We start from the raw sequence: 114,009 nt of genomic DNA, 5'->3' as shown, positions 1-114,009 counted from the left end.
TGTCGACGATCAGGTTGGCGACACGGGTCGATTCCGAATCGTTGCCGCGGACGCTGGAGGTGATTTGCAGGATGTTCATGTCGGTGTCCTTCGTGAGTGGGTAGTCGATGGACACACTGTAAAGGTTCCAAAATCAAGTCGGAAGCCATTAAAATGGATAACATTATTCTGCTGATGGAACAATCATGGACGTCGAACCGAATGACCTGCTGCTATTCGCCCGCATCGTCGAGGCGGGCAGTTTCAGCCGCGCCGCCGAGCGCGTGCAGCTGCCGAAATCGACCGTCTCGCGCCGCATCTCCCTGCTGGAGCAGACCCTGGGCGAGCGCCTGCTGCAGCGGACCACGCGCAAACTGATGCTGACGGAGTTCGGCGCCAGCCTCCTGGAGCATGCGCGCAAGGTGGCGGAAGAGGTGGAGGCGGCCGGCGCGCTGGCCCAGCACCGCCAGGGCGAGCCGAGCGGCAAGCTGCGCATCTCGCTCCCCGGCGACTTCGCCAACCTCGGCCTGCAGGACGTCATCGCGCAATTCATCGCGCGCTATCCGGCGGTGTCGCTGGAGCTGGACCTGTCGCCACGGCGGGTCGACCTGATCGCCGAGAACTACGACATCGCGATCCGCATGGGCGACCTGCCCGACGACGCCTCGCTCCATGCGCGCCCGATCAACATCGAGCACTGGGGACTGTACGCATCGCCCGCCTACCTGGCGCGCCACGGCTTGCCCGAGCATCCCGACGACCTGATGCGGCACGACCTCTTGTGCCTGCTGAGCCGCTACGGGGGCGCGGCGCCCTGGGTGCTCAGCCGCGGGAAGCTGCGCTGGGAACGGCAGGTGACGGCGCGCCTGACCGCCAACTCGCCCGAGCTGCTGGCGCGCTTCGCGGCGCGCGGGGCGGGCATCGCCGCGAGCTCGCTGACTTTCGCGAGCCCCTATCTGCAAACCGGGGAACTGGTACGGGTGCTGCCGGAATGGGAACCGCCGACCACCCGGGGATGGGCGGTCTTTCCGGGCCGCCGGCTGATGCCGGCCAAGACCCGGGCTTTCCTGGATTTGATCGAAACGGCGTGTACGGAACGCGGCCACCGGCCGCAGCCCACGATCAGCGAGGACGGTTCCCCATCATCTCGCCCAGGCGCACCGGACGCTCCGGCGCCCAGTCCGGGTTGAAGGAAATCGCGCCCTTCTTGAACAGCATGACGACGGTGGAGCCGAGCAGGAAGCGGCCCATCTCTTCGCCCTTTTTCAGCAGCACCGGCTGCGATTCGTAGCTCCACTCGTACAGGCGCGGCATGCGCGGCGGATTGACCACGCCGTGCCATACAGTGGCCATGCTGCCGACGATGGTGGCGCCGACCAGGGTCATCACGAAGGGGCCATGTTCTTCCGACTCGAACACGCACACGACACGCTCGTTGCGCGCGAACAGGCCCGGCACGCCGCGCGCCGTGGTCGGGTTCACCGAGAACAGCTTGCCCGGCACGTAGATCATGCGCGTCAGCCGCCCGTCGCAGGGCATGTGGATGCGGTGGTAGTCCTTCGGGCTCAGGTACAGGTTGGCGAAGTGGCCGTGCTGGAAGTGCGCCGCCAGCTGGGCGTCGCCGCCGACCAGTTCGGCCGAGGTGAATTGATGGCCCTTGGCCTGGAAGATGTGGTGGTCGTCGATGTCGCCGAACTGGCTGATGGCGCCGTCCACCGGGCAGACGAAATCGGCGTTCGCCAGCGGTCGGGCATCGCCGCGCAGCGGGCGCGTGAAGAATTCGTTGAAGCTGCTGTAGCTCGCGATGTCCGGGTTCGCCGCCTCGTCCATGTTGACGCCGTATTTGCCGACGAACCAGCGGATCAGGCGCGTGGTCATCGCGCCGCCCTTGGCGCCCGCCACGCGGCCGGCGAAGTTGGTCAGCGCCGTTTTCGGCATTACATATTGGGGCAGAACTTTTAGACGGGACACTTTGACAGGCCTCTCGGTGTGGAAACGATCGCGCATTATAGCGGCCTTGTTGCACAGAAATGTACAGAAAAGCATGAGTGCCGCTCCAGGCCCGAGTGTACTCCAGTGTTGCGTGCCGGGGCGTATGCATCAAAAAGTTGCCATATGCATATTCGATTCTTGCAGACTTCGGGAGTTGCTTCTGGGACAATTGCTATTCCTCTCACTTTTGAAGTAGCCATGTCCTTCGAATCCAGCCCGTTCCGCATGACCGCGCTTGCCGCCGCGATCACCCTTTGCCTCCCGATCCTCGGCGCGTCCGCGCAGGAGGCCCAGGCGCCTGTCAAGCTTGAGGCGCCCAAGGCGGAGCAGGGCAAGAAGATCCAGCAGGTGGAAGTGAAGGGCACGGCCGACACCTATGATCCACGGCGCGACGATACCGCTGCCAAGGTGGTCGTCAGCAGCGAGGAGATCACCAAATACGGCGATACCAATGTGCTGGACGTGCTCAAGCGCGTGCCCGGCATCACGGTCAACAGCAGCAATGGCCGCGGTGGCGAGATCCGCATGCGCGGCCTGGGCGCCGGTTATACCCAGATCCTGATCAACGGCGAGCGCGCCCCGGCCGGCTTCACCATGGATTCGCTGGCGCCGGACTCGATCGAGCGCATCGAGGTGCTGCGCGCCGCCAGCGCCGAGTTCTCGACCCAGTCGGTGGCCGGCACCATCAACATCATTCTGAAGCGCTCGGTGAAGAACCGCATGCGCGAGCTGAAGCTGGGCGCCCAGGCATCGAGCAACAGCTGGGGGCCGAATGCGAACCTGCAGCTGTCCGACAAGGACGGCAATTTCGCCTACTCGGTGTCGGCCAACGCCATGCACGACCGCTTCGACTTCGAATCCTGGGGCACGGAGATCGGCGTGGCGCCGAACGGCCAGACCGTCCTGTACCGCACCAGCCGCCTGCCGCAGCATGGCCAGGTCTCGGGCCTGAACATCAGCCCGCGCCTGAACTGGACCCTGGGCCAGGACAACACCCTGACCTCGCAGACATTCATCAACGCGAACCGCTTCCAGAACCGCTTCCACCAGCCGACCACCACCTACGTCGGCCAGGCGCCAAGCTACCCGGACCTGTTCAATGCCTTCAAGGCCGAGAACAACTTCCTGCGCTCGGATCTGACCTGGTCGCGCAAGTTCGAGTCGGGCGGCAAGCTCGACCTGAAGATCGGCGTCCAGGCCGGGGCGAACGACAGCACCTCGCACCGCACCGCCAGCACCACGGCGGGCGTGCCGCTGCTGGACGCCACCAGCGTGCTCGCGGGCCGCGACCGCGGGATGAACAGCACCGGCAAGTACAGCCGCACGATCGAGAAGGGCCATACCTTCGCCTTCGGCTGGGACGGCGGCGTGGACAGCCGCGACGACGAGCGCCGCGACACCAACCTGGTGCGCGTGAGCGGCAACGTGCCGCAGTACGAAACCTCGGAAGCGCAGGTCAAGCGCCTTGCCGTTTTTGCCCAGGACGAGTGGAACATCACGCCGGCATGGTCGATGTACCTGGGTGCGCGCTGGGAAGGCATCCGCACCGACGTCACCGGCAATACCTTCCCGGACGGGAAGGCCAGCTCCAATGTCTGGAGCCCGATCATGCAGACGCTGTACAAAATCCCGGGCAAGAAGGGCGACCAGCTGCGCCTGGCGCTCACGCGCACCTACAAGGCGCCGAGCGTGGGCAGCCTGACCCCACGGCGCCAGATCAGCGAGAACAACAGTTCGACCGAACCGGATTATCGCGGCAACCCGAACCTGAAGCCGGAACTGGCCTTCGGCATCGACGCCGCCTACGAGCATTACTGGGCCGAAGGCGCGCTGCTGTCGATCAGCGTCTCCTCGCGCAAGATCACCGACTTTACCCGCAACCTGACCTTCTTCGACGGCGAGCGCTGGATCACGACGCCGAGCAACCAGGACAGCGCGACCACGCGCTCGCTGGAAATCGAGACCAAGTTCCCGCTCAAGGCGCTGATGGACGATGCCCCAGCGCTCGACCTGCGCGCCAGCGTCAACCGCAACTGGTCGCGTGTGGAATCGGTGCCTGGCCCGGACAACCGCCTCGACCAGCAGACTCCGCTGACCGTCAGCCTGGGCGCCGACTACAAGCGCGGCGCCTTGAGCACCGGCGGCAGCTTCGCCTTCCGTACGGGTGGCCCAGTACGCGTATCGCTGAACCAGCGCGCCTATGTCGCGCCGCGCCGGGAACTGGACTGGTACGCACTGTGGAAGTTCGACGCCAAGCGCCAGTTGCGTTTCGCAATCAGCAACATCTTCCACCAGGACTTCGTCAACGAAAGCACCTACGAGGATGCGCGCATCGGCTCGCAGACCCGCAGCATGGTGTTCCCGCAGGGCGTGCGCTACCGCGCCACCTACGAGTTGAAGTTCTAAAGAAACGCGTTCTCCAACGTCGAGCCCGGCCATGTGCCGGGCTTTTCTTTTGCATGGAATTCAAAATTGCTATGTGATAGCAATAAAATGTACCGTGCGGCGGTTACATTCTGCCATTAACTGGAATATAGTTCTTCACACAAATTGAACAACTATTTCTGGAGACTGGAGCATGACCTTGCTGCGCCCCCGCTATCTTGTAGTCCTCGTCGCCGGCATCTGCGCCCAGGCATCGGCCCAGCAGACCGCTACCGACGGCGCCATTGCGCAGGTCGAAGTAAAGGGCGCGAGCTATGACGCGCGCCGCGACGACACTGCCGCCCGTATCGTCGTCAACCGTGAAGAGCTGGTCCGCTACGGCGACAGCAACGTCGCCGACGTCCTCAAGCGCATCCCGGGCGTGACGGTGACCACCGGGTCGGGACGCAGCACCCAGGTCAGGATGCGCGGACTGGGCGGCGGCTACACCCAGATCCTGGTGAACGGCGAACGCACGCCCGCCGGCTTCGCCCTCGACACCCTGTCGCCCGACATGATCGAGCGCATCGAAGTGCTGCGCGTCGCCACCGCGGAATTTTCGGCCGAGTCGGTGGCCGGCACCATCAACATCGTGCTGCGCAAGAAGGCGAACAAGCGCGAACGCGAGGCCAAGCTGGGCTACCTGCTGTCCGAGGACTTCCGTGGTCCGACCTTCAGCACCCAGCTGGCCGACCGCGGCGACAAATCCTCGTGGTCGTTCTCGGCCAGCGGCAACCACGACAGCCTGGACCGGGAGTGGGGTGGTTCCGAGCAAAATATCCGGCCTGACGGCGTGGTCGACATGGCGCGCACGACCCATGCGCCGGAGAAGGGGCACATGAACCGCCTGAATCTGAGCCCGCGCCTGAACTGGACCCTCGACAACGGCGACACCCTCGCCTGGGAGACGATGTTCAACAGTTCCAGCTTCCGCAACGGCGCCCACCCGATAGTCACGACCACCATTGGCCTGCCGCCGCGCACGCCAGACCTGCAGACCTTCGGCGAATTCGACGACCGCATGCTCAAGTCCGACCTGAGCTGGAGCCGCAGCACGGAGTCGGGGCTGAAGCTCGAGGCCAAGCTCGGCGCCGAGTGGTCCTCGAACAAACGCTTCTTGCGCCGGCGGGGCCTGGACGCGACCGGCTTGCCGGAGACCGACGGCAGCACCCTGTCCGATAACCACGCCAGGGGCCTCAACTCGACAGGCAAGGCGACCCGTACGCTGGACGGCGGCCACGTACTGGCCATGGGCTGGGACTTGCGCGTCAACGCCAACTCGGAAATCCGCGTCGAGCGCGACCGCGTGCGTGTGTTCCCGGCCGGGATGCGGCTCGACGAGGACGTGCGCGCGCGGGTCGGCCGCGCCGCGCTCTACGCGCAGGATGAATGGACGATCGACACGCAATGGTCGGTCTACTTCGGCGCCCGCTGGGAAGGCGTGCGCACGCAGGTGAGGGGCAACGCGGTCGAGCCGACGCGGGTGCGCTCCAGCGTTCTCAGCCCGGTGCTGCAGACCCTGTACAAATTCCCGACCAAGGACGACAAGCAGGGCGACCAATTGCGCTTCGCCGTGAGCCGGACCTACAAGGCGCCCGACCTGGGGAGCATCGTGCCGCTGCGCTCGGAATGGGAAAACAACAGCGCGACCGAAGCGGATTTCCGCGGCAACCCGGACCTCAAGCCGGAACTGGCATGGGGCATCGACGCCGCCTGGGAGCATTACTGGGCCGAAGGGGCGATGCTGTCCGTCAGCGGTGCGCTGCGGCGGATCGACGACTACATCAGCAACCATATCTTTTTCGATGGCCGGCGCTGGATCTTCACGCCGGTGAACGACGACCGCGCCGTGATGCGCAGCCTCGAGATCGAGACCAAGTTCCCGCTCAAGGCGCTGTTTGCCGATGCCCCGGCCATCGACCTGCGCGCCAGCGTGAGCCGCAACTGGTCGCAGGTCGAATCGGTACCGGGTCCGCACAACCGCATGGAGCAGCAGACGCCGCTGACGGCCAACCTCGGAGCCGACTACAAGTCCGGCAAGCTGGCGCTGGGCGCCAGCGTGGCGCACCGGCGCGGCGGTTACATCCAGGTCGATGTCAACCGCGGCTTCTACCGTGTCGCCCGGACCGACCTGGACACCTATGCAGTGTGGAGCTTCACCCCCAAGACCCGGCTGCGCGTCGCGCTATCCAACCTGTTGGCCGAAGCCGATTCCTTCGAACCGAGCTACTTCGATCCGGTGACCGGCCTGGAAAAGCGCAGCTGGAACTACCCGAGCGGCGTCAAGCTGCGCACCACGCTGGAAATGAAGTTCTAAGGCTTCAGGCCAGCCGCAACACCGCCGCGCCGCCTGCGATCAGCACGGCGCCGGCGATGCGCGCGGGCCCGACCCGTTCGCGCAGCACCCAGGCGGCAATGGCCGCCGCGAACACGATCGAGGTCTCGCGCAGCGCCGCCACCACCGCGATCGGCGCCAGCGTCATCGCCCACAGCGCGATGCCGTAGGAGCCGCCGGTGGCAATGCCGCCGCCCAGCACGAGCAGCGGCCGGGCTGCCAGGTAGGCGCCCAGTTCGCCGCGCAGCCGGCGCGGGCCGGTCAAGGTCACACCGAACCCGGTAAGCAGGAACAGCCAGGCGGTGTAGGCGGCCGGCGCGCCCGAGCGGCGTACGCCGAGCCCGTCCACCAGCGTGCAGGCGGCCACCACCAGCGCGGTCACGAGCGCCAGGCCCAGCGTTCGGCGCGATGAGTGCAGCCCGCCGCCGACACAGACCACGGCGCCGCCCGCGAACACGAGGGCGATCGCCAGCGCCTGCGCGGAATGCAGGGCTTCGCTGCCGCTGTTGGCGAGCGCCACCAGCACCGGCGCCGCGCCGCGCATCAGGGGATAGGCGTGGCTGAAGTCGGCGTCGCGGTAAGTGGCGGCCAGCAGCCGGTAGTAGACCAGGTGCAGCGCGGCCGAGCCGGCGATGAAAGGCCAGCTGGCCGGCAGTGGCGCGCGCAGGAACAAAAGGCTGATGGCGCCAACCAGGGCGGCGCCGAGCGTGACTGCACTGGCCGCGCGCAGCTTGTCCGGCTCGGCTTTGATGGCGGCGTTCCAGGCGGCGTGCAGCAGGGCCGCGCACAGCACCGCGGCGAGGACCAGCCCCGGCATCAGGCGTTCGCGCTGTGACTCTCGCCGTGGCTGTCGTGCACGTGGTGGGTGCGGAAGTAATGCCAGGCCACCAGCACCGCCAGCGCCTGCATCGCGGCGCACAGCAGGAAATGGCTGCCCAGGCGCCAGTCACCCGCCGGCAGGTGGCTGACCTTGGCCAGGATCGCGGTGCCGATGAGCGGTGTGACGATCACGCCCAAGCTGCTGATCGACTGCAGGGAGCCCATGAGTTCACCCTGCTGGTTGGAGGGCGTCGTCTTCGAGACGATCGCCTGCAGCGCTGGACCGGCGGCAAAGGACAGCACGTTGCAGAGGATCAGGGCATACATCATCCAGCCTTGGGTGGCCAGGCCATAGCCCAGGAAGGTGAACGCGCCCGAGCTGATCCCCAGCAGTGACAGGCGCACTTCGCCGAAGCGCCGGATCAGCACCGCGAGCAGGCCAGCCTGCACCACGGCGGAGACCAGTCCGACGCAGAACATGGCGATGCCGTTGTCGCGCGGGGTCCAGTCGAAGCGGAAGGTGGTGTACAGGACCCAGGTCGACTGCAGCATCATCTGGCTGAAGGTGACCAGGCTGATGACGATGATCAGGCCGCGGATGTCCTTGCGCTTGACCAGGCGCAGCAGGGCGGCCAGGGGATTCAGGCGCGCCCAGGAGAAGGGCGGGCGCTGGCCCGGCGCCAGCGATTCCGGCACCATGAAGTAACCGTAGACAAGGTTGGCGGCGCCCAGCGCGGCCGCCACGTAAAAGGGCAGGTGCAGATTGTTGTTGCCCAGCAGGCCGCCGAGCACGGGGCCGCAGATGAAGCCCAGGCCGAAGGCGGCGCCGATCTTGCCGAAGCTTTTCGCGCGGTTTTCCCTGGTCGAGATGTCCGAAGCGTAGGCCGCGGCCACCGACATGCTGGCCGAGGACATGCCGCCGATGACGCGGCCCATGAACAGCCAGAACAGGGTCGGCGCCCAGGCCGTCACCAGGAAGTTGAGGGCCATGCCGGCCATCGAATACAGCAGCACAGGGCGGCGCCCGACGCGGTCGCTGAGCGCTCCCAGCGCAGGCATGAACAGGAATTGCAGCACGCCGAAGGTCGAGCCCAGCACGCCGTACCAGAGCGCCTGCTCGTCGCGGCCGGCGACGAATTGCCCGACCAGCAGCGGCAGCACCGGGACGATCAGGCCGATGCCGAGCATGTCGATGAAGATGCAGATCAGGATGAAATTCAGCTTGCCGGAATCGGGTTTCGCGGTGGTGGACTGCGGCGCGGTCGAGCTGCTCATGGATGCCTCGGACGGGTGACAGGCAGTTATCTTAACATCAGGAAAGCCGGTTCAGACACCGTCCTGCACACCGCTCTCGGCGGCAAACTCCTCGCGGAAGGCCAGCAGCCGCGCCAGCCGTTCCTCGGCCAGCGTGCGTCCGCCGGCCGTTTGCATCATGCCGGGCAGCTTGGCCAGCTTGACCATGATGTGGTCGAGCGCATAGCTGCGGTCATCAAAAATGCGGTGGGCGCCGAGCGGATCGTCCGGATGCGCCAGGCCGCTCCCCATCCGGCCTGCAATGTAGAACATGCGCGCCAGGCCGACAGCGCCGAGGCCGTCGAGCCGGTCGGCATCCTGCACGATCTTCGCTTCCAGCGACTCGGCCGGGATATTGGCCGAAAAGCTGTGGGCTTCGATGGCGTGCGCCACGGCGTCGAGCTTCTCCGGCGGGAAGTTCATCCAGGCCAGCTGGTGGCGCGCCAGCTGCGCCGATCGGCGCGAGGCCTGATCTCGTTCGGGATCGTTCTTCGGCAGGTTGACCAGGTCGTGCAGATAGCACGCCGCCATCACCACCAGCGCGTCCGCTTCCGGGTGCTGCACCAGGAGCGCCTGGGAATTGCGCCACACGCGTTCGAGGTGGGCGCTGTCGTGGGCGCCGTCTCCGCCGCTGCTGCCCGCCGCCATGGCGGCCAGGCGCGGACGCCAGGTGGCGAGATCAAGGTTCGGTGGGTTCTTTGGGTCGTTCATGCAATTCTTCGGAAACTGTGGGCGGCACGGCGCGCTGCGACAGCGCGTCGGCATCGGGATTCTTGTGGCGCGGGATCCAGCGCAAGGTGGCCCCGGGCAGGCGCGCGAGCAGGGCACGCGCCTCGGCGCGGTAGGCGCGCAGCGCCGGGGCGCTGGCACTGTCGGGCGCGTTGACGTCGTCGATCACGACCTGGCTGTCGCCGTAGACGGCAAGCGTGTCGGCGCCGTGTTCGGCGGCGGCTTCGAGCACGGCGATCAGGGCGCGGTATTCCGCTTCGCTGCTGTTGCCGTAGCCGGCGGCGCGCGACAGTTCGACGCGCAGGCCGTCCGGGCCTTCGAGCACGGCGCCGATGCCGCAGCGGCCCGGATTGGGCCGTGCCGAGCCGTCGAACCAGGCGCGCCAGGCCGGGGCGGCGGACGGGATGCGGTCGCGCCTGGCCTGCGCCGCGTCGACGTGCGCGCGGCGGGCCAGGGCCCCGTGTTCGCTGCGCAGGCGCGCGGCCGCGCGTGCTGCCAGCAGATGGTCGAGTCCGGCGACGCCGGCGCGCAGGATAAGCGTGGCGCGTAGCGCGTCCGCTTCCGGCATGCCGGTGCGGGCGGCGAGCTGGCGGCTGGTGGCGATTTCTCCCTTGAAGGCGGCGGCGAGCAGGGCGGCGTGGTCAGGCGACTGAGACATGGTGCAAGGATAGCAAAAAGGCAGCCGAAGCTGCCTCTTTGTCCGTTTTCGGGATGCCGGTATCAGCGGCGGTACGGATTTTCCGGACGGTTGTCGTAGCGGTTCGGTACGCCGTCGCCATCGCGGTCACGGTCCCGCGAATTGCGGACGCCGTCGTTGTCGAGGTCGCGGTCGTAGCGGTTCGGGACGCCGTCACGGTCGGTGTCGCGGTAGCCGCGGCGATCGTGGTCGTAGCGGCGGCCGTCGCGGTAGTAGTCGCGTCCGTCGCCACGGTAACCGTCGCGGTAGCCGCCACCGTACACCTGGGCGTAGCCGCGGCGCTCATAGCGGTCGGGGATGCCGTCGCGGTCACGGTCCCAGCGCGCCGGTTCCATGTACCAGCCGCCCTGGCGCTGCGACCAGCGCGGCGGGGCGTACACATAGCCGGGGCGCGCCGCGACGTAGTGGCCCGGCACCCAGGCGTGGCGGTGGCCACGCCATTCCCAGTAGCCAGGGGCCCAGACGTAGCCGTGGCGCGGGCCAGGCATGCGTTCATAGATGGGCGCCGGCGGGGCCGAGCCGATATAGACTTGGAAGTCGGTCTGCGCCATCGCGGTCAGCGGCGAGAAGGCAGCGCCAATGGCGATCAGGGCAGCAAGGGTAAAGGTAGGTTTCATGTCGGGTCTCCAAATCCAGAAGCGGATGACCCACTATATCGCCGGAGGTCGGCGGAAGGGAGCGTTGAAGCAGATACTTACATCTGAAACAGATGGGGTGGCAAACCCTGCAGTAGGCCGAAACAATTCATGCCGCCACCAGCCGCCCGCTGTCGCCGGGTTGCGACAACGGACCGGCCTGCGGCACTCATCCACGCGCTCCGTCGGCCAGCTTTTCTTCGGCGCTCAGGCGCTTGGCGGTGACCTTCACGACCGCGATCTTGTCGCCGCTGCCGACCATCGCGGGGTCGGCGCTGTAGTTGCGGGCCTGGGCTTCGGGGATGGCATCCAGCAGGTAGCTGCCCGAGACGGCGAGGCTCATCGCGACGACGAACACGGCTTCCATATGCTTCATGACGTTCATGGTATTTCTCCTTGCGGGTGGGTTGTCGATGTGTGCACTGTAGGCCAAGGCTTCCCTGGCCGCGAGGCGATTGCGACGAGACGCGGAAAACGCGGGATGACCTGCAAAAATCGCGCGTGAATGTGCCCGCACCGGATGCGCACTGATGGGTTTCACCGGCCCTCCGCTAGGGTCTTGCGAGCGGCGCACCCTGCCGCGCCAACCAGCGGACCACGATGACAGCCACACTCGCCTCACTCATGGGCAGCTTTGCCGCCAGCCGCACTGCGCGCCGGCGCGCCCGCAACCTGCGGCTCGGCGCACAGCCGGCGGTATCGCGCGGCGTGTCGGTGAACCTGTGGGCGCTGCTGGCGTTCGGCGCGGCGCTAGTTGGCGCCGTGGTGCTGGCGCTCGCGGCGCGCTCGCTGCCGGCGGGTGGGCATGCCGCTTCAAGCGGTAGCGCAGCGCTGGCAAGCCTGCAACCGCTGCTGGGCGGCGTCACACTGCGCGTCCCGCGCGAGCCGGGCATCGACATCGTCCAGCACGGCGGCGCCGCGCTGGTGGTGGCCTCCGGCATGCGCCTGGACGCCCCCGTGCGGATCGACCTGTGCACCCAGCTGCTCGATCCGCAGCGCCCGCTAGTCCTGCCGCTGCGGATCGGCTACCCCTTCGCCGAAGCGGCGGCCTTGGCCAGCGCGGCCGGTACACCGCCACGTAACGTGCTCCTGGGGATGCCGGGTTCCGCTATGCCGCGCGTCGAACTGCGCGGCGATGCGCGCCAGCCGCTGCGCCTGGGCTGGAACGCCGCGAACGGCCGGGCTGCCTGGATCGGTGACGCCGGCACTGGCGTGGCCCAGCGCGGCAGCCGCGGCGAGGGCATGCTCGGCAAACAGGGCTGGCTGGTGTGGAAGGATGGCGCGCTGCGCTTCACGCGCCGCGCCAGCAATGCCTGCCCGCAGGCCGGGGAGCTCTTGCTGCAGCGCGCGGTGCCGGGTACGGCCGGCATCGGACTGGTCCAGGCCTTCGGCCACGGCCTGGCGCCGGCGCCGCTGCAGCTGGCGGCAGGGGAATACCAGGTGCCGGCAGCCCGTCCCCGCGGGCTCGAAGACGCCTTGTTATTCGAACAACTGCAGGCGCATGGGCTGGTTCACCTGGGCGGCAACGGCCTGGCCGAGCTGGCGCCGCGCGACCTCGCCGGCTGGCACGCCGCGGCGCCCGACGGCCGCGCGCCGCTGCCGGGCTGGGACAAGCTGCCCCTGGACGAGGAGGGCCGCCGGCTGCTCGACCGTCTGTATTACCGCGCCGACGGCGCCTTCGTGCGCGAACAGCTGCGCGTCTTCAATAGCGAACGGCGGCTGCTGGCCTGGCGCGTGCGGCCGGGCAGCCAGCGCCAGTGGCAGGCCAGCGTCGGTGGCGTGCCGGTGGCGCAGGACGAAGGCTTGCCGGTGGCGGCCATGCGCCTGTTCGCCCGTCTGCCGGAAGGCTGGGCGCCATGGCGCCGGGTCGGCGCCTGGGACAGCGGCGGGCATGCACCCAGCGCGCTGCTGGCCCTGGACGCGTCTGCGCCGGCCGAGCTGTTGCTGGCTGGCCGCGTGCGCCGCATCGAAGGTGCGAGCGCGTTGACGAGCAGCGCCTGTGACGGACGCGCCTGTCGGGAACCTGATGCCGTCCAGCGCGTGCGGTTGACGCCGCTGCCGGGTGCACAGCGCATCCTGCTCGAAGTCGAGCCGCTCGACCTGGCGCAGCTAGTCGGCAGCTCGGACGCAGCCTATCGCCATGTGCGGGTGGAGCAGGGACGGCTGGTCTGGCATGCATTGCCGGCGACCGAATCGTCGCTGCGCCCCGCGCTGGCCGAGGTGCAGCTCAGCGGCAGCAAAGGCGAAGCCCTGTGGGCGGACGGCAAGGCCAGTGCGGCGGCGCAGGCGGCCGGACTCGGTCCGCTGCTGGGCGTACACCGTGAACATGCGTCGAGCGTGGCCGGCATGCTGGCCCGTGTGCCGGGAGCCAGCCATACGGCGCGTCTGAGCCTGGACCTGCGCCTGCAGGCAGCCGCGCAGGCGGCGCTCGACTGCATTGCCCTGGGCGAAGGCAAATGGGACGGCAAGGCCTGCGTCGGCGCCCGTCCGGTAGCGCAGGGCCGCCAGGCCGGTTTGGTGCTGCTGGATGCCGGCAACGGCGACGTGCTGGCCGCGGCCGGCGGCGGCGTCGGCAAGCTGGACCCGAACCGCTGGCAGGAAGTGCGCGATTTCGATCGCGCCGACCCGGCGCGCAGCCCCTTGCGCCTGCCGGCCTTCCAACACGACGGCGGCGCCGAGCGCGCGCCCGGCTCGACCTTCAAGGTGGTGACGGCGCTCGGCCTGGAAACGGCGGCGCGCCATGACGCCCGCCTCGAGCGCCTGCTGCAGGGCCAGCCGCTGGCCGAGATCGACGCCATGGCGAGGGAAAGCGGCTACGGCTTCCGCATCGGGGCGCCGAGCTATCCGGTCGACGGCAAGGCCCGCGTCACCAACTTCCGCGAACAGCTGGCCGGCGCCCGCGCCGTCGAGGGACGCTTCGGCCTGGCGCAGGCGATGACGCACAGTGTCAACACCTGGTTCGCCTGGAGCGCCGAACTGGGCGACCGCAGCCTGGGCGGCCAGGCGCAGGGCGGGGTGCCGGGCGTGCGCGAGATCGAACCGGGCGCCATCGATGCGCTGCGTCCCGTCGCCGGCATGGCGCGCCGGCTGGGCTTTGGCGCGCCGCTGCGCCTGGACGGCGGCCTGCTGCCGGAGGACTTCCGCTGGTCCGCCTGGGACGCGCTGCAGGCCAGCGCCTCCATGCTGGACCCGATCCAGACCCGCCACGAAGTGCGCCAGATGGCGATCGGACTGCGCATGCAGGCGACGCCGCTGCAGATGGCCCTGGTCGCGGCCGCGGTCGGGCAGGGCGGATTGGTGATGCCGCGCCTGCTGCTGGAGCTCGACGGGCGCGAGGCCAAGGTGCAGCCGGGGGCGGAGCTGGGCGTGCGCCTCGACCGCATCCGCGCCGGCATGAAGGGCGTGGTCGATCGCGGCACCGCGGCCTCGGCCTTCCGCGGCAAGGAATTCGACCGCTTGCGCCACGGCCTGTTCGGCAAGACCGGCACCGCACCGACGGGCGAGGACGGGATGGCGACGGTCTGGTTCATGGGCTGGCTGGAGCCGGGCAGCCTGCCGGGCCAGACCCGCCGCCTGGCGTTTGCCGCATTTGTCAGCCAGTCGAGCCTGACCGGCGGCACCCATGCCGCGCCCGTGGTCGCCGCCCTGTTGAAATCCATGCAAGACCAGTCTCCCGAACAGAAGGGGGAATGAGCCTCATCTGCGCGCCTCGATTTTGTGTTTGTATGGCATCATCTGTTGACAATCCGCCCTCGTGCGGATGGCCATCGAGGATGAGGAAGGTATGCGTTTGCCGGGAACCCGGTACCAGGAACACGGTTGGGAGCAGGTCCGCAAGTTGCTGGGGCAATGCTCGCTGCAGGCGTTTGCGCGCATCGATCCCGCATCCGTCGACGACGCGCTGCTGCCGGAATACGTCGACACCGTGGCCCGGCTGCTGCGCATGGATGGCGGCCGCGGCGACGCGCCCGGCAACAGTTATGGCGACACGGTGCGCGAACTGGCCCTGAGCCTGGTCTACGAACTGCAGGCGCGCCCGGCCGACTGGGCGGCGCTGTGCGCGGCGGTCGGCGGCGAACAGGCGCGCATGGGCGCGTTCTGGCGCGCCCCCGGCGGCGACGCGCTGCTGCGCAAGAAATTCAATGACCTGTACGCCGTCCTGCGCGACAAGGTGGACAGCGACAACTATCAGGTCGCCTGCGGCCGTCCCTGCAGCCCGAACCGCATGTACGCTTACCGGATGCTGGATACTGCCTATGGCGAAGTGGCGCGCCTGTTTGCCGGCTGGCGCGAGCACCGCGAGCAGGTGGGCGCGATCCTCGGACGCGAGCTGGCGGCGGAACCGATCGAAACGCGCCAGCTGGGCAGCGTGGCCGACTGCCGTCCCGAATGGATCCTGCGCTGGAGCGAGACGCTGGAGCGATTCGGCAGCGCACCCGGTCCGCTCCATACCCGCTCCAAGCGCTTCGCCAGCCTGAAGGACAGCCCGGAGAAGATCGGCGCCATGCTGCGCGAGATCGGCGAATACGAGGCCTTGTCCGCGAACGCCGACCGCGACTGGCTGCAGGACGCCGTTGATGCCGGCGCCTGGTTGGATGACTACTGGCGCGTGCTGGGTGAATCGGAGCAGGCCAGTACGCCAGGGCCGGACCGTATCCTCGAGGCGCAGCAGGATGCCCTGGACCTGGCCGAGGGCGAGCCGATCGAAGAGCCGGCCGAAGCGCTTCCCCTGCTCGACCCACTAGTGGTGGAGCAGGTTTCACTGTCCCCCAGCTACCTTCAAATGGCAGCGGCGGCGCAGGAGCGCGGCAGCTGGGCGCTGCGGATGATGGAGAACGATTCGCTGCCGGTGCGGCTGGCGGTCTACCTGAAGCTACTCGGGCCATTCGATGACAGCTATCCGTGCGAATGGCTGGATGCGGCCACCGGCGAACTGCCGACCATGCAGCAGCTCGCGCTGCTGGATGCGGTCTCGCTGCCGACCTTGCGTAAACGGCGCGACGCCGCCATTGCCCGCCTGGGCGCGGCGGCCGGCCAGAAGGAGGAATGAGGATGGGGATGACGATACTCGATCGCAGGCTGCAGTCGCAGCTGCTGGCAGGACGCCGGGTTGAAGGCGACCGCCTGATGCTGGACGACGCCGTGCTGCTGGCGGCGCTCGACGGCAGCCGCCCCTTGAGCGCCGGCGAACGCGCCGCGCTGCGGGCCTCGCCGCTGACCGCGCGCCGCCTGCGCACGCTCGCCGATGCGCGCCGCGCCCAATCCGCGCCGCGCGCCTGGCGCGGCAGCGCCGGCATGCTGCGCGCGGCCGACAGCGGCATGGCGCTCGACACCCTGGTCACCGACGACGGCGCCTGGCGCCTGCATTTCGTCGCGGACCGGGTGATCCTGCAGCTCGACCCGCAATCGCCGCTGGCCGCCACCCTGCTGCGCGGGACGCAGGCGCTACGGGTGCTGGATGGCGCCGGCAACACCGTGCTCGCAGGGACGCTCGACAGCGACGGCGAATGCGAGGCGGCATGGCCTTTCACTGAAGCGCCGGCCGCGCACTTCCAGCGTCACGGCGCCCGTTTCACCGTGGAGCCCACCAGGTAGCCAGCATGCTGAATCTGTTCATCCGGCCGTTCCGCCAGCCGCCGCCCGACTTGTCCGGCCTGGGCGCGGGCTTCATCGCGCTGCCGCTGGCAAAGGGCTGCACGGTGCCGGCCGGCTGTTTTGCCGTGCTGGCCACCAAGGACGGCCATACCCGGCGCCTGAGAGAAGGGGCGCGTCTGGCCCCGATCGAGGGGGAGAGCGCCTGGTGCGTGCACCCCGGTCCCTACCAGTGCGAGCTGCAGCCCTTTGCTGCGGCGCCGGAGATCGGCCTGCGCGTCGCCTTTGCCATCGACACCCCCGATCCGCGCGAAACCCATCAGCGCTTCGACCTGTTCCTGGCAAGCGAAGGCGGCGAGCAGGTCGCGCTGGAGGGTTTCGTGGCGGCGCTGCAGGCCGCCCTGCAGCGTGAACTGGCCCAGGGCAACCTGGAGCTGCCGCCCTGCACCAGCTTCGAAGAGTGGAATGCCTTCCGCACCGGCTTCAACCAGCTGCTGTACACGCGCTTCGGCGTGATGGTGGATGACTGCGTGCCGGTCGACCTGGGCGCCGCCCGCGACCTGGCGGCTTTACTGATGGCCAGGCTGGCGCTGCAGCCGGCGCCGCAGACCCCGGCGACGTCGCAGCAGGAGGCATTCGACCCGGCCCCGGAGGATGCAATGGCCCTGCGCCGCCTGTTCCTGGAGCTGCCGGGCCTGATGTGCGGCTGGCGCCTGGCGATCCTGCCGGCGGAATGCGCCGACTTCCGCCGCCACCAGGAACTGCTGCGCCGCCTCGACCTGGTCAGCCTGGCGGTGGGCACGATGCCGGCCTTGGCGCTGTCCGCGCCCGGCCAGCCCTTGGCGGGAAGCGAACAGCTACGGCGCGCCCGCCACAGCCGGCGCGCAGCAGCCGCGGTGGACGAGGCCTGGGCCCTGCTGGCGCGCATGAAGCTGAGCGATGCGGCCATGGTGCCGCTGCTGCTCGACGAAGCCGACCGCATCGTCGCCAACCTCGAATGCGACTGCGCGGCGCGGCGCGAGGTGAGGGCATGAACGCGCCCGCCGTGAACGTGCGCAGCATCGCGCCGGACGGCTCGCTCCTGACCGTCACCGCCACCGTGCGCCCGCGCGCCGGCCGCGCCGACGTCAAGTGCAGCGTGCCGGACGCCCCGGAACTGGCGGCGCGCATGCAGGAAGTGGTGCGCCTGGCGCGCCACACCGAGGCCCGCGTCGATACCCGCGAACAGGTGGTCTTGAGCCTGGACCGCGCACCCATGCAGGGCAGCCGCGACTGGGAGCTGGCCTGCGTACTGGCCGACCGCATGGTGCGGGGACTGTGGCAGCCGAGCGCACCGGTGGTTGCGAACGGCTGGTCCGACGGGTGGGAACGGGGCCGCATCGACGGCCACGGCCTGCGACAGGTGCCGGTGGGCGTGCTGGCGGGCGGCGAGGATGGCTTGCCGCATTTGGGCGCCTTGACCGGGCATCCCGATCCGGCGGCAGCCGTGTCGGCGGCGCGGGCCTGGTTCCCGCTGTACAGCGGCGGCGCGGGCGACAGCCTGTGCTGGGTGGAAGTGAGCGTGCGTCCCGCAGCGCTCGAGGGTGAAGAAGAGGCGAGCATCGCGGCGCCCGGCGTCGACGCCGGCCTGCAGGCTCGGGTGCGCGCGGTGTTGACAGGTGCGCGCCACTTCGACGGCCGCGGGCTCGGACAGTGGCGCACCACGGTGCGTTTCGGCGAGGAGCGCTTCCAGGGCGGCTCCTTCGAACTGGCCCTGGTCATGGCGGACCGTATGGCGCGCGGACGTGAATTCCTGGCGCGCGGGCGGGTGCTGGCGACCGGGCAGTCATCGAGCTGGCATGCCGGACGGGTCGAGACGGTCGAGGGCGTGGAGCCCAAGTGCGCCCTGATGGAGCGCGAAGCCGCGCCGGGCGATCGGATCCTGGTGCCGCGCGCCTGGGAAGCGCAGTTGCCGGCGGGCTGGCGCGAACAGATCCGCTTACGTGGCGCTACGCTAGCGTGCGTGGACAGGATCGGGATCATTTGAATCGCGCCCGGCTGGGCTAGAATCGGTATATTGAAGGAGTCGGATATGTTCCAGATGTTCGGAGTGAAAGGCGCCAGCTGCCCGCGCTGTGAGCGCAAGAATGGCGGCGACGCGCGCTATTGCGCCGGCTGCGGCCTGATCCTGGGCGCCCCGCGCAATGTGCCCGTGCTGCGCGAGAACCGCTGGGTCGCGGGTCCCGACGAACTGGCCGTGTTCTTCGGCGTGCGCGAACTGTCCGGGGTGTTCGTCAAGACACTGCGCGTGCCGGCCACCGCGCGCGCCTACATCCTGCAGGGCGACAAGGCCACCGAGGTACCGCAGGGCGAGTACGAGATCGAGGGCTTCTTCACGCGCCTGAATCACCTGCTGCGCGACCAGCACGCCGAGATCCTCGTCACCCGCACCGGCGCGCTGCCCGTGGACTTTCGTTTCGACGAGGTGCTCACGTCCGAACAGCTGGCGGTGAGCGCGCGCCTGACGGTCAGCCTGCGCATCGAGAACGTGCCGGCCTTTGCGCGCCACTTCATGACCACGCCGGGCACCATCGGCGTAGGGGAACTGCGCGAGCTGCTGGCGGCGCCGCTGCGCCAGCTGGCCGAGGAATTCGTCGGCGCCCGCTCGATCCGCGAGATGGCCGGCAACCGCGACTTGCGCGAGCAGCTGGACCAGCGCCTGCAGGGCGGCCTCAAGCTGCTGCTGGCCGAATACGGGCTGGCGGTGGTCAAGGTCGATACCGTCGAACTGCGCCACGACAAGTACGACGCGAACCGCGCCAGGGTCGGCAGCCTGTGGCTCGCGGCGGACGAGCGGCACGTTCAGATCGAACACGCCAAGCACCTGGACGATCTGTATGACGCCGAGGAATGGCAACGCCTACGCCGCGCCGAGCAGCAGGCGCGCGTGCGCCAGCGCGAGGCCGAACTGCGCCAGGACGACGCCATCGCCCGCGCCGAGACGTCGCTCAAGGGCGCCGACCGTGCCCACGCCGTGCGTGCGCGCCAGATCGAACTGTACGCCCGTATCCTCGACGCCCAGTCGCGCAAGCAGGCACTGGAGCGCGGCGCCGGCGACGTGCTGGCCGAACTCGAACACGAGCTGGCCAAGAAGGGCGCGCGGCGCCTTGATGAAGCCCTGGAATGGAAGCACCTGCGCGCGCTGGCCCAGCTGCGCATGCGCAGCGAACTCGAAGTGGCGCAGCAGGATGCGCGCCAGAGCCAGGTGATCGCGCGCCAGCGCTTTTCGCAGCAGCTGCTGCAGCAGCAGATCCGCTACAAGATCGAACAGGCGGCGCTGATCGAGGACGCAGACCGCCAGCGCGCCGAGCTCGCGCACCTGCGCGCCAGCGAAGAGGATGCGGCGCGCCGCGCCCGCGAGATCGACGAGGAAGAACACGTCGCGCGACGCCAAGGCCTGGTGCTGGCGAACGCCGCGCGCCGGCGCGAAGCCGAACGCCTGCAGGAATGGGAAGACGAGCAGGCGCGCCAGCGCATCGAGTCCACTCGCACGGCCGCCCAGCAGGACAAGCTGCAGCGCACCATCGAACTCGATGCGCGCCAGGCGCGCGCGATGCAGGACGTCCAGCTCGATGGCGAAGAGCGCCGTCATGCGCTGGAATTGCGCCGGCTGGAAGCCTTTGCGGCGATGGACGATACCGCCAAGCTGGCCCTAGCGGCGGCGCCGAACGCGGCGCTGCTTACTGACTACATGAAAACGCGCGTGCATGCGGGCATGGATGCCGACCAGCTGGCTGCTTTGGCCGGCCTGGCGGGCGCGGGCAAGCTGACGACCCAGGAAGCGCTGCAGCTGGTGCGCGAGGAACAGGCGCGCCGCGAGGTCGAGGTGGACCGCGATCGTCGTCACCAGGTCGACTTGCTGGCAACCCAGGCGCGCGCCCTGAAGGACAAATAAGCGAAGCAATGCAGACTGCCATCGACAAGATTCGCGAATTGCGTGCGCTGCACGAGGACGGCTTGCTGAGCCGGACCGAGTTCGACCTGCGCAAGAATGCGATCCTCGATGCCGCATACGTTCCCGCACACGCGGGGGCCGGCAGCGAAGAAGAGGAAGCGCCCGCGCCGCGCGCGCGCCCCGGCACCGAGATCGGCCTGATGGTGGGCCAGGAAGTCGGCCCGCAGAACCGGCGCTACCGGCTCGAGCGCCTGATCGCGCACGGCGGCATGGGCCAGGTGTGGCAGGCAACCGACCTCGCCACCCATGCGGAGCTGGGCCACAGCGCGCAAGTGGCCCTGAAGATCCTGCCGCCGCAGCTCACGCAGTCCGCGCTGCAGTCCAAGCTCCTGATCCAGGAAGCCACACGCGCGCGCCGCCTGGCCCACGAGAACATCGTGCGCGTCTACGAATGGGCGCAGGATCCGGCCACCGCCAGCTATTTCATCATCATGGAATGCCTGGAAGGCGAGGACCTCGACAGCCTGCTGGCGCGCGAGGGACGCCTGTCCTTCGAACGCGTACTGTCCTTGATCGACCCGGTGGCCGAGGCCCTCGACTACGCCTGGGACAAGCACGGCCTGGTCCACCGCGACATCAAGCCCGGCAACGTGTTCGTCACCAGGCGCGGCGAAGTCAAGCTGCTCGACTTCGGCATCGCGGCGCGCGCCCGCGGCGGCGCCGGTTCGCTGCTCGACGCGCCGGGCAGTTCCGGCACCGCGGGCTACCGCGCGCCCGAGGCCGGCAGCCCGAACGGCCAGCCGGCGCCGGCACTGGACGTGTATGCGGTGTCGATGATGATCTACCAGATGCTGGACGGTGCGTTGCCGCCGGAACCGTTGGTGGCGCCAAGCAGCCTGAAACCGCATCAGTGGGAAGCCCTGCGCGCCGGCTTCGCGCGCGACCCGGCCGCGCGCCCGGCCAGCGTGCGCGCGCTGCTGGAAAACCTGAAGAACGCGGTCGGTCCTTCGCCGGAAGAGATCGCGGCGCGCGAGGCGGCCGCACGCGCCGAGCAGGAGCGCCGCGAACGCGAGCTGGCGGCGCAGCGCCATATCGAAGAACAGGCCAGGGCCGCCGCGCGTGCAGTGATAGACCAGCAGCGCCGCGAACAGCAGCGCCGGGAACGTGCGGCCCAGGAAGAGGCGCGGGCGGCGCGCAAGGAAGCGCTGCGTCAGCAGTTGCTGGCCAAGCGCGACGAAGAAGTGGCCAAGGCGCGCCTGGCGCAGGAAGAAGCGCAGCGCAAGGCGGCGCAGGCCAAGGCCGCCGCAGCCTACCTCGCCGAGCAGAAGCGCGCGCGCGAACTGCAGGCGGCGCGCACGGCGTCCGAGCTGCAGCAGCTGATGCCCACCCCTGGCAGTCCGGTCGCGGACGGCGACGGCGTGCTGGTCGATGCTTTCCTCGACGGGGTCGGCAGCGGGCCCACGCTGGTCCTGATTCCGACCGGCCGCTTCCAGATGGGCTCCCACGAACACGAGCGCAAGATCGCGATGGCGGCCGGCGCGCAAAAGAGGTGGCTGGAGCGCGAAACGCCGCAGCGCTGGGTCGGCATCGAACGCCCCTTTGCGATGGGGCGCTATCCGGTCACCGTGGGCGAATGGCGCGTCTTCGTGCAGGCCACTGGCTGGGAGCCGCAGGGCGAGGTGAACTGGCTCGAACCCGGCTTCCCGCAGACCGATGCACATCCGGTGGTGGGCGTCAGCTGGCACGACGCCCAGCATTACGTCGAGTGGCTTACCAAGGCCACTGGCAAGCGCTATCGGCTACCGAGCGAAGCGGAGTGGGAATACGCCTGCCGCGCCGGCACCCGCACCGCCTTCAGCTTCGGCGACACCATCAGCCCGGAGCAGGCCAACTACGACAGCACCTTCACCTATAACGGCAGCCCGCGCGGCGCTTATCGCCAGGGCACCACGCCGGCCGGCATGTTCCCGGCCAACCCGTGGGGCCTGTACGACATGCACGGGAACGTGTGGGAATGGGTGCAGGACGTCGTCCACGAGAACTACGAAGGCGCGCCGCTGGACGGCAGCGCCTGGGAGACCGGCGGCGACCAGGCCCGCCGCATCCTGCGCGGCGGCTCCTGGCTGTACAATCCGCGCTATCTCCGTTCGGCGCTGCGCAACGGCTTCTCCAGTGTGCTGTCGAACGACATCGTCGGCTTTCGCGTGGTGCGCGAGCTGATGTGAGGCGCGCGGAGTATTTCACCCCATGACCGTCTTCCACCGGCCGCTGCTCGCAGCTGCCATCCTGCTGGCGGTGACTGGCGCCCAGGCCCAGACGACGCTGGCGCTCGTCGATGCCGCGCGCGCACGGCCGGTGCCGATCGATCTCTACCTTCCCGCCAAGGCGGACAGCTGCACCCCTGAACGGCCTTGTCCAGTCGCGCTCCTGAGCCACGGCTACGGCATGGGAAGCCGCGAGTACGGCTTCCTCGCCGAGGCCTTGAGCGCGCGCGGCTACCTGGTTGCCAGCATCGGCCACGAAGCGCCGGGGGATGCGAAGATGGATCCGAACGGTGACCTGCCTCGCCAGCGGGCGGAGATGGCCGCACGCGGCGCCGCCAACATCCGCTTCGCGCACACGGTGCTGGCCCGGCGCTATCCGGGCTACGACTGGGGGCGCACGGTATTGGTCGGCCATTCGCTGGGCGGCGACAGTTCGGCGTGGCTCGCGCGTACCGACCCGGCCGGCATCGCCGCCCTGATCACCCTCGACAACCGGCGCGCCGCCTTGCCGCGCTCTGAGCACATCCGCGTGCTGAGCCTGCGCGCGGCGGACACCGGCGCCGATCCGGGTGTGCTGCCGACGCTGGAAGAACAGCGGCGTTTCAAGGCCTGCATCCTGCCGCTGCCCGACTCGCGCCACAACGACATGGCCGACGGCGGCCCGCCCGAGCTGCGCCAGCGCATCGTCGACGCGGTCCTCGCTTTCCTGACGCCGGGTCCGAATGCCTGTCCCGCTACGTCGGATGGTGTACAGTAAGCAGACCACTCAAGCACGGAGAATCGCCATGGCCATTGCGCACCTGTTCAAATCGCATGACAAGGACCTCGGCGGCGGCTTCACGGTGCGGCGCATCCTGCCGGCAGCCGCACGCCAGTCGGTCGGGCCCTTCCTGTTCTTCGACCACATGGGACCGGTGGAAGCCCAGCCTGGCGCGCGCCACGACGTGCGGCCGCATCCACACATCGGCCTGGCCACAGTCACCTACCTGTTCGAAGGCGCCATCATGCACCGCGACAGCCTCGGCACCGAGCAGCGCATCGAGCCAGGTGCGATCAACTGGATGACGGCCGGCAGCGGCATCGTCCATTCAGAGCGCACCCCGGACGACCTGCTGGACCAGACCCGCCGCACCCACGGCCTGCAGCTGTGGGCAGCGCTGCCCCGCGAGCACGAGGAAGCGCCGGCCGCCTTCTCGCACACCCCGGCGCAGGACATCCCGGAAGTCGAATTCGAAGGCGCGACCGTGCGCGTGCTGGTCGGCACCGCCTTCGGGAAAACCTCGCCGGTACCGACCTTCAGCACCACGCTTTACCTCGACGTCCAGCTGGCGCCGGGCGCATCGATCGACCTGGGCGGTCTGCCGGAAGAGAGCGCCGTGTACGCGCCGATGGGCGCCATCGAAGTGGATGGCGAAGCGATTCCCGCCAATACCATGGCCATGGTGGAGCCGGGCATGCCGGTGCGGGTGTCGTCCAGTGCGGGCGCGCGCTTCGTGCTGGTCGGCGGCGAGCCACTGGACGGACGCCGCTACATCTTCTGGAACTTCGTATCGTCGAGCCGCGAGCGCATCGAGCAGGCGGCGCGCGACTGGGAAGCGAATGCCTTCGTGCCGGTGCCGGGTGACGATGAACGTATCCCGCTGCCGGCCTGGCCGGCCGCGTGGCGCCATGAAGAGCGACGCGATTAAGCCCGATACGAGGAGGGCCGAATAAAGTCCTCCGTACCCCTTGGTCTTCCAGGCACGACGAATAAGGGAGGAATATGCTGAAGACGCATACGCGAAGTCTCTTCCGCTTGCTGATACCAGGACTGCTGGCGGGTGGACTGTGTGGTGCGGCTGTGGGCATGGGCTTGGTGGACCCAGGCGTCGGAATACCGGCAGCGGTCTGTGTGGCGCTTATTGTCGGGCTGTCGATTCGACGGCTCAGGCGTCGACTTAAGGAAGCTTCGGATCGGTAATGGGCCCGACAGTCGACACGAGCTCAGTATGACCTCGATGCCGATGGGCGCAAGCGCTTGCCTACCCTTTAGGAAAATATGGATCGCTGGGTTGTTTATGCGTTTATTTCGATGGCATTCGCCGGTTCTACCGCGCATGCGATCCCACCACCACCATTAAAACCTCGCCTGCTTCGCGAAGCCCGCATGACTGCGGTGGTCAAGCTGATTGAAGCACGCAATGGCGTGGTGTTCAAGGTAAGCGAGCTTTGTAAAGTGGGCGGAAAGATCCCCGTCTACGCCGATGAGGGCTTTGCCGCCGGCGTACACGCTCGCGAGCTTGGTGGCTACAACATGCTGTGGAAAGGGGAGAAACTGCCAGTCCACGTGGCGGGCGCAAAGGCAGTCACGAAAAAAGCCAGCTCTTACGCAACGGCATCAGTAAGCGTGCTTCCGCCCGACGCAGTTCCCCTCTGTCCCGACTTGTGCGGGCCACAACCCCTTGCCGTTTCCAGCGCGGAAATCCGCGCAAGTGGCCGGCCGAGGTTCATGTCGTTCAGCTTGACGCCAAACCCTGTGTCGATGTTGAACGCCAAGCCCACCGTCTGGCTCGAAGCGGACATCGAAATCCTCGACTGACTAGGCGATCGGCTCGATCCGATAAGCACATCGGCGCGCCCCAGCCAACTGATGCTCGACCCGCTCGACCTTCACGTCAGGCCCGAGCACGCGTTGAAACACGTCCAGCTCCGAGCGGCAGAAATTCTGGCAGCTGCGCGCGGCCGCGCAAATGGGACAGTGGTTCTCGACCAGCAGCACGCTCCCATCATCTGCGACCTGCGCCTCGGCCATGTAGCCCTCCGCATCGCGCAGCACCGCCAGGGTCGCCGCGCGTTGCGGCAGGGAAGCGGCAGGATCGATCGCCGCGCGGTAGGCCGTCTCGCTTGCCGTCTCGCGCGCATCGATCAGCCGGTCAATGGCCGACTCGCCGAACAGGGCCCGCACCTGGCCAATCAGGTCGACGGTCAGCGCCGCATGGCGGTCAGGATAGCGCGCATGCCCCAGTTCCGTGAGCTGCCACAGACGCACCGGGCGTCCCACCTTGCCGGGCGTGTCGATGTGCGTCACCAATCCCTTTTCCTCGGCCGCTTCCAGCTGGCGGCGCACCCCCATCGAGGTCAGGTGCAGGATGTCCGCCATCGCCTGCGCGGTCTGCGCTCCGCGGGTCTTCAGCAGCAGTAGTGTCTGTTCAGCCGTATTCATGCGAATTCCTGTTGTGTGTTCGCGGCCTCGCGGCTCCAGCGCCGCATCGACAGTGCAGCCCATCCGGCCAGCAGGCCGCCCGTGATCAGCACCAGCCGGGTGTCGAGCAGCGCCAGCAGGCCGCCGCCGAAGGCCATCACGATGTGGGCGACGCAGAAGGTCGTCGACAGCAGCCCCATGACGGCGCCCTGGCCGTGCTGCGAGAAGCGGTCGGCGGACCAGGCCTGCAGCGTCGCATTATAGAAGGCGTGCGGCATCCCGAACAAAATGATGGCCGCCATGCCGATCCAGAGGTTGCCGACGCCGACACAGAAGATCGCCAGCGCCACCGCAGCGGCCTGGCCGCTCACGCGGGAACGCGCATCGCTGGCGTGGGCGCGGCCGGCAATCAGGGCTGTCAGGGTCATGGCGCCGCACATCGCCATGTTGACGAAGGCGATGCCGGCCGCGTCGTAGCCGCCCACCTCCACCAGCCAGAGCGGGAAAAACTCGTAGAAGCCGGCGACGCCGCAGGAATAGGCGAGGTGGATCACGAACAGGGTCTGCAGCGGGCCGTGGCGCAGCAGGGTGAAGGCGTGGCGTTCGCGCGCCAGCGACCACCAGCTGCCGCTCCTGCCTGGCGCGGGTTCGGGCGCGAGGACCAGCATCGACAGCACTGCGCCCAGCAGCAGGCCGCCCGCGGCGATGGTGAAGGGAAGCGTAATGCTGAAGCCGGCGCTCAGGCCAGACAGCAGCGGACCGGCGAGCCAGCCCAGGTGGAAGGCGCCATTCAGCCAGGAAAGAGCATGGTTGCGCAGCGGGCCGTCGAGGCGTTGCGCCAGCAGGGCGCGCAGGATGGCGCCATTCCCCTCCAGTACGCCGGTGACGAAGCGGGCGGCAACCAGCAGGGGGAAGGACTGGATCAGCAGCGCATACGCGGTCAGCAGGTGACCGCTCGCCGCGCCGAGCGTGGTGAGGAGCAGGATGCGACGCCGCCCAAGCGCATCCGACAGCGAGCCCAGCACCGCGCTGCCGAGCAGCATGCCGACCGGGTTCGCCATCAGCGCGATCCCGAAAAGCAGCTTGGGCGGCAGGCCAAGGGAGGTATTCAGCGCATTAGGCTGGCCGTCGGCAAACAGCGGTGGCAGCAGCGGGTAGGCGAGCGAGGCCCCGATGGTGGACAACAGGGCGAGCAGGCAGGCACTTCCGATCAGCAGGCGATGCTTCATGCGACTCCTGGCTTGGCAATAGGTCAATGCCAGGAGTGTAGGTCAGCGCAGCATATAAGTAAACGAATTAGTTTATTTATTAGGTTCGCTGCGCCTAGTCGGTTGCAGATCGCTGTCGCCGCTGCGCGTCTTGCTGTCGCTGCTCCCGCCGAAGCCGGCGGCGCCCGCGGCGGTACCGGTACTCGCGAGCGCCACGCGCAGTTCGGCGGCGCGCGGGTTGGCGACCGTGCCGGCCACCACCTCGCGCGCGTTCACCGGCTTGCGGTAGTAGCCGGCCGTTTCGGCGCCATCGAAGCGGATGTCGGTGACGGCGATGGTGGCGCCGCCGAACAGGCCTTCGGTGTCGGACCAGGCGGTGATGTCGCCCCAGCCGAGCGAGCCCTCTCCCTTTTTCGACCAGTCGACCATGGTGAGGCCGGCGTCGGCATTCAGCGAGAACTTATTGTTCTGCATGAAGCCATTGAGTGCCTTCTGGTCGTTGAGGACGAAGGCGATGGCGCCGCCTTCCGCGCCGAGTTGCGCGCCAAGCGTCAGGCCTGCCATGTTGTAGAAGGCGGGCGTGCCCCAGCCGTCGGCGCGGCGGATCAGGAGCACGCCGGCGCCGCCGCGCGCGCCGACGCCGACCGCGACGCGCACCGAGTCCGGTACCACGAACACGCCCTTCGACTTGGCCAGCAGGGCGGCCATGTCGCGGTTGCGTTCCATCTGGTGGATCACGTTGATGGCGCGGTTCAGGTGGGTGGTCGCATCGGTGGCGTCGCTGCCTTCCTGGGCCGCGCCGGTCTTGGCGCTGGTCGGGTTGGTGCGTTGCTGGACGGTGCTCGGCCCGGTGCGCTCCTGGGGCGCCACCGGTTTCGCCGGCTGCTGTGCCGCCGCCGTGCCGCAGATCGCGGCCAGCAGCAGTGCAACTGTAGTCTGAGAAATTCCTTGGTTCTTCATCGCTTCGCTCGCATGGGTATTGGATGCATCTAGCCTAAAGCGAAGCGGCAAGCGGCGGCGCGAGCTTGCGGACGGGATGCCGCTCCATTTGAGAAGATTGCGTGCGGCCTGCCTCGGGCAGGCGTAGACTGGTGTCGCGGTAAGGTTTTTTATGCCAAGCGCATGAAAGGAGCCATCGTGAAAATTCCGGAAGAGCTGAAGATCCCGGCCATCGTGTTCGGGTTGCAGGCGGCCTTGCTGGCCGGCGCCGCGCTGATCTTCCTGGTGCTGCGTCCGCCCGGCGGTTGAGGCTCTGTCGCCCGGTTCAGGCGTTCAGCCAGGCAGCGGGCTGTGCACGCCGGCGGTCGCCGGCGCGGGGGGCGTGTGTGCGTCCATCGCTGCGTGTTTCGGGATACGGATCGGTGGCGAAGCGCAGTTGCGGACCCATGCCGCGCAGTCGCTCGAGGCTGACGCCTGGAGCCAGCGGCGTCTCGGTGCCGGTGACCGGATCCAGGTGCCAGAAGCCGCCGTCGCGGTGGAACAGCAGCGGCATCGCCGCCGCCCGCGGCTGGGCGGCGCAGTCGCCGTGGCCGGGATGGGTTTCGGGCGCCAGGATGCAGAAGGCTTCGGCACGGGCGCCGGCGTCCAGGCGGTGCAGGATCAGGCCGTGCGGAAGCAGGGCGCTGACTTCCAGTTCGACGACGCCGCGGATGCTGGCCGTGAGCGAGATGCGCATGCCGAGGCGGAGCAGCGCCGGCATGTGCTTGCCTGGCCAGACGCCGTCGAGCAGCAGGCCGTAGCGCGACACGTCCTCGATCTCGAAACCGTGGCGGCCATGGCGGATGATGGCGTGGCGGCCGGACAGGCGGCGTGTGAGGCCGCCGCGGTCTTCGCCATGTTCGCCATAATGCGTGAGGAGCAGCTCGGCTTCGGGTTCGATCTCTTCGAAGCGCCCCAGCACGCACTCGCTAAGTGCGAACAGGCGAAGGTGGCGCTGCGCCGCCGAATCCGGCTCGGCATGCACCAGGCAGGCGCTGCTGGCCGGGCAGGGATGGACGCTGGGCGAAACCGGCACGTCGATCTCGATCAGGTCTTCGTCCCAGGCGATCGAGGAAATGCCCAGCTCGGGCTTGCCGTTGCGCTCGCTCGGGTCGCGCAGGTCGAGCTGGGCGATCGAGGCATTGCGTGCGCTGACGTCGATGTCGACCCGGCCGCCGCCCGGCGCCTGCACCCGGGCGATGCCGGCGTCGTCGGCCGTCACGCGCACGTTCTTGTACGTGGCCAGGAAGGTCTGGTGGATCTCGCCCAGGCTGGCATCCAGGCGCGGCATCAGGATCACCGGCGAGCAGGTCCAGGTGCGCGATGCCGCCGGTTGCTGCGGATGGCGGCTGTGCAGTTCGATCTCGAGGCGGTACTGGCCGTGCTCCAGGCCACGCGAAGAAAATTCCAGGAACACCGGTCGCCAGTCGCCGCGCGAGGTGCGCTGGAAGGCATAGCTCTCGCCGTCGCGCAGGCGCAGGCCGGAACGCACCAGCATGCGCACTTCGGCGGCGCAATCCATGGGCATGCCGCGCAGCTCGAGCTTGATGGCCTGGCGGCCGCCGGCTGCGCGCGGATCGAAGCCGCTGATGTGCAGTTGCGGGCGCTGCATCACAGGGGCAGCGGCCTGTACCGGACGCTGCGCGCGCAGGGCGGTGACCGCGTCGAAACTCGAGGGCAGACCGCCGGTAGGGGCCGCCACGGCTTCCGCAGGCTGCACATGTCCGTGCGCGCAAGTTTGCTCGCCGGGCATGACCCAGACGGTGCAGTGCGGATGCTCGGAATTGCGGCAGCGGTTCATGGCGCGGTGGGCGGTTTCAGTCAGTTTCGGCAACATTGAAAGCTTACGCTGTTTTACTGCCCAGTGGCGCGCCGCATTCGTTGATTAGCAACATTATTTTCTGTTAGGAATTTTTTAACTTTCGGCCTCGTCCGGCAGCGCGGTCTCGTCGGCGTGCCCCTGGAGCGGCCGCAGCACCAGCGCGGTCAGGTTATCGGCATGCAGGCCGTCCGGCGGCGCCTGCTCCAGTTCGGCGAACAGGCGCCCGACCATTGTTGCCGCGTCCGGCGCGCCGCTCAATACATCCGGCCAGCGATCGACGAAGCGGTCGGGATGCAGGCAGGACCAAAAGCCGTCGCTCGCCAGCAGGTAGCTGGCGTCCTCGCGCAGGCGCAGCACGCGGCGGTCGGGCAGGGCGCACAGCCAGGACGGCAGGTTCAGGGGCGTCAGTTCGAACAGTGGATCGGCCAGGTGCGCCGGGTTGCTGAAGGCATTCCCGAGGATGAAGGCCTGGGCGATCTGCGGCGAATGGGCGCCATGCACCTGGCGCCACCAGCCGCCCTCATCTAAGCGGCCCGCGATCGCCGCCGCAGTGGCGGGCACGTGGTCGACCGTGAGCGCCCTGGCGTGCTCCGGGCCGATCTCGTACAGGCGCGAGTCGCCCACGTGGTAGAGCAGGGGCGCGGCGCCCGCCGGCAGTTCCAGCATGGTGAGCGTGGTGCCGGGACGTGCGCCGGCCTCGAAAGCGAAATGGCGCTGCAGCTCGGCGTGCAGGCGGTCCAGGTGGCGGCCGAGTTCGGCGGCCGAATGGCAGGGAGGAATGGTAAGCAGGCCGGCGGCGACCGCCTCGGCCGCCTCGCGTCCATGGCCGTGGCCGCCCATGCCGTCCAGCACCGCTACCCGGCCGTGACCGGCGGGCCAGCCGGCCAGCTGGGCGCGCCGCACCTCTTGGTCCAGCAAGTGGCAAGCCTCGCCGCGAAAGTCGATGACGACGAAGTTATCCTGGTTCTCGGGGCGCTGCAGGGGCCCGCTGCCGCGGCGGCTGGCGACCGCCACGTCATAGCGCGGCGCGAACTGGAAGGCGGACAGGATATCGGTCGGGTCGGGCATGTAGGGGTTCAATGGTGCAATCCTGCTACTTTACACCCGAACAAGCCGGCCCCAAGCCGCGATTAGAGGGGATTTTTCCGGTTTCCGCTCACCAGGATGAGGGCATTGAGCAGCACGCAGGCGCCGGCGGCGGCCAGCGCCGCGCGCACGCCGAAGCGGTCCGCCACCTGGCCCCAGAACACGCTGCCGGCCACATAGCCACCCGACATCACGAACAGGTAGATCGACAGGGTGCGCGCGCGAACGGCGGCAGGGAAGGACAACTGGGCCGCCGCGTTCAGGGTCGACACGGTGGCCGACCAGGCCATGCCGCCGCACAGGATCAGCGGCACCAGGAGCAGCAGCGAGCGGCTGAGCGACATCGTCACCAGCATCAGGCCGTAGACCACCAGCGCCCCGGCCAGCACGCCGCTCTTGTCGATTCGCGCGCGCACCTGCGGCAGGAAGAAGGCGGCGATCACGGCGCCGGCGCCCAGGCAGCCCATCAGGGTGCCGTAGGTACTGGACTGCATGTGCAGCACGTCGCGCACGAATACCGGCAGCAGGCTGGCAAACGCGATGGTCGAGAAGAACACCGAGCACACGTTGCGCAGGATGCGGCGGTAGCGCGCGCAGCCGAAGGCAGTCTTCACGCCGCACAGGAAGCGCTCGCCGAAAGCTTCGGTGACCGTGGCCTGGGGCGTACGCTCCTGCCACCAGGCCCAGTAGACGCCGAGCAGGCCGGCAAAGGAAAGGGCATTCGCCAGGAACAGCGCGCTCGGTCCGATCCAGCCGAACAGCACCCCGCCCAGCGCCGGCCCGATGATGGCGGACAGGTTATACGACAGGTTATTGAGGGTGGCCGCGGCTTCCACTTCGTCCGGCTCGACCAGGCCGGACATGGCCGCCTGCCAGGCCGGCCAGATGAAGGCGGTGCCGATGCCGATGCAGAAGGTGAGGATCAGGACCGGCGTCGCGGCGATCCGGCCCGTGGTGACGAGCACCGCCATCGTGCCGGCGCACAGCGCCATGTAGAGGTTGCAGAAGAACAGGAACTTGGGGCGGTGCACGGCGTCGGCCACCACCCCGGCCAGCAGCGCGAACAGGAAGATCGGAACGTAGGTGGCGGTCTGCACCAGCGAAGTGATCGAGGCCGACTTCGACAGCGAGGCGACCAGCCAGGCCGATGCGAAGGTCTGGATCCAGGTGCCCATGTTCGACACCATGTTGGCTAGCCAGATGTTGCGGTAGCGCGCATGCCGCAAAGGCCGGGTCAGCGGCACCTTGCGGCGGGGCAGCGGGGGGCTGAGCGGGATGCCGGCAGTGCTGCCGAGATGCGCGCTGGAACTGGATTCGGACATGGTCTGGACAGTGTAGGTGGCTTCGCTGCCCACGGTCAATAAAATTGCCTTGCGGAAAATCTTTTCTGTGATATTGTGGCGTTCCCAAAACACCTCAGCCGCGAAAGACATGCTGATCCGACCGCTCCGGGCCACGGACATCCCAGCCGTGGCTGCCTTGCTGCGCGAGCTGGCGCGCGAATACATCGTGCACGAGTCGCCTCCGGAAGGCGCGTCGACCTTCCTTGCGGAGAACGACGAGATGGGGGTGCGCGGCTTCTTATCACGTGGACACGTCTACCACGTCGCGGTCATCGACGGTGAAGTGGCGGGCTTCGTCGCGGTGCGCGACCGCAGCCACCTGTTCCACCTGTTCGTCGGCAAGCGCTGGCACCGGCGCGGCGTGGCGCGCGCGCTGTGGGAAGCGGCGCGCGACGCGGCCCTGGATGCTGGCGGGGACGGCGCCTTCACGGTGAACTCCTCGAACTTCGCGGTGCCGGTCTACGAGGCCTTCGGCTTCGTGCGCGTCGGTCCGACCCAGTGCGCCAAAGGGCTGTATTTCAATCCGATGCGGCTGGCCGCGACGGAAGACGCCTAGCTTCATCATCCCGCCGCAACCACAGGCTGCTGGCCCAGCCATCTAGCCTGCGGCCGTCCACCATTGCTTTGACTTGCCACCAGTCGCCCTGGTGCGCGCCCGTTACCGTTACCACCGTGCCCGCCGGGACCACCGCCAGCCGGTGCGCGTTGACGCCGACATCGTCGCGCAGGTTCAAGTGATCGCGCACGCGGTAGTGGGCGCCGGCGACCGGCGCGGTGGCCAGTTCGACCGGCAGCGCCGCCGCCTGCACCTCGGTGTCGAGCCCGAACACCGCCTGCAGCAGCCCACCCAGCAGCGCCGTCCCGCATACCAGCACCGTCAGGGCGCGCGCGTTCGCCCGGCGCCACCAGGCGCGCGGGGTCAGCCAGGCCGCCAGGCATAGGGTCAGCACCAGGCCGGCGGCATACAGGGCGATCGTGATTGGCATGCCCGGCCTCAGGCGTCGAAACGCAGCACGTAGTGGCCGGCGACCAGATGGTGGCCGGGCGGAATCAGGTAGGGATGCTCCTGGGTGGCCGTCTCGATCTGGGTCACCAGCTTCAGGTCCGGGTCCAGGTGGAACAGGGCCTGGGTCTCGGACAGGCGCACGATGCGCAGCCCATCGGCGCTCGCTTCCCAGCTGAAGGCATTGCGCGACAGGCCGAGGCGGTCAGCGCTGGCGGCCGCGCTGCCGTCGGCGTGGCGCAAGAAGGCGGGGGCGTCGAGCACGCGCAGCGACGCCAGGGCTGGCATGCCGCGGCCGAACACCAACCTGGTGCCGGCCGCCGCCGGCTGCACCGGTCCTTGCGGCACGGCGAGCAGCGCCGCATAGCGGTCCGCCATCTGCGGCGGCGCCGCATGCAGTTGCACGCTGGCGCCATCGCTGGGTGCGAAGCGCGAGGGCACGCTGATGCGCTGGCGGCCGGCCGCGGTGATCGCGTGGACTTCGTCGGCGTCGTCGACGGCGAAGCGGATCAGGCTATCCTTGCCTGGCGCCGCAGGCGCGAGGCTGGCGCCGAGGCCGATCTCGAGCATGTGTGCGCCGGTGTCGCGGTAGCGGCTCAGGCGCGGCAGCGCGAGCGCGGCCAGCGTGATGCGGTGGCGCGCGACCGGTGCATAGGTGGCGTCGTTCTCGATCACCTGGGGCGACGTGGAGGGAACGGCGGCGAGCGGCATCGCGGTCATCTCGTTGTCGTCCGCGGCGGCGCGCGGCTTCCACACCGAGGGTGTGCGCGCAGGCGCTGCGCTCGGCGCCTTGGCCGGCGCCTGGTGGGAGGGCGCGCCCATGCGGCTGATTTTCAGGAGCAGGCGCTGGCCGCCGGCCTGCCGGCTGCGGATGACGTAGTAGCCGTTGGCGGCATCGAACTGGCACTCCAGGCTGTCCTTCGGGCGCACCTGCACCTCAAGCGGCGCGTCGGCGCCATCGTTGATCAGAAGGATGCCACCTTCGACGCCGAAGGGCCAGCCCGGCACCGCGAAGGTGGCGCTGGCCTCGTCCTGGCCAACCAGGGTCAGGCGCTGGTTGGGATACACCGCGCACACCGGCTGCCAGATGGCGCTGTCGCGCGAGGCTGTCACGGTGTACAGCACCTGTTCGCCCGGCGCCGGCAGGTAGACGGCGTGGCCGAACTTGACCTTGACTTCGCCCGCCGCCACGGCATCGGTGCCGACCACGTGGTAGCGCACCTCGTCGCCATTCAACAGGTCGCCGAAATCCTTCTGGTGCAGGGCGGCCAGCGATTGCGCCAGGTCGCGCACGCGCGCGCCCCGCGTCAGGTGGCGGTCGTCGTCGACCTCGTCCTGGGGCAGCATCAGGGTAACGTGCGAGAAGCAGCGGGTGGCGGCGCGGCCGCGCTGTTCGCGCGGCGAGCGCTCCAGCAGGTCGCGCAGGAGCGGACGGCGCGAGAACAGCGACAGGCCCGGGGCCTGCCACAGCGCCTCGGCATTGAACACATCGCCTACCTTGGCCAGGATTTCGTGTTGGACGTAGACCGGCATGATTGATTCTCCTCGAAAGATTGAACGCTCGCCATGCCGAACGCTAGCAGGGGGCAGATGAAAAACAGCAGGTGCGAGCCGCCGGCCGCCAGGAAGCTCATCGGCTGGCCCATGATCGGGAACAGCGCCAGGTTGGTGCCCCAGGAGAGCAGGAAGTGCCCGCCCAGGAAGGCGGCGCCGCCGGCCAGCAGGAAGCACTGGAAGCGTCCGAGCCAGGCGCGCCGGAAGTCGCCGGCGCTGCTGCCCGCCTGCCAAGCCGCGGCGGCTGCATGCAGCAGGGCCGCCAGCAGCGCCGCCTGCAAGGCCCATAGCAGCAGGGCGCCCGCCAGGCCGTGGCGGTTGATCAGGAAGGACGGTGCGAAGTCGTCCTGCACCGCCGGGATGCGCAGCGCGTCGCCGGCCGGCCCGCCCAGCGTGGCCGCGCCTAACAAGCCATCGGCGCCGAACCAGCCGCCGTCAAGCACGGCGCGGGCGCCCAGCAGCATCTGCTGGCCGGTATGCGGATGGACGGTCGGATCGGCCCACACCTGGAAGCGCTCGGCGTAGAAGCTGCCGGCAAGCCCCGGGCCGGCCGACTGCAGGGCGATGGCGCCGCCGAGCAGCGCGCAGCACAGGCCGCCCATCAGGCCCGCCTGCAGCCGGCGTCCGGTGGCGAGGCACCAGGCCAGCAGGGTCACGGCGCCCCACACCATCAAGAGCACCAGCGGCGAGAAGTCGTCGACCTGCACCAGCGCCACCGCCAGCAACAGCACGAACAGCAGGCTTGGCGCCAGCATGCGCAGCCAGTCGCGCCAGTTGCGGCGGCCAGGAGCGCCGCCGGTGGCGAGCGCGAGGCAGTGGGCACTCAGTGCAGCGAGGGCGAGCTTGGCGAACTCCACCGGCTGGATGTCGAACACGCCGGTCTCGTTGCCGAAGGCGACCTGCAGCAGCAGCCCGGCCAGTGCCGCGACCGCCAGCGCCACCAGCAGCCATTCGGTGGCGGGGCGCGACAATGCGCCTCTAGCCAGGCCGCCCAGCAGCAGGAGACCGAGCGGCAGCCCGATGGCGAGCAGCACGCAGCTGGTCTCGACATGGCGCAGCCAGGCGCTGTCGCGCGCGCCCAGGCCCAGTTCGAGCTGCACCAGCAGGCCGGCGCCGAGCAGCAGCACCGCGGCCACGGCCAGCAGCGGCGCGCGGCGCGTCCACAGCAAGGCGAGCCAGAGTGCGGACCAGGCCAGCACCAGGGTCCAGCCCGTGCCCGGCGCGGCACCGCTGCGCTGCATCACCAGCATCAGGAGCGCTGCCGCAGGAATCAGGGCCGCCGAGAGCCCGCGCATTGTCAAGCCGCCGGAGCGCAGCGCGGCGACGCCAGTCAGCAGCAGCGCGCCCAGCGTGGCGCCCCACGCGAGCATGGATGGCGGCGCGAAACGCCACAGCGAGCGCTCGGTCCAGCTCCAGTGTACGGTGGCCGGCAGTTCCGCCTTGGGTTCGGCGAACAGCTCGACCTGGGCCGCCGGACGCAGGCGCAGCGTGTCGCCGTCATGGGAAACGGCGAAGCGGGTGCGGCCGACCGCAAGGGTGTCCACGCCATCGAGGGCATGTTCGCGCTGGGCGGCATCCTGCCAGCGGCCGCCGTCCTGCAGCAGGACCGGCTGTGAACCGCGCACCGTCAAGCCGATGTCCCCGGAAGGGGTCCGCGCCAGCGCCAGCTTGCCGGTGTCGAGTCCCGGCACGGCGAGGCGGTTGCCGCAATAGAGGTTTCCGCCGAAGGCGAGCGGGCGCTGGAAGGCGAGGGCGCCAGGTGCGAAGTGGTTCCAGAATCCGGCCAGGCGCGCCGCCATGCCGGCGTCCGGGCAGGCGGCCTGCGCTTCGCCGTCGCGCCGCAGCAGGGCGCCGTCGTAGTCCCAGCTGTCGCTCCCGTCGCGCAGGGTGATGCGGCCCTTGCCGGCGGTGGCGACCTCGAAGATGCTCGCTCCCGCTTGCAGTCGCTGGCCGGTGACCAGCAGCACGCTGCCCGTATGCAGGCGCTCGTCGCCGCGCGTCAGGACAGCGCCCTGCGCCGGGCTGGCGTTGTGCAGCCACCAGCGGCCAGCGGAGTCGCGCCGCACGCTGAACTGCTGCGCGGCCGCGCGCGGCGCCGCGAGTTCCGCGCGGCCGAGCGTCTGCTGCGCGCCCGGGACCAGCCGCAATGCGATCTCCGACGGCAGGTAACGTGGTGGCACCAGCAGCACCGCCAGCAACTGCAGGCCGCATACCAGCAGCAAGGCCGCGGCGGCCGCGATCGAACGGGGAGTCATGCTGCTCTCCGCAGAGGTTCGGCCACGCGGGCCCGGATCGCGCACAATGCGCGGCTGATTTCCAGCGCGTGGTTCGGGCGATCGGCCGGCTCTGGTGCGAGCAGGGAACGCAGCAGGTCCGCTGCCTCCTTGCCCGCAGCCTGGGCGAAGCTGGCCGCTTCATCGGGCGACAAGGTCGAGGGCAGGCCGCCATGTTCGCGGCGCAGGATGGCGGCGCCTTCGCGGCCGTGCGCGGAATACGCCTGCGCACAGGCCGCGCCATACTTCAACATGCGCCCGCATACAAGCCAGAAGAAGAGGGCGCCAAGCGCGAAATAGTCGCTGCGTGGATGGGGCGCGTACAGGCCGCGCGCACGCGGGAAGAACTGCTCCGGCGCCTGCCAGCTGGCGGTGCCGGCGTAGGAGTGGGTCGGCGCATCCAGCAGCGGACGGCTGGTGCCGAAATCGGCCAGCTTGATGCCGCCGGTGCGGCGGTCCAGCAGCAGATTGCCGGGCTTGAGGTCGAGGTAGCGAAAGCCGGCCGCGTGGACCTTGGCCAAGGCCTGGTTGACCTGGGCGATCCAGTCGAGCGCCTGCGGGAGCTTGGGTTGACGTCCGGCGCCGCGTTCGGCCTTCAGGTGCGAAGCGAGATCGGCGTCGAGCAGTTCCAGCGCCATCGCCGGCATGCCCTCATGGCTGCCGCTGTCGAGCAGGCGCACGATGTGGCGCGCGTCCCAGGGAGCGAGGCTGGACAGGAAGCGCTCCTCGGCGCGGGCCGCGTCGATCCAGTGATGGCGCAAGCTGGCCGGGGCCAGCGCCATCTGCCCGGTGTTGACCAGTTTAATGGCGACGCTGCCGCCCGCCATATCGTCGGCGCGCCACACCACGCCGTAGGCGGAACCGCCGAGCGCTTCACGCAGCCGGTACTGGCCGCGCGCGAGTGTAATGGGTGTGCCTTGCTGGACCATGCTGCCTCCGCGACTGGCGCCGTGCGCCCTCGCGGAGGTTTAGCAGGGGGAGGAGGAAAGCGGACGAAAAAAAGCCGCGCAGTGCGCGGCTTTCGGTTTAGCGACCGTAACGATCCCAGCGGTCACCACGGTCCCAGTCGCGGCGATCGTTGCGATCCCAGTCGCGGCGGTCGTGGCGGTCATAGTCGCGACGCTCGACATAGACCGGGCGCGGCTGGACATACACCGGACGCGGTTCGACGTAGACCGGGCGCGGCTGGACGTAGACGGGGCGCGGCTGGACGTAGCCGTAGCCGTAACCGCGGTTATCGTAATAGCGGTTGTTGTCGTAGTAGCGGCGGTCGTCGCGGGTCGAGACCGAATTGCCCACTGCCGCACCCAGCACACCGCCCACCAGGGCACCGGTCGAACCGCCGGCGCTGCCGCCGATCGCCGCGCCGAGCACAGCGCCGATGGCAGTATTCGCACCACGGTCGTCTGCCATTGCCGCTGGGGAGACGGCAACCGCGGCCAGGACCACCGCACCAACAATTTTAGATTTCCACATGGTTTTTCCTTTTTGCCTGAGCGGGGATCAGGATGATCAATACGACGCCAGGCATGAACGAACTATAGACCTGCGCGGTCAAGCTGCCATCTGTTAATACAGAATCTTACAAACAGACATCTGGTCGTAACATGGAAAGCGGCCCTTGCAGAGGGGCGAGGCCGCCCCATCTAACAATTGTTACTGTTTTCCGCCTTCGAGCCCGTCCGTGAACCGATCTTTCGCCACCATCCTGTCCCTGCTGGTTTTGTTGCAGGTTTATATTGGCATGCGTCTCCTGCCCGACCTGGATGGCGGCCTGCTGCTGAACATGGCGGGCGTGCTGGTGCTGGTTGTATTAACGGTACTGGTGCCGGTGGGCTTGATGTCGGCCTCGCTCCGGCGCCGGCGCTGGTCGGAACTGGTCTCCTGGCTGGGCCTGATGTCGATGGGCCTGTTTTCCTCGCTGCTGGTCACCACTCTGGCGCGCGACCTTGTCTTGCTGGCACTGCGCGTCACCGGCCTGCTGAGTCCCGAGATCGTCTTTGGCAGCGCCGTGGCCGTGCCGCTGCTGGCCGCGGCCGTGACCTTGCTGGGCTTCGTCAACGCACGCAGGCTGGCGCGGGTGAAGCGGGTCGAAGTGCCGATCGCGAACCTGCCGCCGGCCCTGCACGGCTACGCGATCGCCCAGGTCTCGGACATCCACGTCGGCCCGACCATCAAGCGCCCCTACCTGAATGCCATCGTCAACCGGGTCAACAAACTTGGCGCGGACGCGATCGCGATCACCGGCGACTTGGTGGACGGCAGCGTTCACCGGCTGAGCCTGCACACCCAGCCGCTGGCGCGCCTGGCCGCGCCGGACGGCGTGTTCTTTGTTACCGGCAACCATGAATACTATTCAGGCGCGGAGGAGTGGATCGCCGAGGTGCGCCGCCTGGGCATCACGGTGTTGCTGAACCAGCATGTACTGCGCCGCCGCGACGACGCCACCGTCATGATCGCCGGCGTGGCCGATTACAGCGCCCATCATTTCCACCCTGCGCACAAGAGCGACGCGCGCGCGGCGGCGGGCGCCCGCGATGCCGACGTGCGCATCCTGCTGGCGCACCAGCCGCGCAGCGCACCGGAAGCTGCCGAGGCGGGCTTTCACCTGCAGCTCTCGGGCCATACGCACGGCGGCCAATTCTTCCCGTGGAATTTGTTCGTGCCGCTGCAGCAGCCTTTTGTCGCCGGCTTGCACCGGGTACGCGACATGTGGGTGTATATCAGCCGCGGCACCGGTTACTGGGGGCCGCCGAAGCGCTTCGGCGCGCCGTCGGAGATCACGCTGGTGCGCCTGGTGCCGGGCTGAGCCCCAATGTAAAGACGCCAACATTCCACAGCAAAAACTTTCCGGATGCGCTATCGTTGGAATCCCTCGAACCTATGAAGGATCCGACGCATGAACCGCAGTATGTCACCCAAGCGCGCCAGTCTCCCTGTCCTGACCGTTCTCGCCGCCGCGCTGCTCAGCAGTAGCGCCCTGGCCGCCAGCCCCGGCAACGATCCCGCGGCGCTGGCGAAGATCCGCGACACGGCGATGCAGAGCGATTACGCCTGGGAGCGCATGGCGGACATGACCGACCTGATCGGCCCGCGCCTGTCCGGCTCGGCAGGCGCCGCCGCGGCGGTGACCCAGGTGGCGGAGGCGATGCGCAAGCTCGGCGCGAAAGTGACCCTGCAGCCGGTGAAGGTGCCGCACTGGGTGCGCGGCCTCGAAAGCGGCGAGCTGGTCGAGTACGCCGGTCGTCCCGCAGGCATCACCCAGCGCGTCGTGCTGACCGCGCTCGGCGGCTCCGGCGCCACGCCCGCCAATGGCGTGACCGTACAAGTGATCGTGGTAAAGAGCTTCGATGAACTCAAGGCGCGCAGTGCCGAGGTGAAAGGCAAGATCGTCCTGTTCGACGTCGCCTTCGACCAGGACATGGCGGACCGCGGCCTGGCCGGCCAGGCTTACGGCCAGGGTTCCGCCTACCGCCGCGACGGCCCGCGCCAGGCGGCCGAGCTGGGCGCGGTCGCCGCGCTGGTGCGCTCGGTGGGCGGCGCCAACTACCGGATCGCCCACACCGGCAATACCGCATTGCAGGACTACCCGCGTTTCCCGGCCGCGGCCGTGACCGCCGAGGACGCCATGCTGATGAGCCGTTTGGCCAAGCGCGGCGCGCTCAGCATGAAGCTGGTCCTGACCCCGCAGACCCTGCCGGATGCCGACAGCTACAACGTGATCGCCGACCTGCCGGGCACCGACAAGGCGGACGAGATCGTGATCGTTTCCGGTCACCTGGATTCCTGGGACCTGGCCACCGGCGCCCATGACGATGCCGCCGGCGTCGCCAGTGCGATGGCCGTGCTCGAGACCCTGAAAAAGCTCGACTACCGTCCGCGCCGCACCATCCGCATGATCGCCTGGATGAACGAAGAGAACGGCACCCGCGGCGCGCGCGGCTACCTGGCCGCCGAGCAGGCCAATGCCGAGAAACACGTCGGTGCGATCGAAAGCGACAACGGCGCCGGCCGTCCCTTCGGCCTGCGCGCCAGCGTGCCGGCGACTTCCAGCAAGCTGTTCGCGCCACTGCAGGCAGCCATGCAGCCGATCGGCGCCGGCATCTTCCGCCGTGAAGACGCGCTCTCGACCGGCGACCTGTCGGGCCTGGAACGCGCAGGCGTGCCGAGCTTCGCGCCGCTGATCGACACCTCCAGCTACTTTAATTACCACCACACCCCGGCCGATACGCTGGACAAGGTCGACCCCGACCACCTGCGCCGCCATGTGGCGCTGATGGCCGCGACCAGCTGGTTCCTGGCCAACATCGAGCAGCCGATCGGCCGGGCCAGCGTTCCCGAGCGCTGATATATAGAGAAGCGCACCCCGGGCAGGCGCCCGGGGTGCGTCTTCGACCTCGGTTTCAGCGAAGCTCAGGGCACCGCGATCCTCCGTATCGCCCGCGCATGTCCCCGGTAGGGGCGGCCGTAGATGGTCTGGATGCCGCTGGCGAAATTCTGCCCCCACACCAGCTGGGTGCGCGTTTCGTGCGGCTCGCTCGACCAGTACCAGTTGCGCTCGAAGGCTTCGCGCTGGTTGGCAAACAGCAGCGCCAGCTCGCGCCGCGTCGGCAATACCCCGCCGAGCGCGATCGCCCATTCGGCGGCGGTGGGCCAGCTGACGTCCACCGCTTCGCCTGGCAACAGCACCAGGTGATAGTCCGCTTCTTCTCCCTTGCCCAGGATTAGACCTGCGTAGGCCTCGCCTTCTTGCAGCATGGCCCGCACTTGCATGTACTCGCCCATTTAACACGTCCTTTGAGTTGGTAGCCAATTCTTAAGACCGTCTCAATCGGGCTTTGGTTGCGTCTGTGTGTTCGATCTAGCTCATGCAAGCGTTTGATTTCCATGTAGAAATTTGTCTTAGAGGATTAATACTCCCAGAAAATTTTTTTTAAAAAACGTTGAACTTAGGAAGTTTCCTCCACTCAAAGGGTTACATTCACTTTCTGAGGCTTGTAACCTTGAAGAAACAATTCAACGCTTTTGCTTCGACGCACCGCATCAAATCCCTGCTGTGTATTGGTGCCGCTGTCCTGCTGACTGCCTGCGGCGGCAACACCGACGCCGGCATCGAGCAGCCGTCGGCCACCGCCGCCAGCCTGGCCACCGATGCCGGCGCCGCTGCCAGCGCCGCCGCACCGGCCGCAGCAGTCGAGCCCATCACTGAAGCAGCGCCTGCAGCAAGTAATGAAGCAGCAAGCGCAGCAAGCAACGGAGCAGCAACCGGCACTGAGCCGGCGCGTACTGCAAACACCGCCGACGCCACCACCCAGGCGCCGGCCGTAACGACCCAGGAATTCAACCTGACCGGCTACGACAGCAGCTCGCTGCAAGCGCAGACCGGTCAAGAGAATGCCAGCGCCAACGCACTGGCCCCCATCAAGCAGTAACGAGCAGTTCCATCCCGCACAGTCGCCCAGCGCGCCCTGTGCACCCAGAGGCCCACAGAGATGTGCGCCTGATTAAGCAACCAGGACGATGCCACCGCTCTTTCACAGGTGGCCGGCTGCACCGGATTTTCCGGCGCATCGGGGCCTTTTTTGCCCTCTGTCCTCCGCCCGCTCAGTCGGGCATACAGGAAAACTACAAATGACCAAGACTTTCGCTTTCGCTTCGAACTTCCGCCACAAGGCTGCTCTCACCGCCGCCGTCGCCGCCCTGCTGGGCGCCTTCGGCAGCGCCGCCGCCGCGACCCCGGCCACCACGTACAACTATTACGTGTCGCCGAACGGTTCGGATTCGGCCAACGGCAGCAAGGCCACCCCGTTCAAGACCCTGGCGAAGGCCGCCCAGGTCGCGACCAAGCCGAGCACCACTGTCTTCGTTGCCCCGGGCACCTATGCCGGCGGCTTCAAGACCACCGGCAACGGCACCGCGGCCGGCCGCATCTACTGGGTCTCGACCACCAAGTGGGGCGCCAAGATCGTTCCGCCGACCAACTCGACCAACAAGACCGCCTGGGATAACCGCGGCAACTACGTCAGCATCATCGGTTTCGAAGTCGACGGCAGCAAGATCGGTTCGGGCACCAAGTGGACCCTCGGCATCTACACCGGCGGTTCGTACAACGTGATCGAAGGTAACCACGTGCACCACACCGCGACCACCATCCCGTGCTCGAGCGCGGGCGGTTCGGCGATCGGCGTGGACAGCTACTTCAAGGGCGTCAAGGGCGATGTGATCGGCAACGTCGTGCATGACATCGGCCCGGCCGGCTGCTCGTATGTCCAGGGTATCTACCACTCGACCTCGGGCACCATCATGAACAACGTGGTCTACCGCGTCGGTTCGGCTGCGATCCACCTGTGGCACGACGCTACCGACGTCAAGATCGTCAACAACACGGTGAGCTCGTCGGCGTTCGGCATCATCGTCGGCGGCGGTGACTTCTACTTCACCTCGGCTGGCGCGAACAACGTCCACGTGCACAACAACATCGTGTTCGACAACAAGTACGGCATCTCGGAGCAGGGCAAGACCGGTACCGGCAACACCTACAAGAACAACCTGGTGTTCCAGAACCCGACCTACAACATCTTGCTGCGCAACGGCCTGAAAGCCACCAACACCATCAGCTCGAACCCGCTGTTCGTCGGCTACTCGCGCACCGCCGCCACGCCGAACTTCAAGCTGACCACCAGTTCGCCGGCGATCGGCCGCGGCCTGGCGACCTACGCGCTGGGCACCGACATCGATGGCCGTGCGCGTAACGCCACCACCGGCTACGACCTGGGCGCTTATCAACATTAAGCATCACTCAGCAGTACTCAGCAGCACCGGCAGCACCAAGCAGCAACAAGTAGTTCCATCCCGTGCAGGCGGCCTCCGCCGCCTGTGCACCCGAAGGCGCCACGCACCGCGTGCGTCTGATTAAGCAACCAGGAAGGCGCCACCGCTTTTTTACAGGTGGCCGGCTGTACCGGATTTTCCGGTGCACGGGGCACTTTTTGCCCGTCATTCCACGCCCACTCCCTCCGGGCCCACAGGAAAAACACAGATGAACAAGACTTTCGCTTTCGCTTCGCACATCCGCCACCACGCTGTCCTCTGCGGTACCGCAGCCGCCCTGATGGGCGTGTTCGGTGCGAGCACTGCCCTTGCGGCCACCTCGGCCGCCGCGCCGACCCTGGCTGCCGCCACCACCGCCCAGAAGGACCAGATCAACCAGCTGTACGTGCAGCTGCTGGGCCGCCCCGCGGATGCCGCCGGCCTCGCATGGTGGGCGCAGATGCTGGACAGCGGCATGAGCATGGACGCGATCGCCGCCCAGCTGAAAGCCAGCGACGAATACGCAAAGCGCAACACGAATGCTGGCCCTACGGCCGGCGGCCTGCCGAGCATCCCGGCCACCACCTATAACTACTACGTGTCGCCGAACGGTTCGGATTCGGCCAACGGCAGCAAGGCCACCCCGTTCAAGACCCTGGCGAAGGCCGCCCAGGTCGCGACCAAGCCGAGCACCACCGTCTTCGTTGCGCCGGGCACCTATGCCGGCGGCTTCAAGACCACCGGCAACGGTACCGCGGCCGGCCGCATCTACTGGGTCTCGACTACCAAGTGGGGCGCCAAGATCGTTCCGCCGACCAACTCGACCAATAAGACCGCCTGGGACAACCGCGGTAACTATGTCAGTATCATCGGCTTCGAAGTCGACGGCAGCAAGATCGGTTCGGGCACCAAGTGGACCCTCGGCATCTACACCGGCGGTTCGTACAACGTGATCCAGGGCAACCACGTGCACCACACTGCCAACACCATCCCGTGCTCGAGCGCGGGCGGTTCGGCGATTGGTGTCGACAGCTACTTCAAGGGCGTCAAGGGCGACGTGATCGGCAACGTCGTGCACGACATCGGCCCGGCAGGCTGCTCGTATGTCCAGGGTATCTACCACTCGACCTCGGGCACCATCGTGAACAACCTGGTGTACCGCGTCGGTTCGGCGGCGATCCACCTGTGGCACGATGCGACCGACGTCAAGATCGTCAACAATACGGTGACTTCGTCGGTGTTCGGCATCATCGTCGGCGGCGGCGACTTCTACTTCACCTCGGCTGGCGCGAACAACGTCCACGTCCACAACAACATCGTGTACGACAACAAGTACGGCATTTCGGAGCAGGGCAAGACCGGCAGCGGCAACACCTACAAGAACAACCTGGTGTTCCAGAACCCGACCTACAACTTCCAGCTGCGTAATGGCCTGACTCACACCAACACCATCAGCGCGAACCCGATGTTCGTTGGCTACTCGCGTACCGCCGCCATGCCGAACTACGAGCTGAGCACCAGCTCGCCGGCAATCGGCCGCAGCCTGGCAACCTACGCACCGTCGACCGACATCGATGGCGTGGCGCGCGGCGCAGGTGGTGACCTGGGTGCATACCAGCACTAATTCACTTTCCGGCTAAGTCGGACCGAAACCTGCAGGTGCACACCTGCAGGTTTTTTACGCCAGTCGAAATGCGATCAGTCGGCCAGCGGCAGGGCCATCTGCGGATCCTGTACACCCGGGCGGTTCACCGCATTGGTCACCTTGTACCACTCGAAAGCGTCGCAGGGCAGGGCGGCGCGGCGCGCCAGGTCGAGCGCTTCCTCGGGCGACAGGTCGGGGTTGAGCCAGATCGCGGCGTCTTCCGCTTCCAGCACAACCGGGCGGCGGTCGTGGATGTCGAGCATGCCTTCGTCGGCGGCGTCGGTGACCAGCACGAAGCCGGCCTCGGCGCGGTTTTCGGTGAAACTGCCGAAGTTGGCTAGCGCCAGCAAGAACAGGGGCGCACCGTCCTTGCGATGGATGTGCCAGGGTTGCTTCTTGCCCTTTTCGCCGGTCCACTCGTACCAGCCCTGGGCCGGCACGATGGCGCGGCCTTTCTTCAGGAGCGGCTTCCAGTAGCGGTTGGTGAGCTTGTCCATGCGCGCATTGACCATGATCGGCACCTTGCCCTCGGCCCAGCGTGCGCGGTAGCTCCAGAACACGTCGTCGATGCGGCGCTCGCCGTCCTGCAGGTGCATCACCGGCCGGTAGCTGCCGGGCGAGACATTCCAGGCCGGCCCCGACTCGCTGTCGTAGACCGCGTCGGTCCAGCCGAATACGCTGGCGTAGTAGCGAGCCGTCTGGCTCTGGTCAAATCGTCCACACATGGGCCCATGGTAGCGCAGGCGCCGGGAAGGCGCGGCACGCTAGCGTCCGGCCGAGTTCGCTTGGCCCCTGCGCGCGGTGGTATGCTCGCGGGTGAATCGAACCGATAGGAGAACCCGTAATGGCAACTGGCTGGTGGAGCGTCCTCAAAACCGTGCCCTGGAGTGAAGTGATCAATGCCGCGCCGCAGGTGGCCAGCGGCGCGCGCCGGCTATGGGATACGGTGGCGCGCAAGTCCGGGACCGCGGGCGGGATGCCGATGGGGCAGGCGATGGAGGCCGAGCCGGAAGAAGACCATTTCGGTACGCTGGTCATGCGCGTCGAAAAGAACGAAGGCACGCTGCTGGATCTACGCACCCAGATGCTGCAGGCTTCCGAGATCATCGCCAACCTGGCCGAGCAGAACGCCCAGCTGATCGCCAAGATGGAAGTGGCGCGCACCCGCATGCTGTGGTTGGGCCTGACGACCGGTATCACGTCGATCCTGGCGCTGGTCGCGCTGGCGCTGGTCATGGCGCGTACTTAAACCATGAAAATCGTCCTGATCCTGGCGACGCTGTTCGTCTTCGTCTCGCTACTGCTGAACGGGGCCCGCCGCCGGGGCAAGCTCGACAACAAGGCGAACCGGGCAGTCGCCGAGCTGGCAACCTCGATGCGTATCTTCGTCTATGGCCTGCTGTTCTTCGTGGGTCTGGTCTGCCTGGCAGTGGCCTGGCAGTCGCTGCACTGATTGTTCCAGGCAATGTATTTCCGCACATTTGTGCGAACACGCTGACAAACTCGCGGGATAAACCGGCGCTTGCAGGCCGGGAGAGCGGGCCTATCTAGGTTACGTTCTCTGGTGGATAGTTCCCACCTCTCCGCGTGTCTCCAGCTCAGTGTTGACTGAGTATTAGGCCGCTGTCCTGATGGACAGCGGCATTTTTTTTGAACAGCGGGAAAATTCTGGGAAAGCTCAGGTGATGGTGGTGCGGGCAGCCGGAATCGAACCGGCACGCCTCACGGCGGCAGATTTTAAGTCTGATGCGTCTACCAATTTCGCCATGCCCGCGCCGGCGCGCATTGTACTACGTGGAGCAGCTGTCGTGTTGCTGCTTAGGCATCGGAGCGTCCGGATCCACTCATCCATTGGTCCTCCGCCAAGGATGGTGTAGCATGCCGGACGGCGGCCTGACCTTGTTGCCGCCGTCGCAAGAGGACAAGAATTGAACATCATTATCAATGACGAACTGCGTGCCTTCGTCGACCCGCTGACCGATATCGAATACGCCGCGCTCGAGCGCAGCCTCCAGACCGAGGGCTGCCGCGACGCGCTGGTGCTGTGGCGCGACACCCTGATCGACGGGCACAACCGCTACGAGATCTGCCAGAAGCACGGCATTCCCTTCCGTACCGTCCACAACAACAATTTTGCCTCGATCGAAGACGTGATGCTGTGGATGATCGACAACCACCTGGCCCGGCGCAGCGTGTCGGACTTCCAGCGCGGCGTGCTGGCGCTCAAGAAGAAGGAAATCGTCACGGCGCGCATGGCCGAGAAAATGGCCGAGCAGCCGCCCGAGCCGGAAGCCGACGACCTGGATTCGCGCCCGCCGCCACCGTGGAACACCCGCGAGGAAATCGCCAAGGCGGCGCGCGTGTCGGCCAATACCATCAGCCAGATCGAGCGCATCCAGAAGGCGGCGACGCCGGAACTGCGCGAGGCGGTGCGCGCCGGCACCATCTCGATCAATGCGGCTGCCAACGTGGCCCAGCTGTCCGAAGAAGAACAGAAGGCGGCCGTGGCCGGTGGACGCAAGGAATTGCAGCAGGCCGCGCGCCAGGTGCGCGAGCAGAAGATGGCGACTCGCCCGAAGAAGGAAAGCGTGTTCTCGGACCCGGCCGACGAGCTGGCCTCTGCCCGCGCCGAGATTGCTTCGCTCAAGGACCGCGTCGCCACCCTGCTGACCGAAAACGAAGTGCTCAAGCAGCGCCTGATCCACGCCGGCGTCACACAATAATTATCCGGAGACACGCATGACGACCACCCGCCTCATTCTGCCGACCATCCTGGCCTGCGCCTTTGGCGCCGCACCGGTGCTGGCCGCGCCTGCGAGCGCGGCGCCGGCCGCGAAGCAGGCCACCAGCCTTGAGCTGGCGCGCTGGAAGAAGACGGCGGCGCGGGTGACCATCATGCGCGACAAGTGGGGCATTCCCCATGTGTTCGGAAAAACCGATGCCGACGCGGTATTCGGCCTGCTGTACGCCCAGGCCGAGGACGACTTCAACCGCGTCGAGCTCAACTACATCAACGCCATGGGCCGCCTGGCCGAGGTCGAGGGCGAAAAGGAAGTCTGGCGCGACCTGCGCATGAAGATGTACATCACCCCGGCCGACATGCAGGCCAAGTACGCAGCCAGCCCGGCCTGGCTGAAGGAGCTGATGAACGGCTTCGCCGACGGCCTGAACTATTTCCTGCATACCCATCCGGAAGTGAAACCGAAGCTGATCACCCGCTTCGAACCCTGGATGGCGCTCAGCTTCAGCGAGGGCAGCATCGGTGGCGACATCGAATCGATCGACCTGAAGGAACTGGAGCGTTTCTACGGCAAGCGCTCCGCGCAGCCGAAGATGGCCGCGCTGGACAAGGGCTTCGATGCCGAACCGCGCGGCTCCAACGGCTTCGCCATCGCCCCGAAACTGTCGAGTTCGGGCAATGCGCTGCTGCTGATTAACCCGCACACCTCCTTCTATTTCCGTCCGGAAGTGCACATGGTGAGCGAGCAGGGCCTGAACGCCTACGGCGCCGTAACCTGGGGGCAGTTCTTCATTTACCAGGGCTTCAACGACAAGGCCGGCTGGATGCATACCTCGGGCGGCGGCGACGTGATCGACGAATACCTCGAGACCGTGGTCGAGAAGGGCGGCAAATACTTCTATAAGTATGGAAATGACGAGCGCCCGATACAGCAGCGGCAGATCACGCTGCCGTACAAGACCCCATCCGGCGCGATGGCCAGCAAGACCGTGACCGCCTACTTTACCCACCACGGCCCGGTGGTGCGCGAGGAGAGCGGCAAGTGGGTGGCGGTGAAGATGATGGACGAGCCTTTGAAAGCGCTGACCCAGTCGTATTCCCGCACCAAGGCGCGCGACTACGACGCTTTCTACAAGGCGATGGAGCTGCGCACCAATTCCTCGAACAACACGGTGTACGCCGACGCGAAGGGCAATATCGCCTACTTCCACGGCAACTTCATCCCGAAACGCGACCCGCGCTTCGACTGGAGCAAGCCGGTCGACGGCAGTACGCCCGCCACCGAATGGCAGGGCCTGCACGCCATCAATGAAACCATCACGCTGTTCAACCCGGCCAGCGGCTATATCTCGAACACCAACAACTGGCCGTTCAGCTCCTCGGGCGCGAGCAGCCCCAAGCGCCAGGACTGGCCCGCCTACATGTGGTCGCTGCCGGAGAACGCCCGCGGCCGCCATGCCGAGCGCGTGCTGAAGGATGCCAAGGGCTTTACCCTCGACAGCCTGATCGCCACCGCCTACGACAGCGAGCTGACCGCCTTCGAGCCGCTGGTGCCGCAACTGGTCAAGGATTACGAGGCTTTGCCGGCGAACGATCCGCGCAAGGCCGCCTTGGCCGCTCAGGTCGCCGCGCTGCGCGGCTGGGACCTGCGCTTCGGTGTGGCGTCGGTGCCGACCTCGCTGGCAATTTACTGGGGCCAGGACATGGTGGCGCAGAACGCCGCACGCGCCCGCGCCCAGGGCATGCCGGTGGTCGACTTCATCACCAGCAGCTTGAGCTCCGACGAGCGCCTCGCTTCGCTGCAGCGCGCCTCCGACAGGCTGACGGCGGACTTCGGCACCTGGCAGACCCCATGGGGCGAGATCAACCGCTTCCAGCGCATCAGCGGTGACGTCGACCAGCAATACGACGACAGCAAACCGAGCTGGCCGGTGGGCTTCGCCTCGGCCAACTGGGGCTCGCTGGCCTCGTTCGGCATGGTGGCCAAGCAAAAGACCAAGCGCATCTACGGCGACCGCGGCAACAGCTTTGTCGCGGTGGTGGAATTCGGCCCGCGCGTGCGCGCCAAGAGTATCCTTGCAGGCGGCAACAGCAACAATCCGGCCTCGAAGCACTTCGCCGACCAGGCCGAGATGTACAGCCGCGGCGAGTTCAAGGACGTGCTGTTCTACAAGGAAGACATCGAGAAGCACCTGGAGCGCAAGTACCACCCGGGCCTATAAGGGGCAAGACCATGCGCATGAGCGAGCGGCACAAGATGCTGGCAGGCGAGCCCTACCATGCGAACGATCCCGAACTGGTCGCCGAGCAGGCCTTGACGGCTGCCTGGCTGGCGCGCTACAACGCCGCGCTCGGTCAGCCGGTCTCGGTCTGGCGCACACTCCTGTCCGAGCGCCTGGCGGCCGTGGGGGAGGGCAGCATCCTGCGCCCGCCCTTCCATTGCGACTACGGCTGGAACATCCGCCTCGGCAGCCGGGTCTTCGTCAACTTCAACTGCACCATCCTCGACGTCGCCCAGGTGACGATCGGCGACGACACCCGCATCGGTCCGGCGGTGCAGATTTATACCGCGGAGCACCCACTCGACCCAGTCTTACGCCGCAGCGGCCAGGAATCGGGCCGGGCGGTGACGATCGGCAGCAATGTCTGGATCGGCGGCGGCGCCATCATCCTGCCGGGCGTCACCATTGGCGACGATGCCGTGGTCGGCGCCGGCAGCGTGGTCACGCATGATGTCGCGGCCGGGAGCCGGGTCGCCGGCAATCCGGCCCATGTGCAGGGCGGCTGAGCTGGCCTGGAGCCCGATCCGCTTGTTATAATCCGGCAATTCCGCAACCCCAACGCAGTCCAGGTCCGGCCGTGGCAAAACTCTATTTCAGGTATTCGGCGATGAACGCCGGCAAATCGACCGCCCTGCTGCAGGTCGCGCACAACTACGAAGAGCAGGGCCAGCAGGTCAAGCTGTACACGGCGGCGATCGACGACCGCTACGGCGTCGGCCTGATCACTTCGCGCCTGGGCCCTCAGCGCCAGGTCGACCTGTTCGACAGCGAGACCGATTTCCTGCTCAGTGCACCGCCGGTGGCCTGCATCCTGGTCGACGAAGCCCAGTTCCTCTCTACCCTCCAGGTCCAGCAGCTGCATCAGGTGGCGCAGGTGCGCGGCATCCCGGTGATCTGCTACGGCCTGCGCAGCGACTTCCGCGGCGATCCTTTCCCCGGCTCGGCCTACCTGCTGGCGCTGGCCGACGACATCGAGGAAATCAAGAACATCTGCACCTGCGGCAAGAAGGCGACCATGAACATCCGGGTCGATGCCGAGGGCCGCCGCATCCGCGAAGGCGAACAGGTGAGTATCGGCGGCAACGAGAGTTACCGCCAGGCCTGCGGCCGCTGCTTCTACGCACGCTGAGGCGCCCATGCTGTCCTGCGTGTCCTGGCTGCCGGCCGCCGCGTGCGCCGGCGCCGACATGCTGCTCTACCTGGTCCCGTCCGCCGCGCTCGCGCTGCTGCTCTGGATCGGCTCGGGCGCCCACCCGTTCTTCTTCCTGTTCACCGCCGCCGGCACCCTGTGCCACGAGCTGGCGCATTTCTCGGTCGGCCTGCTGACCAATGCCGAGCCCATCGGCCTGAGCGTGATCCCGCGCCGGATTAAAAAGCCGGGGAAGGGGCACAATTGGGAACTGGGTTCGGTCACCTTCGCCAACCTGCGCTGGTACAACGCCGCCCCGGCCGCGCTGGCGCCGCTGCTGGTCCTGGCGCTGCCTTTCGCCGTCGCCTGGTGGCGCACCCGGCACGGCTGGGTGTTCGAGCCGGTCGACCTGGCGCTGGCATTTTTCCTGGCGCCGCAGTTCCTGTCCTTCTGGCCCTCGCCGGTCGACTGGCGCCTCGCGGCGCGCTCCTGGCCGTGGATTCCTGTGCTGCTCGTTGTTGGCTTGGCCATGGTTTTCCGCTCTGAACTGCTCCAGCTTGTCAAAGGATGAACACCAGGCTTATGGGAGACTTAATTGTCCGGCGCAAATGAACAAATGCCGGCTCTGCCTTCCTTCCGCTTCCTGTAGAATGGCTCACAAAGGGCGTATTGACCGGCTTGCTTGTTCCCACCCATTGTCGGTCGCGCCAGGCACAGTATTTTCGTTTCGGAGAGACGACGAATGAAGAAGCAGCACCTGTTCATGGCCGCGATGGCCTTCGCAATGTCCGCCCACGTGGTGACTGCCCAGCCGGAAAAAGTCGCGGCTGTCACCCCCGCCAAGAGCATTGCCGGGTCCGCCGCTAGCCTGCAGATGAAGCCGCTCGCCGAGCAGACCCAGGCGGCCCTGTGGGCCTCGCGCGTGCTGGGCCGCTACCACTACAAGGCGGTGCCGCTGGACGACGCGATGTCGGTCAAGATCTTCGACAAGTTCTTTGAGGCGATGGACAGCGAGAAGCTGTATTTCAGCCAGGCCGACGTCGACCAGTTCGCGCCCATGCGCACCAAGCTGGACGACGCCATCAACAACGAGAACCTCACCGTTCCGTTCGCCATCTACAACCTCTACCAGCAGCGCTTCACCGAGCGCATGAATTACGCGCGTCAGCTGCTCAAGACCAAGCCGGACTTCACCCTCGACGAATCGATCGAGCTCGACCGCGAGAAATCGCCTTGGGCCAAGAGCGAGGACGAGATCCGCGAACTGTGGCGCAAGCGTGTCAAGAACGACTGGCTGCGCCTGAAGCTCGCCGGCAAGGACGAAAAAGCCATCCGCGATACGCTCGACAAGCGCTATGAGAACTACATCACGCGTATTCGCAAGCTGAACAACGAAGACGTGTTCCAGATGTTCATGAACGCGTACGCCACCGCGATCGAGCCGCACACCAACTACCTGGGCCCGCGCTCGGCCGACAACTTCGACATCGCCATGCGCCTGTCGCTGGAAGGCATCGGCGCCGTGCTGCAGTCGCGCGACGAGTACACCGTCATCCGCGAAATCGTGCCGGGCAGCCCGGCCGCGCTGTCGGGCAAGCTGAAGGTGGGCGACCGCATCACCGGCGTGGCGCAGGGCAGTGGTCCGTTCACGGACGTGCTGGGCTGGCGCATCGACGACGTGGTGCAGCTGGTGCGCGGCGAGAAGAACACCACCGTGCGCCTCGACGTGCTGCCGGGCGATGCCGGTCCGGACGCCAAGCATGTCACCGTCACCATGGTGCGCAAGAAGATCAGCATGGAAGAGCAGGCTGCCAAGAAGTCGATCATCCAGGTCAAGGATGGCGCCTTCACGCGCCGCGTCGGCGTGATTTCCCTGCCGACCTTCTACCTCGACTTCGAGGCGCGCCGCCGCGGCGACAAGGACTTCCGCAGCGCCACCCGCGACGTGGCCCGCATCCTGGGCGAGCTCAAGAAAGAGAAGGTCGACAACGTCCTGATCGACCTGCGCAACAACGGCGGCGGCTCGCTGACCGAGGCGATCGAACTGACCGGCCTGTTCATCGACAAGGGTCCGGTGGTGCAGCAGCGCGACGCGCAGGGCCGCATCGAAGTCGAATCCGACCTGCAGCCGGGCCTGGCCTGGGACGGTCCGATGGGCGTGTTGATCAACCGCGGCTCGGCCTCGGCCTCTGAGATCTTTGCCGCCGCGATCCAGGATTACGGCCGTGGCCTGGTCATCGGCGAACCGAGCTTCGGCAAGGGCACCGTGCAGACCCTGATCGACCTCGACCGCTTCTCGCCGGCCGAGAAAGTGCGCTACGGCGAGCTGAAGATGACCATCGCCCAGTTCTTCCGCATCAACGGCGGCACCACCCAGCTGCGCGGCGTGACGCCGGACATCAAGCTGCCGGTGCTGGCCGACCTCGAGAGCTTCGGCGAATCCTCGTATGACAACGCGCTGCCCTGGGTGGCCATCAAGCCGGCGAACTATGCGGCTGCGGGCGACCTCAAGGAACTGATCGCTCCGCTGCAGAAGCGCCACGAAGCCCGTATCGCCAAGGACAAGGAGTTCCAGTTCCTGCAGGAAGACATCGCCGAGGTGCTGAAAATCCGCAAGGAGAACGCAATCTCGCTGAACGAGTCGGTGCGCCGCAAGGAGCGCGACGCCCAGGACGCCCGCGCCAAGCTGCGCGAAGCGCGCCTGGCCGGCGCCAGCGGCACCAATACCGACGAACCTGCAGCGAGCCCGGCGGGCAAGGAGGCGCGCGGCAAGGTGCCGGCCCCGACCAAGCCAGCCAAGGCAGTGACGGCGGTGCGCGGTTCGCCGCGCCAGGATGACGGCCTGCAGTACGACGAGCGCGACCTCGCGGCGGAACTGGCGGCCGAGAAGGCGGCCAAGGACGCCAAGGACATCCTGCTGCAGGAAGCGGCCAACATCCTGGCCGACGAGGTGGGGATGCTGCGCACCGATACCCGGATGGCCTCGCGCGCCATGCCTTATATGGCGACCCCGCGCAACGGCAACTAAGTTAAGGGCGCCCAATGGGCGTCATATAGAACCGGCAAAAGGCCGGGCTTCGCGAAAGCGGGCCCGGCCTTTCTTTTTGTGCTTTGCTATGTTAGTCTGGAAACAGAAGTTAGTTTTATATTAATGTATGCGACACACATTTGTTGGGTCCGTGACTAAGGCTTATAGGATTAGTCCTACTGATTTTTCGGACTATTCCCAGATTGCATACCCCGCGCACTGTTGAGTTCGTTGAAATCTTGTCTTTTTTTTAGTTGTGATAGCATAAGCCTACGGTTGTAAAAACAACAAGTTCATATCACCCAAGGAGTTATTGCTATGTTAATTCGCCGCCTCGTGATCGCTACGCTGCTCGCCAGCGCTGGTGCTGCCCACGCCGACACCATTCCTGCCGCTCCGGCGCAAGGTTCGAACGTCGTGTCCGGCTGGACCGCGGGCAATGGTACCGACGTGCTCGGTTCCGGTGTCCTGCAAGGCAACAACCTGAACCTGATCGGCGGCGTGGCCTACACCACCGGCACCGGTTCCAAGGCGAACCTGGAAGACGTGTTGTTCGGCAAGGTTGCCGGGACCATTGGCCAGGTCGACGGCAAGACCACGCTGTTCTTCCAGCGCGGCATCGAGGCGAGCTACCTGCTGTCGGCCGGTCACAGCCTCCTGGCCGCAAGCCTCGGCCCGGGCAAGTCGGTGGTCGGTTCCGCTGACGGCGCCATCATCGCCGACGGCCTGACCAAGGCGCCGATCATGTCGGGCGGCGGCAATCAGAACAGCACCAATAACAGCGGCGGCTCCTCGAGCGGTTCGAGCGGTTCCGGCGGGTCGAGCGGCTCTTCCGGCAGCGGCACCAGCGGCAGCGGCTCGAACAATTCGTCGAACAGCGGCAGCGGTTCGCAGTCGGGCAGCACCGGCAGCACCGACCAGTCGACCGTTACCCCGGTTGTGACCACGCCGAACAACGGTGGCCTGCTCATTCCGCAGCTGGAAACCCCGCTGGCAGCCGAGGTGCCTGAGCCGTCGAGCATTGCGCTGATGATGCTCGGTATGCTGGGCGCCGGCGCGATGACCCGCCGCCGCGCACGCTGATCCTCAAGCACGCAGGGTGGCCTGCCCACCCTGCATAAGTGCAAATTTCCCAACTAGGCAGCAAATGTGTCGGGTACAATCCTTGTGAACGATCGTGCTTTTTCAGGCGATGATAACAAGGAGACGACATGGACCTGCACTACTCGGACGAGGACCTGGCCTTTCGCGACCAGGTCTGCGCCTTCCTCGATTCCCACCTGCCCAAGGATTTGCAAGCCAAGGTGTTCACCCACAAACGGCTGAGCAAGGATGACTTCGTCCGCTGGCACAAGATCCTCGCCGCACAGGGCTGGGTCGCCCCCGGCTGGCCCGTCGAATTCGGTGGTCCCGGCTGGACACCCGTGCAGCGCCACATCTTCGAAGAGGAATGCGCACGCGCCGGCACCCCGCGCGTCATGCCCTTCGGCATCGACATGGTCGCCCCCGTGATCATGGCCTTCGGCAGCCAGGAACAGAAGGAGTACTTCCTGCCGCGCATCCTGTCCTGTGAGGACTGGTGGTGCCAGGGCTATTCCGAGCCGGGTTCCGGTTCCGACCTCGCTTCGCTCAAGACCAGCGCCGTGCGAGGTGTGGACAATGAGGGCGACCACTATATCGTCAACGGGCAGAAGACCTGGACCACGCTGGCCCAGCATGCCGACATGATCTTCTGCCTGGTCCGCACCGATACCTCGGTGCGCAAGCAGGAGGGCATCTCCTTCCTGCTGATCGACATGCACTCGCCCGGCGTGACGGTGCGCCCGATCATCATGCTCGACGAAGACCACGAGGTGAATGAAGTCTTCTTCGACAACGTACGGGTCCCGGCGGCCAACCTGGTCGGCCAGGAAAACCGCGGCTGGACCTACGCCAAATACCTGCTGGGCCACGAGCGCACCGGCATCGCCGCCGTCGGCCGCAGCAAGCGCGAGCTGGCCTTCCTCAAGCGCCTGGCGCGGCGCGAACAGAAGAACGGCCGCCCGCTGCTGGAAGACGCGCTGTTCGCGGCCAAGGTGGCGGACCTGGAGATCGAGCTGATGGCGCTCGAGATGACCGTGCTGAGGGTGCTGGCCAAGGCCAACAAGGCCCCCGGTCCCGAAGCGTCCGTGCTGAAGGTACGCGGCACCGACATCCAGCAGGCCCTGACCGAACTGATGCTGGAAGCGGCCGGCCCGATGGCGCTGCCCTTCGATCCGGCCTATCTGGAAGGGGACACGGAGCACAGCGTTGCCGGCGACGACGACGCGGCTCCGCTGGCGTCCTACTACTTCAACTACCGCAAGACCTCCATCTACGGAGGCTCGAACGAAATCCAGCGCAACATCATCACCCAGATGATCCTGGGGCTGTAAGGAGAACCCGATGAACTTCGATTTCAAGCCAGAGCAGCTCCAGTTCGCCGACGCGCTCAAGCGCTGGATCGCCCGCGACTACGGCTTCGAGCAGCGGCGCGCCATCATCAGCTCCGAACTGGGCACATCGAGCCAGGCCTGGGCCACGCTGGCCGAGCTGGGCATGACGGCGCTGCCGGTGCCGGAAGCGCAGGGCGGCTTCGACGGCACGGCGGTGGATCTGTTCCTGGTGATGCAGGAACTGGGCCGCGGCCTGGTGGTGGAACCTTATTTTGCGACCGTGCTCGGCGCGCACTTCCTCAAGCTGGGCGGCGCCCACGGCGCGCTGCTCGAGCAGGTCGCCACGGGCGACCTGAAGCTGGCCTGCGCGCTGGGCGAGCGCCAGTCGCGCCACGAGCTGCGCGACATCGCCACGCGCGCCGAAGCGGCAGGCGAGGGCTGGCGCCTGAGCGGAGAAAAGACCGCGGTGCTGCATGGCCTTGATGCCGGCGTGCTGGTGGTGTCGGCGCGCACGGCCGGCGGCCAGCGCGATGAACAGGGCATCACCCTGTTCGCCGTGCCGGCGGATACGCCGGGTGTGCAGGTGACGGGCTACCGCACCCTGGACGGCCAGCGTGCCGCCAACGTGCACTTCGATGGCGTGCAGTTGCCGGCGGAGAGCGCGATCGGCGCATCGGGCGCCGGCTGGGACATCCTCGATGCCTGCGCCGACTACGGCGCCGGCCTGCTGTGCGCCGAGGCGCTCGGGGCGATGGAAGCGCTGTTCGACGCTACGCTCGAGTACCTCAAGACGCGCCAGCAGTTCGGCGTCCCGATCGGCAAGTTCCAGGCCCTGCAGCACCGCATGGCGGACATGTACATTCACCTGGAGCAGGCGCGCTCGATGGCGCTGCTGGCCGCGGTGAAGCTCGATGCCGGCGACGTGGCCGAGCGCCGCCGCGTGGTGTCGGCCGCCAAGTACCGCGTCGGCCAGGCCGCCCGGTTCATCGGCCAGCAGGCGGTGCAGCTGCATGGCGGCATGGGCGTGACCGACGAGCTGGCGGCCGCCCACTACTTCAAGCGCCTGTCGATGATCGAGCTGACCCTGGGCGACCGCGACCACCACCTGGCGCGCTTCGCCGCGCAGCCAGGCTTCCAGCAGGCCGCCTGAGGAGAAGCGCATGAGCAAGCAGTGGTATTTCGAGGACTTCCATCCGGGCCAGGAGATCGACCTGGGCGAACGCAGCGTCAGCGAGGAAGAAATCATCGCCTTCGCGCGTGAATTCGATCCGCAGCCCTTCCACATCGACCGCGAGGCCGCGGCGGCCTCGATCTACGGCGGCGTGATCGCCAGCGGCTGGCACACCTGCAGCATGATGATGCGGATGGTCGTCGACGGCCTGATGTGCTCCGCATCGAGCATGGGCTCGCCCGGCCTGGACGGCGTACGCTGGCTGCGTCCCCTGCGCGCCGGCGACACGCTGCGCGTGCGCTATCTCACCACCGCGGTCAAGGCCTCAACGTCGAAGCCCGACCGCGGGGTAGTGTGGTCGAAGTGGGTGGCGAGCAACCAGCACGGCGAAGAGATCTGCACCATCGAAGGCATGGGCATGTTCGGGAGGCGGCCATGACCAGGACTATCGCCTTCGCCGAGCTGCCGCAGCTGGTTGGGACCGAGGTCGCGGTATCGAACTGGTTCGAGGTGGGGCAGCAGCGCATCGATGCCTTCGCCAAGGCCACCGAGGACCGCCAGTGGATCCACGTCGACCCGGAGCGCTGCGCGCGCGAATCGCCGTTCGGGGCGCCGGTGGCGCACGGCTTCCTGACGCTGTCGCTGCTGCCGGCGATGCTGGAAAGCGCGCTGGCGATCCATGGCATGCGCATGGGGCTGAACTACGGGCTGAACAAGGTACGCTTCCCGGCGCCGCTGCCGGCCGGGAGCCGGGTGCGCGGGCGCTGGCTACTCGCCGCCTGCGAAGCGATCGAAGGCGGGGTGCAACTGACATGGAAGGTGACGATCGAGCCGGACGGGCAGGGCGCGAAGCCCGTGTGTGCGGCTGAATTCCTGGTGCGCGCGTACGCCTGAGGTTTTGTATGGTGGCCGGGCAAACCGGCCACCGTACGGCTCACCGTGACGCGTACTTCGCCAGCTCCAGCTTGGCGATGGCATTGCGGTGCACCTCGTCCGGCCCGTCGGCCAGGCGCAGGGTGCGGTTGCCGGCCCACTGGTAGGCCAGCGGGAACTCTTCCGACACGCCGGCGGCGCCGTGCGCCTGGATTGCCCAGTCCAGCACGTCCTGGGCCACGGTCGGCGCCAGCACCTTGATCATCGCGATCTCGGCCTGCGCCCCCTTGTTGCCGACCGTGTCCATCATATAGGCCGTCTTGAGCGTGAGCAGGCGCGCCGTGTCGATGCGGATGCGGGCTTCCGCGATCCGCTCGCGCCACACGCCCTGTTCCGAGATCTTGCGTCCGAAGGCCACGCGGCTGTCGAGGCGCCTGCACATCAGTTCGAGTGCGCGCTCGGCCACGCCGATGGCGCGCATGCAGTGGTGGATCCGGCCCGGCCCCAGGCGGCCCTGGGCGATCTCGAAGCCGCGGCCTTCGCCCAGCAGCATGTTGGACGCGGGGACGCGTACGTTCTCGAACAGGATCTCGCAGTGCCCATGCGGCGCGTCGTCGTAGCCGAACACCGGCAGCGGACGGACGATGGTGATGCCCGCCGTATCGGCCGGGACCACGATCATCGACTGCTGCTGGTGGCGCGCCGCATTTGGATCGGTCTTGCCCATCACGATGAAGACCTTGCAGCGCGGGTCGCCGGCGCCCGAGATCCACCATTTGTGGCCGTTGATGACGTAGTCGTCGCCCTCGCGCTCGATGCGGGTGGCGATGTTGGTCGCATCCGACGAGGCGACGTCCGGCTCGGTCATCGCGAAGGCCGAGCGGATCTCGCCGCGCAGCAGCGGCTCCAGCCAGCTGCGCTTGATGTCCTCTGACGCATAGCGCTCCAGGGTCTCCATGTTGCCGGTGTCCGGCGCCGAGCAGTTGAAGACTTCCGGCGCCCAGGGTACCCGGCCCATGATCTCGCACAGCGGCGCGTAATCGAGGTTCGACAGGCCTTCGGGCGCACGGGTCGAGCGCGGCAGGAACAGGTTCCACAGACCCGCTTCGCGCGCCAGCGGCTTGAGGCGCTCGATCAGGTCGAGCGGCAGCCAGCGCGTGCCCTTGTCGCGCGCGTTCGCCGCGATTTCTTCGGTGAAGGCGCGTTCGTTGGGATAGATGTGCGCGTCCATGAAGGCGAGCAGGCGCGCTTGCAAGTCCTTGCAGCGCTCGGAATAGGCGAAATCCATTGTCTGTCCTTGTAAGTTCAGCGGGAGGCGAACTGCCAGGCCATCTCGGCCATTGGCCGGGCTGCCTTGCCATTCTCGAGGGCTTGCGCGCTCGAAGCTGTGCCGTCGACATAGCGCTTCATGATCCCTTGCATGATGCCGGCCAGGCGGAACATGTTGTAGGCCAGGTAGAAGTTGAAGTCTTCAAGCGAGATCGTCTTGCCGGTCCGCTCGCAGTAGCGCGCCACGTATTCCTCGAGCGAAGGAATGCCGAGTGCCTTCAGGTCCAGGCCCGCGATGCCGCGGAAGCGCCCCGGCGGAATATGCCAGCTCATGCAGTGGTAAGAAAAATCGGCGGCCGGATGGCCGAGGGTCGACAGTTCCCAGTCGAGCACCGCCAGGATGCGCGGCTCGGTCGGGTGGAAGATCATGTTGTCGAGGCGGTAGTCGCCATGCACGATACTGGTGTCGTCGCCCGGCGGGATGTGCTGCGGCAGCCATTCGATCAGGCGGTCCATGGCCTCGATCGGCTCGGTGACGGAGGCCTGGTACTGCCTGGTCCAGCGCTCGATCTGGCGGGCGAAATAATTGCCCGGCTTGCCGTAATCCCCCAGGCCGATGGCTGCGTAGTCGACCGTGTGCAGCTGGGCGATCACCCGGTTCTGCTCGTCGTAGATGGCGGCGCGTTCGTCAGGGCTCATGCCGGGCAGGGACTGGTCCCACAGCACGCGTCCCTCGACGCATTCCATCACGTAGAAGGCGCGGCCGATGATCGATTCGTCGACGCACAGCGCGTACTGGCGCGGCACCGGGAAGCCGGCGCCGTGCAGCGCCTGCATCACGCGGAACTCGCGGTCGATCGCATGGGCCGAGGGCAGCAGCTTGGCGGCGGGGCCGGGCTTGGTGCGCAGCACGTAGCGCTGGCCGCCGGCGTTCAGGCGGAAGGTGGGGTTCGACTGGCCGCCCTTGAACTGTTCCACCTCGAGCGGGCCGCCCGGGTAGCCGTCGACGTGTGCCGCCAGCCAGGCGCCGAGGGCTTCGACGTCGAAGCGCTGGCGCTCGGACACCGGTTTGGTGCCCATCATTTCTTCGTACATCCGCGTCTCCGTTGTAGTGTTTGTGCTTTATTCTAGCCCGATCGGCCATAAAAATGTACGGGCGTGCTATTTCTTTTGCCGGAAAAGGAGTCAGCGCCCTTTGCGGTACTGCTCGAACAGCTGTTCCATGGTGGTGGCGCGCGCGTCCGGCTGCAGCGGGCCGGGCGGCACGTAGTTGACGAAGCGGACCACCCAATCGAGCGGGTCGGACCCGACGTCGAGCGCATTGATGCAGCCGGCCGCCTGCGACAGCCCGCCCAGGAACAGGCGCTGGCCGGTCAGCGCGAGCGACAGGATCGCGCAATTCACGCCTCCGTGCAGCACCAGCAGCACCGTGTCCCAGTCGGGCTGGGCGCGCAGGCGGTCGATCGCCGGGTGGACCCGGTCCATCATCTCGCCCACCGATTCGCCGCCGAGAAAACGCTGGTCCTCCGCCACCACGCCCTCGAAGGCGCCGGTGAAGGCGCGCCGCAGCTCCTGCGCCGGGATGCTGGACAGGCGCCCGCCGCGGATCTCGTGCAGTTCCGGCCAGGTTTCAAGCTCGATCTGCTGGCCGCTGGCGGCCAGCACCCGGCGCGCCGTCTCCACGGTGCGCGGCAGCCCGGACACGATGACCCGGTCGAAGGTGACGCCGGCTTCGCGGAAGGCGTGGCCGGCCGCATCGGCCTGGGCCTGGCCGTCCGGATTCAGGGCCACGGTCTCGGGCAAGAACGGTTTGCCGCTCTCGTCGAAGTAGGTGACGCTACCGTGCCGCATCAGGTAGACGCGGCGGCGCAGGGCAGGGACGGGGGGCTCAAGCATGGGTTTCCTTGTCGTTTTTTCTTGGCCATCTTACACGCCATGTCATTTCGTCGAGGCGAAACCGCGACACTTCCCGCATCGGAAAGTAATTCCAGCAGTCAATTTCTGGGTGATCTGGCATAAAATATTCGTTGCAACATATAAAACAAGGGATGTTCATGGCAAGGCCGGAAAAAATTCGCCTCGGCGAGGTGCTGATCCAGCAAAAACTGCTGACGGAAGAGCAGCTGAACCAGGCGCTGGCCGCTCAAAAGAGCACCGGCCGCAAGCTGGGGCGGGTGTTCGTCGAGAACGGCTTCGTGACCGAAGAGCAGATCTCGGGCGCGCTGGCGCGCCAGCTGAACATCCCCTATATCAACCTCAAGTTCTACAACATCAACGCCGAGCTGGTGCGCCTGCTGCCGGAAACGGCCGCGCGCCGTTTCCGCGCCCTGGTGCTGGAAGACCGCCGCGAGACCCTGCTGGTGGGCGTGTCCGACCCGACCGACCTGTTCGCCTACGACGAAATCGCGCGCCTGCTCAAGAAGACCGTCGAGCTGGCCGTGGTCAACGAGACCGAGGTGCTGGGCGCGATCGACCGCATCTACCGCCGCACCGACCAGATCACCGACTTCGCGCGCGAGGTCGAGCAGGACCTGGGCGACACCTCGATCGACTTCGGCGCGCTGGCGGCCAATCCGGGCCTGGAAGAAGCGCCGATCGTCAAGCTGCTGCAATCCGTGTTCGACGACGCGGCCCAGGTGCGCGCCTCGGACATCCACATCGAGCCGCAGGAAGGACGCCTGCAGATCCGCTTCCGCATCGACGGCGTGCTGCACCTGCAGACCGAGGCCGACATCAAGGTGGCGACGCCGCTGGCGCTGCGCCTCAAGCTGATGGCCGACCTCGATATCTCGGAAAAGCGCCTGCCGCAGGACGGCCGCTTCGCGGTCAAGGTGCGCAACCAGCGTATCGACGTGCGTATCTCGACCATGCCGACCCAGTACGGCGAATCGGTGGTCATGCGTCTGCTGAACCAGGGCGGCACCACGCTGCGCCTGGATGCGATCGGCATGCCGCCGCGGATCGTCGAGCGCTTCCGCGCGCTGGTGCAGCGTCCCAACGGCCTGGTGCTCGTGACCGGCCCGACCGGTAGCGGCAAGACCACCACGCTGTACAGCGCGCTGTCTGAACTGAACTCGGTCGAGAAGAAGCTGATCACGGTCGAGGACCCGGTCGAATACCGCCTCAAGGGCATCAACCAGGTCCAGGTCAACGACAAGATCGAGCTCTCGTTTGCGCGCGTGCTGCGCTCCGCCCTGCGCCAGGACCCGGACATCGTGCTGGTCGGCGAGATGCGCGACCAGGAAACCGCCCAGATCGGCCTGCGCGCCGCCATGACCGGTCACCTGGTGCTGTCGACCCTGCACACCAACGACGCGGCCTCGACCCCGCTGCGCCTGATGGACATGGGCGTGCCGCGTTACATGGTGGGCGGCTCGCTGCAGGCCGTGCTGGCGCAGCGCCTGGTGCGCGTGATCTGCGAGAGCTGCACCGAGCCTTACCGCCCGACGCCGGCGGAGTTCACCTGGGTGCTGCAGGAGCTGGGCGAGCACGCGGTGCAGACCCAGTTCTTCCACGGGCGCGGCTGCTCGCACTGCAACGGCACCGGTTTCCGCGGCCGTACCGGCGTTTACGAACTGCTCGAGATGACGCGCGCCGTCACCGATGCCGCCAACCATCCGGATCCGGCGCACTTCCTGAAGGTGGCGCAAGCCGAGATGGGGGGCGAGACCTTGCGCCGCCATGGCGTGAGCCTGGCGGTGCAGGGCAGGACCACCATCGCCGAAGCCATGCGCATCAGTAACCAGGTCGACTGATGCCATATTTTGCGTACAAGGCGAGGAACGCCAGCGGCGAACTGCTGCAGGGGATCCTCGAAGGAACCGACAGCGGCGCCATCGCCGACCAGCTGTTCGGCAGCGGCGCCACGCCGATCGAGATCAACCCGAGCCGCAAGGGCCCGGCCTCGAAGGATGGCGGCGGCGAAGGCCTGATGGCGCGCCTGACGGAAAAAAAGGTTACGTCGATGGACGTGCAGCTGTTCAGCCGCCAGATCTACACGCTGCTCAAGTCCGGCGTGCCGATCATGCGCGGCCTGGCCGGGCTGCAGGAATCGGCCATCAACAAATCCTTCGGCAAGATCATCAAGGACCTGCGCGAGTCGCTCGACTCGGGCCGCGAGCTGTCGACCGCCATGGCGCGCCACCCAAACGTGTTCAACACCTTCTACCTGTCGATGGTGCGGGTGGGCGAAATGACCGGCCGCCTGGAAGAAGTCTTCCTGCGCTTGTTCGACCACCTCGAGTTCGATCGCGACATGCGCGAGCGGGTCAAGACCGCACTGCGCTACCCGAGCTTCGTGGTAACCGCGATGATCATCGCGATGGTGGTGGTGAACATGTTCGTCATCCCGAGCTTCGCCAGCGTCTTCAAGCAGTTCGGCGCCGAGCTGCCGCTGATGACGCGCATCCTGCTGGGCACCTCGAACTTCACGGTGCAGTACTGGCCGCTGATGGCCGGCATGGCGGCCAGCATCGTGGCCGGCTTCGTCAAATGGACGCACAGCGCCAAGGGCAGGCTGGCCTGGGACCGCTACAAACTGCGCCTGCCCGTCGCCGGCAAGATCATCCACAAGGCCACCATGGCGCGCTTCGCGCGCAGCTTCGCGCTGTCGCTGCGCAGCGGCGTGCCGATCGTGCAGGCCCTGACGGTGGTGTCGCAGACCGCGGACAACGCTTATCTGAGCATGCGCATCGAGCAGATGCGCGACGGCGTCGAGCGCGGCGAGAGCATCCTGCGCACCTCCACGTCGGCCAACGTGTTCACCCCGATCGTGCTGCAGATGATCGCGGTCGGCGAGGAGACCGGTTCGCTCGACGAACTGATGGACGAGATCGCGCAGATGTACGAGCGCGAAGTCGATTACGAGCTCAAGACCCTGTCGAGCCAGATCGAGCCGATCCTGATCACCTTCCTCGGTGTGATGGTGCTGGTGCTGGCGCTCGGTATCTTCCTGCCGATCTGGGACCTGGGCAAAGCAGCCCTGCATTCCGGAAAATGACCAGGCGCGCGCACGGGTTCACGCTGTTCGAGTTTGCCGTCAGCGCCTCGCTGTGCGCGCTGCTGGCCGTGGCTCTGTTGTCGCGGGTGGCGCATTACCAGGCCGAGTCCGAGCGGGTAGTGGTGCAGCAGCTCGTGGCCTCGGTGCGCACGGCGCTGTCGGTGCGCGCGGCGCAGGTACTTGCGGCGCGTGGCGAACCCGGCCTGCGCGCACTGGCGCTGGAAAACCCGCTGACATGGCTGGCCCGCGTACCGCAAAACTATCAGGGCGAGTACTACCGGCCGCCGGCCGACTTGCTCAAGCCTGGATTCTGGTACTACGACCAAAGTGATAAAACTATAAATTTTTTGTTGCGTAACGACACTTTTTCCTCAGGCACATCAAAATTGCTGAAGTTCAAGGTAGAATTGTTGCGTGAGCCTGTTCCGACCCGCAGTGGTGGACGGAAGGAGGCAACCCTGGGCCTGGTTTTCGATCGAGTTAAGCGAACCGCGTCCGATAACACCAATTAATAACTGCGGGACGTCCGCGACACTTCCAACACACGGAGAGAGTTTCATGAACAAGAATTTCAAGGCTGGCAACCAGGGCGGCTTCACCCTGATCGAACTGATCGTCGTGATCGTCATCCTCGGTATCCTGGCCGCCACCGCGCTGCCGAAATTTGCCAACCTGAATTCGGATGCCCGCGCCGCCGCGCTGAAGGCAGCCAAGGGTTCGATCAATTCCGTGGCTGTGATGGTGCACGCGAAGGCCCTGATCAACGGCACTAACGCCGACGTGAGCCTCGAAGGCAATGCCGTCAACGTGACCAACGGCTATCCGACCGCAAACGACGCGCTGGCCGCTGCTGCGGGCTTGAGCGCTACCGATTTCACCATCACCGCCGGCACCGGCACCCTGACCGTGTCGCCTGTGGGCGTCGCAACGCCGGCAACCTGCCGCTTCATTTACAACAACGCCGCTGCGAACGCTGCTCCGACCTATACCAGCGAAAACACCACCAACTGCAACTAATCCGCCTTACCGGCAGCCCGGGCGCACGCCCGGGCGCTTCACATCCGCTCGAGCCGGATCATTTTCGGCTCGGGCGCGGCCCACGGGTCTCCTCCACAGGCCGAAAACACCCCATCGCCAAGCCGGCGATACCGGCGAAACCCAAGGTTTCCCGAACGGCCCGATGGCCGACATGGCCGCTTGCTGCATCCTCAGCTAGAATGCGCCACCACCAATAAAGCAAAGATTGCTCGCTGCGGCTGTGCCACATCTGATCCTGCCGGGGGATGCCACCGGCCGTTGTCCATTGCGCCACCGGGGCGGCTTTACCATGGTCGAACTGATCGTGGTGCTGATGCTCGTCGGTATCCTCGGCGCCATCGGCGCAAGCAGGTTCTTCGAGCGCAGCAGCTTCGACACCGCCGCATACGCCGACCAGGTGCGCGCCATGCTGCGCTATGCCCAGAAGGCAGCGATCGCGCGCAACACACCGGTCTACGTCCGCTTCGAGGATAACCGCATCTCGCTGTGCCATAACGAGCCGCAGGGCGCCTGCGCCGCTGGGGCGCTGGTTGCCAATCCGGGCGGCTTCAGTGCCGCCGACGACGCGACTCGCGCTGCTTGCGGCGGCGCCGACTGGTACTGCATCGGCAAGCCTCCCAACGTCGCCTGGAATACCGCGCCTACGGCGGACTGGGTCAAGTTTGACGCCCTCGGACGTCCACTCGTCTCCGGCACGGCGCCTGGCGGCGTGCCGGGCGGGCTCACGCTGTCGATCAGCGGCGGACGCGATACGGCGACCATTTCCGTGATCGAGGAGACCGGCTATGTCCAGTAAGCGCCAGACCGGCGTCACGCTGATCGAGCTGATCGTCTTCATCATGATCATCGGGGTCGCCCTGCTGGCGATCCTGGGCGTGCTGTCGCTGACGACCAAGCACAGCGCCGATCCGCTGCGCCGCAAGCAGGCCTTGATGATCGCGGAAGGCTTGTTGGAAGAGGTGGAACTGGCTCGCTTCACCTACTGCCAGCCGGGCTCGGAGAACGCCGACACCGCGCTTGATGCGGCCTCGTGCGCTGATGGCCTGGCCGAGGGTTGGGGCGCCGAGGGCGGCAGCCGCCCGCACGACAACATCAACGACTACGCGGCGGCCGCCAACCAGGCGAACAGCGCCTTCGACATCGCCGGCCAGCTCGCCGACGCCAATGGCAACGCCATGCCGGTGACGGGCTACACGGCGCGCGTGACGATCACGCCGCAGGCGCTGGGCGGGATTGGCGGCGCCGGCACGTCCGCCGACACCGAGGTGCTGCGCATCCGGGTCGAGGTCAGCTACGGCAACGACAAGGTCGTGCTGGACGGCTTCCGCATGCGCTACGCGCCGAACTTCCTATGAACGCTGCGCACCGCCTGCGCGCCAGCCGCGGCTTCACCCTGGTCGAAGCGGTCATTGCGATCGTCATCATCGGCATCATCGCGGGGATCGTGGCGATGTTCATCCGCGCGCCGGTGCTGGGCTATACCGAAAGCGCCGAGCGCGCAGCCGCCTCCGACGAAGCCGACCTGGCGCTGCGCCGTATCGCGCGCGACCTGCGGCTGGCGCTGCCGAACAGCGTGCGCGTTCTGCCCGACGGCAGTGCCGTCGAATTCTTGCTGACCTCGACGGGCGGGCGCTACCTGGCGGTGGACGACGACGTGCCTGGCCTGCCGGCCCTCGACTGGGATAACGCCGACAACCGCCAGTTCGCCGTCATCGGCGGGACCATGCGCGCGATCGAACGGGGCAACTACATCGTGGTCTACAACCTGGGCGACGGCAACGTGCCTTCGGATGCCTACCGCTTCCGCGGCGGCGCCGACGACACCAACATCGCGCGCGTCGAAGCCGTCGACTATGCGCAGCCGAACACGCCGCTGGTGACGCTCGAGGACAACGCCTTCGCCCGCCAGTCGGTGCCGATGACCTCGCCGAACCGCCGCTTCCAGGTGGTGACCACACCGGTGACCTACCAGTGCCGGCTCCTGGCCGACGGCAGCCTGGGCCTGGTGCGCTACTGGGACTATCCGATCAATGCCGCTCAACTCGCGCCGCCGCAGGGCGGCCCGCGCGAAGCCGTGATCGCGGCGCGCGTCGCCAACTGCGGCGGCATCTTCCAGTACGGGACCGCGGCCACGCGCCGCAGCGCGCTGGTGATCCTCAACCTGCCGCTGCGCCCGCGCGGCGGCAACGGCCTGGTGCGCCTGGTGCACCAGGTCCACGTCGACAACACCCCGTGAACGCCATGAATACGTCTATCGTGCGGCGCCGGCGCCGCAGCGCCGGCATCGGCATCGTGACCGCGATCTTCCTGCTGGTCGTCCTGGCGGGATTGGGCGTGGCCGCCGTCCGCATCTTCAATGCCCAGCAGGCCAGCTCCAGCCTCGACCTCGACGGCGCACGCGCCTACCAGGCGGCGCGCGCCGGCATCGAGTGGGGCCTGTACCAGCAGCTGCGCAACAACAGCTGCGCCAGCACCTCGTTCGCCATGCCGCTCGACAGCAACCTCGGCAACTTCACCGTGACCGTGACCTGCAGCGCCATCGCCGGTCCAGCTGATGCCACGGGCAGCACTGCCAACACCACGCGCTGGCGCATCGTGTCGGTGGCCTGCAACCAGCCGGTCGGTGGCAGCTGCGGCGACGACACCGGCAGCAGCCCCGACTTCGTGCGCCGCCGCCTGGAGGTGCAGGTATGAGGATGCTGTGGCGCTTCGTTTGCGCGCTTGTACTGCTGGCGTCGGCGCCGGTGCGCGCCGATACGGCGATGACCCTCTTCAAGAGCTTTTCCGGCAACGTCAACTTCGCGGGCACCCAGGTCACGATCCGCGACAAGGCGACCAACGCCAGTCCGTGCCGGGTCAGCGCCGACAGCGTGGTCCAGAGCGCCTCCCTGAGCCTGCCGACGCTGGCGACGGTGGTTTCGGCCCATCTCTACTGGGCCGGCTCGGGCAGTCCGGACACCACGGTGACGCTGAACGGCAAGAGCGTGACCGCGGCCAGCAATCGCGTGTACACGTCCGGCACCATCGGCGGCGGCTTCGACTACTTCTCGGCCGCGGCCGACGTCACCGAGCAGGTCAAGCTCAAAGGCTCGGGCACCTACACCTTCTCCGGCCTGCGGGTGTCGAACGGGCGCCCGTGGTGCGACCGCAGCGCGGTGCTGGGCGGCTATGCGCTAGTGGTGGTCTATTCGCACTGGAACGAGACCTACCGCGCGCTCAACCTGTACGAGGGCTTCCGCGCCATGCTCGACAGCGAGGTCAAGCTCGACATGGCCAATTTCCGCGTCCCCGACAACATTACCTCGTCGGCGGTGGGGCGCTTTGGCCACCTGGTCTGGGAGGGGGATGCGGACCTGAAGCAGGAAGGCGAGTCTCTGTGGTTCAACAACAAGTCGCTGACCATGACGACCTATGGGCCGTCAGGGAACAACTTCAATTCGAAGAGCAGCGTCAACAGCGACCAGGCCTCGCTCGGGATCGACTTCGACGCCTACAGCCTGAGCGGCTGGCCAGCGAGGCTGAATACCGTGTCCGCACTGTTCCGGACCGGCGGCGACCTGGTGCTGCTGAATGCCGCCATCCTGGCCGTGCCGAGCACGCCGGCGGCCGACCTGGCGGTCGAACTGGTGCGCACCACCGAGTTGCGTGCCGGCTCGCCCGTGAGCTACACGGCCACCGTCACCAACCAGGGGCCGGGCTTCGAGCCGGGCCCGGTCAAGCTGAGCCTGAGCCTGCCGGCGGGACTGAGCTACGCGTCCGCCAGCGGCACCAACTGGAGCTGCACCGGTTCCGGCACGACCGTGAACTGCACCTACACGGGCACCCTGAACAACGGCGAAAAAACCGTCCTGACCTTCAGGGCGGACGTGGCTACCGGCAGCACCGGCAACAAGACCACCACGGTCACCGTGGCCGGCAACAACGACCCGGGCACGTCGAATAACCAGGACAGCGACACCGCCAGCCTGGCCGCCAGCGGCGGCATCTCGTTCGAATACACCAGCCGTAAGTGCGAGGCGGGCGAACTGGTGGGCGCAGGGGGCACCTGTCCCTTGTTTGCGGGACCGGTGGTGGCCGGCGCCACGCCGACGATCTGGCTGACGGCGGTGGACAGCAGTAACCGCGCCAAGTCGCCGAACAGCACCAGCGCGTCGACGGTCAACCTCGACCTGGCCCTCGGCTGCGTGAATCCGAGCGCCGGCACCATCGGCGCCACCTATGGCGGGGTGCTGCTGCCGGCCTGCGTCAAGGACGGCACCGTTGCGGGTACGAGCTCGGTCTGGAAGTCCGTTCAGGCCAGCTTCGCCGCCGGCCAGATCTCACTGGGGGTGTCGTTCCGCTACCTCGACGTCGGTTCGGTCAAGCTGTATGTGCGCACGACCACCGGCGCCATCGACTTTACCCAGTTTGTGTCGATGCCCGCAGCGCTCAGGCTCAAAGTAAGTAACGCGCAGGGCGCCGCCAATCCCGAAAGCGTGGGCCTGGCGCAGAAGGGCTTCGTGCGCGCGGGCGAGCGCTTCACGATCTCGGTGGAAGCACTGCCTGTGAACGCGACCGGTACAACCGACGCGCTGCCCAACTTCGGCAAGGAGGAGGGCAAGCTGCGCCCGACCCTGAAGAACACGGCCACCCGCATCGACGAGCCAGTGGCGCTCGGCGCGGCGCTCCTCGACGGGGAGTATCCGGCCAGCGGGCCCTTCACCGGCAAGGACTTCTTCTGGAGCGACATCGGCAGCTTCAAGCTGCGCGTTTCGCTCGACGATTACCTGGGCGAGAAGCCGGCCGCCGTCGGCGAGCAGAACGTGGGACGCTTCTATCCCGCTTACTTCTCGACCAGCGCCGGCCCCGGCTTTGCCTGCCTGCCGCGCATGCGCTGCCCGTACATCGGCCTGGCCAGGGTGAATGGCGCGATCTATTCGAACCAGCCCTTCGACGTGAGCGTCAGGGCCCACGACGAAAACGGGCGCGCGCTGGAGAACTTCGACACGGCGCGCTATCCGGCGCTGGTGCCGACCCTGACCCTCACCGCTGTCGATGCGCCCGGCACCGGGGTGGCCTTTGCCAAGATCGCACCGGGCCTGGCCGACACGCCGGCCAAGACCACCACGCGCTCGGTGAAGTTCGGCCTCGGCGCGGGCTTCGATGCCAGCCTGCCGAAAACCGCCTGGCTTGGACCGACCGCGGTCTATCTGCGCGCCACCGCGCCTGATAACCGTCTCGGCGCAGCATTGAGCATCAGCAGCGTGCAGAGCGAGGTCGCGGAATCGGAAGAGGGCGGGATCATGGTCATCAACGGCCGGCTGGCGATCACCAACGTGATTGGCTCGGAACTCTTGAAGACGCCGATTCCGATGATGGCGCAATATTGGACGGGAAGTAATTGGGAAAACAATACCTCGTTCTCCGACCCGACCATGTTGAAAGCCGATGGCGCGATCTTCACCGATTGCCAGCGCACGCTCAGCATGCGCGGCGCGGCAGGCAATATGTGCAATACCCAACTGGTCAAATCGGCCACGGTGGGCAGTTTGGCGCTCACCACCGGCAGCACGAAATTCATGCTGGCGCCGGTCGGGGCCGGCCAGTTCGGCAGTTTCCGCATTGAGATGAAAACCGAGAATTGGCTTCCTAGCATGTTCGGTCAGGTGACCATTGGCGCCTATAAAAGCCCAGTAATTTATATCCGTGAGATGTATTGACAACGGAAACTTAATCGAACATCGATAAAGACCCGCAAATAACGTGGTTTTGCGGCATTTTTTTGGTCTGCATGTCTAAGTCTTGAATATAATCAAGACTTTGCCGAGTCCACTTATTCTGCCGACAGGAACTTTGCCGCTTGATGCGTTTTTTTAAGAAAGCCAAAAAGAAAGATGGTTGGCTCGCCATCGCCGTCCAGCGCGACGGTGTGGCCGCAGCCAGCATCAAGCGTAGCGCCGAGGGCGGCAAGCCGTTCGTGCGCTTTGCGCATTTCCTGCCGGGCCAGCCAGACGCCGGCGTGCTGGAAAAGGCCGCCCGCGAAGGGCAAGCCCATGTCTTCCGCTGCGCCACCCTGCTGGGCGGCGGCGAGTACCAGGTCATCAGTGTCGAAGCGCCCAACGTGTCGAAGGAAGAAATGCGCACGGCGATCCAGTGGCGCCTGAAGGACATCCTCGACTTCCCGGCCAGCGACGCCACGGTGGACGTGCTGGAGATCCCGCTGGATGCGGCCGCCCAGGGGCGCGCCCAGCAGTCGGTGTTCGCCATCGCCGCCCGTAACAGCGTGATCCGCCCGCGCCAGAAGCTGTTCCTCGACGCGAAGGTGGACCTGCGCGTGATCGACATCCCCGAGATGGCCCAGCGTAACATCTCGGCCATGCTGGAACCCGAGGGCCGCGGCGTGGCGATGCTGTCCTTTGGCGACGACGGCGGCCTGCTGACGGTGTCCTACCGCGCCGAGCTGTACCTATCGCGCCGCTTCGACGTCACCCTCGAACAGCTGCTCGAGCCGGACCATGACCGCAAGCACGCGGCGTTTGACCGCATCACCCTCGAGCTGCAGCGTTCGCTCGACCACTTCGAGCGCCAGTTCTCTTTCATCAGCGTGTCCAAGCTGGTGCTGGCGCCGTCCGCCGTGACCGGCCTCGACGAATACCTGTCGAGCAACCTGTACATGCCGGTCGAAAGCCTCGACCTGGACAGCGTGTTCGACCTGGGCAGCGTCCCCGACCTGGCCGACAAGGCCGTGCAGCAGCGTTTCTTCCTGGCCCTCGGCGCCGCCTTGCGCGCGGAGGAGGGTGCATGACGGAGCGCACGATGCCGCAGCAGATCAACCTGTTCAACCCGGCCTTCCAGCCGCAGAAGAAGGTGGTCACCGCGACCATGATGGGCGTGTCCCTGCTGGTGCTGGTCATCGGCATCGCCGCGCTCGGCGTTTCCCTGCGTGCGGCGACCGCGCGCATGGAGCGCGAGCGCGACACCGAAGCCGCCCACCTCGCGCGCAAGCAGGCGCGCCTGGCCACGGTGAATGCGGAATTCGCACCGCGCACCAAGAACCCGGAACTGGAAGCGCAGATCGGCGAAGCCGAAGCGCAGCTGGCGGCGCTGCGCCATGTGTCCGGCGTGCTGCAGCGCGGCGAGCTGGGCGACACCAATGGCTATGCCGGCTACTTCAAGGCGCTCGCGCGCCAGGGCGTGCAAGGCCTGTGGCTCACCGGCGTCAGCGTCGCCGGCCCCAACATCGGCATCAAGGGCCGCACCACCGATCCTGCGCTGGTGCCGGGCTATATCAACCGCCTGACCCAGGAGCCGCTGCTGCAGGGTAAATCCTTCGCCAGCCTGCAGATCGGCCAGGCCGCCCCGGTACAGGCGCCGGGCCCGGACGGCAAGCCCGTGCAGTCGGCCGCGCCCTACGTCGAGTTCAGCCTGCAGTCCGTGGTGGAGGCGCCGCGTCCATGAAACAAAGCTTGATCCTCCTGGCGGCGCGCATCGATGCACTCACGCTGCGCGAACGGGCGCTGGCCTTCGCGGCCGCGGTGGCGGTGCTCGCCTTCATCGGCTACCAGCTGGTGCTGGCCCCGATTTACAAGCAGCAGGAAGTCCTGCTCGAACAGATCCTCCAGCAGCGCAACAACATGATGGGCATCGACGCCGAGATCGCGGCCAAGGTGGCGGCCTACCAGGTCGACCCCGATGCGCCGGCGCGCGCCCGCCTCGAAGCAGTGAAGCAGGAGTCGGCCCGCATCGGCGACGCGCTGCTGGCGATGCAGAACGGGCTGGTGGCGCCTGAACGCATGGCGCCGCTGGTCGACGCCATCCTGCGCGCCAACGGCCGCCTGCAGCTGGTGTCGATGCGCACGCTGCCGGTCGAGACGATCTCGGGCCGCGCTGCGACCGCGCCTGCCACGACGGTGACGGCGCTGCCGGCGGTGGCCGCCGTCGGCGCCGCGGTCGGCGCAGCCCCCGTGGCGCCTGCCGCCCCGAACGCCAACGAACATGACAAGCCCGCCGACGTGCTGTACCGCCACGGCGTCGAAGTGACCGTGCGCGGCAATTATCTCGACATGGTTGATTACATGAGCGCGCTCGAAGCGATGCCGACCCGCCTGTTCTGGGGCAAGGCGCAGCTCGACGTGGAGGAATATCCGGCCTCCCGCCTGACGCTCACGCTCTATACCCTGAGCCTGGACCGGAATTGGATGAAGCTGTGAAGACCCTGACCGCAACCACCCTGGCAGCCCTGCTGCTACCCGCCGCCTTCGCTTCCCAGTGCGCCCGCGCCCAGGCGCTGCTCGACCCGACCCGTCCGCCGGCATCGCTGGGCGTGCGCGCCGATGGCGCCGCAGCCGGCGACGGCCTGCCGCGCCTGCAGTCGGTGCTGATCGCGCGCGCGGGCGGGCGCCAGGTCGCCGTGATCGATGGCGAGACGGTGCGTCTCGGCGACAGCTACAAGGGCGCGCGCGTGGTGCGCATGACCCAGACCGAAGTCGAACTGGTGCGCGGGCGCGAACGCCAGGTGCTGCGCCTCGAGCCGCAGCCGGCCGAGGGTGCGGGCACGGGCATCACGCCGGCAAACTGACGGAGACACGATGCGACCATCCTTCCTGATCCCCGCCGCGGCCGCGCTCCTGCTGGCCGGCTGCCAGACCGGCGCCAGGCACGACACCTATGATGCGGTTCAACGCGAACTGGCCAAGGCCAACAGCCAGCCCACCGCTGCGCCGGCGGTCGACGACGCTGTCGCCAACGCGCTGCTGCCGCCCGCCGCGGCGCTCGCCAACCAGCTGCCCAAGGCCAGGCCCGCGCTGGAGGAGCGTTTCAACGTCTCCTTCAACAACGTCCCGGCCCAGCAGTTCTTCCGCTCGATCGTGGCCGGCACCCGCTACAACATGCTGGTGCATCCGGATGTCAGCGGCAGCATCAGCGCCAATTTGAAGGACGTCACCCTGCTTGAAACGCTCGAGGCGGTGAAGGAGATGTACGGCTACGACTACCGCGTCGACGGCACCCGCATCACCATCCGTCCGCTGACCATGCAGACCCGCATGTTCCACGTGAACTACCTGACGGCGCAGCGCCGCGGCACCTCGAACCTGCGCGTGAGCTCGACCTCGGTCGCGGACGCCGGCAGGAATGGCAACAACGGGAACGGCCAGAACAACCAGAACGTCCAGAACAACCAGAACCAGCCGAACAACGGCAACAACTCCGGCCAGAACGGCGGCAGCTTCGTGCAGCTGGAAAGCACCGACGTTAACACCACGTCGATGAACGATTTCTGGGCCGACCTGAAAGCCGCCATCGAAGCCATCGTCGGCTCTAAGGACGGCGGACGCAGCGTGGTGATCAGCCCGCAGTCGGGCGTGGTCGTGATCCGCGCCATGCCGGACGAACTGCGCAGCGTCGACATGTACCTGAAGGCGACCCAGCTGTCGGTCGACCGCCAGGTGATCCTGGAAGCGAAGATCCTCGAGGTCGAGCTGAACGACAGCTTCCAGAGCGGCATCAACTGGGCGTCGTTCGCTTCCTTCCGCGGCTCGCATGCCAACCGCGTCTCCGGCGGCATGATCTCGCCCGGCGCCAACCTGGCGCCGCTGCCCTACGATGGCGGCCAGCCGGCCGTGATCAACAACGGCAATGGCCTCAGCGCCAGCACCGGCTTCTCGCTGTCGCAGGCGGCCAATGCGGCCGGTTCGCTGTTCGGCTTCGCTTTCCAGACGAATAATTTCGCGGCCCTGATCTCCTTCCTGGAATCGCAGGGGACCGTGCACGTGCTCTCGAGCCCGCGCGTGGCCGCCATGAACAACCAGAAGGCCGTGCTCAAGATCGGCACCGACGAGTTCTTCGTGACCGGCGTAACCACCACCACCAACAGCACCACCACGGGCAACACCATCACGCCGAGCGTGACCCTGCAGCCCTTCTTCTCGGGCGTGGTGCTGGACGTGACGCCGCAGATCGACGACAAGGGCAACATCCTGCTGCACGTGCACCCGTCGGTGAGCCAGGTGACCACCGTGAACAAGGGCGTCAACCTGGGCACCGCCGGCACCCTCAACCTGCCGCTGGCGGCGTCGTCGACCAGTGAACTGGACAGCATCGTGCGCGGCCAGAACGGACGCGTGGTCGCCATCGGCGGCCTGATGCGCCAGGCCTCGACCGGCGACACTGACCAGCTGCCGGGCGCCGACAAGCTGCCGGTGCTGGGCGCGCTGTTCCGCAACAAGAACCGGGTGAACCAGAAGCGCGAACTGGTGGTGCTGATCAAGCCGACCATCGTCGAAGGCGCCAACGACTGGAGCCAGGACCTGCTCGACACCCAGCGCCGCATCGAGAACCTGAACCCCGCCCAGCAGGGCGTCACCCGCGCAGGCGGCAAGTAATGTACGCGCCACACTTCGGCCTGCGCGAGCTGCCGTTCGGGATAACCCCGGACACCAGCTTCTTCTTCGGCAGCCCCGGCTCGCAGGAAGCGCTGAACACCTTGTTGGTGGCGGCGCGTAGCGGTGAAGGCTTCATCAAGATCACCGGCGAAGTCGGCACCGGCAAGACGCTCCTGTGCCGCAAGTTCATGGCCACGCTGGGCGAGGGCTTCGTCACCGCGTACATCCCGAATCCCTATCTGGAGCCGCGCACCCTGATGCTGGCCCTCGCCGACGAGCTCGAGATCGTGCTGGAGCGCGACGTCGACCAGCACCAGCTGCTCAAGGCGATCAACCTGCGTTTGCTCGAGCTGGCAGGCCAGGGGCTGCAGGTGGTGCTGTGCCTGGACGAGGCACAGGCGATTCCCGTGGAGAGCCTGGAAGCGCTGCGCCTGCTTACCAACCTCGAGACCGAGAAGAGGAAGCTGCTGCAGATCGTCCTGTTCGGCCAGCCGGAACTGAACCGCAAGCTGGAGCTGGACCAGATTCGCCAGCTGGCCCAGCGCATCACCTTCCACTACCATCTCGGACCGCTGTCGCGCGACGACCTGGATTACTATGTGGCGCACCGGCTGCGCGTGGCCGGCTTCACCGGCGCGCGCCTGTTCACGCGCGCCGCGATCCGCCGCCTGTACAAGGCCAGCGGCGGTGTGCCGCGCCTGGTGAACATCCTGTCGCACAAGGCGCTGATGCTGGCCTATGGCCAGGGCAAGCAGCAGGTGGGCGCTTCGCACGTGCTGACCGCGGCGCTCGACACCGTGGGCGCCAAGCGCCGCTATTGGCCGGGACTGGCCGCCGGCGGCCTGCTCGCCGGCGCCGTGGCCGGCATCGCATGGGCGCTGGTACGATGAGCCTGATTAACAAGATGCTGCAGGACCTCGACGCGCGCGGCGGCCAGCCCGGATCGGCTGCCGTGTCGCCGGAGATCCGGCCGGTGCTGGCGCCGGAACGCAGCTTCCCCTGGCTGCGCGTCGCGCTGCTCGGCGGCCTGGCCGTGGTGCTGGGCGCGTCCGGCTACATGGCCTGGCGCATCCAGCAGACCACGGCGGTCGAGGTGCCGGTGGGACCGGCGCCGGTGAGTGCACCGGCGCCCGCGCCTGCGCCCGTACAGGCGCAAGCGGTGCTGGCGGAAGCCGCGCCGGTGGCGCCTGCGCCTGCGCCGAAGCCCGAACCCGTAGCGGATGTGCCGGCGCCGGAGCAGGCGGAGCCGCCGCCAAGTGTGAAGCCCGAAGCCAGGAAGGTCGAGAAAGCGGTGAAGCAGGAAGCGCCGGCGCCGAAGCGCGCCGCCGCCAAGCCTGAGCCGGTGAAGGCGCCGCTCAAGGCAGCAACGCCGGCGAAGCCAGCGGTGAAAGCGGCGGCGCCGGCCGCAAGCGGCCGCGTCGAAACGACGGCGCAGCGCGCTGAAAACGCTTACCGCCGCGGCCTTGCGAGCTTGGAAGACGGCCGCGTCACCGAGGCGATCGGCCACCTGCAGAACGCGCTGCGGGCCGAGCCGCGCCACGAGGCTGCGCGCCAGACATTGGTCTCGCTGCTGATCGAGGCCAAGCGTCCCGAGGAAGCGATGCGCCAGCTGGGCGCGGCGCTGGCGCTGGACCCGCGCCAGCCGGCCATGGCCATGCTGCTGGCGCGCCTCCAGCTCGAACGCGGCAGCCCGGGAATCGACACCCTGATGCGCACCTTGCCCTATGCGGCGGGGAATGGCGAATACCATGCCTTCCTGGCCGGCGCGCTGCAGCGCGAGCAGCGCCATCGCGAGGCGGTAGAACATTACACAGCCGCGCTGCGCACCGCGCCGCAGAATGGCGTGTGGTGGATGGGTCTGGGGATTTCGCTGCAGGCCGAGAAACGCAATGCCGAGGCGGCCGATGCCTATCAGAAGGCGCAGGCCAGCGGCACGCTGTCGGCGGAGCTGCAGGGCTTCGTGGATCGCAAGCTGAAGCAGCTCGCGCGTTGACATCAGCGCGTGGGCGCAATGCAGGTCACTGGCCTGCATTGCCCGGCCCACCCTACGGGTCACAAGCGGCTCAAGGTTTCCAGCGCTTTCAGCAGCGTCTCGTCCTTCTTCGCAAAGCAGAAACGCACGATGCCCGATTCCGTCGGCCGGCTGTAGAAGGCCGACACCGGGATCGCGGCCACTTTCGCTTCCACCGTCAGCCACTTGGCGAACTCCGCTTCCGGCAGGTTTGAGATGGCGCCGTAGCGCACGCACTGGAAATAGGTGCCGTCGGACGGTAACAGCTCGAAGCGCGAGCCGGCCAGGCCCGCGCGGAACAGGTCGCGCTTCTTCTGGTAGAAGGCCGGCAGCTCGAGGTAGGGCTTGGGGTCCTGCATGTAGCCGGCGATCCCATGCTGCATCGGCGTGTTCACGGTGAACACGTTGTACTGGTGGACCTTGCGGAATTCCACCATCAAGGGCGCCGGGGCGGCCACGTAGCCCACCTTCCAGCCCGTCACGTGGTAGGTCTTGCCGAAGCTCGAGATGACGAAGGCGCGTTCGGCCAGCACCGGGTGGCGCGACACCGAAGCGTGCTGCTCGCCATCGAATACCATGTGCTCGTAGACCTCGTCGGACAGGATCAGGATGTCGCTCCCCGCGACGATGGCGGCCAGCGCTTCCAGGTCGGCCGCGCGCAGGATTGAGCCGGTCGGGTTGTGCGGCGAGTTTACGACGATCATGCGGGTACGCGGCGTGACGGCGGCCGCCACCCGGTCCCAGGGCACGCTGTAGCCCGCGTCGCCGACCTGCATCGCCACCGGCACCGCCACGCCGCCCGCCAGCGCGATGGCAGGCAGGTAGCAGTCGTAGGCAGGCTCGATGACGATCACTTCGTCGCCCGGATGCACGCTGCACAGGATCGCTGTCATGATGGCCTGTGAGGCGCCGGCGGTGACCGTGATCTCGCTGGCGCTGTCGTAGCCGTAGCCGTACAGCGCCTCGATCTTGGCGGCAATCGCGTGGCGCAATGCCGGCACGCCGGTCATGAATGGGTACTGGTTGTGGCCGGCGCGCATGGCCTCGTTCACGAGGTCGATGAGTTTCGGGTCGCAGCCGAAGTCGGGGAAGCCCTGGCCCAGGTTGACGGCGCCGTGCTCGACGGCGAGCTGCGACATCTGGGTAAACACGGTGGTGCCCACGGCGGGCAGGCGGGTGCGCAATGCGGGAACGGTCATGGTCTCGGGCTCTGGATGCAATGGTTTATTCTAGCGCGCCAGCAGCCATGGCCTTGAGCCAGGCTTCGGGGAGCATGATCTTGAACAGGCCTTCGCGCGCGGTGCGCCGTCCCAGCTTGAGCAGGGCCTTGTCCTTGGTGACCAGCACTTCGGCCCCGGCGTCGCGCGCGAGTTCCAGGAATTTCTGGTCGTCGCGGTCGGTACAGACCGGCAGGCGGACGTGCACCGCATCGGGCGTCACGACCTTGAGCAGGGCGTCGAAGCGCGCGATGGCTTCACGACGCGAATCGTCGTCCAGCGGCAGGTGCGGATATTTTAATACCGCCAGGTATTCGTCGCGGCATTCGGGGTGCGTGACGGCGACCAGCTGGCCCGATTCGAGCGCGGCCAGCAGGGGCGCCCAGCGCTGGTCCTTGAACACGAACAGGTCGAGGCAGACATTGGTGTCGATGACGATGGGTTTGTTTGAAACGGGTATCATGTCGGAAATTTTTTCTATCTTGCAAAGCTGTCTGAACCGATGCTGATTGTCCTGTCGCCCGCCAAATCTCTCGACCTCGAATCCCCAAGCACCACCAGGAAACATACCACGCCGGATTTCATTCCGCGCGCCGCCGAACTGATCGAGGTGCTGAAGACATATTCTCCAGCTAGAATCGCCGAGCTGATGGACCTGTCCGACAGCCTGGCGATGCTCAACGTGACGCGCTACGCGCACTGGAGCGAAGACCATGCCGAGGCGCGCCAGGCCATCATGTCCTTCAACGGCGACGTCTATGCCGGGCTCGACGCCCGTACGCTGGGCCCCAAGGAAATCGACTACGCGCAGCGCCACGTGCGCATCCTGTCGGGCCTGTACGGCTTGCTGCGTCCGCTCGACCGCATGCATCCCTATCGGCTGGAAATGGGCACGCGCCTGCAGAACCCGCGCGGCAGCAACCTGTATGCGTTCTGGGGCGACAGCGTCACCGAAGCGCTGAATGCCCAGGTCGCGGAAACCAAGGCGAAGGCGCTGGTCAACCTGGCGTCGGAAGAATACTTCAAGTCGGTCAAGCCGAAACTGCTGTCGGTGCCGGTGATCACGCCGGTGTTCGAGGACTGGAAGAACGGAAAGTACAAGATCATCTCGTTCTTCGCCAAGCGTGCGCGCGGCCTGATGGCGCGTTACGCGGCCCAGCAGGGCGTCAAGAAAGCGGAGCAGCTCAAGGCCTTCGACGTCGATGGCTATGCCTTCGACGAAGCGGCCTCCGGCGAGCACACCTGGGTGTTCCGCCGCCGCCAGGAAGCGTAAGCGGGCAGGGCGGCCGGCTTGCGCCGGCCGCGCCAACAGCGATTTACTTGACGGCGTCCGACGGCGACGGGCGCGGGCCCGACTTCGACCAGAAGCGCCACCACGGGGCGTCGCCCCGGGCGTTCGGGTTCAGGAAGCGGCTGTTCGGATAGTTCAGCACCAGCACGCGCTGGGTGTCGTCGCGCAGCACCGGCATGCCGAGCTTGTCGTAGGAGCGCATCATCAGGAACAGCGCTTCTTCGCGGGCCGGGGCATCGGTGTATTCCTGCACCGCCGCCTGGGCGCGGTTCAGCGAGGCCAGGTAGGCGCCGCGGCGGAAGTAGTAATTCGCCACGTGCACTTCGTACTGGGCCATCGCATTGACCAGGTAGTTCATGCGCGCGATCGAATCCGGCGCGTATTTACTGTTCGGGAACTTGTCGACCAGGGCCTTGAAGGCGGCGAAGGCTTCACGCGTCGCTTTCGGATCGCGTTCGGTCGGATCCTGCGAATAGATGAAGCTCAGGAAGCCCAGCTGGTCGTTGAAGTTGATCAGGCCGCGCAGGTAATACATATAGTCGACCTGCGGATGATTCGGGTGCAGCTTGATGAAGCGCTCGACCGCGGCCAGCGCCTCGGCCTGGTCCTGGGCCTTGTAATGAGCGTACGCAATTTCCATCTGCGCTTGCGCGGCATAGGTGCCGAACGGGTAGTTCGACTCGAGGCGTTCGAACAGCTTAATGGCCGCTTCGTAGCTGCCGCTGTTCATCTCATCGCGTGCCTCAGCGTATAATTTCTCCGCTGACCAATTTTTGGTGTCGTCGTCCCGCTTCGGCAGCAGGCTGCAAGCGGACAGGCCGAAGACCATTGCGATCACCAACACAGACAATTTTTTTTGCATAGCTCTTTGCAAGAAAGTTTTACCTAGATTCAACGAACGGCTGATTATAGCCGATGGGACTCACGTGATATTAACTCCTGCGCCGAATTCGGCGGAAATGCCTCTCGACTCCGATTTAGATGATGACCTGGAGGCCGGGTTCGAGCTTGGCGCCAAGACCGATTTGTCGCCGATCACCCTGCAGCTCGACTCCGATGCCTGCGGACAGCGCCTCGATAAAGTGATTGCCGGCCTGGTGCCGCAGTTCTCGCGCAGCCGCCTGCAGCTCTGGTTCGAAGGCGGCTTCGTCAAGGTCGACGGCAAGGCGGCGCGCGGCAAGGACACCGCCTACGGCGACGAGACCGTCGTCATCGAACCGCAGGAAGCGCCGGAAGACACGGCCTTCGCGCCCGAAGCCATCGCGCTCGACATCGTGCACGAAGACGAAGACATCATCGTCATCAACAAGCCGGCCGGCCTGGTCGTGCATCCGGGCGCCGGCAACTGGTCCGGCACCTTGCTTAACGGCCTGCTCCACCATTGCCCGCAGCTGGTGGGCGTGCCGCGCGCCGGCATCGTGCATCGCCTGGACAAGGACACGAGCGGCCTGATGGTGGTTGGCAAGACCCTGGCCGCCCAGACCGACCTGGTGCGCCAGCTGCAGGCGCGCACCGTCAAGCGCGAATACTTCGCGCTGGTCTGGGGCACGCCGCAACTGTCCGGCACGATCAATGCATCGATGGGCCGTCATCCGCGCGACCGCGTGAAGATGGCGGTGTCCTCGGGCATGTTCGGTAAACCAGCGATCACGCACTACAAGCGCGTCGCCGTCGGCAGCCTCGACCGGCGCCCGGTCAGCCTGGTGCGCTGCAGCCTGGAAACCGGCCGCACCCACCAGATCCGCGTCCACATGCAGCATCTGGGCTTCGCGCTGGTGGGCGACGCGGTGTACGGCAAGCAGCACCTGGTGCCCGTGTTCCACCGCCAGGCCCTGCAGGCGCGCCGCCTCGGCCTGGTGCATCCGGGCACGGGCGAACCCTGCGAATGGACCGTGCCGCTGGCCGCGGACTTCGCCGAGCTGATCGCCAAGGCCGGCATTGACGAGCCGGGCGACGACGACGACAGCGAAGCATGATGGAGCGCGATGCATTGGTCTGGCCCGTGTGGCCGGACCTGCCGCCCACGGTCGGCGCGCTGGCCACCAGCCGCGACGGCGGCGTGAGCGCTGGCCCTTACGATGACGGCAAGGGCGGCGGCGGGCTGAACCTGGGCATGCATTGCGGCGACGATCCCGAGGCCGTGCGCAGCAACCGGGCGCGCCTGCAGGAATATCTGCCGGGCCGTCCCGCCTGGATCGCCCAGGTGCATGGCGCCGACGTGGTCGATGCCTGCACCGTGGGGCCGGATCAGCCGGTGCGCACCGGCGACGCCAGCATCGCAAGCGAACCGGGCGTGGTGTGTGCGATCCTGACGGCCGACTGCCTGCCGGTCCTGTTCGCAGATCTCGACGGCAAGGTGGTGGGCGCGGCCCACGCCGGCTGGCGTGGGCTGGCGGGCGGCGTGCTGGGCGAAACCGTGCGCGCCATGCGCGCAGCCGGCGCCGGCGAGATCACCGCGTGGATGGGTCCGGCAATTGGCCCCGACGCGTTTGAAGTGGGAGAGGACGTGCGCGAGGCCTTCCTGGCGGCGCTGCCGGGCGAGGCGACCCTGGCCGCCTTCCAGCCAAAATTTGACCAACCGGTAAAATTTCTGGCCGATATGTTCACGCTGGCGCGCCTGATGCTGGCGCGCGACGGCATCACCCGCGTCCATGGCGGCGGCATGTGCACCGCCACCAATCCCCAGCGCTTCTATTCCTACCGGCGCGACCACGTCACCGGCCGCCAGGCCAGTCTGATCTGGATCAAATAGTCACTTCGGCGTGGCGTCAGAATGCGCAGTTGCCTCGGCGTCTGGCGGCGCCGGGTTCACTGTCGCGTTGCGTTGCGCCTGCGCTTCGCGCCGCGCACGCCTGCGTTTTGACCCAGTGAGATAAAAAACAATGGATAATGGCAGGGCGCAATAGAAGACGAAGGTCATCACGCCGTGCACGACGGTCGGTTCGGTCGCAGCCATCAGGGCAACGACATAAATCCAGGCAACGGCGACGATCCACATGCACTTTCTCCCAAGGTATACCCGGATTCTAAACATTGGATGCTGACATGAACATGCCTGACCCCCAAGCTTTTGCCGCCTCCTGGATGAACCAGTTTGCCGACCCGAGCGTCTGGCAGGGCTGGATGACGATGCCGACCATGACCCCGCCTGCCGGTGGCGCTAACCCGCTGGCCGGCGTGCTGAAGGATTTCGGCGCCGGCATCGCGCCGGCCAAGCTGGAAAGCATCCGCGACGACTATCTCAGGAAAGCGGGCCAGCTGTGGCAGGATTTCGTCAGCGGCAAGACGCCGGAAATCCATGACAAGCGTTTCTCCTCCTCCGAATGGCGCGAGCACCCGATGTCGGCCTTTTCGGCCGCGTCCTACCTGCTGAACTCGGCATTCATGCTGGCCCTGGCCGACGCCGTCGAGGCCGGCCCGCGCGAGCGCCAGAAGATTCGCTTCGCCGTGCAGCAAATGGTCGACGCCATGTCGCCGGCCAACTTCTTCGCCACCAACCCGGAAGCGCAGAAGAAGCTGATCGAGACCAAGGGCGAGAGCCTGACCAAGGGCCTAGCCAACATGCTGGCCGACCTGCAGAAGGGCCGCATCTCGCAGTCGGACGAATCGGCCTTCGAAGTCGGCCGCAACGTCGGCACGACGGCCGGCCAGGTGGTGTTCGAGAACGAACTATTCCAGCTGATCCAGTACACCCCGACGACGCTGACCGTGAAGGCGGTGCCGCTGGTGATGATCCCGCCATGCATCAACAAGTTCTACATCCTCGACTTGCAGCCGGAAAATTCCCTCGTCCGCTACGCGGTGGAGCAGGGCAATACCGTGTTCATGGTCTCCTGGCGCAACCCGGACCGCGGCTTCGGCCACATCACTTGGGACGATTACGTCGAGCTTGGGGCCATCAAGGCGATCGAGGTGGCGCGCGAGATCAGCGGCCAGGACAAGACCCACGTGTTCGGCTTCTGCGTCGGCGGCACCATCGCCGCCACCGCCCTGGCCGTGCTGGCGGCGCGCGGCCAGCAGCCGGCCGCCAGCCTGTCCCTGCTCACCACGCTGCTCGACTTCCAGGACACCGGCGTGCTCGAGGTCTTCGTCGACGAAGCCCAGGTGGCGCTGCGCGAGCAGACCCTGGGCGGCGGTGGCCTGATGCCGGGGCGCGACCTGGCCACCACCTTCTCGGCCCTGCGCCCGAACGACCTGGTGTGGAACTACGTCCAGCAGAACTACCTGAAAGGCAAGGAACCGCCGGCCTTCGACCTGCTGTACTGGAATGCCGACAGCACCAACCTGCCGGGTCCGATGTTCTGCTGGTACTTGCGCAATACCTACTTGGAAAACAAGCTGAAGGTGCCGGGTGCGCTCACGGTCTGCGGCGTGCCGGTCGACCTGGGCAAGATCGATGCGCCGGTATTCCTGTACGGCTCGAAGGAAGACCACATCGTGCCATGGGAAGCCGCATTCGCGTCGATGGACCTGCTGAACCCGAAGAACCCGAAGGCCAACCGCTACGTGCTGGGCGCCTCGGGCCATATCGCCGGCGTGATCAACCCGGCCTCGAAGAACAAGCGCAGCTACTGGGTCAACGACAAGAACGGCAAGTCGCGTCCGAAGACGGCCGAAGCCTGGTTCGCCGGCGCCACCGAGCAAAAGGGCAGCTGGTGGCCGGAATGGGCCAGGTTCCTGGCCGAGAACGGCGGCGCCGACGTGCCGGCGCCAGGCGCGCCGGGCAATGAGCGCCATCGTCCGACCGAACCGGCGCCGGGTCGTTACGTCAAGGCAAGGGCAGACTGATTACCCGTTGATCATATCAAAATGCTCACGGAAGTTTGTAGTCTAATAATTGCTGCACCTGCGCTTGGGTCGTGGTATGGTGTGGTCCTGTCCGTCCCGTCAGGCAATATTTTTACCTGATGGAACGGCCCCGGGGCCGGCTTTTTTTGGTAAGCAATCAAGAAACACGCGAGCGGCCCACGTAGCTGCATCGCACAACGATGAGACATGAGATGAGTAGTGCAAAAAAGAGTGCTGAACGCCTGATCAAGAAGTATCCGAACCGCCGTCTGTACGATACCCAGACCAGTTCCTACATCACCCTGACGGACGTGAAGCAGCTGGTGCTCGACGCCGACGAGTTTACCGTCGTCGATGCCAAGAGCAACGAGGACCTGACCCGCAGCATCCTGCTCCAGATCATCCTGGAAGAGGAAGCCAATGGCGTGCCGATGTTCTCGAGCTCGGTGCTGGCCCAGATCATCCGCTACTACGGCCATGCAATGCAGGGCATGATGGGGTCCTACCTCGAGAAGAACGTCCAGGCGTTCACCGACATCCAGAACAAGTTCACCAGCAATGCCGCCGGCGCCCTCGAAGGCAAGCCCTTCAGCCCGGAAATGTGGACCCAGTTCATGAACGTCCAGGGCCCGATGATGCAGGGCATGATGAACAACTACATCGACCAGTCGAAGAACCTGTTCCTGCAGATGCAGGAGCAGATGCAGAACCAGAGCAAGGCCATGTTCGGCGCCTTCCCGTTCCCGGGCATGACGCCGCCGACCGACAAGAAATAAGCAGCCTGGCAACAAGTCGTCTTTTCGAGACATCCGCCGGCCCGTTCCAGGGCCGGCAAACAGCCCCGCCGGTAGCCCCGGCACACCTGCTTCGGGTACAATCGCGGATTGCCCTGATTCTTTGTCGTCCGCCCATGACCGAACTTCGCCGTATTCCCGTCACCGCCAACACCGCAGCTACCCAAGCCGCCGCCGCGCCCGCGCTCGCCATTCCGAGCCCGGCTGCCGGCGTCGTTGCGCCCAAGGTCGGCTTCGTGTCGCTCGGCTGCCCGAAGGCGCTGGTCGACTCCGAGCAGATCCTGACCCAGCTGCGCGCCGAAGGCTACGAGACCGCCAAGTCCTATGACGGCGCCGACCTCGTGATCGTCAACACCTGCGGCTTCATCGACGCCGCGGTGCAGGAATCGCTCGACGCGATCGGCGAAGCCCTGGCCGAAAACGGCAAGGTCATCGTCACCGGCTGCCTCGGCGCCAAGAAGGACGCGGACGGCGCGGATATCATCACCAAGGTGCACCCGAAGGTGCTGGCCGTGACCGGCCCGCACGCCGTCGCCGAGGTGATGGAATCGGTCCACCTGCACCTGCCGAAGCCGCACGACCCCTTCATCGACCTGGTGCCGGACCACGGCGTCAAGCTCACCCCGAAGCACTACGCCTACCTGAAGATTTCGGAAGGCTGCAACCACCGCTGCAGCTTCTGCATCATCCCGTCGATGCGCGGCGACCTGGTCTCCCGTCCGATCCACGACGTGCTGCAGGAAGCCGAGAACCTGTTCAAGGCCGGCGTCAAGGAACTGCTGGTGATCTCGCAGGACACCAGCGCCTACGGCGTGGACGTCAAGTTCCGCACCGGCTTCTGGAACGGCCGCCCGGTCAAGACCCACATGACCCAGCTCACCGAGGAACTGGGCAAGATGGCGCGCCAGTACGACGCCTGGGTGCGCATGCACTACGTCTACCCGTACCCGCACGTCGACCAGGTGATTCCGCTGATGGGCGACGGCCACGTGCTGCCTTACCTCGACATCCCGATGCAGCACGCACACCCAGATGTCCTGAAACGCATGAAGCGCCCGGCCAGCGGCGAGAAGAACCTCGATCGCATCCTGGCATGGCGCAAGATGAATCCTGACCTTACCATCCGCTCGACCTTCATCGCGGGCTTCCCGGGCGAGACGGAAGACGAATTCGAATACCTGCTGGACTTCCTGCGCGAGGCGCAGATCGACCGCCTGGGCTGCTTCGCCTATTCGCCGGTGGAAGGCGCGACCGCCAACCTGCTCGATAACCCGGTGCCGGAAGCGGTGCGCGAAGAACGCCGCGCACGCGTCATGCTGCTGCAGGAAGAGATTTCGCTCAAGCGCATGCAGGCCAAGGTCGGCAAGACCATGCGCGTGCTGGTCGACGAAGTCGGCGCACGCGAAGCGATCGGCCGCACCGCCGCCGACGCGCCGGAGATCGACGGCGTGGTGCACATCAAGCGCGCGCTCCAGCCGGGCAAGGCCAAGCCGGTCGTAGGCCAGTTCATCGACGTGGTGATCACCAAGGCCGACGCCCACGACCTGTGGGCCACCGTGGCATGAGCAAGAAGACCGTCCAGACTTCGCTGATCCATAGCGATTACGAAGCGCCGGGCGGCTTCGACGCCTTTCCGCCGGGTGTGCATCGCGCCTCCACGGTCCTGTTCGAGAACGTGGCCGCGATGCGCTCGGGGCAGTGGAAGGACAAGACTTCGTACACCTACGGCCTGCACGGCACCCCGACCACCTTCACCTTGGAAGCGCGTCTCGCGGAGATCGAGGGCGGCGAGCACTGCCTGCTGGCGCCGTCCGGCTTGTCGGCGATCGCGATGATCAACTTCGCCTTGCTCAAGAGCGGAGACGACGTGCTGCTGCCCGAGAACGTCTACAACCCGAACCGCGAACTGGGACGCTGGCTGTCGCAGGACTTCGGCGTCAGCGCGCGCTTCTACGATCCATTGAATAGCGCCGGCATCGCGGGCCTGATCCAGCCGAACACAAAGCTGGTCTGGACCGAGGCGCCGGGTTCGGTGTCGATGGAAGTGCCGGATCTGCCTGCCCTGTGCAAGGCTGCGAAAGAGAAGGGCGTGCCGGTCGCGCTCGACAACACCTGGTCGGCCGGCCTGGCGCTGCGCGGCTTTGACGCCGGCGCGGACATCGTCATGCATGCGCTGACCAAGTACCAGTCGGGCGGCGCCGACCTCTTGATGGGCGCCGTCATCACCCGGGACCGCGCCCTGAACGACCAGCTGGCCCAGGCCCACATGCGCCTTGGCCTGGGCGTGGCCGCCGACGATGCCTACCTGGTCATGCGCGGCCTGCCGACCATGAAGCTGCGCTTCGAGGCACACGACGCCGGTGCGCGCAAGGTCGCAAGCTGGCTCAAGGCGCGTCCGGAAATCAGCAAGGTGCTGCATCCGGCTTTTGAAGACTGCCCGGGTCACGAACACTGGAAGCGCGACTTCCAGGGCGCCGGCGGCCTGTTCTCGGTGCTGTTCGACCCGCGCTACAGCGAGGAACAGACCGACCGCTTCGTCGATGCGCTCACCCTGTTCGGCCTCGGCTATAGCTGGGGCGGTCCGAACAGCCTGGTGATGCCCTACCGGATCCGCGCGATCCGCAGCCAGTGGCAGGAACACGGCGTGCTGGTGCGTTTCAATATCGGCCTGGAAGACACGGTTGATCTGATCGCCGACCTCGAACAGGCCCTCGGCAAGCTGTCCTGACCCGAACGCACACGTAAAAAGAGCCACCTTCCGGGTGGCTCTTTGCATTGTGGCGGGCGAATAGCTGCGTCAGCGCGTCAAGGCATGGCGCGGTTGTTGTTCAGGTCGACGAAGCCGCGAATGATGCGGTAGGCAGCCCACAGCCAGGCCACGCCCCAGACCAGCAGCGCGACCGGGATGCCGATGATGGTAGCCGCCAGCACCCAGGCCAGGGCCGACCACACCAGGTACCACCAGAAGGAGCGGATCATCCAGCTGTGGTGGGAATAGACGATGGTGCCCTGGGTTTCCGGACGCTTGACGTAGTTCACGATCAGCACCAGGATCGATAGCAAACCTGCCGAAAAGAGGAAGGTCAGGGCGTGTGCGACATACAGGATGCGCGCGAACTGCTTGGCGTCCTCGGTTCCGCGATCCATTACCAGGTCTTGCGACATCAGCTTTCTCCTCATGGGGACACCGGAAACGTCCGGCAGGCGACGCATTGTAGCAGCGGGTGCTGCTGTTTTGCCAACATGAGGGTCTTGCCCGGTTTCTTCAAGGCTAAATATTCAGTTGCGATTGCACCCAGGCCACCAGGCGCCCCGCATCCATGGCGCCGGACTGGCGCGCCACTTCGCGCCCGCCGCGGAACAGGGCCAGGGTCGGGATGCTGCGGATCGCGAACTGGGCCGCCAGGTCCTGGCTGCGCTCGGTATCGACCTTCAGCAGGCGCACCGCCGGTTCGAGGCGCTGCGCCGCCTGGGCGAAGTGCGGCGCCATCATCTTGCAGGGCCCGCACCATTCGGCCCAGAAGTCGACCAGCACCGGAATATCGTTGCGTGTGATGTGCTTCGTGAAGCGCGCGCTGTCGGCCTCGAGCGGCCGGCCGCTGAACAAGGCCTGCGAGCACTTGCCGCACACCGGGGCGTCGCGCAGGCGTTCCTGCGCCACGCGGTTCACGGCCTCGCACTGCGGGCAGACGATGTGGATCGGGTCGCTCATGGGTTTCTTCTCCGTTCACAATGCATAGGCCAATTGTAAGCCGTTCGTGCTGCGGCCGCAGGCATGCGCCGCGATCGCGGGGCCTTCCGTAAAATCGGGGTATTGCCATTTTTGCCAGAACAATGACCGCTCATGTCAGTGATTACGCCGATGCGCCGGGCCGCCTGCTGGTAGGCTGCGCGGGCTGGAGCCTGCCCAAGGCCGAGGCCGCTTCCTTCCCGGTCGAGGGCACCCATCTCGAACGTTATGCCGCCGTGTTCCCGGCGGTCGAAATCAACTCTTCGTTCTACCGGCCGCACCGCCCGGCGACCTACGCCAAGTGGGCGGCCTGCGTGCCGGACCACTTCCGCTTCGCGGTCAAGGTGCCGCGCGCCATTACCCACGATGCCCGCATGCACGACGTCGAGCATCAGCTGGTGCAGTTCGCGGCCGAAGCCGGGGAGCTGGGCGAGAAGCTCGGCTGCCTGCTGGTGCAGCTGCCGCCGAAGTTCGGCTTCATCGACGAGCCGGCGCGCCTCTTCTTCCGCCAGCTGCACGATCTGTTCGGCTGCACCGTGGCCTTCGAAGCGCGCCACCCGAGCTGGTTTTCGGACGCCGCCACCGAGCTGTTGGTCGAGAGCGGCGTCACGCGCGTGATTGCGGATCCGGCCGCCGGCCAGCCGGGTCCGCACGTGCCGACCAGCCTGGATTCCGTCTACGTGCGCCTGCACGGCACCCCGCGCATCTACTATTCGCGCTATTCGGCCGAATACGTCGAGTCGGTACGGCGCGAGCTGGCGCGCCAGAGCGCTGCCGGCCGCAGCTGCTGGTGCATCTTCGACAATACGGCCGCCTTCGCGTCGGTACCGAACGCGCTGCAACTGCTGCACGGTTTGCCAGAACAGGCCTTGGATGAGGATGCGATTCCGGCTGCGCCATGGTGACCGCCACCTTCCGCTTTTATGACCAGCTCGGCGCATTCCTGCCGCGCGAGCGGCGTGGGCGCGAGTTCAGCACGCCGTGCGCGCGCGAGGCGACGGCCAAGCACATGATCGAGGCGCTCGGCGTGCCGCACACCGAGGTCGATCTGGTGCTGGTGAACGGCGAATCGCAAGGCTTCGAGCATGCCCTGAGCGAGGGCGACCGCGTCGCGGTCTACCCGAGCTTCGGCCAACTCGACATCCATGCGCTGCAGCGCCTGCGCAGCCAGATCCCGGGGCGGCCCCGCTTCGTGGCCGATGCCCACCTCGGTGGCCTGGCGCGGCTGCTGCGCATGGCCGGCTACGATACGCTCTACGACAACGGCTACCACGACGACGAGATCGAGCGCATCGCCCGCGAGGAGGCGAGGGTGCTCCTGAGTCGCGACCGCGAGCTGCTCAAGCGCCGCAGCGTGGAACACGGCTGCTACCTGCATGCGCTCGACCCGGCGCAGCAGCTGCGCGAACTGTTCGCGCGCCTGCGCCTGGGCGGCGCCATGCGTCCGTTTTCGCTCTGCCTGCACTGCAACCTGCCATTGCGGCAGGTGGAGAAAGCCGAGGTGCTCGATCGCCTGCCGCCGCGCGTGGCCGAAACCCACACCGAGTTCACCACCTGCGACCATTGTGGCCGGGTCTACTGGAAGGGCTCGCACCACGCGCGCATGTGCGCCTTGCTGGCTGATGTAGAATTGCCGCCGTCCCCTGATTCCCAGCCTTGAGAGCGTGAGCGATCCTGTTTCGCCATTTCCTTTTCCGATCCGCACCGAGTGCCCGCCCGGCGCCTGTGCGTGCGAGCGCGAGCGCGTCATGGCCGATCCGCAGGCCGACCATCGGCCGCTCGCGCTGACGCGCCAGCAGGAGCAGAAGCTGATCGAGCGCATCGAGCGCGTGACTAGCTACGAGGACCTGAAGCACGTGCAGGAACTGGTGCGCAAGAACCTGGGCGCCGAGCTGCGCATCGCGCCGGGCCCGAACGAGGTGCGCACGGTGCGCGGTATCATCGTCGTGCTGGAAGACAAGCCCGGCCTGTGCAAGAAGGCGCGCCAGTCGGTGCCGGCCGCGGTGCGGCGCTGCCTGAGCGAGCGGCCCGAGATCGCCTATGCATTGCTCGACGCCCACGACCTGTTTGGTTCACCCTGATTCCCGAGCCGCGGCGCACGCGTTTTGCTTGGCTCTTATACAATGTGGACGAGGCGGCAACAGCCGCAAGGTTCACGTTTTCAGGAGAGACACATGTCGGGCTACAGCATCAACATCGAAGAGAAAACCCTCAGCGGCAACAACTTCCGCGAGGTGCTCTACACCACCAAGCGCAGCCAGCTGGTCATCATGACCCTGCAGCCGGGCGAGGAGATCGGCATGGAACACCACGAAGGCCACGACCAGTTCATCCGGGTCGAAGCGGGCGAGGGCATTGCCATCCTGGACGGCGAAGAGCACAAGCTGGAAGACGGCGTGGCGGTGGTGATCCCGGCCGGCACCGAGCACAACGTCATCAACACCTCGCAGAGCGAGCCGATGCGCCTGTACACCCTGTACACCCCGCCCGAGCACCCGGACGGCATCGTCCACGCCACCAAGGCCGAGGCGGACGAGTACGAAGAGCAGCACCACGGTCACTGATCCCCGAACGACGGACGTAAAAAAGGCCGGCATTCCTGCCGGCCCCGTCGCCCTGGCGCTGCTTAGCGGCGATAGTGATACGGGAAGCGCGTCCCGACGTGCCCACCCCAGCCGCGGTGGCCCCAGCCGCGGCCGAAGTTGAAGCCGAGACCGATCGAGATCGGCGGGTAGTAATAATTCGGCTCGTACACCGGCTGCGGTACATAGACCGGTTGCGGCACGTACACCGGCTGCTGCTGCACATACACCGGGCTGCTGCTGTAGGTCGTGGTGCTGCCGGTGTCGCCCGACGCGGCGGCGCGGGCGCCCGTGCCGACCGGTACCGGGGTCACGGACACCACTTGCCACTGGTTCGGATCGCCCGAGCGGGCGTAGCCCTGGTTGCCGTAGTAATTCGGTCCGGGTGCGGCGCAACCGGCCAGCACGGCCAGCGATGCGGTAACAATGATGAGTTTCTTCATGGCGGTCCTCCTGATTTAGCCATGATAAGAAGTTCCAGGCCCGGTGCCTCAAGGAATTACACGTTGTTACACTCCTATTGGCCGGAAACAAGGCTGCCTCTTCACACCAGCATGGCGCTCAGCTCGCCCAGCGGCACCGCCGCCGCCAGCGCCTGGTAGCCCGCGTCGTTCGGATGCAGCCAGTCGCGGCTGTTGTAGTCGGGATGGATGCGCGTCGGCGAGCTGGGGTCGCGCAGCACCATGTCCCAGTCGATCAGCGCGTCGAACTCGTTGGCCGAGCGCAGCCAGCTGTTGGTCGACTGGCGCACCGCTTCGCGCGCCGCGGTGTAATACACGAAGCCCGCCATCGGCGGCAGCGTGGCGCCGAGCACCGGGATCCCGCGCGCATGCGCCCGCGCGATCAGCTGGCGGTAGCCGGCGATCAGGTCGTCTCGCATCTCGCTCAGCGCCGTTCCGGATGCATACACGATGTCGTTGATGCCGATCGCCACGATCATGGCGCGGATGCCGGGTGTCGCCAGCACGTCGCGGTCGAAGCGTTCCAGCACGTCGCGGCCAGCCAGCAGGGCGTTCGGATCGTCCAGCAGCAGGCGGTTGCCGGCAATGCCGCGGTTCACTACGCCCATCCGACCCGCCGTCCCGAGTTCCGCCTGTATCCTGCGCGCGAGGTAGTCGGGCCAGCGCCGGTTCTGGTTTCCCGTGCTGCCCTGGCCGTCGGTAATTGAATCGCCGATCGCGACGACGCAGGGCGCTCCGCCGTCGACGTCCACCTCGGACAGGAAGGGCCAGGAAGCGAAACTGCGCGAGATCGTGAAGGTGGTATTCGCCGCGAAGTTACCGGCGGTCGAGACGTAATTGGTCTGCCAGGAGTCGCGGTGGATCGTGGTGCCCGGCGCGTTACCGGGGAAATACAGACTGATCGCCAGGTCCGAGAATGGCGCCACCTGGAAGTAGACCGGGTCGGACAGCGCCGGCGAACCGGGCTGGATCGTGATCGCGCTGCGTCCGCCAAAGGTCAGCGGATGGTTCGAACCGGCCACCACGGCCTGGCCGCTGCTGCGCAAGCCCACCTGGGCCGAACCGATGGTGAGCGGTGCGCTGCCCATTTCGTTGGTCAGGCGCACGCGGATGCGGTTGCCGCCGATGCTGGTGCGCACGATCATGCGTACCGTCTGGCCGCTGAAGCTGGTCGTGCTGGCGGCCGGCGGCGGCCCGGCGGGCGCACAGCCCCAGGTTGCCGACCAGCCGTCGCCGCGCCATGACTGCGCCAGGGTGGCGCGCGGCGCGAGGGCCAGCGCGCCCGCGAGCGCAGGGGCGCCGAGCAGGAAACGCCGTCGGCCGCGGTCCGTGCCGGCGCCCTTGCTTGTTTGGGAATGGGAAAGGAAAGGATGCGACGCGCGGAAAGCCGGAAAAGTCATGGCATGCTCCTGTCGATGAGGTGCAGCCGCGGCGCGGCCGCAAGGTCAAAGATAGACGAGTAGCGCAAGGCGTCCAATCGTGCGCGCCAGACTGTTTGAGCTGGCTCGTAAAAGCGCACGGAACCGCCGAAGCATGAGAAACTTGCGGGAAACTCGAGCGTTCCACTGCCTATGAAAAATACTTTTTCGCACATGAGATCCAGCATCGTTTTTGCGCTGGCCGCAGCGCTTCCCTTGATTGCCGGGGCGCAGGGACTGATGTCGGAGGTGGCAGGCGTCTATAAGCACCGTTTCATGAGCGCGACGATCACACCGGGCAAGGCGCCGATGGAAGCGGACGAGCCGTATCAGGCCGAGGACGTCATCGAGATCGTTCCGGTCGATCGCGAGCACGTGTACTTCCGCATTCACCTGGATTTCTACAACGGCCATAGCTGTGGCCTGTACGGCATCGCGAAGCAGGAAGGCGGCCGATTTGTCTACCGCGAAAGCGCGGACCTGTCGCCGGCGCCGCCGCGCTGCGTGCTGCGCCTGGGCGTGGACAAGGGGCAGCTCAGCATCACCGACCGTGGCGAGGACGACGTGAGTTCGTGCAGCCAGTATTGCGGCGCGCGCGGCAGCCTGGATTACACGATCGGCATGGACAAACGCCGTCCGATCCGCTACATGGAGCGGCTCAAGGCCTCGCGCCAGTACCAGGAGTCGGTCGCCCGGATGCGGCCCAAGCCCTGAGGGAATGGCTTACAGGATCGCCAGCAGGCCGTCGAGGCCCGAGAAATTCAGGGCGACCGAGGCCTGCGCGCGCACCACCGGCTTGGCGCGGAAAGCCACCGACAGTCCGGCGATGCCCATCATCTTGAGGTCGTTGGCGCCATCGCCCATGACGATGGCTTGTTGTGGATCGATGCCCAGTTGCGCACACACGCGCTGCACGGTGCGCATCTTTTCTTCCGCGTCGACGATGCCGCCGAGCACGCGGCCGGTCAGCTTGCCGTCCGCCACTTCCAGCACGTTGGCATGCGTGAAGTCGAGCGACAGGCGCTCCTTGAGGCGATCGGTGAAGAAGGTGAAGCCGCCGGAGACCAGCAGGGTCTTCAGGCCGGCCGCCTGCACCGCCTGCAGCATCGCTTCGCCACCCATCGAGATGCGCAGGCGTTCGTCGTAAACCCGTTGCAGGGCGGACGCGTCCAGGCCTTCGAGCAGCACGACGCGGCGCGTCAGGCTGGCCGCGAAATCGAGTTCGCCGCGCATCGCCGCCTCGGTGATCTCGGCCACTTGGGGTTTGAGGCCTTGCATGTCCGCGATCTCGTCGATGCACTCGATGGTGATCAGGGTCGAGTCCATGTCCATGGCCACCAGAGCGAAGTCCGCCAGCGTGCGGCCGGCCTCGATGAAGCAGGCGTCGACCTTGGCGGCGAAAGCGGCGGCGTCGATGCGTTCCTTCAGTTCGGCGCTGAACGGGACGTCTTCGCAGCGCAGCGCATGCTCGCCGATGCGGACGGTGCGGGCCGGCTGGGCCAGCGAGGCCAGTTGGTCGAGCGAATCTTGCGAGGCCTGCGGCCCCTGGAGCACCAGGTTCATGGACATGGGTTTAGGCGAGTAGCTGTTTGATGGTCTGTTTTACTTGCGTCACGCGCGCCGCCAGGTCCGGCATGCTGGCGCTGATGCGCAGCTTGTCCTGTCCGGCCAGCTTGATGTGGCGGTTTTTCTGGATCAGCGTGATGATCTTGATCGGATCGATCGGCGGCTTTTCCATGAACTGCAGGTTGGCGGCTTCGCCATGGGCGTCGATCTTGACGATGCCGACCTGCTTCGCCGCGATGCGCAGGCGGTGGGTCTCGATCAGGGCCTTGACCTGGTCCGGCATCTTGCCGAAGCGGTCGATCAGCTCTTCCTGCATGCCGTCGATCTTGTCCTGGCTTTCGCAGTTGGCCAGGCGCTTGTAGATCGACAGGCGTTCGTGCACGTCGCCGCAGTAATCCGCGGGCAGCAGGGCCGGCACGTGCAGGTTGATCTCGGTGGTGCTCGAGAGCGGCGCCGCCAGGTCCGGTTCCTTGCCGGCTTTCAGCGCCTTGACGGCTTCGTTCAGCATGTCCGAATACAGCTGGAAACCGACTTCCAGCATCTCGCCCGACTGGTTCTCGCCCAGCACTTCGCCGGCGCCGCGGATCTCGAGGTCGTGCATGGCCAGGTAGAAGCCGCTGCCCAGTTCTTCCATCGCCTGGATCGCGTCGAGCCGGCGTTGCGCCTGCTTGGTCAGGCCACTGACGTCGCTCACCATCAGGTAGGCGTAGGCCTGATGGTGCGAACGGCCCACGCGCCCGCGCAGCTGGTGCAGCTGGGCCAGGCCGAAGCGGTCGGCGCGGTGCATGATGATGGTGTTCGCGGTCGGCACGTCGATGCCGGTCTCGATGATGGTCGTGCACAGCAGGATGTTGAAGCGCTGCGAGACGAAGTCGCGCATCACCTTTTCCAGGTCGCGCTCGTGCATCTGGCCGTGGGCCACGCCGATGCGCGCTTCCGGCAAGAGTTCCTGCAGCATGGCGCGGCGGTTCTCGATGGTCTCGACTTCGTTGTGCAGGAAGTAGATCTGGCCGCCGCGTTTCAGCTCGCGCAGGCAGGCTTCGCGGATCACGGAACCGTCCTCGCTGCGGACAAACGTCTTGATCGCCAGGCGCTTCTGCGGCGCGGTGGCGATGATCGAGAAGTCGCGCAGGCCTTCCAGCGCCATGCCGAGGGTGCGCGGGATCGGGGTCGCGGTCAGGGTCAGGACGTCGACTTCGGCGCGCAGGGCCTTCAGCGCCTCCTTCTGGCGCACGCCGAAGCGGTGTTCCTCGTCGATGATCACCAGGCCCAGGCGGGTGAACTTCACGTCCGGGGACAGCAGCTTGTGGGTGCCGATCACGATGTCGAGGGTGCCGTCGGCCATGCCCTTGATCGCGTTGTTGATCTCTTTCCCGGTGCGGAAGCGCGACAGCTCGGCGATTTTTACCGGCCAGTCGGCAAAGCGGTCGGCGAAGGTCTGTGCGTGCTGCTCGGCCAGCAGGGTGGTGGGCGCCAGGATCGCAACCTGCTTGCCGCCCATGACGGCGATGAAGGCGGCGCGCAGCGCCACCTCGGTCTTGCCGAAGCCGACGTCGCCGCACACCAGGCGGTCCATCGGGCGGCCCGAGGTCATGTCCTTGATGACGTTGTGGATCGCCTCGGCCTGGTCCGGCGTCTCGTCGAAGCCGAAGCTGCCGGCGAAGTTCTCGTAGTCGATGCTCGAATATTCGAAGGCATGGCCCTGGCGCGCGGCGCGGCGCGCGTACAGGTTGAGCAGTTCCGCGGCGGTGTCGCGCACCTGCTCGGCGGCCTTTCTCTTGGCCTTGTCCCACTGGCCGGAGCCGAGCGAGTGCAGCGGCGCGTCTTCCGGCGAGGTGCCGGAATAACGCGAGATCACGTGCAGCTGCGACACCGGCACGTAGAGCTTGGTCTCCTTGGCGTATTCCAGGTGCAGGAACTCGGTCTCGCCTTCGCCAAGGTCCATGCTCATCAGGCCCATGTAGCGGCCGATGCCGTGGTTGATGTGCACCACCGGGTCGCCGATCTTCAGCTCCGACAGGTCGCGCACCATCGATTCGACCTGGCTGGTCGCTTCCTGCTTCTTCTTGCCGGCGCGGCGGCCCGATCCCGCATACAGCTCGGTCTCGGTGATGAACACCAGGCGGCCCGCCTGCTCCTCGGTCAGCTCGAAGCCGGCCTGCAGCGGCGCCACGCCCAGCGCCAGTTTGGCGTCGGTGGCGCGGAAGCCCTCGAAGCCTTCGACCGGGGCCAGCTCGAGCTGGTATTCGTGGAAGTACTGCTGCAGGGTTTCGCGGCGGCCGGCCGAATCGGCGACGATCATCACGCGCGCCTCCTGGCGCAGCAAATAGGCCCGCAGGTTGGTCAGGGGATCATCGAGGCGGCGGTTGACCGCGATGTCGGGGATCGGCGCCGACAGCTCGGAGGCGGGCGCGCTCGGATCCTTGGCGATGGTCCAGCGGCCATGCGGCTTGGCGCAGGTGAAGAACTGCTCGGCGCCCAGGAACAGCTCGCGCGGCTCCAGGATCGGTCGCTCGCGGTCGCTCTTGAGGAATTTGTAGCGCGACTCGGTATCGAGCCAGAAGCGCTGGATCGCCGCGTCGATGTCGCCGACCAGGGCCAGGGTCGCATCCTGGGGCAGGTAGTCAAACAGGGTCGCGGTCTCTTCAAAGAACAGCGGCAGGTAGTACTCGATGCCGGCCGAGGCGATGCCGTTGCCGATGTCGCGGTAGATCGGCGAGCGCGAGGGGTCGCCCTCGAAGCGCTCGCGCCAGCGGCCGCGGAAGCTTGTCCTCGCCGCTTCGTCCATCGGGAACTCACGCCCTGGCAGCAGGCGCACTTCCTTCACGGGATACAGCGAACGCTGGGTGTCGGCATCAAACGTACGGATCGTTTCGATCTCGTCGCCGAACAGGTCGAGGCGGTAGGGCAGGACCGAACCCATCGGGAACAGGTCGATCAGGCCGCCGCGCACCGAATACTCGCCCGGCGACATCACCTGCGACACATGGGTGTAGCCCGCCAGGGTCAGCTGGGCCTTGAGCTTGGCTTCGTCCAGGCGTTCGCCCTGGCGGAAGAAGAAGGTGTAGGCTGCGAGGAAGGACGGCGGAGCCAGCCGCACCAGCGCGGTGGTGGCCGGCACCACCAGCACGTCGCACTGGCCGTTGCGGATCTCGTGCAGGGTCGCGAGGCGCTCCGACACCAGGTCCTGGTGCGGCGAGAACGCATCGTAGGGCAGGGTTTCCCAGTCCGGCAGCAAGTGGCAAGACAGCTTGCCGCCGGCGAACCACGGAATTTCGTCGAGCAGGCGCTGACCGTCGCTGGCATTGGCCACGATCACGGTGAGGATCTGGTTGTTGGCTTTCAGCGCCAGCGCAGCGAGGGCGAGCGCATAGGCATCGCTCGAACCGTGTAGGGTCGGCAGGGCAAAACGGGAGCCTGGCTTGGGGAGACTTTTCTTGAGATCGAAGGGCATTGAGCGCGCAGTGACGTTCGCAACAGTGGCTGTCCATTATAGACGAATGGCTGCCCTGACGCCGGGGCAGGACGCCTCGCGGGCACGCGCTGGCGTGACAATGCCGGTGGATGAACGAGGTGAAGCATGAGAAGTGCATTACGGCATTTTTCCGATCCTGGTGCAGTGGCCCATTACCACCAAGGCCCGCCGCGGCTGGTGCCGGGATTCTGCGACCTGCAGCGCATGGCGCAGGTGCTGCTGGCCGAGCGTGCGCCGCAGGATGCGCGGGTGCTGGTGCTGGGCGCGGGCGGCGGGCTGGAACTGAAGGCTTTCGCGGATGCCCAGCCCGGATGGACCTTCGACGGTGTCGATCCCTCGCACGAGATGCTGGAACTGGCGCTGGACACCGTGGCCGAGCACGCGGCGCGTATCCGGCTGCACGAAGGCTACGTCGACGTCGCGCCGGCGGGCCCTTTTGATGCGGCCACCTGCCTGATGACCATGCACTTCATGCCGCTGTGCGAACGCCGCCACGCCTTGCGCGTGATCCGCCAGCGCTTGCAGCGCGGCGCGCCTTTCGTGGCGGCGCACATGAGCTTTGCCCAGGACGAGGACGAGCGCGCACTGTGGCTGGCGCGCGACGAGGCCTATGCCGTGGCGTCGGGCACAGCGCCCGAGGAAGCCCATCACCGGCGCGAGGTGATCGAACGGGTCTTGCCGGTGCTGGCGCCGGAGCAGGACGAAGCCCTCCTGCGCGAAGAGGGGTTCAAGGACGTGAGCATGTTCTACGCGGCCGGCGTGTTCCGGGGATGGATCGGCTACGCCTGAGCGCTTATTCCTCGGCCGGCTGCAGCTTGTCGAAGATGCGCTTTTGCTCGCCGGACAGCGTCGCCGCGGGAATCTCGGCGTCCTCCACGCCGGCGTCGAGCAGGACACGCAGCTTGGCCAGCTGGTCGCCCTCATGCAGGGCTTGCCCCAGCGGCGTCGCTTCGCGTTGACCGGCCAGCAGGATCGCCTGGCAGACCGGCGGCGGCAGCTCCCATAAGGTCGCGATGCGGGCCGACAGGGTGCGTGCGCTGTCCAGCAGCGCGTGCGCAAAGGCGTCCGACTGCGGCAGCGCGGCCGCACCAAGCACCTGGTCGACCAGACGGAAGGCCACGATCAGGCCGACGTTCTGGGTCAATCCCGCCAGATAGGCCTCGAAGGGATTCGCGCCGGATGCCGGCGCGGCCATGCTGGCCGCCAGCGCGCATCGTTCGGACTGGCTCCAGATCTGGGGCGCGGCCTGGCGCGCCAGGCGGCCGGTCTGGGCGCCGATGATGGGACGGAAGGCCACGCGCGCCAGCAGCATGCGCAAGCCGTTCTGGCCCAGCAGCATCAGCGCGCCCTCGATATTGCTGACCTTCGAGGTGGCGCGGTAGTACGGGCTGTTGACCTCGCGGATCACTTCGACTACCAGTGTCACGTCCTGCGCGACCTGGCGCGCCAGGTCGGAGGCCGACATCGCGTCGTCGCGCAGGCTGCGCAGCAGTTGCGGGATGACGGCGGGCACGCGCGGCACCAGTTCGGCCGCCGCTTCCGGCTGGCGCGCCAGCCGCGCAAGTTCGTCGAGGATCAGCTGCTCGGGCGCCTCGCCCGCATGTACGGTCGAGCCTGCGAGCCAGCGATAAAACACCAGGTCGAGGTCAAGCGAATGTGGCGCATCCGCCACGTTCGATGGCGCAGGATCTTTCTGAGCGGGAGCTGCGGATCGCTCAGGAGGCGATGGCCCGCCGAACAGGCGCGCAAGCCAGTTTTTCATGATGGGAAGTTCAGTGTCGGGACAGGTCGATTCTACCCGACGGGGCCGGAGATCCGGCCGGAGGGAGGGCGGGCTTCGCCAGGGGAGCGGCGTGCCCGCAAGGACCTACTCAGCGGCTGGTGCCCGAAGACGAGGAATTGGTCACGGGCGGGGTCTGGGTGGCCGGGGTCGACGAGGTGCCGCTGTTCACGTCGTTGGTCGTGCCGGTGTTGGTGCCGCTTTGGCCGGACGGGCTGCTGGTGCCGGTGGTGCCCGTGCCCATCGACGAGCCGGAGCTCGAGCCGGTGCCGGTAGTGGTGCAGGCGGCCAGGGACAGCGCCATGATGCCGCCCAGCAGGACGGTGTGGAACTTGTTCATTCGAATTCTCCTCGGTGTGGATGGGTCAGACCATCATGCGAGGAGCATGGGGAGTGTGAAATAGGAACAGGGCGTCAGTCGATGTAGGACCGAACGTACGTACTATGCGCAACAACGCGAGACGCCAGCCCGGGCTGCCGGGCTGGCGGGACAGCAGGCGTGCTTCAGCGCCCGTTGTTCGACGTGCTTGTCGCGGTGTTCGGGCTGGTGGTCGTGGTGTTCGAGTTGTTGGTACCGGCCTGGCCTGCCGAGGATGGGACGCCGGTACCGGTCGTGCTGTCGCGGGTGACGCCATTGTTGGTGCCGCCCATGCCGGTGGCGGTGGCGGCGCCGGGGGTGGTCGAGCCCGAGGTGGTCGAGGTCGCGTCGGTGGCGGTGGAGCTGCAGGCAGCCAGGGATAGGGCCAGGACGCTGCCCAGCAGGGCGCTGTGGATCGCTTTCATGTGTTTTCTCCTCGTTTGGTTGGGTCCGCCAATCATGCGAGGAGGCTGCGCCGCGTGAAATAGGAACAGGGCGTCAGTGTCTGTAGGATCGGGCGCACAAACTCGACAGCGCGTCCGACCTGCGGATTCAAGCGGCGATCGCCTCGTGGCTCGCCAGCCAGGCAAGCAGGTCGTCCGAGACCAGCGGCCGGCTGTAGAAATAGCCCTGGCCCTTGGCGCAGAACTGGGCCCGCACCACGTCGGCCTGGGACTGCGTCTCGATGCCTTCGGCAACGGTCTTCATGCCCAGGCTCTGCGCCACCTTGACCGTGGCTTCGATCAGTACGCGGTGGTGGGCGCTGGTGTCGGACTGGCTCACGAAGGAACGGTCGATCTTGACCGTGTCGACCGGCAGCAGGTGCAGGCTGGACAGCGACGAGTAACCGGTGCCGAAGTCGTCGAGGGCCAGCTGGATGCCGAGCGCTTTCAGTTCGTGCAGGCGCAGCTGGATGCCCTGGTCCTGGGCCGCCAGGCTCTCGGTGACTTCGAGCTGCAGCTGCCCGGCCGGCATGCCTGTCACCTGCAGTACGCGGCGCACGCTGTCGATCCAGCCCGGTTGGCCGAGCTGGGCGCGCGACAGGTTCACGGCGATCAGGCGCGGCGCCGCGCTGCCCAGGCGCGCCTGCCAGTCCATGAAGTCGCGGCAGGAGCGTTCGAGCACGAAGTCGCCGAGCGCGCCGATCAGGCCGCACTCTTCGGCGATGCCGATGAATTCGATCGGCGGCACGATGCCGCGCACCGGGTGGCGCCAGCGCACCAGCGCTTCGACGCCGGCGGCATAATCGGTGCCGCCATCGGCCAGCAAACCAACGACCGGCTGGTAGACCACGAACAGCTGTTCTTCGGCCAGGGCCTGGCGCAGCTCGGCCTCGATGTCGGCGCGGCGTTCGGCGCGCTCGCGCATCGCGGTCTCGAACACCTGGTGGCGCGCACCGCCGGCGCGCTTGGCCTCGACCATCGCGATGCCGGCATCGCGCAGGATCTGGTCGGCGTCGCGCGCGCTTTCCGCGCCCCAGGCCAGGCCCAGGCTGGTGCCGCACACGACCTCGTGGCCAAGCACGCGGTAGGGACGCGCCAGCGCGTCGAGGATGCGGCCGGCGACGCGCTCGGCATCGTCGCGGTTGCGCATCCCGTCGAGCACCACCACGAATTCGTCGCCGCCCACGCGCGCCGCCAGCTGGCCGGTGCCGCTGGCCGCGTTGATGCGGTCGCTGGGCGGACGCAGGGCGCCGCGGATGCGGTCGGCGATCTGCACCAGCAGCTCGTCGCCTGCGGCCTGGCCGAGGGTGTCGTTGATCTGGCGGAAGCGGTCGCAGTTCATGAACAGCACGGCGAATTCACCGGCCGACAGGGGCCGGTTGACCAGGTGCTGCAGCTGCTCGCGCACCGCTTCGCGGTTGGGCATGCGCGTCAGCGCATCGGTACGGGCGGCGTTGCGCAGGCGGCGCAGCAGGGTTTCCTGCTCGCGCTGCACTTCGATGGTGGCGTCGTTGATCACCGCCATCAGGCGTTCGCCGTCGAGCTTCATCAGGCTGATCGCCAGCACCTGCGGGTTGCCGTGCGCGGTGTGTTCGAGCGGAAGGGGGGCGCGCATGCCCTCGCAGATCACGCCCGAGGGCTCGCCGAATTCGCCGGCCAGCCGCGGCAACTGGGGCGCGATCGGCGCCAGTACCTCGAACAGGTTGTCGAGTCCGCCGTTTTGCGCGATCGGCATCAGGAGGCTCGATGCCATCGGATTGAGCATGTCCACCGTACCGTCGGGCGCGATCTGGGCAAGGCCGATCGGCGCGCGGTACAGGAACTGCACCAGCGCTTCGTAGGCGTCACTCGGATCAGGCTGCATCGCGGTCTCCCTCGTGTACTTCCGGTTGGTGGACCGGCGCGCCGGCCAGTTCCGGGCGCCAGCGTTCGACGCGGTTGCGGCCAGCGCGCTTGGCGGCATACAAGGCCTGGTCGGCGCGTTTGAGCAGCAGGTCGATGCCGCCGTCGCCGTTGTCGATGCTGGCCACGCCGGCACTGACAGTGTAGCGGATACGTTCGCCGTCGAAGTGCACGACTTGCGAGGCGACCGCGGAGCGCAGGCGCTCGGCCACCACCGCCGCGCGCGGCAGGTCGGTGGACGGCAGCAGCACGGCGAACTCTTCGCCGCCGATGCGGGCCACCACGTCGACTTCGCGGAAGGTCTCGGCGAGGATCGCCGCCAGGTGCTGCAGCACGGCGTCCCCACCGGGATGGCCGTAGCGGTCGTTGATGGCCTTGAAGTGGTCGGCGTCGAGCGTGATCACGGCGGTCGGGCGCGGCACGGTCTTGCTGCGGGTGAGCTCCTGTTCTGCGGCTTCGAAGAAGGCGCGGCGGTTGGCCAGACCCGTCAGGTAGTCGCCGAAGGCTTCGCGGCGGCGCCGCTCGCTGGCGTCGCGCTTGTCGGTGATGTCGCGCAGGATCAGGCAGAAGGCCGCGCCTTCCGGCTCGGCGCCGCAGGGCGGTTCGCGTTCCGGCAAGGGTGCGATCAGGGCGCTGCCCCAGAAGCCGCTGCCGTCGGCGCGCGTGCGCCTGCCTTCGTCCAGGCTCCAACCGTCGCGTTCCGCATCGCGCAGGCGGTCGAGCAGATGCTCGGGTGTCATGGCATCCGGCGGATAGAAGATCGAATAGGGCTGGCCCACAGCGTCCTCGGCGAAACCGGTGACGCGGCCGATGCTGGGGTTCCACTCCGTAATCGCGCCGCGCGCGTCCAGGCCCACCAGCGCATAGTCGGTGATGCCGGTCAGGATGGCATTGAACCAGGCGTCGTTCTGGCGCAGCTGGCGGTCGCGCCGCACCTGCAGGGTGACGTCGTCGATCACCGCCATCAGGCGCCTCGCGTCCAGCTTGAGCAGGGTGATCGCGAGAATCTGCGGCACCTTCTTGCCGCCGCCGCCCGCGTTCAGGTGTACGTGCAGGCCGTCGCAGATCTTGCCGGACGTGCGTCCATAGCCGGCGCACAGATGGCGCAGCTCCGGGGCCACGCCTTCCAGAGCCGTGAACAGGTTATCGAGGCCGCCGTCGCGCGACAGCGGCATCAGGAGCTGGGCCGAGATTGGATTCATCATGACGATACCGCCATCGATGTCGGCCTGCACCAGCCCGACCGGGGCCAGGTACAGGAACTGGATCAGTGCCTCATGCTCCGCACGGAGCTGCTCGATATCGTTCACGATGGACCCGGATCAGCGTGGCTGGCGCTGGACCAGCACGTAGCGGTTGCCGCTCGTCGGGCTGGCCAGCAGGCGCAGGGCCACCTTCACCGGGCGCATGCGCAGGGTCAGGACGTAGTCGATGGTGTCGTCCAGGCTGCCGCCCTGGTCGATCGCATCCTCGAAGCGCTGGGCCACCATGAAGTTATTCAGGCAGGGCGCCACGTTGGTGAACAGCGGCTGGCCGATCACGCGCTGCGGCGACAGGCCGGCGGCCTGCGACTCGAAAGCGTTATAACGTTGCACATTGGTGTCGGCGTCGAACCCGATCACGCCGAAATCCAGCTGGTCGAGCTGTTCCGCAGTCAAATTGTCGAGTTGCGCAGCCAGGTCGGTGGTCGAAAACGACAGGGTAGAAGCGTTCATGGGCGTGAGGGTTATGTCCAAAAGGAACTAATTGATTTGAGGAAATTGATGTTGGCATGACGTCAGGTGGCTTGTCAATTGTACGAGCCTTTTGCGTGACAGTTTGCGTTGCCAAATATCACTTTTAGCGTAAATCTCTTGTGCGCTTGACAGGTTTCGGCCTCCTCGGCACCATCGCCGCTTCACATCGCGCCGCTTTTCCATGACTGTAATGACGCCACCCGAACGCCGCTGGTGGGCCCACCGGCCGACCCTGTCGCGCGTCCTGTCCGACCTGCTCGCCGGCGAACTGGCGCTGATGCGGCCGGGTGTTGCTCGACGCCCCTTGCCGTGGCCGCCAGAGCTGGACCTGATGGCCGACCTGGGCGCCGACTCTTTGGAGCTGCTGGGCCTGGCGACCGCGATGGAGCAGGTGCTCGGCATCGGCTGCATCGGCGTAGAGCGGGTGCTGGCCAATCCCCACCTCGACGCCTGGCTCGATGCCGCGGCATCCGGACTGGAGCAGGGGAGCGATGCGATGCGCTTCAGGACCTCCGGCAGTTCGGGCGCGCCCAAGGCCTGCAGCCATTTACTGCACGAGCTGTGGCAGGAGACCGGGGTGCTGGCCGGCCTGTTTCCGGGGACCCGCCGCATCGCCGGACTGGTTCCTTCGCACCATATCTATGGCTTCCTGTTCACGGTGCTCTTACCCCGTGCGCTGGGACTGGATCCGGATGCCGTGCTTGACCTGCGCGGGGCTTCGCCCGGTGCGGTGGCGCGGGCTTTGCAGCCGGGTGACCTGGTCGTCGGCTTTCCGGATTTCTGGCGCGCGTTCGCGCCGGTAGCGGACGCGGTGCCGGCAGGCGTCGTCGGTGTGACTTCCAGCGCGCCCTGTCCGGACGAGGTGGCGCGCGCTGTGGCGGCTGCCGGCGTGGCGCGCCTGGTGCAGGTCTACGGCAGTTCGGAGACGGCCGGCGTCGGATGGCGCGACAGACCGGACCAGGACTACCAGCTCTTCCCCTACTGGGAAGCGGGCGCCGATTCCGCCATCCTCACGCGTGCCCGCGCCGACGGCAGCCGGGCCGACTACCCGCTGCAGGACAAGCTGGCGTGGAGCGCGCCCGACCGCTTCCGCCCGGCCGGCCGCATCGACCATGCGGTGCAGGTGGGCGGCATCAATGTGTTCCCGGCCTACGTGGCCGACGTGCTGCGCATGCACCCGATGGTGGAAGACGCGGCCGTGCGCCTGATGCGGCCGGACGAAGGCCAGCGCCTGAAGGCCTTCGTGGTGCCGCGTGGGGAAGCCGAGACGGCAACGCTGCGTGCGGAACTGGACGCGTGGATCGCCGAGCGCCTGTCGACGCCCGAGCGTCCCGCTGCCTGGTCCTTCGGCCCGGCGCTGCCGCGCCAGTCCAGCGGCAAGCTCTCGGACTGGATCATCGACGCCTAGCGGTCGATCATCATCTCGAAGCCACCCCAGAACATGCGCTTGCCGTCGAAGGGCAGGCCATCGGGCGACATCATGTGCGCCAGGCGCGGGTCTTTCATGACCTTGTCGTTCACCTCGTCGCGCTTGGCGCGCGACTCGTAGACGATCCAGGCGAAGACCACGGTCTCATCATCCTGCAGGTTGACGCTTTGCGGGAAAGACGTGAGCTTGCCCGGCTTGACGTCGTCGGCGATGCACTCGCGGTATTCGAGCGCGCCGTGTTCGCGCCACACGGTGGCGGACAGCTTGGCCATCTCCTTGTATTGCTCGATCTTCGCTTTGGGAAGCGGTAGGACGAAACCATCGACATAGGCCATGCTGTTCTCCTCGGTTTGTTGTGATGTGGGCTGACCAGATGACAGACCGCCGGGCGGCCTGCATGGGTCCCGCAGCATGCGGGACGCGCGAGGCAGGAACCAGATCAGCATAGCATCAGAAAACGGTCGAAGGGGGCGGCGGCGGAGGGTCTATAGCCTACCAAGGTTATAGGGACAAGCCGTACGGGCAATTAGTACTGGTTAGCTTAATGCATTACTGCACTTCCACACCCAGCCTATCAACGTCCTGGTCTCGAACGACCCTTCAAGGAGCTCAAGGCTCCGGGAAATCTCATCTCAAGGCAAGTTTCCCGCTTAGATGCTTTCAGCGGTTATCTCTTCCGAACTTAGCTACCCGGCAATGCCACTGGCGTGACAACCGGTACACCAGAGGTTCGTCCACTCCGGTCCTCTCGTACTAGGAGCAGCCCCCTTCAAATTTCCAACGCCCACGGCAGATAGGGACCAAACTGTCTCACGACGTTTTAAACCCAGCTCACGTACCACTTTAAATGGCGAACAGCCATACCCTTGGGACCGGCTACAGCCCCAGGATGTGATGAGCCGACATCGAGGTGCCAAACTCCCCCGTCGATATGAACTCTTGGGAGGAATCAGCCTGTTATCCCCAGAGTACCTTTTATCCGTTGAGCGATGGCCCTTCCATACAGAACCACCGGATCACTATGTCCTACTTTCGTACCTGCTCGACTTGTCGGTCTCGCAGTTAAGCACGCTTATGCCATTGCACTATTAGCACGATGTCCGACCGTACCTAGCGTACCTTCGAACTCCTCCGTTACACTTTAGGAGGAGACCGCCCCAGTCAAACTGCCTACCATGCACTGTCCCCGATCCGGATAACGGACCAAGGTTAGAACCTCAAACAAACCAGGGTGGTATTTCAAGGATGGCTCCACGAGAACTGGCGTCCCCGCTTCAAAGCCTCCCACCTATCCTACACAGATTGGTTCAAAGTCCAATGCAAAGCTACAGTAAAGGTTCATGGGGTCTTTCCGTCTAGCCGCGGGTAGATTGCATCATCACAAACATTTCAACTTCGCTGAGTCTCGGGAGGAGACAGTGTGGCCATCGTTACGCCATTCGTGCAGGTCGGAACTTACCCGACAAGGAATTTCGCTACCTTAGGACCGTTATAGTTACGGCCGCCGTTTACTGGGACTTCAATCAAGAGCTTGCACCCCATCATTTAATCTTCCAGCACCGGGCAGGCGTCACACCCTATACGTCCACTTTCGTGTTTGCAGAGTGCTGTGTTTTTATTAAACAGTCGCAGCCACCAGTTTATTGCAACCCTTTCGCCCTTCTGCAGTAAAGCAGTCAAGCTACCGGGGCGTACCTTATCCCGAAGTTACGGTACCAATTTGCCGAGTTCCTTCTCCCGAGTTCTCTCAAGCGCCTTAGAATACTCATCTCGCCCACCTGTGTCGGTTTGCGGTACGGTCTCGTATGACTGAAGCTTAGAGGCTTTTCTTGGAACCACTTCCGATTGCTTCAGGACCTAAGTCCCTCGTCTCAACCCCTTGAATTATGTGCCCGGATTTGCCTAAGCACCTTCTATGAGTCAAAAACTAACTATTCCAACAGTTAGACAACCTTCCGCGATCCGTCCCCCCATCGCATCATACGACGGTGCAGGAATATTAACCTGCTTCCCATCAGCTACGCATCTCTGCCTCGCCTTAGGGGCCGACTCACCCTGCTCCGATGAACGTTGAACAGGAAACCTTGGGCTTACGGCGTGCGGGCTTTTCACCCGCATTATCGCTACTCATGTCAGCATTCGCACTTCTGATACCTCCAGCATCCTTCACAAGACACCTTCGCAGGCTTACAGAACGCTCTCCTACCATATCTATTGCTAGATATCCGCAGCTTCGGTGACTGGCTTAGCCCCGTTACATCTTCCGCGCAGGACGACTCGATCAGTGAGCTATTACGCTTTCTTTAAATGGTGGCTGCTTCTAAGCCAACATCCTGACTGTTTTAGCCCTCAAGCGCCTTAGAATACTCATCTCGCCCACCTGTGTCGGTTTGCGGTACGGTCTCGTATGACTGAAGCTTAGAGGCTTTTCTTGGAACCACTTCCGATTGCTTCAGGACCTAAGTCCCTCGTCTCGACCCCTTGAATTACGTGCCCGGATTTGCCTAAGCACCTTCTATGAGTCAAAAACTAACTATTCCAACAGTTAGACAACCTTCCGCGATCCGTCCCCCCATCGCATCATACGACGGTGCAGGAATATTAACCTGCTTCCCATCAGCTACGCATCTCTGCCTCGCCTTAGGGGCCGACTCACCCTGCTCCGATGAACGTTGAACAGGAAACCTTGGGCTTACGGCGTGCGGGCTTTTCACCCGCATTATCGCTACTCATGTCAGCATTCGCACTTCTGATACCTCCAGCATCCTTCACAAGACACCTTCGCAGGCTTACAGAACGCTCTCCTACCATATAGATCAAGTGATAAATCACGAGAAATATATCCGCAGCTTCGGTGACTGGCTTAGCCCCGTTACATCTTCCGCGCAGGACGACTCGATCAGTGAGCTATTACGCTTTCTTTAAATGGTGGCTGCTTCTAAGCCAACATCCTGACTGTTTTAGCCATATCCGCAGCTTCGGTGACTGGCTTAGCCCCGTTACATCTTCCGCGCAGGACGACTCGATCAGTGAGCTATTACGCTTTCTTTAAATGGTGGCTGCTTCTAAGCCAACATCCTGACTGTTTTAGCCTTCCCACTTCGTTTTCCACTTAGCCAATCTTTGGGACCTTAGCTGGCGGTCTGGGTTGTTTCCCTCTTGACGCCGGACGTTAGCACCCGACGTCTGTCTCCCAAGCTCGCACTCATCGGTATTCGGAGTTTGCAATGGTTTGGTAAGTCGCAATGACCCCCTAGCCATAACAGTGCTCTACCCCCGATGGTGATACTTGAGGCACTACCTAAATAGTTTTCGGAGAGAACCAGCTATTTCCAAGTTTGTTTAGCCTTTCACCCCTACCCACAGCTCATCCCCTAATTTTTCAACATTAGTGGGTTCGGACCTCCAGGGCGTGTTACCGCACCTTCATCCTGGCCATGGGTAGATCACTTGGTTTCGGGTCTACACCCAGCGACTGTCGCCCTGTTCGGACTCGATTTCTCTACGGCTCCCCTATTCGGTTAACCTCGCCACTGAATGTAAGTCGCTGACCCATTATACAAAAGGTACGCCGTCACCCCATAAAGAGGCTCCGACTGTTTGTATGCACACGGTTTCAGGATCTATTTCACTCCCCTCCCGGGGTTCTTTTCGCCTTTCCCTCACGGTACTGGTTCACTATCGGTCGATTACGAGTATTTAGCCTTGGAGGATGGTCCCCCCATGTTCAGACAGGATTTCTCGTGTCCCGCCCTACTTGTCGTACGCTTAGTACCACCGAAGAGATTTCGTGTACGGGGCTATCACCCGCTATGGCGCTTATTTCCAGAAGCTTCCACTATCAATTCGACTATCACGTACAGGCTCATCCCATTTCGCTCGCCACTACTTTGGGAATCTCGGTTGATTTCTTTTCCTGCAGCTACTTAGATGTTTCAGTTCGCCGCGTTCGCTTTGCATACCTATGTATTCAGTATGCAATGACCTAAAAGGCCGGGTTTCCCCATTCGGAAATCTGCGGATCAAAGTGTGTTTGCTCACTCCCCGCAGCTTATCGCAAGCTACTACGTCCTTCATCGCCTGTAATCGCCAAGGCATCCACCATGTGCACTTATTCGCTTGTCCCTATAACGTTGGCCCCTCATGAGTTAAGGGATCGTCATAGAAATCAAGAGTACAGCTCGTTGCATGTTTGTTGATACTTGATTACTACCCTAAGTGTGCACTTTTACATGCACGCTTAAAAAAACTTTACTTCTTCCAGATTGTTAAAGAACGAAAACTACACTTATCTAAAACCCAGGCTTTAGATAAATGCAGTCAGAACAGTAATTGGTGGAGGATGACGGGATCGAACCGACGACCCCCTGCTTGCAAAGCAGGTGCTCTCCCAGCTGAGCTAATCCCCCCGTGAAACGTGGTAGGGCTGGTTGGACTCGAACCAACGACCCCCGCGTTATCAACACGGTGCTCTAACCAGCTGAGCTACAGCCCCGATACTGTTCTTCATTCGACAGTCGATAAGCGTGGACGCTTGATGATGGAGCGTTAGCTCCCGGTGCTACTCTAGAAAGGAGGTGATCCAGCCGCACCTTCCGATACGGCTACCTTGTTACGACTTCACCCCAGTCACGAATCCTACCGTGGTAAGCGCCCTCCTTGCGGTTAAGCTACCTACTTCTGGTAAAACCCGCTCCCATGGTGTGACGGGCGGTGTGTACAAGACCCGGGAACGTATTCACCGCGACATGCTGATCCGCGATTACTAGCGATTCCAACTTCATGTAGTCGAGTTGCAGACTACAATCCGGACTACGATACACTTTCTGGGATTAGCTCCCCCTCGCGGGTTGGCGGCCCTCTGTATGTACCATTGTATGACGTGTGAAGCCCTACCCATAAGGGCCATGAGGACTTGACGTCATCCCCACCTTCCTCCGGTTTGTCACCGGCAGTCTCATTAGAGTGCTCTTGCGTAGCAACTAATGACAAGGGTTGCGCTCGTTGCGGGACTTAACCCAACATCTCACGACACGAGCTGACGACAGCCATGCAGCACCTGTGTGAAGGCTCCCTTTCGGGCACTCCCAGATCTCTCCAGGATTCCTTCCATGTCAAGGGTAGGTAAGGTTTTTCGCGTTGCATCGAATTAATCCACATCATCCACCGCTTGTGCGGGTCCCCGTCAATTCCTTTGAGTTTTAATCTTGCGACCGTACTCCCCAGGCGGTCTACTTCACGCGTTAGCTGCGTTACCAAGTTAATTAAAACCCGACAACTAGTAGACATCGTTTAGGGCGTGGACTACCAGGGTATCTAATCCTGTTTGCTCCCCACGCTTTCGTGCATGAGCGTCAATCTTGACCCAGGGGGCTGCCTTCGCCATCGGTGTTCCTCCACATCTCTACGCATTTCACTGCTACACGTGGAATTCTACCCCCCTCTGCCAGATTCAAGCCTTGCAGTCTCCATCGCAATTCCCAGGTTGAGCCCGGGGCTTTCACGACAGACTTACAAAACCGCCTGCGCACGCTTTACGCCCAGTAATTCCGATTAACGCTTGCACCCTACGTATTACCGCGGCTGCTGGCACGTAGTTAGCCGGTGCTTATTCTTCAGGTACCGTCATTAGCCGAAGGTATTATCCTCAGCCGTTTCTTCCCTGACAAAAGAGCTTTACAACCCGAAGGCCTTCTTCACTCACGCGGCATTGCTGGATCAGGCTTGCGCCCATTGTCCAAAATTCCCCACTGCTGCCTCCCGTAGGAGTCTGGGCCGTGTCTCAGTCCCAGTGTGGCTGGTCGTCCTCTCAGACCAGCTACTGATCGTCGCCTTGGTGAGCCTTTACCTCACCAACTAGCTAATCAGATATCGGCCGCTCCACAAGCATGAGGCCCGAAGGTCCCCCACTTTCATCCGTAGATCGTATGCGGTATTAGCGTAACTTTCGCTACGTTATCCCCCACTTCTGGGTACGTTCCGATATATTACTCACCCGTTCGCCACTCGCCGCCAGGTTGCCCCGCGCTGCCGTTCGACTTGCATGTGTAAAGCATGCCGCCAGCGTTCAATCTGAGCCAGGATCAAACTCTTCAGTTCAATCTCTGTTTGTTGGCATTGCTGCCATC

At 66.2% G+C, this 114,009-nt stretch carries 103 protein-coding genes, 3 tRNA genes and 2 rRNA genes (1 of these 108 running past the window's edge); 62 read left to right on the top strand and 46 right to left on the bottom strand.

Annotated elements, in window-relative coordinates; genetic code table 11:
- A protein-coding gene (locus tag GV068_RS24285) for an FMN-dependent NADH-azoreductase (protein ID WP_159704102.1) crosses the window boundary here: on the bottom strand, positions 1–79 show its 5' portion. The gene continues 518 nt to the left of window position 1, outside the view; the window shows 79 of its 597 coding nt (coding positions 1–79); its start codon is at positions 77–79; its stop codon lies off the left edge, out of view.
- A gap of 106 nt (positions 80–185) precedes the next feature.
- Here GV068_RS24285 and GV068_RS24280 point away from each other — a divergent pair, with 106 nt between their 5' ends.
- Positions 186–1,169, top strand: coding sequence for a LysR family transcriptional regulator (locus GV068_RS24280; protein WP_159704100.1), 984 nt, complete (start codon positions 186–188; stop codon positions 1,167–1,169).
- On the opposite strand, the gene asd is transcribed toward GV068_RS24280, so the two are convergent.
- Positions 1,102–1,986, bottom strand: a complete 885-nt coding sequence (gene asd / locus GV068_RS24275; RefSeq protein WP_201303345.1) for an archaetidylserine decarboxylase — start codon at positions 1,984–1,986, stop codon at positions 1,102–1,104. The two genes, GV068_RS24280 and asd, sit on opposite strands and share 68 nt — an antisense overlap.
- 183 nt (positions 1,987–2,169) lie before the next feature.
- Between asd and GV068_RS24270 the strand changes: the two genes are divergently transcribed.
- Together GV068_RS24270 and GV068_RS24265 are read left to right on the top strand one after the other, a co-directional pair.
- Positions 2,170–4,377: a TonB-dependent siderophore receptor gene (locus GV068_RS24270; RefSeq protein ID WP_229464475.1), complete on the top strand. Its 2,208-nt coding sequence runs from the start codon at positions 2,170–2,172 to the stop codon at positions 4,375–4,377.
- Between the two features lie 172 nt (positions 4,378–4,549).
- The gene (locus GV068_RS24265; protein WP_159704096.1) at positions 4,550–6,712 is read left to right on the top strand and encodes a TonB-dependent siderophore receptor; all 2,163 of its coding nucleotides are present in this window, start codon (positions 4,550–4,552) and stop codon (positions 6,710–6,712) included.
- 4 nt (positions 6,713–6,716) lie between these two features.
- On the opposite strand, the gene GV068_RS24260 is transcribed toward GV068_RS24265, so the two are convergent.
- From GV068_RS24260 to GV068_RS24235, 6 genes are all read right to left on the bottom strand, one after another.
- Positions 6,717–7,547 (bottom strand): EamA family transporter, encoded by an 831-nt coding sequence (locus tag GV068_RS24260; RefSeq protein WP_159704094.1) that lies wholly within the window; start codon positions 7,545–7,547, stop codon positions 6,717–6,719.
- Positions 7,547–8,824 (bottom strand): MFS transporter, encoded by a 1,278-nt coding sequence (locus tag GV068_RS24255; RefSeq protein WP_159704092.1) that lies wholly within the window; start codon positions 8,822–8,824, stop codon positions 7,547–7,549. Before GV068_RS24255 ends, GV068_RS24260 begins: the two co-directional genes overlap by 1 nt.
- A gap of 51 nt (positions 8,825–8,875) precedes the next feature.
- Positions 8,876–9,553, bottom strand: coding sequence for an HD domain-containing protein (locus GV068_RS24250; RefSeq protein ID WP_159704090.1), 678 nt, complete (start codon positions 9,551–9,553; stop codon positions 8,876–8,878).
- The gene (locus tag GV068_RS24245) at positions 9,522–10,229 is read right to left on the bottom strand and encodes a ribonuclease HI family protein (RefSeq protein ID WP_159704089.1); all 708 of its coding nucleotides are present in this window, start codon (positions 10,227–10,229) and stop codon (positions 9,522–9,524) included. The genes GV068_RS24250 and GV068_RS24245 overlap by 32 nt, the downstream gene beginning before the upstream one ends.
- 62 nt (positions 10,230–10,291) lie before the next feature.
- Positions 10,292–10,885 carry a thrombospondin type 3 repeat-containing protein gene (locus tag GV068_RS24240; protein WP_159704088.1) on the bottom strand — a complete coding sequence of 198 codons (594 nt, stop codon included), beginning with the start codon at positions 10,883–10,885 and terminating at the stop codon, positions 10,292–10,294.
- Between the two features lie 187 nt (positions 10,886–11,072).
- Positions 11,073–11,288 (bottom strand): hypothetical protein, encoded by a 216-nt coding sequence (locus GV068_RS24235; protein ID WP_159704087.1) that lies wholly within the window; start codon positions 11,286–11,288, stop codon positions 11,073–11,075.
- Positions 11,289–11,503: 215 nt separating this feature from the next.
- Between GV068_RS24235 and GV068_RS24230 the strand changes: the two genes are divergently transcribed.
- The 10 genes from GV068_RS24230 to GV068_RS24185 all read left to right on the top strand — a co-directional run bounded on the left by GV068_RS24230 (position 11,504) and on the right by GV068_RS24185 (position 25,271).
- Positions 11,504–14,596 carry a penicillin-binding transpeptidase domain-containing protein gene (locus GV068_RS24230; RefSeq protein ID WP_159704086.1) on the top strand — a complete coding sequence of 1,031 codons (3,093 nt, stop codon included), beginning with the start codon at positions 11,504–11,506 and terminating at the stop codon, positions 14,594–14,596.
- Positions 14,597–14,687: 91 nt separating this feature from the next.
- Positions 14,688–15,953, top strand: a complete 1,266-nt coding sequence (locus tag GV068_RS24225) for a hypothetical protein (RefSeq protein WP_159704085.1) — start codon at positions 14,688–14,690, stop codon at positions 15,951–15,953.
- 8 nt (positions 15,954–15,961) lie between these two features.
- The gene (locus GV068_RS24220) at positions 15,962–16,498 is read left to right on the top strand and encodes a hypothetical protein (RefSeq protein ID WP_229464474.1); all 537 of its coding nucleotides are present in this window, start codon (positions 15,962–15,964) and stop codon (positions 16,496–16,498) included.
- A gap of 5 nt (positions 16,499–16,503) precedes the next feature.
- The gene (locus GV068_RS24215) at positions 16,504–17,529 is read left to right on the top strand and encodes a hypothetical protein (RefSeq protein WP_159704083.1); all 1,026 of its coding nucleotides are present in this window, start codon (positions 16,504–16,506) and stop codon (positions 17,527–17,529) included.
- On the top strand, positions 17,526–18,521 hold the full coding sequence (locus GV068_RS24210) for a hypothetical protein (RefSeq protein ID WP_159704082.1): 996 nt from the start codon (positions 17,526–17,528) through the stop codon (positions 18,519–18,521). The genes GV068_RS24215 and GV068_RS24210 overlap by 4 nt, the downstream gene beginning before the upstream one ends.
- Positions 18,522–18,566: 45 nt before the next feature.
- Complete coding sequence (locus GV068_RS24205; protein WP_229464473.1) at positions 18,567–20,429, top strand: hypothetical protein; 1,863 nt, start codon at positions 18,567–18,569, stop codon at positions 20,427–20,429.
- Positions 20,430–20,437: 8 nt separating this feature from the next.
- Positions 20,438–22,654 (top strand): bifunctional serine/threonine-protein kinase/formylglycine-generating enzyme family protein, encoded by a 2,217-nt coding sequence (locus tag GV068_RS24200; RefSeq protein WP_159704081.1) that lies wholly within the window; start codon positions 20,438–20,440, stop codon positions 22,652–22,654.
- Between the two features lie 22 nt (positions 22,655–22,676).
- Positions 22,677–23,450 carry an alpha/beta hydrolase gene (locus GV068_RS24195; protein WP_159704061.1) on the top strand — a complete coding sequence of 258 codons (774 nt, stop codon included), beginning with the start codon at positions 22,677–22,679 and terminating at the stop codon, positions 23,448–23,450.
- Between the two features lie 28 nt (positions 23,451–23,478).
- Entirely contained in the window at positions 23,479–24,381 is a 903-nt protein-coding gene (locus tag GV068_RS24190; protein WP_159704058.1) for a pirin family protein, read from the top strand.
- A 350-nt stretch (positions 24,382–24,731) separates the two neighbouring features.
- Positions 24,732–25,271 (top strand): hypothetical protein, encoded by a 540-nt coding sequence (locus GV068_RS24185; RefSeq protein ID WP_159704055.1) that lies wholly within the window; start codon positions 24,732–24,734, stop codon positions 25,269–25,271.
- Here GV068_RS24185 and GV068_RS24180 read toward each other — a convergent pair whose 3' ends face one another.
- The 6 genes from GV068_RS24180 to GV068_RS24155 all read right to left on the bottom strand — a co-directional run bounded on the left by GV068_RS24180 (position 25,272) and on the right by GV068_RS24155 (position 32,323).
- Positions 25,272–25,895: a metalloregulator ArsR/SmtB family transcription factor gene (locus GV068_RS24180; protein WP_159704052.1), complete on the bottom strand. Its 624-nt coding sequence runs from the start codon at positions 25,893–25,895 to the stop codon at positions 25,272–25,274. It abuts the gene before it with no gap.
- Entirely contained in the window at positions 25,892–27,103 is a 1,212-nt protein-coding gene (locus GV068_RS24175) for an MFS transporter (RefSeq protein ID WP_159704049.1), read from the bottom strand. The genes GV068_RS24180 and GV068_RS24175 overlap by 4 nt, the downstream gene beginning before the upstream one ends.
- A gap of 72 nt (positions 27,104–27,175) precedes the next feature.
- The gene (locus tag GV068_RS24170) at positions 27,176–28,042 is read right to left on the bottom strand and encodes a lipid-binding SYLF domain-containing protein (RefSeq protein ID WP_159704046.1); all 867 of its coding nucleotides are present in this window, start codon (positions 28,040–28,042) and stop codon (positions 27,176–27,178) included.
- A gap of 304 nt (positions 28,043–28,346) precedes the next feature.
- Complete coding sequence (locus GV068_RS24165; RefSeq protein WP_229464471.1) at positions 28,347–29,897, bottom strand: FHA domain-containing protein; 1,551 nt, start codon at positions 29,895–29,897, stop codon at positions 28,347–28,349.
- 78 nt (positions 29,898–29,975) lie between these two features.
- A complete protein-coding gene (locus GV068_RS24160) occupies positions 29,976–30,962 on the bottom strand; it encodes a PP2C family serine/threonine-protein phosphatase (protein ID WP_229464462.1) in 987 nt (328 codons plus the stop codon).
- 50 nt (positions 30,963–31,012) lie between these two features.
- Positions 31,013–32,323 carry an MFS transporter gene (locus GV068_RS24155; RefSeq protein ID WP_229464598.1) on the bottom strand — a complete coding sequence of 437 codons (1,311 nt, stop codon included), beginning with the start codon at positions 32,321–32,323 and terminating at the stop codon, positions 31,013–31,015.
- A 76-nt stretch (positions 32,324–32,399) separates the two neighbouring features.
- Here GV068_RS24155 and GV068_RS24150 point away from each other — a divergent pair, with 76 nt between their 5' ends.
- Positions 32,400–32,867 (top strand): GNAT family N-acetyltransferase, encoded by a 468-nt coding sequence (locus GV068_RS24150; RefSeq protein ID WP_159704043.1) that lies wholly within the window; start codon positions 32,400–32,402, stop codon positions 32,865–32,867.
- On the opposite strand, the gene GV068_RS24145 is transcribed toward GV068_RS24150, so the two are convergent.
- From GV068_RS24145 to GV068_RS24125, 5 genes are all read right to left on the bottom strand, one after another.
- Complete coding sequence (locus GV068_RS24145) at positions 32,830–33,297, bottom strand: SH3 domain-containing protein (protein ID WP_159704040.1); 468 nt, start codon at positions 33,295–33,297, stop codon at positions 32,830–32,832. The genes GV068_RS24150 and GV068_RS24145 overlap by 38 nt on opposite strands.
- 8 nt (positions 33,298–33,305) lie before the next feature.
- The gene (locus GV068_RS24140) at positions 33,306–34,847 is read right to left on the bottom strand and encodes a hypothetical protein (protein ID WP_159704037.1); all 1,542 of its coding nucleotides are present in this window, start codon (positions 34,845–34,847) and stop codon (positions 33,306–33,308) included.
- Positions 34,808–37,123, bottom strand: a complete 2,316-nt coding sequence (locus GV068_RS24135; protein WP_159704034.1) for an FtsW/RodA/SpoVE family cell cycle protein — start codon at positions 37,121–37,123, stop codon at positions 34,808–34,810. Before GV068_RS24135 ends, GV068_RS24140 begins: the two co-directional genes overlap by 40 nt.
- On the bottom strand, positions 37,120–38,070 hold the full coding sequence (locus GV068_RS24130) for a serine/threonine-protein kinase (protein WP_159704031.1): 951 nt from the start codon (positions 38,068–38,070) through the stop codon (positions 37,120–37,122). Before GV068_RS24130 ends, GV068_RS24135 begins: the two co-directional genes overlap by 4 nt.
- 97 nt (positions 38,071–38,167) lie before the next feature.
- Complete coding sequence (locus GV068_RS24125) at positions 38,168–38,617, bottom strand: glycine zipper domain-containing protein (protein WP_159704028.1); 450 nt, start codon at positions 38,615–38,617, stop codon at positions 38,168–38,170.
- A gap of 268 nt (positions 38,618–38,885) precedes the next feature.
- Between GV068_RS24125 and GV068_RS24120 the strand changes: the two genes are divergently transcribed.
- Positions 38,886–39,950, top strand: coding sequence for a metallophosphoesterase (locus GV068_RS24120; RefSeq protein ID WP_159705507.1), 1,065 nt, complete (start codon positions 38,886–38,888; stop codon positions 39,948–39,950).
- 90 nt (positions 39,951–40,040) lie between these two features.
- Positions 40,041–41,489: a M20/M25/M40 family metallo-hydrolase gene (locus GV068_RS24115; RefSeq protein ID WP_229464460.1), complete on the top strand. Its 1,449-nt coding sequence runs from the start codon at positions 40,041–40,043 to the stop codon at positions 41,487–41,489.
- A 65-nt stretch (positions 41,490–41,554) separates the two neighbouring features.
- On the opposite strand, the gene GV068_RS24110 is transcribed toward GV068_RS24115, so the two are convergent.
- Complete coding sequence (locus tag GV068_RS24110) at positions 41,555–41,926, bottom strand: DUF1566 domain-containing protein (protein WP_159704025.1); 372 nt, start codon at positions 41,924–41,926, stop codon at positions 41,555–41,557.
- A gap of 218 nt (positions 41,927–42,144) precedes the next feature.
- Here GV068_RS24110 and GV068_RS24105 point away from each other — a divergent pair, with 218 nt between their 5' ends.
- The 3 genes from GV068_RS24105 (at position 42,145) to GV068_RS24095 (ending at position 45,575) form a co-directional block, all read left to right on the top strand.
- On the top strand, positions 42,145–42,573 hold the full coding sequence (locus GV068_RS24105) for a hypothetical protein (RefSeq protein ID WP_201303344.1): 429 nt from the start codon (positions 42,145–42,147) through the stop codon (positions 42,571–42,573).
- Between the two features lie 199 nt (positions 42,574–42,772).
- Positions 42,773–43,933: a right-handed parallel beta-helix repeat-containing protein gene (locus tag GV068_RS24100; protein WP_201303343.1), complete on the top strand. Its 1,161-nt coding sequence runs from the start codon at positions 42,773–42,775 to the stop codon at positions 43,931–43,933.
- Positions 43,934–44,180: 247 nt separating this feature from the next.
- Positions 44,181–45,575: a DUF4214 domain-containing protein gene (locus GV068_RS24095; protein WP_229464458.1), complete on the top strand. Its 1,395-nt coding sequence runs from the start codon at positions 44,181–44,183 to the stop codon at positions 45,573–45,575.
- 74 nt (positions 45,576–45,649) lie between these two features.
- Here GV068_RS24095 and GV068_RS24090 read toward each other — a convergent pair whose 3' ends face one another.
- The gene (locus GV068_RS24090) at positions 45,650–46,321 is read right to left on the bottom strand and encodes an SOS response-associated peptidase (RefSeq protein ID WP_159704019.1); all 672 of its coding nucleotides are present in this window, start codon (positions 46,319–46,321) and stop codon (positions 45,650–45,652) included.
- A gap of 119 nt (positions 46,322–46,440) precedes the next feature.
- Between GV068_RS24090 and GV068_RS24085 the strand changes: the two genes are divergently transcribed.
- Together GV068_RS24085 and GV068_RS24080 are read left to right on the top strand one after the other, a co-directional pair.
- A complete protein-coding gene (locus GV068_RS24085; RefSeq protein WP_159704016.1) occupies positions 46,441–46,845 on the top strand; it encodes a hypothetical protein in 405 nt (134 codons plus the stop codon).
- Between the two features lie 3 nt (positions 46,846–46,848).
- The gene (locus tag GV068_RS24080) at positions 46,849–47,049 is read left to right on the top strand and encodes a hypothetical protein (RefSeq protein WP_159704013.1); all 201 of its coding nucleotides are present in this window, start codon (positions 46,849–46,851) and stop codon (positions 47,047–47,049) included.
- A 236-nt stretch (positions 47,050–47,285) separates the two neighbouring features.
- On the opposite strand, the gene GV068_RS24075 is transcribed toward GV068_RS24080, so the two are convergent.
- A tRNA-Leu gene (locus GV068_RS24075) sits at positions 47,286–47,370 on the bottom strand.
- 154 nt (positions 47,371–47,524) lie between these two features.
- Between GV068_RS24075 and GV068_RS24070 the strand changes: the two genes are divergently transcribed.
- The 11 genes from GV068_RS24070 to GV068_RS24020 all read left to right on the top strand — a co-directional run bounded on the left by GV068_RS24070 (position 47,525) and on the right by GV068_RS24020 (position 59,254).
- Positions 47,525–48,319: a hypothetical protein gene (locus GV068_RS24070; RefSeq protein WP_159704010.1), complete on the top strand. Its 795-nt coding sequence runs from the start codon at positions 47,525–47,527 to the stop codon at positions 48,317–48,319.
- Between the two features lie 16 nt (positions 48,320–48,335).
- Positions 48,336–50,558 carry a penicillin acylase family protein gene (locus tag GV068_RS24065; protein WP_159704007.1) on the top strand — a complete coding sequence of 741 codons (2,223 nt, stop codon included), beginning with the start codon at positions 48,336–48,338 and terminating at the stop codon, positions 50,556–50,558.
- Between the two features lie 17 nt (positions 50,559–50,575).
- The gene (locus GV068_RS24060) at positions 50,576–51,124 is read left to right on the top strand and encodes a sugar O-acetyltransferase (RefSeq protein ID WP_373888430.1); all 549 of its coding nucleotides are present in this window, start codon (positions 50,576–50,578) and stop codon (positions 51,122–51,124) included.
- Positions 51,125–51,195: 71 nt separating this feature from the next.
- Positions 51,196–51,747: a thymidine kinase gene (locus GV068_RS24055; protein ID WP_159704001.1), complete on the top strand. Its 552-nt coding sequence runs from the start codon at positions 51,196–51,198 to the stop codon at positions 51,745–51,747.
- Positions 51,748–51,754: 7 nt separating this feature from the next.
- Positions 51,755–52,318 carry a hypothetical protein gene (locus GV068_RS24050; protein ID WP_159703998.1) on the top strand — a complete coding sequence of 188 codons (564 nt, stop codon included), beginning with the start codon at positions 51,755–51,757 and terminating at the stop codon, positions 52,316–52,318.
- Between the two features lie 171 nt (positions 52,319–52,489).
- Positions 52,490–54,775, top strand: coding sequence for a carboxy terminal-processing peptidase (locus GV068_RS24045; protein WP_159703995.1), 2,286 nt, complete (start codon positions 52,490–52,492; stop codon positions 54,773–54,775).
- 318 nt (positions 54,776–55,093) lie between these two features.
- Positions 55,094–55,858, top strand: coding sequence for a PEP-CTERM sorting domain-containing protein (locus GV068_RS24040; protein WP_159703992.1), 765 nt, complete (start codon positions 55,094–55,096; stop codon positions 55,856–55,858).
- A gap of 128 nt (positions 55,859–55,986) precedes the next feature.
- Positions 55,987–57,189, top strand: a complete 1,203-nt coding sequence (locus GV068_RS24035) for an acyl-CoA dehydrogenase family protein (protein ID WP_159703989.1) — start codon at positions 55,987–55,989, stop codon at positions 57,187–57,189.
- 10 nt (positions 57,190–57,199) lie between these two features.
- Positions 57,200–58,339, top strand: coding sequence for an acyl-CoA dehydrogenase family protein (locus GV068_RS24030; protein ID WP_159703986.1), 1,140 nt, complete (start codon positions 57,200–57,202; stop codon positions 58,337–58,339).
- 10 nt (positions 58,340–58,349) lie between these two features.
- Positions 58,350–58,799 (top strand): MaoC family dehydratase, encoded by a 450-nt coding sequence (locus tag GV068_RS24025; RefSeq protein WP_159703983.1) that lies wholly within the window; start codon positions 58,350–58,352, stop codon positions 58,797–58,799.
- A complete protein-coding gene (locus GV068_RS24020; protein WP_159703980.1) occupies positions 58,796–59,254 on the top strand; it encodes a MaoC family dehydratase in 459 nt (152 codons plus the stop codon). Before GV068_RS24025 ends, GV068_RS24020 begins: the two co-directional genes overlap by 4 nt.
- Before the next feature lie 40 nt (positions 59,255–59,294).
- Here the strand turns inward: GV068_RS24020 and GV068_RS24015 are convergent, their stop codons facing one another.
- From GV068_RS24015 to GV068_RS24005, 3 genes are all read right to left on the bottom strand, one after another.
- Positions 59,295–60,521 carry an acyl-CoA dehydrogenase family protein gene (locus GV068_RS24015; RefSeq protein ID WP_159703977.1) on the bottom strand — a complete coding sequence of 409 codons (1,227 nt, stop codon included), beginning with the start codon at positions 60,519–60,521 and terminating at the stop codon, positions 59,295–59,297.
- A gap of 17 nt (positions 60,522–60,538) precedes the next feature.
- Complete coding sequence (locus tag GV068_RS24010) at positions 60,539–61,597, bottom strand: phosphotransferase (RefSeq protein WP_159703974.1); 1,059 nt, start codon at positions 61,595–61,597, stop codon at positions 60,539–60,541.
- Between the two features lie 90 nt (positions 61,598–61,687).
- Positions 61,688–62,398 carry a histidine phosphatase family protein gene (locus GV068_RS24005; RefSeq protein ID WP_159703972.1) on the bottom strand — a complete coding sequence of 237 codons (711 nt, stop codon included), beginning with the start codon at positions 62,396–62,398 and terminating at the stop codon, positions 61,688–61,690.
- 158 nt (positions 62,399–62,556) lie between these two features.
- Here GV068_RS24005 and GV068_RS24000 point away from each other — a divergent pair, with 158 nt between their 5' ends.
- The 16 genes from GV068_RS24000 (at position 62,557) to GV068_RS23925 (ending at position 78,893) form a co-directional block, all read left to right on the top strand.
- Positions 62,557–64,257, top strand: coding sequence for a GspE/PulE family protein (locus GV068_RS24000; protein ID WP_159703970.1), 1,701 nt, complete (start codon positions 62,557–62,559; stop codon positions 64,255–64,257).
- Entirely contained in the window at positions 64,257–65,501 is a 1,245-nt protein-coding gene (locus GV068_RS23995) for a type II secretion system F family protein (protein WP_159703968.1), read from the top strand. Before GV068_RS24000 ends, GV068_RS23995 begins: the two co-directional genes overlap by 1 nt.
- Complete coding sequence (locus tag GV068_RS23990) at positions 65,498–66,013, top strand: hypothetical protein (protein ID WP_159703966.1); 516 nt, start codon at positions 65,498–65,500, stop codon at positions 66,011–66,013. Before GV068_RS23995 ends, GV068_RS23990 begins: the two co-directional genes overlap by 4 nt.
- A 46-nt stretch (positions 66,014–66,059) precedes the next feature.
- Complete coding sequence (locus tag GV068_RS25430) at positions 66,060–66,518, top strand: type II secretion system protein (protein ID WP_159703964.1); 459 nt, start codon at positions 66,060–66,062, stop codon at positions 66,516–66,518.
- Between the two features lie 241 nt (positions 66,519–66,759).
- On the top strand, positions 66,760–67,335 hold the full coding sequence (locus tag GV068_RS23980) for a GspH/FimT family pseudopilin (RefSeq protein ID WP_267874539.1): 576 nt from the start codon (positions 66,760–66,762) through the stop codon (positions 67,333–67,335).
- Positions 67,325–67,894 (top strand): prepilin-type N-terminal cleavage/methylation domain-containing protein, encoded by a 570-nt coding sequence (locus tag GV068_RS23975; RefSeq protein WP_159703962.1) that lies wholly within the window; start codon positions 67,325–67,327, stop codon positions 67,892–67,894. The genes GV068_RS23980 and GV068_RS23975 overlap by 11 nt, the downstream gene beginning before the upstream one ends.
- A complete protein-coding gene (locus GV068_RS23970; RefSeq protein ID WP_159703960.1) occupies positions 67,891–68,775 on the top strand; it encodes a prepilin-type N-terminal cleavage/methylation domain-containing protein in 885 nt (294 codons plus the stop codon). Before GV068_RS23975 ends, GV068_RS23970 begins: the two co-directional genes overlap by 4 nt.
- Positions 68,776–68,780: 5 nt before the next feature.
- Positions 68,781–69,233 (top strand): agglutinin biogenesis protein MshP, encoded by a 453-nt coding sequence (locus tag GV068_RS23965; protein ID WP_159703958.1) that lies wholly within the window; start codon positions 68,781–68,783, stop codon positions 69,231–69,233.
- A complete protein-coding gene (locus GV068_RS23960) occupies positions 69,230–72,238 on the top strand; it encodes a DUF6701 domain-containing protein (RefSeq protein WP_159703956.1) in 3,009 nt (1,002 codons plus the stop codon). Before GV068_RS23965 ends, GV068_RS23960 begins: the two co-directional genes overlap by 4 nt.
- A 143-nt stretch (positions 72,239–72,381) precedes the next feature.
- Positions 72,382–73,323: an agglutinin biogenesis protein MshI gene (locus GV068_RS23955; RefSeq protein WP_159705495.1), complete on the top strand. Its 942-nt coding sequence runs from the start codon at positions 72,382–72,384 to the stop codon at positions 73,321–73,323.
- Positions 73,320–73,976, top strand: coding sequence for a PilN domain-containing protein (locus GV068_RS23950; RefSeq protein WP_229464456.1), 657 nt, complete (start codon positions 73,320–73,322; stop codon positions 73,974–73,976). Before GV068_RS23955 ends, GV068_RS23950 begins: the two co-directional genes overlap by 4 nt.
- A complete protein-coding gene (locus GV068_RS23945; RefSeq protein ID WP_159703953.1) occupies positions 73,973–74,728 on the top strand; it encodes a hypothetical protein in 756 nt (251 codons plus the stop codon). The genes GV068_RS23950 and GV068_RS23945 overlap by 4 nt, the downstream gene beginning before the upstream one ends.
- Entirely contained in the window at positions 74,725–75,096 is a 372-nt protein-coding gene (locus GV068_RS23940) for a hypothetical protein (protein WP_229464454.1), read from the top strand. The genes GV068_RS23945 and GV068_RS23940 overlap by 4 nt, the downstream gene beginning before the upstream one ends.
- 10 nt (positions 75,097–75,106) lie before the next feature.
- Positions 75,107–76,900 (top strand): pilus (MSHA type) biogenesis protein MshL, encoded by a 1,794-nt coding sequence (mshL, locus tag GV068_RS23935; protein ID WP_159703950.1) that lies wholly within the window; start codon positions 75,107–75,109, stop codon positions 76,898–76,900.
- Positions 76,900–77,790: an ExeA family protein gene (locus GV068_RS23930; RefSeq protein WP_159703947.1), complete on the top strand. Its 891-nt coding sequence runs from the start codon at positions 76,900–76,902 to the stop codon at positions 77,788–77,790. Before mshL ends, GV068_RS23930 begins: the two co-directional genes overlap by 1 nt.
- On the top strand, positions 77,787–78,893 hold the full coding sequence (locus tag GV068_RS23925) for a tetratricopeptide repeat protein (RefSeq protein WP_159703944.1): 1,107 nt from the start codon (positions 77,787–77,789) through the stop codon (positions 78,891–78,893). The genes GV068_RS23930 and GV068_RS23925 overlap by 4 nt, the downstream gene beginning before the upstream one ends.
- A 59-nt stretch (positions 78,894–78,952) precedes the next feature.
- Here GV068_RS23925 and GV068_RS23920 read toward each other — a convergent pair whose 3' ends face one another.
- Both GV068_RS23920 and GV068_RS23915 read right to left on the bottom strand, forming a co-directional pair.
- A complete protein-coding gene (locus GV068_RS23920; protein WP_159703941.1) occupies positions 78,953–80,110 on the bottom strand; it encodes a pyridoxal phosphate-dependent aminotransferase in 1,158 nt (385 codons plus the stop codon).
- A 25-nt stretch (positions 80,111–80,135) separates the two neighbouring features.
- The gene (locus GV068_RS23915) at positions 80,136–80,591 is read right to left on the bottom strand and encodes a putative toxin-antitoxin system toxin component, PIN family (RefSeq protein ID WP_159703938.1); all 456 of its coding nucleotides are present in this window, start codon (positions 80,589–80,591) and stop codon (positions 80,136–80,138) included.
- Positions 80,592–80,630: 39 nt separating this feature from the next.
- Here GV068_RS23915 and yaaA point away from each other — a divergent pair, with 39 nt between their 5' ends.
- On the top strand, positions 80,631–81,401 hold the full coding sequence (yaaA, locus tag GV068_RS23910; RefSeq protein WP_159703936.1) for a peroxide stress protein YaaA: 771 nt from the start codon (positions 80,631–80,633) through the stop codon (positions 81,399–81,401).
- A 43-nt stretch (positions 81,402–81,444) separates the two neighbouring features.
- Here the strand turns inward: yaaA and GV068_RS23905 are convergent, their stop codons facing one another.
- On the bottom strand, positions 81,445–82,281 hold the full coding sequence (locus GV068_RS23905) for an outer membrane protein assembly factor BamD (RefSeq protein WP_159703934.1): 837 nt from the start codon (positions 82,279–82,281) through the stop codon (positions 81,445–81,447).
- A gap of 97 nt (positions 82,282–82,378) precedes the next feature.
- On the opposite strand from GV068_RS23905, the gene GV068_RS23900 reads away from it, so the two are divergent.
- Both GV068_RS23900 and pgeF read left to right on the top strand, forming a co-directional pair.
- Entirely contained in the window at positions 82,379–83,395 is a 1,017-nt protein-coding gene (locus GV068_RS23900; protein ID WP_159703932.1) for an RluA family pseudouridine synthase, read from the top strand.
- Positions 83,395–84,171 (top strand): peptidoglycan editing factor PgeF, encoded by a 777-nt coding sequence (gene pgeF, locus GV068_RS23895; RefSeq protein WP_159705486.1) that lies wholly within the window; start codon positions 83,395–83,397, stop codon positions 84,169–84,171. The genes GV068_RS23900 and pgeF overlap by 1 nt, the downstream gene beginning before the upstream one ends.
- Here the strand turns inward: pgeF and GV068_RS23890 are convergent, their stop codons facing one another.
- A complete protein-coding gene (locus tag GV068_RS23890) occupies positions 84,172–84,417 on the bottom strand; it encodes a hypothetical protein (protein ID WP_159703930.1) in 246 nt (81 codons plus the stop codon).
- Between the two features lie 47 nt (positions 84,418–84,464).
- On the opposite strand from GV068_RS23890, the gene phaC reads away from it, so the two are divergent.
- From phaC to GV068_RS23870, 4 genes are all read left to right on the top strand, one after another.
- Entirely contained in the window at positions 84,465–86,207 is a 1,743-nt protein-coding gene (gene phaC, locus GV068_RS23885; protein ID WP_159703928.1) for a class I poly(R)-hydroxyalkanoic acid synthase, read from the top strand.
- 212 nt (positions 86,208–86,419) lie between these two features.
- Positions 86,420–86,983: a polyhydroxyalkanoate synthesis repressor PhaR gene (phaR, locus tag GV068_RS23880; protein ID WP_159703926.1), complete on the top strand. Its 564-nt coding sequence runs from the start codon at positions 86,420–86,422 to the stop codon at positions 86,981–86,983.
- Between the two features lie 134 nt (positions 86,984–87,117).
- Complete coding sequence (gene rimO / locus GV068_RS23875; RefSeq protein ID WP_201303342.1) at positions 87,118–88,566, top strand: 30S ribosomal protein S12 methylthiotransferase RimO; 1,449 nt, start codon at positions 87,118–87,120, stop codon at positions 88,564–88,566.
- Entirely contained in the window at positions 88,563–89,729 is a 1,167-nt protein-coding gene (locus GV068_RS23870; protein WP_159703924.1) for a cystathionine beta-lyase, read from the top strand. The genes rimO and GV068_RS23870 overlap by 4 nt, the downstream gene beginning before the upstream one ends.
- A gap of 77 nt (positions 89,730–89,806) precedes the next feature.
- On the opposite strand, the gene GV068_RS23865 is transcribed toward GV068_RS23870, so the two are convergent.
- Together GV068_RS23865 and trxC are read right to left on the bottom strand one after the other, a co-directional pair.
- A complete protein-coding gene (locus GV068_RS23865; RefSeq protein WP_159703922.1) occupies positions 89,807–90,166 on the bottom strand; it encodes a hypothetical protein in 360 nt (119 codons plus the stop codon).
- Between the two features lie 106 nt (positions 90,167–90,272).
- Entirely contained in the window at positions 90,273–90,713 is a 441-nt protein-coding gene (gene trxC, locus GV068_RS23860) for a thioredoxin TrxC (RefSeq protein ID WP_159703920.1), read from the bottom strand.
- A 122-nt stretch (positions 90,714–90,835) separates the two neighbouring features.
- Here trxC and GV068_RS23855 point away from each other — a divergent pair, with 122 nt between their 5' ends.
- The 4 genes from GV068_RS23855 (at position 90,836) to GV068_RS23840 (ending at position 93,295) form a co-directional block, all read left to right on the top strand.
- The gene (locus tag GV068_RS23855) at positions 90,836–91,636 is read left to right on the top strand and encodes a DUF72 domain-containing protein (protein ID WP_159703918.1); all 801 of its coding nucleotides are present in this window, start codon (positions 90,836–90,838) and stop codon (positions 91,634–91,636) included.
- Positions 91,630–92,391, top strand: coding sequence for a Mut7-C RNAse domain-containing protein (locus GV068_RS23850; protein ID WP_159703916.1), 762 nt, complete (start codon positions 91,630–91,632; stop codon positions 92,389–92,391). The genes GV068_RS23855 and GV068_RS23850 overlap by 7 nt, the downstream gene beginning before the upstream one ends.
- A gap of 4 nt (positions 92,392–92,395) precedes the next feature.
- On the top strand, positions 92,396–92,812 hold the full coding sequence (locus GV068_RS23845) for a hypothetical protein (protein ID WP_159703914.1): 417 nt from the start codon (positions 92,396–92,398) through the stop codon (positions 92,810–92,812).
- Positions 92,813–92,905: 93 nt separating this feature from the next.
- Complete coding sequence (locus GV068_RS23840) at positions 92,906–93,295, top strand: cupin domain-containing protein (protein WP_159703912.1); 390 nt, start codon at positions 92,906–92,908, stop codon at positions 93,293–93,295.
- A 62-nt stretch (positions 93,296–93,357) separates the two neighbouring features.
- On the opposite strand, the gene GV068_RS23835 is transcribed toward GV068_RS23840, so the two are convergent.
- Positions 93,358–93,756 (bottom strand): hypothetical protein, encoded by a 399-nt coding sequence (locus GV068_RS23835; protein ID WP_159703910.1) that lies wholly within the window; start codon positions 93,754–93,756, stop codon positions 93,358–93,360.
- Positions 93,757–93,857: 101 nt separating this feature from the next.
- Positions 93,858–95,174 (bottom strand): SGNH/GDSL hydrolase family protein, encoded by a 1,317-nt coding sequence (locus GV068_RS23830; protein WP_159703908.1) that lies wholly within the window; start codon positions 95,172–95,174, stop codon positions 93,858–93,860.
- A 294-nt stretch (positions 95,175–95,468) separates the two neighbouring features.
- Here GV068_RS23830 and GV068_RS23825 point away from each other — a divergent pair, with 294 nt between their 5' ends.
- Positions 95,469–95,906 (top strand): hypothetical protein, encoded by a 438-nt coding sequence (locus GV068_RS23825; RefSeq protein ID WP_159703906.1) that lies wholly within the window; start codon positions 95,469–95,471, stop codon positions 95,904–95,906.
- Between the two features lie 9 nt (positions 95,907–95,915).
- Here GV068_RS23825 and serB read toward each other — a convergent pair whose 3' ends face one another.
- Together serB and mfd are read right to left on the bottom strand one after the other, a co-directional pair.
- Positions 95,916–96,755, bottom strand: a complete 840-nt coding sequence (gene serB / locus GV068_RS23820; RefSeq protein ID WP_201303415.1) for a phosphoserine phosphatase SerB — start codon at positions 96,753–96,755, stop codon at positions 95,916–95,918.
- Between the two features lie 10 nt (positions 96,756–96,765).
- Entirely contained in the window at positions 96,766–100,212 is a 3,447-nt protein-coding gene (mfd, locus tag GV068_RS23815; protein ID WP_159703901.1) for a transcription-repair coupling factor, read from the bottom strand.
- 126 nt (positions 100,213–100,338) lie between these two features.
- Between mfd and GV068_RS23810 the strand changes: the two genes are divergently transcribed.
- The gene (locus GV068_RS23810; RefSeq protein ID WP_159703898.1) at positions 100,339–101,022 is read left to right on the top strand and encodes a class I SAM-dependent methyltransferase; all 684 of its coding nucleotides are present in this window, start codon (positions 100,339–100,341) and stop codon (positions 101,020–101,022) included.
- 4 nt (positions 101,023–101,026) lie between these two features.
- On the opposite strand, the gene GV068_RS23805 is transcribed toward GV068_RS23810, so the two are convergent.
- From GV068_RS23805 to GV068_RS23780, 6 genes are all read right to left on the bottom strand, one after another.
- Positions 101,027–101,995, bottom strand: coding sequence for an HDOD domain-containing protein (locus GV068_RS23805; protein WP_159703895.1), 969 nt, complete (start codon positions 101,993–101,995; stop codon positions 101,027–101,029).
- Between the two features lie 109 nt (positions 101,996–102,104).
- Complete coding sequence (locus GV068_RS23800; protein WP_159703892.1) at positions 102,105–102,353, bottom strand: hypothetical protein; 249 nt, start codon at positions 102,351–102,353, stop codon at positions 102,105–102,107.
- A 164-nt stretch (positions 102,354–102,517) separates the two neighbouring features.
- Entirely contained in the window at positions 102,518–102,796 is a 279-nt protein-coding gene (locus tag GV068_RS23795) for a hypothetical protein (RefSeq protein WP_159703889.1), read from the bottom strand.
- 127 nt (positions 102,797–102,923) lie between these two features.
- Complete coding sequence (locus GV068_RS23790; protein ID WP_159703886.1) at positions 102,924–104,678, bottom strand: bifunctional diguanylate cyclase/phosphodiesterase; 1,755 nt, start codon at positions 104,676–104,678, stop codon at positions 102,924–102,926.
- Positions 104,668–106,026, bottom strand: coding sequence for a sensor domain-containing diguanylate cyclase (locus tag GV068_RS23785; RefSeq protein ID WP_229464449.1), 1,359 nt, complete (start codon positions 106,024–106,026; stop codon positions 104,668–104,670). Before GV068_RS23785 ends, GV068_RS23790 begins: the two co-directional genes overlap by 11 nt.
- Before the next feature lie 12 nt (positions 106,027–106,038).
- Positions 106,039–106,431, bottom strand: coding sequence for a PAS domain-containing protein (locus GV068_RS23780; protein WP_159703883.1), 393 nt, complete (start codon positions 106,429–106,431; stop codon positions 106,039–106,041).
- A gap of 211 nt (positions 106,432–106,642) precedes the next feature.
- On the opposite strand from GV068_RS23780, the gene GV068_RS23775 reads away from it, so the two are divergent.
- A complete protein-coding gene (locus GV068_RS23775) occupies positions 106,643–107,860 on the top strand; it encodes an AMP-binding protein (RefSeq protein ID WP_159703880.1) in 1,218 nt (405 codons plus the stop codon).
- Here GV068_RS23775 and GV068_RS23770 read toward each other — a convergent pair.
- From GV068_RS23770 to GV068_RS23750, 5 genes are all read right to left on the bottom strand, one after another.
- On the bottom strand, positions 107,857–108,216 hold the full coding sequence (locus GV068_RS23770) for a DUF1428 domain-containing protein (protein ID WP_159703877.1): 360 nt from the start codon (positions 108,214–108,216) through the stop codon (positions 107,857–107,859). The two genes, GV068_RS23775 and GV068_RS23770, sit on opposite strands and share 4 nt — an antisense overlap.
- Positions 108,217–108,386: 170 nt before the next feature.
- Positions 108,387–112,006 (bottom strand): 23S ribosomal RNA (locus tag GV068_RS23765).
- Between the two features lie 208 nt (positions 112,007–112,214).
- Positions 112,215–112,290 (bottom strand) — tRNA-Ala (locus tag GV068_RS23760).
- Positions 112,291–112,299: 9 nt separating this feature from the next.
- Positions 112,300–112,376 (bottom strand) — tRNA-Ile (locus tag GV068_RS23755).
- A 75-nt stretch (positions 112,377–112,451) separates the two neighbouring features.
- Positions 112,452–113,980: ribosomal RNA gene (locus GV068_RS23750) — 16S ribosomal RNA — on the bottom strand.
- The 16S and 23S rRNA genes sit together here with 2 tRNA genes alongside, the layout of an rRNA operon.
- Between the last annotated feature and the right edge of the window lie 29 nt (positions 113,981–114,009).

The sequence above is a fragment of the Massilia sp. 9I genome (assembly GCF_902506415.1).
Lineage (GTDB): Bacteria > Pseudomonadota > Gammaproteobacteria > Burkholderiales > Burkholderiaceae_D > Telluria.
This window is presented reverse-complemented; position numbering and strand designations above follow the sequence as displayed.

Coding starts and splice junctions, on each gene's coding strand:
- GV068_RS24280 (WP_159704100.1), top strand. CDS start 186: ATGGACGTCGAACCGAATGACCTGCTGCTATTCGCCCGCATCGTCGAG.
- asd (WP_201303345.1), bottom strand. CDS start 1,986: ATGCGCGATCGTTTCCACACCGAGAGGCCTGTCAAAGTGTCCCGTCTA.
- GV068_RS24270 (WP_229464475.1), top strand. CDS start 2,170: ATGTCCTTCGAATCCAGCCCGTTCCGCATGACCGCGCTTGCCGCCGCG.
- GV068_RS24265 (WP_159704096.1), top strand. CDS start 4,550: ATGACCTTGCTGCGCCCCCGCTATCTTGTAGTCCTCGTCGCCGGCATC.
- GV068_RS24260 (WP_159704094.1), bottom strand. CDS start 7,547: ATGCCGGGGCTGGTCCTCGCCGCGGTGCTGTGCGCGGCCCTGCTGCAC.
- GV068_RS24255 (WP_159704092.1), bottom strand. CDS start 8,824: ATGAGCAGCTCGACCGCGCCGCAGTCCACCACCGCGAAACCCGATTCC.
- GV068_RS24250 (WP_159704090.1), bottom strand. CDS start 9,553: ATGAACGACCCAAAGAACCCACCGAACCTTGATCTCGCCACCTGGCGT.
- GV068_RS24245 (WP_159704089.1), bottom strand. CDS start 10,229: ATGTCTCAGTCGCCTGACCACGCCGCCCTGCTCGCCGCCGCCTTCAAG.
- GV068_RS24240 (WP_159704088.1), bottom strand. CDS start 10,885: ATGAAACCTACCTTTACCCTTGCTGCCCTGATCGCCATTGGCGCTGCC.
- GV068_RS24235 (WP_159704087.1), bottom strand. CDS start 11,288: ATGAACGTCATGAAGCATATGGAAGCCGTGTTCGTCGTCGCGATGAGC.
- GV068_RS24230 (WP_159704086.1), top strand. CDS start 11,504: ATGACAGCCACACTCGCCTCACTCATGGGCAGCTTTGCCGCCAGCCGC.
- GV068_RS24225 (WP_159704085.1), top strand. CDS start 14,688: ATGCGTTTGCCGGGAACCCGGTACCAGGAACACGGTTGGGAGCAGGTC.
- GV068_RS24220 (WP_229464474.1), top strand. CDS start 15,962: ATGACGATACTCGATCGCAGGCTGCAGTCGCAGCTGCTGGCAGGACGC.
- GV068_RS24215 (WP_159704083.1), top strand. CDS start 16,504: ATGCTGAATCTGTTCATCCGGCCGTTCCGCCAGCCGCCGCCCGACTTG.
- GV068_RS24210 (WP_159704082.1), top strand. CDS start 17,526: ATGAACGCGCCCGCCGTGAACGTGCGCAGCATCGCGCCGGACGGCTCG.
- GV068_RS24205 (WP_229464473.1), top strand. CDS start 18,567: ATGTTCCAGATGTTCGGAGTGAAAGGCGCCAGCTGCCCGCGCTGTGAG.
- GV068_RS24200 (WP_159704081.1), top strand. CDS start 20,438: ATGCAGACTGCCATCGACAAGATTCGCGAATTGCGTGCGCTGCACGAG.
- GV068_RS24195 (WP_159704061.1), top strand. CDS start 22,677: ATGACCGTCTTCCACCGGCCGCTGCTCGCAGCTGCCATCCTGCTGGCG.
- GV068_RS24190 (WP_159704058.1), top strand. CDS start 23,479: ATGGCCATTGCGCACCTGTTCAAATCGCATGACAAGGACCTCGGCGGC.
- GV068_RS24185 (WP_159704055.1), top strand. CDS start 24,732: ATGGATCGCTGGGTTGTTTATGCGTTTATTTCGATGGCATTCGCCGGT.
- GV068_RS24180 (WP_159704052.1), bottom strand. CDS start 25,895: ATGAATACGGCTGAACAGACACTACTGCTGCTGAAGACCCGCGGAGCG.
- GV068_RS24175 (WP_159704049.1), bottom strand. CDS start 27,103: ATGAAGCATCGCCTGCTGATCGGAAGTGCCTGCCTGCTCGCCCTGTTG.
- GV068_RS24170 (WP_159704046.1), bottom strand. CDS start 28,042: ATGAAGAACCAAGGAATTTCTCAGACTACAGTTGCACTGCTGCTGGCC.
- GV068_RS24165 (WP_229464471.1), bottom strand. CDS start 29,897: ATGTTGCCGAAACTGACTGAAACCGCCCACCGCGCCATGAACCGCTGC.
- GV068_RS24150 (WP_159704043.1), top strand. CDS start 32,400: ATGCTGATCCGACCGCTCCGGGCCACGGACATCCCAGCCGTGGCTGCC.
- GV068_RS24145 (WP_159704040.1), bottom strand. CDS start 33,297: ATGCCAATCACGATCGCCCTGTATGCCGCCGGCCTGGTGCTGACCCTA.
- GV068_RS24140 (WP_159704037.1), bottom strand. CDS start 34,847: ATGCCGGTCTACGTCCAACACGAAATCCTGGCCAAGGTAGGCGATGTG.
- GV068_RS24135 (WP_159704034.1), bottom strand. CDS start 37,123: ATGACTCCCCGTTCGATCGCGGCCGCCGCGGCCTTGCTGCTGGTATGC.
- GV068_RS24130 (WP_159704031.1), bottom strand. CDS start 38,070: ATGGTCCAGCAAGGCACACCCATTACACTCGCGCGCGGCCAGTACCGG.
- GV068_RS24125 (WP_159704028.1), bottom strand. CDS start 38,617: ATGTGGAAATCTAAAATTGTTGGTGCGGTGGTCCTGGCCGCGGTTGCC.
- GV068_RS24120 (WP_159705507.1), top strand. CDS start 38,886: ATGCGTCTCCTGCCCGACCTGGATGGCGGCCTGCTGCTGAACATGGCG.
- GV068_RS24115 (WP_229464460.1), top strand. CDS start 40,041: ATGAACCGCAGTATGTCACCCAAGCGCGCCAGTCTCCCTGTCCTGACC.
- GV068_RS24110 (WP_159704025.1), bottom strand. CDS start 41,926: ATGGGCGAGTACATGCAAGTGCGGGCCATGCTGCAAGAAGGCGAGGCC.
- GV068_RS24100 (WP_201303343.1), top strand. CDS start 42,773: ATGACCAAGACTTTCGCTTTCGCTTCGAACTTCCGCCACAAGGCTGCT.
- GV068_RS24095 (WP_229464458.1), top strand. CDS start 44,181: ATGAACAAGACTTTCGCTTTCGCTTCGCACATCCGCCACCACGCTGTC.
- GV068_RS24090 (WP_159704019.1), bottom strand. CDS start 46,321: ATGTGTGGACGATTTGACCAGAGCCAGACGGCTCGCTACTACGCCAGC.
- GV068_RS24085 (WP_159704016.1), top strand. CDS start 46,441: ATGGCAACTGGCTGGTGGAGCGTCCTCAAAACCGTGCCCTGGAGTGAA.
- GV068_RS24080 (WP_159704013.1), top strand. CDS start 46,849: ATGAAAATCGTCCTGATCCTGGCGACGCTGTTCGTCTTCGTCTCGCTA.
- GV068_RS24065 (WP_159704007.1), top strand. CDS start 48,336: ATGACGACCACCCGCCTCATTCTGCCGACCATCCTGGCCTGCGCCTTT.
- GV068_RS24060 (WP_373888430.1), top strand. CDS start 50,576: ATGAGCGAGCGGCACAAGATGCTGGCAGGCGAGCCCTACCATGCGAAC.
- GV068_RS24050 (WP_159703998.1), top strand. CDS start 51,755: ATGCTGTCCTGCGTGTCCTGGCTGCCGGCCGCCGCGTGCGCCGGCGCC.
- GV068_RS24045 (WP_159703995.1), top strand. CDS start 52,490: ATGAAGAAGCAGCACCTGTTCATGGCCGCGATGGCCTTCGCAATGTCC.
- GV068_RS24040 (WP_159703992.1), top strand. CDS start 55,094: ATGTTAATTCGCCGCCTCGTGATCGCTACGCTGCTCGCCAGCGCTGGT.
- GV068_RS24035 (WP_159703989.1), top strand. CDS start 55,987: ATGGACCTGCACTACTCGGACGAGGACCTGGCCTTTCGCGACCAGGTC.
- GV068_RS24030 (WP_159703986.1), top strand. CDS start 57,200: ATGAACTTCGATTTCAAGCCAGAGCAGCTCCAGTTCGCCGACGCGCTC.
- GV068_RS24025 (WP_159703983.1), top strand. CDS start 58,350: ATGAGCAAGCAGTGGTATTTCGAGGACTTCCATCCGGGCCAGGAGATC.
- GV068_RS24020 (WP_159703980.1), top strand. CDS start 58,796: ATGACCAGGACTATCGCCTTCGCCGAGCTGCCGCAGCTGGTTGGGACC.
- GV068_RS24015 (WP_159703977.1), bottom strand. CDS start 60,521: ATGGATTTCGCCTATTCCGAGCGCTGCAAGGACTTGCAAGCGCGCCTG.
- GV068_RS24010 (WP_159703974.1), bottom strand. CDS start 61,597: ATGTACGAAGAAATGATGGGCACCAAACCGGTGTCCGAGCGCCAGCGC.
- GV068_RS24005 (WP_159703972.1), bottom strand. CDS start 62,398: ATGCTTGAGCCCCCCGTCCCTGCCCTGCGCCGCCGCGTCTACCTGATG.
- GV068_RS24000 (WP_159703970.1), top strand. CDS start 62,557: ATGGCAAGGCCGGAAAAAATTCGCCTCGGCGAGGTGCTGATCCAGCAA.
- GV068_RS23995 (WP_159703968.1), top strand. CDS start 64,257: ATGCCATATTTTGCGTACAAGGCGAGGAACGCCAGCGGCGAACTGCTG.
- GV068_RS23990 (WP_159703966.1), top strand. CDS start 65,498: ATGACCAGGCGCGCGCACGGGTTCACGCTGTTCGAGTTTGCCGTCAGC.
- GV068_RS25430 (WP_159703964.1), top strand. CDS start 66,060: ATGAACAAGAATTTCAAGGCTGGCAACCAGGGCGGCTTCACCCTGATC.
- GV068_RS23975 (WP_159703962.1), top strand. CDS start 67,325: ATGTCCAGTAAGCGCCAGACCGGCGTCACGCTGATCGAGCTGATCGTC.
- GV068_RS23970 (WP_159703960.1), top strand. CDS start 67,891: ATGAACGCTGCGCACCGCCTGCGCGCCAGCCGCGGCTTCACCCTGGTC.
- GV068_RS23965 (WP_159703958.1), top strand. CDS start 68,781: ATGAATACGTCTATCGTGCGGCGCCGGCGCCGCAGCGCCGGCATCGGC.
- GV068_RS23960 (WP_159703956.1), top strand. CDS start 69,230: ATGAGGATGCTGTGGCGCTTCGTTTGCGCGCTTGTACTGCTGGCGTCG.
- GV068_RS23955 (WP_159705495.1), top strand. CDS start 72,382: ATGCGTTTTTTTAAGAAAGCCAAAAAGAAAGATGGTTGGCTCGCCATC.
- GV068_RS23950 (WP_229464456.1), top strand. CDS start 73,320: ATGACGGAGCGCACGATGCCGCAGCAGATCAACCTGTTCAACCCGGCC.
- GV068_RS23945 (WP_159703953.1), top strand. CDS start 73,973: ATGAAACAAAGCTTGATCCTCCTGGCGGCGCGCATCGATGCACTCACG.
- mshL (WP_159703950.1), top strand. CDS start 75,107: ATGCGACCATCCTTCCTGATCCCCGCCGCGGCCGCGCTCCTGCTGGCC.
- GV068_RS23930 (WP_159703947.1), top strand. CDS start 76,900: ATGTACGCGCCACACTTCGGCCTGCGCGAGCTGCCGTTCGGGATAACC.
- GV068_RS23925 (WP_159703944.1), top strand. CDS start 77,787: ATGAGCCTGATTAACAAGATGCTGCAGGACCTCGACGCGCGCGGCGGC.
- GV068_RS23920 (WP_159703941.1), bottom strand. CDS start 80,110: ATGACCGTTCCCGCATTGCGCACCCGCCTGCCCGCCGTGGGCACCACC.
- GV068_RS23915 (WP_159703938.1), bottom strand. CDS start 80,591: ATGATACCCGTTTCAAACAAACCCATCGTCATCGACACCAATGTCTGC.
- yaaA (WP_159703936.1), top strand. CDS start 80,631: ATGCTGATTGTCCTGTCGCCCGCCAAATCTCTCGACCTCGAATCCCCA.
- GV068_RS23905 (WP_159703934.1), bottom strand. CDS start 82,281: ATGCAAAAAAAATTGTCTGTGTTGGTGATCGCAATGGTCTTCGGCCTG.
- GV068_RS23900 (WP_159703932.1), top strand. CDS start 82,379: ATGCCTCTCGACTCCGATTTAGATGATGACCTGGAGGCCGGGTTCGAG.
- pgeF (WP_159705486.1), top strand. CDS start 83,395: ATGGAGCGCGATGCATTGGTCTGGCCCGTGTGGCCGGACCTGCCGCCC.
- GV068_RS23890 (WP_159703930.1), bottom strand. CDS start 84,417: ATGTGGATCGTCGCCGTTGCCTGGATTTATGTCGTTGCCCTGATGGCT.
- phaC (WP_159703928.1), top strand. CDS start 84,465: ATGAACATGCCTGACCCCCAAGCTTTTGCCGCCTCCTGGATGAACCAG.
- phaR (WP_159703926.1), top strand. CDS start 86,420: ATGAGTAGTGCAAAAAAGAGTGCTGAACGCCTGATCAAGAAGTATCCG.
- rimO (WP_201303342.1), top strand. CDS start 87,118: ATGACCGAACTTCGCCGTATTCCCGTCACCGCCAACACCGCAGCTACC.
- GV068_RS23870 (WP_159703924.1), top strand. CDS start 88,563: ATGAGCAAGAAGACCGTCCAGACTTCGCTGATCCATAGCGATTACGAA.
- GV068_RS23865 (WP_159703922.1), bottom strand. CDS start 90,166: ATGTCGCAAGACCTGGTAATGGATCGCGGAACCGAGGACGCCAAGCAG.
- trxC (WP_159703920.1), bottom strand. CDS start 90,713: ATGAGCGACCCGATCCACATCGTCTGCCCGCAGTGCGAGGCCGTGAAC.
- GV068_RS23855 (WP_159703918.1), top strand. CDS start 90,836: ATGACCGCTCATGTCAGTGATTACGCCGATGCGCCGGGCCGCCTGCTG.
- GV068_RS23850 (WP_159703916.1), top strand. CDS start 91,630: ATGGTGACCGCCACCTTCCGCTTTTATGACCAGCTCGGCGCATTCCTG.
- GV068_RS23840 (WP_159703912.1), top strand. CDS start 92,906: ATGTCGGGCTACAGCATCAACATCGAAGAGAAAACCCTCAGCGGCAAC.
- GV068_RS23835 (WP_159703910.1), bottom strand. CDS start 93,756: ATGAAGAAACTCATCATTGTTACCGCATCGCTGGCCGTGCTGGCCGGT.
- GV068_RS23830 (WP_159703908.1), bottom strand. CDS start 95,174: ATGACTTTTCCGGCTTTCCGCGCGTCGCATCCTTTCCTTTCCCATTCC.
- GV068_RS23825 (WP_159703906.1), top strand. CDS start 95,469: ATGAGCGCGACGATCACACCGGGCAAGGCGCCGATGGAAGCGGACGAG.
- serB (WP_201303415.1), bottom strand. CDS start 96,755: ATGAACCTGGTGCTCCAGGGGCCGCAGGCCTCGCAAGATTCGCTCGAC.
- mfd (WP_159703901.1), bottom strand. CDS start 100,212: ATGCCCTTCGATCTCAAGAAAAGTCTCCCCAAGCCAGGCTCCCGTTTT.
- GV068_RS23810 (WP_159703898.1), top strand. CDS start 100,339: ATGAGAAGTGCATTACGGCATTTTTCCGATCCTGGTGCAGTGGCCCAT.
- GV068_RS23805 (WP_159703895.1), bottom strand. CDS start 101,995: ATGAAAAACTGGCTTGCGCGCCTGTTCGGCGGGCCATCGCCTCCTGAG.
- GV068_RS23800 (WP_159703892.1), bottom strand. CDS start 102,353: ATGAACAAGTTCCACACCGTCCTGCTGGGCGGCATCATGGCGCTGTCC.
- GV068_RS23795 (WP_159703889.1), bottom strand. CDS start 102,796: ATGAAAGCGATCCACAGCGCCCTGCTGGGCAGCGTCCTGGCCCTATCC.
- GV068_RS23790 (WP_159703886.1), bottom strand. CDS start 104,678: ATGCAGCCTGATCCGAGTGACGCCTACGAAGCGCTGGTGCAGTTCCTG.
- GV068_RS23780 (WP_159703883.1), bottom strand. CDS start 106,431: ATGAACGCTTCTACCCTGTCGTTTTCGACCACCGACCTGGCTGCGCAA.
- GV068_RS23775 (WP_159703880.1), top strand. CDS start 106,643: ATGACGCCACCCGAACGCCGCTGGTGGGCCCACCGGCCGACCCTGTCG.
- GV068_RS23770 (WP_159703877.1), bottom strand. CDS start 108,216: ATGGCCTATGTCGATGGTTTCGTCCTACCGCTTCCCAAAGCGAAGATC.